The organism is Arthrobacter sp. zg-Y238, assembly GCF_024385525.1.
Lineage (GTDB): Bacteria > Actinomycetota > Actinomycetes > Actinomycetales > Micrococcaceae > Arthrobacter_B > Arthrobacter_B jinronghuae.
Map to the genome: position 1 here is coordinate 285,171 of NZ_JANFLU010000011.1, position 111,176 is coordinate 396,346.

The following is a 111,176-nucleotide window of genomic DNA, read 5'->3' on the forward strand; positions in this document are numbered from 1 at the left end:
CGGTACTTGGCCGAGGAGTTCACAATGCGCGGCGGCACCCTGATCGAACACGCCGGCAGATGTACTCTTACCCGCGGGTCCGGGTCCGACGGCGTCGTCAGGGTGCGCGGGATCCGCACCGCCGGCGGGGAAGAATACGCGGCCGACGCCGTCGTCGTCGCCTGCGGAGCCGGCACCCCCGCGGTACTCGCCGAGGCCGGTGTCCATCTGCCCGACGCCTCTGACCCGGCCATGCTGGTGATCAGTGAACCGGTGGACCACGGACTGCGGGCCGTGCTGAACACGCCGCGGATTTCGCTGCGCCCGCACCCCGGCGGACGGCTCGCGATGGATTCCACCTGGTACCTGGACCGGGTGCAGCGCCTTGGGGACGGCAGCTGGAGCGTGGATCCCGAGGTGCCGGCCGAGCTGGCGGCGGAGGCGAGCCGGGTGCTGGCCGGGCATCCGGAGGTGGTGCCGCAGAGCAGGGAGCCGGGGTTGAAGCCGGTGCCGGGGGACGGCGAACCGGTGCTCGGTGAGCTTGTCGCGCTGCCCGGCTGCTGGACCGCCTTCACGCACTCGGGGGCCACACTGGGCCTCATCGCCGGGGAGCTGGTATCCGATGAAATCCTCACCGGCCGCCGGCATCCGCTGCTGGAACCGTTCCGGCCCGAGCGTTTCAGTTTCGGCTGGGATTCCTAAGCCGGGTGATTCCTACGCCGGTCGCGGCGCAGCCAGCACCGGGGCGAAGGCAAGTTCCGCGGCACCGACCAGCAGCAGTTCCGAGCGCAGCGCCGCCCGGCGCAGCTGGACGCGCTCGCCGAGGCCCGCCACCGCCTCCGCGGCAACGGCGTCGGTCAGCCGCTCGGGATTGGAAGCGAACAGGGTGCCGAGGAATCCGCCCAGGACAATCGTGTCCGGATTGAAGATGTTCACGAAGTTCGTCAGCGCCACTGCCAGCTGGTCCAGCTGTCGGTCCGCTTCGGCGCGCACCGCGGCGGTCTGCTGGTCGGCCATCGCCGCGTCCAGTGTGTCCTGGTCCGCGCGGTCCAGTCCCAGGACCTCCAGCAGGCCGGCCAGGTTCACTTCCGTTTCCAGGCAGCCGCGCCGGCCGCAGTGGCATTGTTCGCCGTCGCTGCGGACCAGCGTGTGCCCGAGCTCGCCCGCGTAGCCGTCCGCCCCGCGCAGCGGCGTGCCGGCAACGATGATCCCGCCGCCGATCCCGCTCGCACTGCCGTTGAGGTACACGGCATTGCCGGTATCGACGGCGGCACCGAAGAGACTCTCTGCCACCGAGCCCAGCGTGGCGTCGTTGCCGGCGAACACCGGCAGGGCCAGTGCCTCGGCCAGGGGAGCGGCCAGCGGCTCGTTCCGCCAACCCAGGTGTGGTGCCAGCAGCACCTGGCCGTCGGAGGTGCGGGTGAGGCCGGGAACGGCCACACCCACGCCGGCAATCCGGTCCATCCCGGCCAGATCCGGAGCCATCCCGGCCAGCACGGCGCGGGTGATGCTTACCGTCTCGGCCACGCTCGGCCGGGAAACGGTGTCATGGCGGACCCGGCGGTGCACCCGCCCGCCCAGCCCCACCAGGCCTACGGTCACGGCGTCGACGTCGGGATGCACCACTACGGCGGCCACCCGCTCGTTGGGGTGGACCAGCGGGCTGGGCCGGCCGACCCGTCCGGCGGGGGGATCCGTCTCATATGCCAGCCCCATGCCGGCCAGTTCGCCGACCAGGGCACCGATGGTGGAGCGGTTGAACCCGGTAAGCCGGGTCAGGTCCGCGCGGGAGAGCTGCCCGTTCCGGTGCAGCAGGGTCAGGATGCGGGAGAGGTTGGCGGACCGCAGGTTATCGGTGCCGCGGCCCGCCGGGGCAGGCGCGCTGATAATGCCGCTTTCCACGTCTTTGTTCCCTCTCCCGTTGATGGTCATCCTCCAGCCTACCTGTCGCCGTCGTGATTTGGTTGGGGGCGGCAACAAAATGTCCTCCGGCAGGCTCTGAAGACCCGCGGAGGGGAGTTTTATTGTCCGAAAACCATTGACAGGGGAGTATTGCCCCAATATGTTGTTGCTTCCAACTAATACTTATTCTGGAGCTAACGTGACAATGACGCCATCGCCTTCCGACCGCTTTACCTTCGGCCTCTGGACCATCGGCTGGACCGGAACCGACCCCTTCGGCACACCGACGCGGGCCGCCCTGGATCCCATCAAGGGCATGCACAAGCTCGCCGAACTGGGCGCCTACGGGGTGACCTTCCACGACAACGATCTGGTTCCCTTCGACGCCACGGCGCAGGAGCGGGACATCATCATCAAGAACTTCACCAATGCCCTGGCCGAAACCGGCCTCAAGGCACCCATGGTGACCACCAACCTGTTCACGCACCCGGTGTTCAAGGACGGCGGCTTCACCTCCAATGACCGCTCCGTCCGCCGCTTCGCACTGCGCAAGGTGCTGCGGAACATCGACCTCGCCGCGGAACTCGGCGCGGAAACCTTCGTGATGTGGGGCGGCCGCGAAGGCAGCGAATACGACGGTTCCAAGGATTTCTCCGCAGCCTTTGACCGTATGCGGGAGGGCATCGACACCGCTGCTGGCTACATCAAGGAGAAGGGCTACGGGCTGCGCATCGCCATCGAGCCCAAGCCCAACGAACCGCGCGGCGACATCTTCCTGCCGACCATCGGCCACGGCCTGGCGTTCATTGCCCAGCTTGAGCACGGTGACATTGTCGGCCTGAACCCGGAAACCGGGCACGAGCAGATGGCCGGGCTGAACTTCACCCACGGCATCGCCCAGGCCCTGTGGTCCGGCAAGCTGTTCCACATTGACCTCAACGGACAGAAGTCCATTAAGTTCGACCAGGACCTCGTCTTCGGGCACGGCGACCTCACCAGCGCCTTCTTCACCGTGGACCTGCTGGAGAACGGCTTCCCCAACGGCGGACCGCGCTACGAAGGTCCGCGCCACTTCGACTACAAGCCGTCCCGCACCGAGGGCTACGAAGGCGTCTGGGAATCCGCCAAGGCCAACATGGACATGTACCTGCTGCTCAAGGAACGTGCCCTCGCCTTCCGTGCCGATCCCGAGGTGCAGGAAGCCATGCAGTACGCCGGCATCACCGAGCTGTCACAGCCCACGCTGGCTGCCGGTGAATCCGTCGCGGACCTGCTCTCCGACGCAGCGTCCTTCGAGGACTTCAACGCCGACGCCGCCGCGGACCGCGACTTCGGGTTCGTGAAGCTGAACCAGCTGGCGCTGGAACACCTGATGGGTGCCCGCTAGGCTACCTGCGCACGACGCGCAAAACATCACCGAATCGTGCTGCCGCCGGGTCCTGGGGGACCGGCGGCAGCACCCGTTGAAAGGCTCGACATGCCACTCGTTGCCGGAGTCGACAGCTCCACCCAGTCCTGCAAGGTAGTCATCCGAGATGCTCAGACCGGCGCGCTGCTGCGCGAAGGCACGGCCCGCCACCCGGCGGGCACCGAGGTGGATCCGGAAGCGTGGTGGGCAGCCTTCCTGGAGGCCGCGGCGGCTGCCGGGGGACTGGACGACGTCGACGCCGTCTCGGTGGGCGGGCAGCAGCACGGCATGGTCTGCCTGGATGAAACCGGTGCAGTGGTCCGCCCGGCGCTGCTCTGGAACGATGTCCGCTCCGCCGCCGCCGCGGACAAGCTCATAGCCGACGCCGGACCCGACGGCGCCCGGTACTGGGCCGACACCACGGGTACCGTGCCGGTGGCCTCGATTACCGCGACGAAGCTGCGCTGGTTGGCCGAAAACGAGCCGGAGAATGCCGCCCGCACCGCCGCCGTCTGCCTGCCGCACGACTGGCTGAGCTGGCGCCTGGCCGGTTACGGGCCGGGCAGCGGGGCGGAGGGACTGGCCGCCCTGACCACCGACCGGTCCGACGCTTCCGGCACAGGCTACTGGTCCCCGTCCACGGGGGAGTACCTTCCCGACGTCCTGGAGCAGACCCTCGGCCACGTGCCGCAGCTGCCCCGCGTCCTGGGTCCGCTCGAAGCGGGTGCACGCACTCCCGCCGGCGCGCTGATCGGCCCGGGTGCCGGTGACAACGCGGCCGCCGGGCTGGGCGTCGCGGCCGGGGTGGGGGATGTGGTGGTCTCCATCGGCACCTCAGGCACCGTGTTCGCCGTCGCCGACGCCCCGACGTCGGACGCCTCCGGACTTGTGGCCGGCTTTGCCGACGCCACCGGCCACTTCCTCCCGCTGACCGCCACCCTGAATGCCTCCCGCGTCCTGGACGCCACCGCTGCCCTGCTCGGGGTGGAACTGAACGAACTGACGCGGCTGGCCCTCTCCGCGCCGCCCGGTGCCGACGGCCTGGTGATGGTGCCCTACTTTGAAGGCGAGCGAACCCCCAACCTGCCGGACGCCACCGGTTCCCTGCACGGCATGACGCTGCGGAACTTCACTCCCGCCAACCTGGCCCGCGCCGCCGTCGAGGCCGTGGCCTGCTCCCTTGCGGACGGCTTCGCGGCGCTGAAGAACACGGGGGTCTCCGCGCAGCGCGTCATCCTGGTGGGCGGTGCTGCCCGGTCCGAGGCGATCCAGCAGGCCATTGCCGCGGTCTTCGAGCTTCCCGTCACCGTCCCGCGCCCGGGGGAGTACGTGGCCGACGGCGCCGCCCGGCAGGCCGCTGCCATCCTCACCGGCGAGTGGCCGGCCTGGAACGACGGCGCGTCCGTGGTGGTGACGGCGGATCCCACTCCCGGGGTGCTGCAGCGTTACCGGCAGGCGGCGGGAAGCCCTACGCTGCCGGCTGCCGGATAGGATCGGCCCCATGACTTCCTCATTCGGCCCCAACGGCCGTCCCGTTTCCCTGGCCGCGGGGGATTACCGGGCCACCATCCTGCCGGTGGGCGCCACGCTCGCCGGGTTGACCTTCCGCGGCCGGGACCTGGTGCTGCCGCTCGCCGAGGACGAAATCCCGCAGGCCTTCACCGGCAAGGTGCTGATGCCCTGGCCGAACCGGATTGTCGGCGGCCGCTACACCTTCGACGGCACCGAGTACCAGGTGCCGGTCAACGAACCCGAGACCGGTATGGCCCTGCACGGGCTGGTGGCGTGGGATGCCTGGGATGTTGCCGAAACGTCGCCGGAGCGTGTGGTTCTGCGGCACCGGCTGATGGGCCAGCCCGGCTACCCGTTCCAGCTGGAACTGCAGGCGGTCTATGCGCTCGATGCTGAAACCGGGCTCAGCGTGGAGCTGTCCGCCGCCAATGCGGGTACGGCGTCCGCACCCTATGGCGTCTCCGCCCACCCGTATCTCACGGCGGACCGAGTGCCCGTGGACCGCTGCGTGCTGGACGTTCCTGCCGCGCGGGTGCTGGGCGGCCCGGAGCAGTCCGGGAGCCCCCTGGGTTTGAGTGAACTGCGGGACACCGAGGGCACCGTGCTCTCCTTCTCCGCTCCGGAACCGATCGGCGCCCGCAGCGTAGACCATGCCTTCACCGGCTTGCCCGGCGGCGGGTGGCAGGTGACGCTCACCGACCCGGAGACCGGCTTCGGCGCCGTCCTGTCCTCCACCGGCAAGGATGCGCCGTGGCTGCAGGTCTACTCCGGCGAGAAGATGGACCGGCTGGGCGTGGCCGTGGAGCCGATGACCTGCCCGCCGGATGCCTTCAACTCCGGCAAGGATCTCATTGTGCTGGCGCCAGGCGAGGAGCGCCGGCTGGGCTACCGGATTGCTGCTGCCTAACCACCGTGCTGTCCTGTTTCCCGCAAGGGAACCGGCCTACCCTTTGAGGTATGACTCAGGATCCCGTCGAGTCCAATCCCGACCATTACAAAGTGGTGTTTGAAAACGATCGCGTGCGCGTGCTCGAGTACCGCGACGCTCCCGGCCATACAAGCGTTATGCATCGGCATCCGGACAGCGTGATGCTTACCGCCAGCTCCTTCCGGCGGCGGCTGCATTCGGGCGGAGGGCCCGGGGGTGGTCCTGTGCCGGGGCCGATGCCTGTGCCGGGCGCGGGTGGAGGACCGGGCGCGGGTGGAGGACCGGGCGCGGGGCCGGGCGCGCCGACTCCCGCTCCGGGCGGCGGAATGGACGTGGAGCTGCCCGCCGGTGCCGTCCGTTGGCTTCCCGCCCAGGAGCACTACGGGGAAAACACCGGAGAGACGGAAACCCATGTGTTTTTCGTGGAGCTGAAGGAACCGGACCCGTCGGGGGAGCTGCCGGACGGGCCGCGGCCTGCCGACCCCTGACCTGCTCTTTCAGTCGCTGTAGACTTCCCGGATGCAGACCCTGGAGACCGATCGACTGACCCTGCGCCCGTTCACTTCCGAGGACGCGGACTTCGTCCTGGACCTGTATTCCCGCATGGAGGTGCAGCGTTTTCTGGGCGCCGTTCCGAAGCTGATGAAGGACCTCGACGAGGCGAACGCCCTGATCCAGGCCTGGGCCCGACTGGATGACGGAACCTGCGGCATCTGGGCCGTGCAGGATCGGGAAACCGGGAACCTGGCCGGAACCCTGCTGCTGAAGTCCATTCCGGCGTCGGGTCCGGAGCGGAAGCCCTCGGGCGATATCGAAATCGGCTGGCATTTCCATCCTGACAGCTGGGGCAGGGGCTACGCGCCGGAGGCCGCGGCCGCCGTCCTGCAGCACGCTTTCAAGCAGGGGCTGCCCCGTGTGGTGGTGGTGATCGATCCGGCCAACACTTCCTCCCGGCGGGTCTGCGAGAAGATCGGCGTGGTTCCCCAGGGCAGCACGGACCGGTATTACAACACCGTCCTGGAGCTGTTCACCACCGAGAACCCGGGCTAACCCGCCAGCTGCTTCTGCAGGAACGCCAGCGCGGCGACGTCGTCCTCGATGGCCCCGGCCTCGTGTCCGTTGAACGGCCACACCGTCAGCTCCTTCGGCCCGGCGTAGTTGTTGTACGCGGCGTAGACCGTGGACGGGGGAGTGGTGGTGTCCATCAGCGCCACCGAGAACAGTGCAGGAGCCGTGGACCGCGGAACCAGGTTCACGGCGTCGAAATAGGCCAGCGTCTCCATCACCGTCTCCGCCTGCCCGCGCTGGACTGCCAGGTAGTCCCGGATCTCGCGGTACGGATAGGAATCGGTGACGGTCACGGCCCGCGGGAAATCGGACAGGAACGGCACGAACGCGACGACGGCGGCCACGTCCGGGCAGAGTGCCGACGCCGCGAGGGCCAGTGCCCCGCCCTGGCTCTGTCCCAGCACGGCCACCCGGGCCGGATCGACCTGGACCGCTGACGCCTCCGGCAGGGAGCGCATGGCCTCCACCGCCCGGACGGCGTCGGTGAACAGCCGCCGGTAGTAATAGGTCTGCGGATCGAGCACGCCGCGGGTCATCACGCCCGGCACCTGCGGTCCGGCGCTGCCGGCGGCGTCGGGTGTGGCGCCCTTGCTCCAGCCGGCCCCCTGCCCGCGGGTATCCATCTGCAGGTGCGCGAACCCGGCCGAGGCCCAGAACAGGTTCTCGTGGGCGTCCCCGCGGCCGCCGCCGTAGCCGACAAACTGTACGACGCCGGGCAGCGGAGCGTCGCCGCGGATGCTCCGGGCCGGCAGCCGCAGCCAGGCGCGGATGGGGTCACCGCCGAAGCCCGGAAAAACCACATCGTAGAGCTCCACGGTCCGCAGCCCGCTGGGGTAGGGGGTGACCTCTACCGACAGCGGGTGCTGCCGTGCTTCGTCCAGGGTGTCCGCCCAGAACCGGTCCAGGTCCTCCGGGGCACGGGTGCTGCCTCGATAGGCGGCCAGCTGGTCGGCGGGCAGGTCGGAGTACATGCGGTATCGGCTCCCGGGTTTCGGCGGTGCGTTGCGTGCGGTTGCGGGTGTTCAGCCCAGCGGCGCCACGTCCGCCGGGCAGTGCAGCCGCCGGGTGTGGTCCACTACCCGCACGGTTCCGGTCAGGCTAACACCGGCCGTACCGCGGATGTCGGCACTCGATGCTCCGAGCCGCAGCTCCAGGTCACCGGGCTCCACAATCCGCTGCCCGTCCCGCCCGGTGAAGGACGCGGCGTCGGCCGGAACCGTAAACCGCACCCTCGCCGCTTCTCCGGCGCGCAGCGGGACCCGGGCGAACCCGGCCAGCCGCTGCACCGGACGCACTACCGAGGCCACCGGATCGTGCAGGTAGAGTTGGACGATCTCGACGCCGTCGCGCCCGCCGGTGTTGGCCACTGTCACGGAAACGGAGGTTTCGCCGTCGACGCCGAACTCCGCCGGACCGTCCAGGGCGATATCCGTCCAGTCGAAACTGCTGTAGCCCAGCCCGTGGCCGAACGCGAAGGCAGGTGTCGGGTCGATGCTGGACACGTCGCTCAGCTGCGCGAGCGGAGCGGCCAGATACGTGGACGGCTGCGCACCGGGGGACGCGGGAACACTGACCGGCAGCCGGCCGCTGGGATTCACCCTGCCGCTCAGCACACCGGCAATCGCCGGTCCGCCCTCTTCACCGGGGAAGAACGCATGCACAATCGCGGCGGCTTCCGTGGCGGCGCGGCCCAGGGCATAGGGGCGTCCGGTGAGCAGCACCAGCACCACGGGTTTGCCGGTGTCCAGCAGTTCATCCAGCAGCTGCTGCTGCACCCCGGGCAGGACCAGCGACTCGGTGTCGCAGCCTTCGCCGCTGGTGCCGCGTCCGAAGAGACCGGACCGGTCACCCAGCACAGCCACGACGACGTCGGCGTCCCGGGCGGCGGTCAGCGCGTCGGCGAATCCGTCCGTCTCGGGGCCGTCCACGCTGCAGCCGGTGGTCACGGTGAGGGAGCTGTCCGGGAACTCGCCGCGCAGCGACGCCGCGACGGTTGGCAGCTCGATTCCCGCCGCCACCTCCGGGTGCTGCACACCAACGTGGGCGGGGAAGGAGTAGCAGCCGAGGAACGCCATCGGGTTGTCGGCATTGGGTCCGACGACGGCGATCCGCCCCGGCGCTGCGAGCGGCAGGATTCCGTTGTTGGCGGTGAGGATCAGTGCCTGTTCGGCGACCTCGGCCGCCAGGGACCGGTTCTCCGGCCGGTCCAGGTCCACCGAACCCAGGACGCCGGACGAGTCCGTGAGGTCCACTCCGGCCAGGGCCGAGGGCACCGGGGACCAGTCCGGGTCCAGCAGCCCGAGTTCGACCTTCTGGGTCAGGACCCGCAGCAGTGCGGTGTCGATGACGGATTCGTCCAGCCGCCCGGACTCCAGTTCCGCGATGAGGTGTTCGCCGAACGCATCCACGGTGGGCAGTTCCACGTCCACGCCGGCGGTCAGCGCGGCTGCAGCGGCCTCGCCGAGTGAACCGGCCACGCGGTGCAGTTCCTTGAGGAAGCTGATCCCGAAATAGTCGGCCACCACCGTGCCGTCGAAACCCCACGTCTCGCGCAGCAGGCCGGTGAGCAGCGAGCGGTCCGCAGCGGAGGGGACGCCGTCGACGTCGGTATAAGCGTGCATCACCGAGCGCACCCCGGATTCCCGTACGGCCATTTCGAACGGCACCAGCAGTACGTCCGCGCGTTCGCGTGCACCGACGGACACCGGCGCCAGGTTGCGGCCGGCCTTGGACGCCGAGTAGCCGACAAAGTGCTTTAACGTGGCCACCACGCCCGCGCCTTCGAGCCCGCGGATGTAGGCCGAAGCGATGCTGCCCACCAGATAGGGGTCTTCGCCGATGGTCTCCTCCACCCGGCCCCAGCGGGCGTCGCGGACGACGTCGAGCACTGGAGCGAGTCCCTGATGCACGCCGACCGAGCGCATGTCGGTGCCGATGGCCGCACCGATCCGGCCGATCAGCTCCGGGTTGAACGTGGCACCCCAGGACAGCGGCACCGGATACGCCGTGGCACCCCAGGCCGCGAACCCGGCCAGGCATTCCTCATGCGCCATGGCCGGGATGCCGAACCGGTTGGACTCGGCGATCCGCTGCTGGGTGCGCATCAGGGACAGGGCGCCCATACCGGCGTCGACCGGCAGGGTGCCGAAGGGCCGGGTGAGCTGGCCCAGCCCGTTCGGCAGGAGCTCCTCCAGCGGCGCCGGTTCCTTCATGTCGTGCTGGTGGGGTGCTACCTGGCCGCCTTCGTTGGACGCACCCACCCAGACGCCGAAGAGCTGGGCCACCTTTTCCCGCAGTGTCATCTGCTCGGCCAGCCGGGCGGCGCGCTCGCGGGCGGTCAGGGAGGTGTCCCGCCAGGGGAGGTGCTGAACTGTTGTTTCTGTCATGTCTACTTTCCGCCAACGCCCATAAGGCCCTGGACCAGTGCGCGGCGCGCAAAGAGGTACACCAGCAGGACGGGAATCATGGAGAGCATCACTGCGGCGAGGATGCCCGGCACGTTGATGCCGTACTGGGTTTGGAAGTTGAAGAGGCCAAGCGTGATCACCTTGGTGGATTCCGACTGGGTCAGGATCAGCGGGAGCAGGAACCCGTTCCAGCCCTGCAGTGCGGCGAACACTGCGATCGTGGACAGGCCGCCTTTGGACAGCGGCAGCACCAGGCGCAGGAAGGTACGTGTGGTGGACGCTCCGTCCACGGACATGGCTTCGTAGAGTTCGGGCGTGATGTCCCGCATGGTCCCGGAGAGGATCAGCGTGCAGATCGGCAGCGCGAACGCGGCCGTGGGCAGGATGATGCCGAGCAGGGTGTCATACAGGCCCACCGAGTTGATCAGGTAGAACATCGGCACAATCACTGCCTGGACCGGAATGGCCAGCCCGAGCAGGAAGAACCGGAAGATCAGCGTGGTGGAGCGGGACTGGCTGCGCACGATTGCGTAGGACAGCGGCGGCACCACCAGCAGGACAATGCCCACCACGCCGGCCGTGACAATGAAGGTGTTCAGGAAGTACTTGCCGAACCCGCTGTCGAAGACCATCAGGAAGTTCTCGAAGGTCAGGCTGGTGGGTACGGACAGCGGGCCGTTGGCGCTGAACTCGGGGCGGGTCTGCACGCTGGCGGCCACCATGACATACAGCGGCAGGGCTACGATCAGGAGCCAGACGGTGACCGCAGCTCCGGCAATGTAATTGGGGCGGGTACGCATCAGACTCCCTCCATGGTGCTGCGCATTTTGTCGTAGCCGGAAACCTTCACCATGATCAGTGAGATGGCGGTGGCCACCACCACCAGGACCAGGGCAATGGCGGAGCCCATGCCGAAGTTGTAGCGGCGGAAGGCTTCCTCATACATGTAGAAGGCGGTGATGGTGGTGTCCGTTCCGGGTCCGCCGTTGGTCAGGATCAGCACCGTCTCGAAGGTGGTCAGGCCGCCGACCACCATCAGGATCACCGAGGTGATGATGCTGTTGCGCAGCTGCGGGAGCGTAATGGAAAAGAACTGGCGCACCCGTCCGGCGCCGTCGATTTCCGCGGCCTGGTACAGCACCGGCGGAACCGATTTGGCGGCGCCCTGGTAGATCAGCGTGTGGAAGGGGGTGAACTGCCACATGCCCACGAAGATGATCACGCCGATGGCGGTGGACTGGTTGCCAAAGAGGTTCCCGTCCCCGAACAGCCACTTGAGCTGTGCGGGAACACCGAAGTTCGGATCCAGCAGCGCACGCCACAGCACCGAGATGGCTGCGGAGGAGAGCAGCAGGGGGAGGAAGAAGATGGCGCTGAGCACGGCGCGGTTGCGCTGCGGGCCAGCGGCCCAGACACCGAGCAGGATGCTCACCGGAGTCTGGGTGGCAACACCCAGCACAATGAACAGCACGCTGAGCCACAGGCTCTTGAGCATCACCGAATCGCCGGCGAGCGTTTCCCAGTTCTCGGTGCCGACAAACTTCGGGTCGCCCAGCCCGGTCCAGGTCATAAAGGACAGGACGACGACGGCGATCAGCGGCACCACGGCGAAAAGCAGGAAAAAGACGGTTGCGGGCAGGGTCCAGGCGACGCCCGGACGGTTCAGCCGGGCCCGGCCGGCCCGCACCGGACGACCCTTGGCGGGGTTGTCCGGTGCGGCCGGAGGCCGGGGTGGAAGCAGAGTGGTCATGGTCTCGGCAATCGGTCCGGCTATTTCTTCAACGACTGCATGGCTTCAATGAAGCCGTCTTCGTCGATGCTTCCGGCGAAGAAGTCGGCAACAGCACTGTGGATGGTGGGTGTTGCGGCCGGCGGGTAGGCCTGGTCCCAGGACAGCTGGAAGTTAGGCGCATCCTGCACCAGTCCGAACTGGAAGCGGGCGTAGTCCGGGTTGGTCGCCTGGTCCAGGAAGCCCTCGGTGCTGGTGGTGGTGGGCAGGTTGCCGATGGCCATCTGCTCCTGGACAAATTCGTCCGAGTACATCAGCTTCAGGAAGTCGCGTGCGGCTTCCGGGTAGCGGGTGTCCTTGAGGACGGAGTAGTAGTTGTTGGTGTTGCCGACCAGGTTGGCAGGATCTCCCTTGCCTCCCTCGATCTCGGGGAATTCGCTCCAGCCCAGGCCGCTGGCTGCGAACTCGGGGTTGACGTCCTGGATGGTGGAGTACTCCCAGGAGCCCATCAGTTCGAAGCCGGCCTGGCCGGTGGAGAGCAGGGTGTGGGAGCCGCCGTCGGTGAACTTCACGGACTGGAAGTTGGTGCCGAACGCCCCGGTGTCCACGAGTTCGCGCAGCATGCCCAGCGATTCGCGGCTTTCTTCGGAATCCCAGACGTCGGTGTCGCCGTCGATAGCGGACTGGAAGAGTTCCGGTCCGGCTACGCGGTCATAGACGTAGGAGAACCACATCTGGGTGGGCCATTCGTCGCCGCCGCCGAGGGCGATCGGGGTCTTGCCTGCAGCCTTGAGCTTCTCGACGGCGTCGAGCAGTTCGTCCCAGGTCTGCGGTGCTTCCTCGATGCCTGCCGAGGCGAGCACTTCCTTGTTGTGGAAGAGCATCACGGGCTGGGTGCCGCGCATCGGCACACCGTACGGGGTGTCGTCGACCGTGGCGACGTCGAACACCGAGGGAAGGAAGGCGTCCTTGAGCTTCGGATCCTCCTCGATGAAGTCATCCAGCGGCATCAGCAGGTCTGCGTCCACGAAGTCCTGGATACTGCCTCCGCCCCAGTTGAAGAAGATGTCCGGTGCTGCGTCGGTGCTCATGACCGTCTGCAGCTTCTGCTGGTATTCGGCGCCGGGGATGGTGTCCAGCACCACCTTCACGTCGGAGGTCTCGTTGAAGCGTTCGACCATGGCGGATTCGACGTCGTTGCTCGCGTCTCCGTAAACGAGGACATGGATCTCATTTTCGGGACGGTCCGAGGCAGCGGAGTCGCCGCCTCCACAGCCGGCCAGGGTGAGGCTGAGCGCCAGTATGCCGGCGGCAGCCAGGACCGGGGTCCGGGACGAGGGTTTGTTCATCGTTGAACACCTTCCGAAAGTTTCGGTATATTGGTCGAAAGTTACTAGATGCCGTCAGCATAAGATGCACATAATGTGATGCGCAACACTTTTCCAATAAACTGTTGTCCCGCATTGCTTCGAACCCCGAAGGACTACCTATGCAGTCATCACTGCCGCAGAACCCGGTCACGCTGGCCGACCTGGCGTCCGAGGCCGAGGTTTCACTTTCGACAGTTTCGAAAGTTCTCAACGGGAGGACGGACGTTTCGCGGAAAACACGCGCGAAAGTCGAGGCGTTGCTGGAGGAGCACGGCTACCGCCGTAAGGGTGGGGCCAAGTCGCGGCTGCTGGAACTGGTGTTCCACGAACTCGAAAGCGCCTGGGCACTGGAGATTATCCGCGGCGTGGAAAACATTGCCCGCGAGAAGGGCCTGAGCGTGGTCCTGACGGAGAGCGGTACCCGGCACGCGCCGTCGCCCGAGTGGGTGGAAGGTGTGATCGCCCGCCGGCCGGTCGGCGTCGTTCTGGTTTTCTCCGACCTGGCGCAGGACTCGCGCCGGCAGCTCGAAGCGCGGTCCATCCCGTTTGTAATCATCGATCCGGCGGGGGACCCGGCTCCGGACGTGCCGTCCGTCGGATCGGCAAACTGGTCCGGAGGCATGATGGCCACCCGCCATCTGATCGATCTGGGGCACACCCGGATTGCTGCGATCACGGGGCCGGAGGACATGATGTGTTCGCTGGCCCGGATTGACGGCTACCGATCTGCGCTGAACAACGCCTCCCTGCCGTTGGACCGGGATCTGATCCGGTACGGAAACTTCCACGTCGACGGCGGCCGCGACCACGCTCTGGAACTGCTTAGCCTTCCGGACCGTCCCACTGCCATTTTTGCCGGCAGCGACCTGCAGGCGCTGGGGGTTCTCGACGCCGCCCGGCAGCTGGGCATTAGCGTCCCGGATGAGCTTTCGATTGTGGGGTACGACGATCTGCAGGTGGCGCAGTGGTCCAGTCCTGCGCTGACCACGGTGCATCAGCCGCTGATTGAGATGGCCGAGGAAGCTGCCCGGATGGCTGTTCGCTTGTTCGAGGGGGAGCGGCCAAACAACCTGCGCCTGGACCTGGCCACCTCGTTGGTGGTGCGGCAGAGCACTGCTCGGGTGCCTGCGGCCGTGGGTTCGTCTGGCTAGGTTCGGTTCGCTTGGCCGGCCCGTGCCGAGCACGCTTGGAACGGGAGGCGAGCACGCTTGGGACGGGCGCTGGTTCCAGCCGGAGGCCGGATTGCCCATGGTTTGTCCGACTAAAGTCCATCCGACCAAGTCCGTTCGCCCAGTATCGGTCCGCGTGACCGAAGCCCGTCGGTTCGGAGGCACGCTTTCTGCACGCCCGTCAATCTGCACGCCCCCCAAAACGGTGGTGCCTGTTCCGGCTGGGACTGTTCATGGTCCGTTCGCCCACGGTCCGGGTCCGGCGCTGGACGCGGCGGGTCGAGTTCCAGGAAGGGCTCGGTCCGATAGACCCGTCCGGTCGGCGAAGTCCACTCGATTACCCCGGGTTCGGGCTGGCACGCTTTCCAGAAGCCCAGGGTCTTGAACCGGTGGTGCCGTCGGCACAGATGTTCCAGGTTTCCGTGGTCGGTGGGACCCCCGCGGGCCCAGTCGATGGTGTGGTCAATGTCCGCGTTCGCGGTGCTGACCCGGCAACCGGGGAACCTACAGGTTCCGTCCCTTGCGCGGAGCCAGCGGCGAAGCCCGGCTGGGACTTTTCTGCGCCGTCCCACCCCGAGGATTTCCCCTGTCTGTGGGTCCTGGGCGAGTCCGGTCCATCCGACGGCATTGCGGGCGAGCCTGCGGGCTTCTTCGGCGCTGATGGGGCCGTAGCCGTGCAGTTCCGCGGGCTGGTCGTCGGCTCCGAAGAGGGTTTCGGCGCTGATCAGCACCATGATTTCGGTCCGAGGGACGATTCCCTCGTCCGGTCCTGATCCCACGTCCGCTCTGGCGTCTATATCGGGGTTGCCTTCCATCTTGGGGCTGCCTTCTATATTGGGACTGCCTTCCGGGCCGCCGTCAAAACCGAGGTTTCCCTCGTACCGGGTGGCTGCGCCAGTGTCATTGCCGGTGTGGACGGTGCCGGGTCGGACTCCGGTCGCGTTTCGGGTTCCGGCTTCGCCTCGGGTTCCGGCCGTCGCGAAAAGTCTCCGGCTGCCGCCCATCAGCAGCTGCGCCAGAATGTCCGCACGCAACTGATCCGTGCTCCGGGAATCCCCTCCCGCCTGCTCGCCTCGGGCCGCAGTGCTGAGAGCGGTATAGATCTGCTGCGCTTCCGCGGCCCGGAGGTGGGCTGAGAGGCAGGACATGCCGTCCTCTTCCCGGTCCAAGGTGACCATGCGCTGCTCGAAAGCGGTCAGGTGCCGTTTGCTGACGGTCTCCGGGAACTTCTTTTCGCGCAGCCGCCGGGCCTTGGCCGAGAACTGCGCCCGCGTCTGACCTTCCGCAGCCTTCAACAGGTCCGCCTCGAACGCTGGCAGTTTCGAGTCAGGAACGTACTGACACTGATCCAGGACCACCTGCGCATGCTGGTACGAAAACCGCCCCTCCTCCAAGCCGGCCAGGGTCGCCGTATGGGTGCCGCACAGCTGCCCGGCCTCGCTCAGCATCCGCTGACCGGTCACCTGCGGAACATTCAGAATGGCTGCACATTCGGCCGCCGCGAGGCTGAAAGCGATCCCCGGTTTATCCCACTCCGACGGGTCGAAGAAGTTGTCCCGGAAGATTTGCTCCATCCGGTTCAATAGGTTGGCCCGCTGCGCCTGCCCCCAGGAAATCAAATGCTCCACCCGGACCAAGGCCTCACCAACCATGGCTTCATCAAAGGCTTCAAGGTTCTGCAGCGCCAACGTCCCGGTGAAACCGTCCGGGTAGGCCTCAACAGGATCGACACCGGAATCCGCGGAGCCGGAGGTACACTCGCCAGCGACTCCGGCAGACGCTCGCGCCGCAAGTTGCGCCCGGTATACGGACAAAGTTATCGAAGAGCAGGGCGCATTTGCTTCACCAGGCTGCCCCTCCGGCTGCTGGTCTTTAGTGCCTGGCTCTTCGGTTGTCGGTTCGGTATTCCCGAGCTGATCCATACCTCAGGATTTCATCCGGCACTGACATTTCCGGGTCCAAACCAGCCCCTAAATGGGTTCCCCGGAAATCAAAAATACCTGTCTTTTCTGCAGCACTACCTACCCCCGGGAACCTGGCTCCGAAAAGCGTTCGCCGGGGGAGCCCTCAACGCCTCGGCACCGATATCTCAGCACCCAGGTTCGACGGATCACCTGATCATGGCTAAGGTCAGCGGGACCGATCCACCGGAGAGAGCCTTGCCAAAACACCCTGCGCCTGAACCGCCGGACCACCCTTCAGACGGCGACCCGGCGCCATCAGCCCGCAGGCGGTGAAAGGATTTCCACCCGGTTTCCGAACGGGTCCTTGCAGTGGAACCGCTCGTAACCCTCGAAGGTGTACCGGTCAGTCCAGGAGACCTCGAAGCCGCCCGTTGAAATCCGGGCACCCAACTCCTCGAGCTCCTTAGCTGATTCCAGCAGCAGGGCCGGGTGCGCCTTCTTGGCAGGAACAAAGGGGGAGTCCACTCCCGCATGAATCTCCGCCACGACGGCATCGCCGTCGAACGCCCGGAACCAGCAGCCGCCCCGGCCGGCGAGCGACGGCGGCTTGTCCACCTCAGTCAGTCCCAGTGCCTCACCGTAAAATCGCCGGGCCTGGTCCTCCCCGCCCTTGGGTATTGAAACCTGTACATGGTGCAGCCGCATGAATCCCCCGAGTCTCGACTGATTGCAGTAACGAAACCGATTGTGCCAGAGGGCGCCGTTGACCGGTTTCGGGACCGGTTTCAGACTGGGAGCAGCACGTCCGCCATCCGAGCCATCGCGCCCCCGCCAGCCGAGCCACCGAGCCCCCGCCACCGAGCCACCAACCGAAGGTGCTTCCCATGGACAAGAACTTCCTGAACTACCCGGACTGGCAGGCCACCGCCGACACCCTGCACCTCTACCTGCAGGTGGCGGGCAAGGTGAAACTGGAACGCAGCTACCCCGAACCGGAATGGGGCCACGTGCGGATGCCCCTCACCGTCCAGGGCATCGGTACCGGCATCATGCCGGGACCGGATACGAACTTCGAAATTTACTTCAACCTGCGCCAGCATCATGTGGATGTGCAGAACACCAACTACATCCGCACCCGGATCGAACTCAGCGACGGCCTCAGTGTGGCGGACTTCTACCGCCAGCTGATGGGGGCGCTGGAATTCATCGAGGCGCCCACCTCCATCAACACCGACCCGCAGGAATTCTACGATCCGGTGCCTTTCGACGCCGATACCAAGCACTCCACGTATGACAAACATGCGGTGGAGCTCTTCCTGGACAACCTGCACTTCGCCCATCGAAGCCTTGAACAGTTCCTCGGGCCGGTGCGCGGAAAGGTCTTCGCGCCGTCGTACTGGTTCGGCACCATGGACCTTTCCGGAACCATCTTCAGCGGCCAATCGGAGCCGTACCCGGGAAACGGAGTGATTGCCGTGAACTGCTTTGACGAGCGGTTCTGCGAATTCGGCTTCTGGCCCGGCGACCCGTCCTCCACGGATCCCGCGTTCTACGTGATGCCCTATCCGTTCCTCTCCAACATCGGCAGCTACGGCACCATGCTGGCTCCGGCAAAGGCACAATTCCTCACCCGATCCAGCGAATTCATCCTTACGCTCAAGGACGCCTTCTCCTATGACGATCCACAGCAGGCCGTGGTGGACTTCTGCCGCACGAGCTTCGACATAGTGCAGCGGCTGGATCCGTGGGACGACATCGACTGGATCACCGAACCGCTGACCTACTGACGGCAGGTCGGCGTCGGTTGGATCTGCGGCTAGTGACGCAGCATACTGCCGGAGATGGAACAATCACCTGTGAGCTACCTCATTGGCGAGGGTGCCCGACAAGGGGGAAACGATGGACGCGCGGGATGAACAGGCGCTTGACGCGGTCAAGCTCTACTACGGAACCGGACTTTCGCAGGGCGAGGTTGCCCAGCGGCTAGGGCTGTCGCGTCCGACTGTTTCCAAGCTCATCCAACACGGCAAGGACCGAGGGTACGTCTCCATCCAGATCCATGATCCGCGGGAGCAGGAATCCTCGCTGGCTACGGAGCTGTGCAAGGCCTTCGGCCTCTCCGCCGTCCGCCTCGCCGTCGTGCCGGAGAGCGGACCCGACGCCCTGGTGGGGGAGCTCGGCAAGGTAGGCGCGGCACTGCTGGCCGAGAATGTCCGTGACGGCGACTCGGTGGGTGTCACCTGGGGTCAGACGATGTACGCCGTGGCGCGGAACCTTCAGCGCCAGGAGCGCCGCGGGGTGGAAATCATCCAGCTCAAGGGCGGGGTGTCCTACACCACCCGGGCCACCAACGACTTCGAGACCATCACCCTGTTCTGCAATGCCTTCGGTGCCTTTGCCCGGACCCTGCCGCTGCCGGTGATTTTCGACAGCGTGGAGGTCAAGCGGCTCGTGGAGAGGGAGGAGCACATCCGGAGGGTCATCGAGATGGGCCGGGAGTCCGACGTCGCCGTCTTCACCGTGGGTGCAATCCGTCCGGACGCCATGCTGTTCAATCTTGGCTACCTCAGCGAGACGGAGGAAGCCGGCATTGCTGCGCACGCCGTCGGGGATATCTGCTCACGCTTTTTCGACGACGACGGGAACCCCTGCGTCCCGCAGCTGGATGAGCGGACGGTCGGCATCACGCTGCAGGACCTGCGCAGGGTGCCCACCCGCCTCATGGTCGCCGGCGGCGAGCACAAGGCAACGGCTATCGAAGCCGCACTGCGTTCCGGATATGCGACCCATCTGGTGATCGATCAGGACACCGCCCGGCAGGTACTGCGGATGACCAGGCAGCGCGCTGCGTCCTAGTCGAATTTGCGGAAAATATGTCAATAGTTGGTTTGACATGTGTTCCGAGCCACTTCTACAGTGAGTGAAAACCCTCAATGAGGAGGCTCACATGTCGAAGATTTCGCAACTCATCGATCACACCCTGCTTGCCCCGACGGCAACAGCCACGCAGATCGACACCCTGGTCCAGGAGGCCGTTGAACACGGGTTCAAGACGGTCTGCGTCAACCCGGCCTGGGTCAGCCGGGCCCGCCGTGCCTTAGAAGGAACCCCGGTCGGTGTGTGCACCGTCGTCGGCTTCCCGCTCGGCGCATCCACCACGGCCGTAAAGGTTTTCGAAACCACCGACGCCGTCACCAACGGAGCGCACGAGGTGGACATGGTCATCAACATCGGCTGGGCACTCGCCGGCCAGTGGGATGACATTGAAGCGGAAATCCGCGCCGTCGTCGACGCCGCCGGATCCCAGGTACTGGTCAAGGTCATCCTCGAGACCTGCCTGCTGACTGCGGAACAGACCGCGGAAGCCTCGCGCCGCTCCGTCGCCGCGGGCGCGGACTTCGTCAAGACCTCCACCGGCTTCTCCAAGCACGGCGCCACCGTCGAAGCCGTGCGGCTGATGCGGGAAACAGTGGGACCCGACCTTGGCGTCAAGGCCTCCGGCGGTGTCCGCACGCCCGAGGATCTCGCCCGGATGGTGGAAGCCGGTGCCAGCCGCATCGGAGCCTCCGCCGGCGCAGCCATCCTGGCGGGGAGCACCATCTAATGCTCTTCAAGACGTCAGCCGTCCAGCAGCCGGACGGCTACCTCAGCCGTATCCCGTGGTTCCAGTTCCTCTTGATCTCCCTGTGCTTCCCCCTGTGGGGCGCCGCGGCAAGCCTGAACGACATCCTCATCACACAGTTCAAGTCAGTGTTCACCCTTTCGGACCTGGCCACCGCCTTCGTCCAGTCGGCGTTCTACGGCGGCTACTTCGTCATCGCGATTCCCGCCTCCCGCATCATTCGCCGGTTCACGTACAAGACCGGCATCCTGATCGGCCTCGGCGTCTACATCGTCGGCTGCGCGGCATTCTTCCCCGCCTCGCACATGGCCACTTACAGCATGTTCCTGGTGGCGCTGTTTGCCATCGCCATCGGTCTGAGCTTCCTGGAAACGGCCGGCAACACGTACTCCACCATGCTTGGCCCGAAGCCCACTTCGACGCTCCGGCTCAACATCTCCCAGACCTTCACGCCGCTGGGTTCCATCCTGGGCATCCTGCTGGGCAAGTACCTTGTCTTTACCGACGGCGACACCCTGGACGCGCAGATGGCCGGCATGACCATGGAGGAGAAAACAGCCTTCAGCGCCGAAATGCTGCAGCGGACCCTGCTGCCGTACCGCTACATCATCATGATCCTGGTGGTGGTCTTCATCGTGGTGGCGCTGACCAAGTTCCCGCACTGCAAGCCGCTGGGTGACCGGACGCATCTGGCCACTGCCCGCGTGGGGGAGACCCTGGCCTACCTGGCCCGCAACAAGGAATTCCTGCGCGGCATCTTCGCCCAGTTCATGTACGTGGGTATGCAGACCGCGGTGTGGTCCTTCACCATCCGGCTGGCACTGAACCTGGATGATTCCATCAACGAACGCGATGCCACCAACTACATGGTGTTCGCCTTTGCCGCCTTCTTCCTCGGCAAGGTCGTCGCCAACTTCCTGATTGCCCGCTTTGACGTCAACGCCGTCCTGATGGGCTTTGCCGCCCTCGGCAGCCTGGCCCTGGTGTACGTCATGCTGGTTCCGAACATCACCGCGGTCTGGGCCGCAGTGCTGGTCTCAGGTCTCTTCGGTCCCTGCTGGGCCACCATCTTCGGCCGCACGCTGGACACCATCACGGACAAGCGCCACCAGGAAACCGGCGGCGCCGTGCTGGTGATGGCCATTGTCGGCGGAGCAGTCATCCCCGTGGTCCAGGGCCTGGTCTCGGATGCTTCCGGCTCCCTGCAGTTCTCCTTCATTGTGTCCGTGGTCTGCTTCCTGGTGGTCCTGCTGCACTTCGGCCGCCTGCGCCGGCTAACCGGGCGCACCATCAGCACGGAAAAGGAAGCCGAGTATGTTTCGCATTAACCTGGCCCGGTCCGCTTTCTCCGCGGTCCCGGTAACCCTGGCCGAATCGGACGAATTCACGGTCACGGGTATCCGGTACCCCTCCGGCGTCGAGTCCGTCACCGTGGCCAACTCCCGCGGCCGGGTGGAAGTCCTGCCGTTCCTGGGGCAGATGGTCTGGGATGCGGAGTTCGACGGCGTGAGCCTGCGGATGGATTCGCCCTTCCGGCAGCCCTATCCCGCCACTTTGATCGAAGACACCTACGGCTGCTTCGCCTTCCACTCCGGACTGCTCGCCGCCGGTTGCCCGTCGCCGGAGGATAACCACCCGCTGCACGGGGAGTTCCCGTGCGCGGTCTTCGACGAAGCCTGGCTCGAAATCGACACTGACTCCGTGGCCGTCTCCGGACGCCATGAATTCGTCAAGGGATTCGGTGACCACTACGAGGCAGTTCCCGCCGTCCGCCTCCGGGCCGGTTCGGCCATGTTCGACATCGACCTGTCCGTGACCAACCTGTCCGCAGTACGCACCATGCCGCTGCAGTACATGTGCCACATGAACTACGCCTACTCGGACGGGGCGCGGATGACGCAGTCCCTGCCCGACGGCGCGTTCGCACTGCGCGGGACCGTGCCGGCGCACGTCTTCCCGACGCCGGAGTGGACGGTCCTGAACGAGGCCATCCGCAGCGGGCAGGTAGCCGCGGACGTGCTGGATGCTGCCCAGGGGTATGACCCGGAGATCGTGTTCCTCGCCGATGACCTGCCCGCGTACGGGCAGGACCTGGAGTTCCGGCTCGAACGCACCGACGGCATTACTTTCTGCACCCGCTTCTCCAGTGCCGACTTCCCGGTGGCCACCCGGTGGCTGCTGCACAACCCGGATCAGCGGGTGGCGTCATTTGTCCTGCCCGGTACCTCCCGGCCCGAAGGATTCCTCGCCGCGAAGGCAGCGGGAACGTTGATTGAACTGGCACCTGGAGCGTCCCGCTCCTTCCACGTCAGTACCGGCATTACAGAGGAGGCGTAAGCCCGTTGGATATTGCAGTGATCGGCTCAAACATGGTGGACCTGGTGTCCTATCTCAGCCGCATGCCGGACGAAGGCGAGACGGTCGAGGCCTGGGACTTCCAGATGGGCTGCGGCGGCAAGGGAGCCAACCAGGCCATGGCTGCCGCCCGCATGGGCTCCTCGGTCCTGATGCTTACCCGGATCGGCAATGACGCGTTTGGCGAAACCACTCGGCGCAACTTCGAAGCCAACGGCATCGACACCACCTACGTCCTGGAGACCGAGGCCACCAGCGGCGTCGCGCCCATCTTCGTGGATGACAACTCACGCAACTCGATAGTCATCGCCAAGGGCGCCAACGCCTTCCTGACACCGGCGGACATCGAGGATGCAGCCGAGGCGATCGCCCAGTGCACCCTGATCGTGCTGCAGCTGGAGGTCAACCTCGAGACGGTTTATGCGGCCATCGACTTCGGCAACCGGCACGGCATTCCCGTCCTGCTGAACCCCGCTCCGGCCACGCCGGAGCTGGACTTTGCGCAGGTGGCAAAGTGCGACTACTTTGTACCCAACGAAACCGAGCTGGCCCTGCTCACCGGCATGCCGGTGGAAACCCTTGACCAGGTGCAGGCCGCGGCCGGAACCATCCTGGACCACGGCGTCAAGAACGTCATTGTCACCATGGGCTCGCGCGGGGTCCTGTGGCTCTCGGCCGCCGGACCCGTCCTGGTTGAAGGCCGGACCGTCCCCGCGCTGGATACAACGGGCGCCGGCGATGCGTTCATCGGCTGCTTCAGCCACTGCTTGGTGGAATCGGGAGACGTCCCTGCGTCGTTGGCCACGGCCAATGCCTACGCTGCGGATTCCGTCACCCGGCGCGGCACTCAGACCTCCTACGCCACGCGCGAGCAGTTCGAAAAAACGGGCGCCTAAGGAGCGGTGGGGGGATTCGCCTGAACCCGGGGCATGCTGACATACTGTTGGTAAACCCGATTTGAAGGCGGATCCCTCCATGTCACCCCGCAAACTGTTCCGCACCCTCGCCCTGGCCGAAGCCGTAACCTGGACCCTGCTCCTGATCGGCATGTTCGCCAAGTACGTGCTGGATTTTGAGCCCCTGACGCCGATCTTCGGCGGCCTGCACGGCTTCGTTTTCCTGGCCTACGGCGTGGTCACCCTCTTTGTCTGGGCCAACCAGAAATGGCCGGCCCGCACCGGCATCCTCGGCCTGGCCACCACAGTGATCCCGTGGGCCACCATTCCCTTCGAGAAGTCGGTGGACCGCCGCGGCATGCTGAACGGCGGCTGGCGGATGGCCCCCGGGGGCGAAGAGCCCACCAACGGCGTGGACCGGATCGCCGCCCTCGTGCTGCGCCGACCCGTCGCCGCCGGGATTGTGGCCCTGGTCGCCGTGGCTGTGGTCTTCACCGTCCTGCTCTACCTCGGCCCGCCCGTCCCTAAGGGGTAAGCGTCCCTAAGGGGTAAGCGTCCCGAAGGGGTAAGGATCCCGAACGGTAACCGCTAGGACTCGGCGGCGAGCGGGGCGGCGGACCCGCCGGAGCTCGGCGCGGCACTGCGACGCAGCCGACGCCGCCCCGGACGGTTGGAGCCGCCGCCGCGGTACGCCGTCGTCGCCGTGGCCAGGATCAGGACAATCAGGACGGCACAGCCGATGATGACCGAAACCATGGCCATGGCCCCGCCGCCGAGAATGCCGACCAGCGGGCTGATGATTCCGGCCAGGCCCACCTGCAGGGCACCGATCAGTGCCGCGGCGCTGCCGGCCATGTGCCCGTAGTCGTTCAGGGCCAGCACGGACGAGTTCGAGGCAATGAAGCCGTGCATGGCCAGGACCAGCCACAGTCCGGCGGTCAGGCCGGCGACGCCGCCGAGACCGGTCAGCACAATCACCGGCAGCAGTACGGTCAGCCCCAGCAGCAGGATGACGGCCAGCCGCAGGATACCCATGGGGGAGTAGCGGCCCACGAGCCAGGCATTGAGCTGTGCGGAAATGACCATGCCTACGCCGTTGATCGCGAACACCGCGGCGTACTGTGCCGGGCTGAGTCCGTACTCATCCTGGAAGACGAACGGCGAGCCCACCACGTAACTCATGATCACAGCCATGCCCAGGCCGGGAATGGTGGCCAGGGCCAGGAACTGCCGGTCCTTCAGCAGGACCCGGAAGCCGCTGAAGGTACTGGCACCGCCCTTGGTCCGGCGCCGTTCCGGCGGCAGCGTTTCGGGCATCCACTTCAGCACGATCGCTCCGAGGACCACGCCGATCAGCGCCAGGGCAAGGAACACCGCCCGCCAGTTCCAGAGCCCGGAAACGGCCTGCCCGATGCTGGGTGCCAGCAGCGGTGCCAGGCCGATGATCAGCATCAGCCGGGAAAGCATCGCGGCGGCGGAGGAGCCGGTGAACCGGTCGCGGACCACGGCCAGGGCCACCACGCCGGCGGCAGCGTTGAAGAAGCCCTGCAGCAGGCGCAGCACAATCAGCGCGCCGATGTTGGGCGCCAGGAAGCACAGCAGCGAAACCACCACATGCAGGGCAATGCCGATGATCAGCGGCAGCCGCCGGCCGAAGCGGTCGGAGAACGGTCCGATGACCAACTGCCCGACGGCGGCGCCGAGCAGGGTGCCGGAGAGCGTGAACTGCGCGGCGGCGGCGCTGGTGTGCAGGTCCTCGGCGACCTCCGGCAGGGCCGGCAGGTACATGTCGGTGGTCACTGCCGGAAGGGCGGCCAGGGCGCCGAGCATCAGGATGTACTTGATGCTCGTGCGGGTCGCAGTGCGGTTTCGTGTTCCGGTTTCGGGCGGGGTATCGCTCACAGGCACTCCTGGTGCGGTTGTATGTTTCTAAATTCTAGGGGTGGCGTACGCCGGCACCGGCCAGCACGGCGCGGTAGCCTTCCCGGTACGTGGGGTAGGCGAATTCGAATCCGGTTGCGCGCAGACGCCGGTTGCTCAGCCTGCGGTTGCCGCTGCGGCTGCTGGACGTGTCGCCCGCCGGCGGGAGTTCGCGGCCGAGCTCGGCAGCCAGGAAACCCAGCACCTCAGCCAGCTCCACCGGCTCCATATCCACTCCAACATACAGCGGCGCGGGAGGGGAAACCCGGGTGGTCAGGTGCACGATGGCCGCGGCGGCGTCGTCCCGGTGGATGCGGTTGGTCAGCTGGGTTCCGGCGGGTACGACGGCGGTTCCGACGTTCACGGAATCGATCAGCCGGGTGCGTCCCGGCCCGTAGATGCCGGACAGCCGCAGCACCACCGCATCGGGGCGGCGGTTGTGCAGCAGCTGCTCCGCCTCGAGGATGACGGCACCGGTGGCCGACGCCGGGCGGGCCGGGGTTCCCTCGTCCACCTCGCCGCCGTCGGCATCGCCGTACACCGCAGTGGAGGAAACGAACAGGATGCGGTGCGGCTCCACGCCGTCGCGCTCAAGCGCGTTCAGGACGTTGGCGGTGCCGGTGACGTAGGCGGCACGGTAGGCCTCCTCGGTCCGCTGATCGGCGGCCACCGCAATAACGACGACGTCGGTGTCCGCAGGAATGCGCGGCAGGTCGCCGGTCAGGTCCACCGCCTGTCCGGCGATTTGCTTCGGCAGTTTCTCCGGGGAGCGCCGCCATCCGAGCACGGAAAAGCCGGCCGCAGCAAACCGCAGGCAGGCCTCCGTGCCCAGATCGCCGCAGCCGGCGATCAGGACTGTCATGTTCTATTCAGCCAGGGCGGAGATGACGGCCTTGGCCACATCCTCGCTGGACTGGGGGTTCTGGCCCGAGATCAGGTTCCGGTCGCGGACCACGTAGCTGGTCCAGGCGGGACCGGTTTCAACCACGGCGCCCTTGTTCCGGAGCACTTCCTCCACGAACCAGGGGGTGTTCTCGCCAGTGCCGCCGTTAAGCTCCTCCTCGTCCGTGAAGACGGTGAGCTTGCGGCCGGAGAAGATGAACTCGCCGTCCGCGGTTTCGGCGGCCAGCAGGCCGGCCGGGCCGTGGCAGAACGGGGCAATGATCTTGCCCGCGGCGTCCGCCTCAATGAGGATCCGGCCCATGTCCTTGTCGAACGCCAGGTCCGCCATGGGACCGTGCCCGCCCGGCATCACCACGGCGTCGTACTCTGACGCGTCTGCATCGGCGAGCACCAGCGGCGAGGAGAGCTCGGCGTCAATGTACGCGATGTACTGGGTGAAGGCAGCGGCCTTTTCCGGGCTGCCGGCGGACTCGGGTGCCAGGGACACCTGATCCACGGTGGGCTTCACGCCTCCGGGGGTGGCGATGCGGACCGTGTGTCCGGCTTCGCGGAGCACCCGGTGGGATTCAACCAGTTCCTCGGCCCAGTAGCCGGTGGGGTGTTCGCTGCCGTCCTTCATGGTGAGGGAGTCTGCTGCGGATACAACCATCAGGATATTTGCCATGCGTTCTTTTTTCCTTTGCTTGGCGGGAAAAGCGGAAAGTGTTGTTACTTGGCCGGTGCTGCGGCGGCGCCGGCGGCGTCCAGCTCAGCGAAGGTGGCGTCGTCGAGCTGGACGTCTGCGGCACCCAGGTTGTCCTCGAGGTGGCCGATGGAGCCGGTGCCCGGGATCGGCATCATGACCGGGGAGCGGCGAAGCAGCCAGGCCAGGGCAACCTGCGAGGTGCTGGCATTCAAGCGCTTGGCGGCTTCGTCCACGGGGCCGCCCGGCTGGGCCAGTTCGCCGGCGGAGATCGGGGCCCACGGGATGAAGCCGATGCCGTTGTCCTCGGCGTACTTCAGCACGTCCTCGGAGGAACGGTCGGTGAGGTTGTAGCGGTTCTGCACGGTGGAGACGGTGAAGAACTTCGATGCGGCTTCCAGTTCGGCAACGGAGACCTGGGACAGGCCGAGTGCCTTCACCTTGCCCTCCTGCTGGAGGTCGCGCAGCACGGCGAACTGCTCTTCGGGATCGACCTTGGGGTCAATGCGGTGCAATTGCAGCAGGTCCAGGGAATCGACCTTCAGCTTGCGCAGCGAAAGTTCGGTCTGCTGGCGGAGGTATTCGGGCCGGCCCACCGGTACCCAGACGTCCGGGCCGGTACGGACGAAGCCGACCTTGGTGGCGATGCGGACGCCGTCCGGGTAGGGGTACAGCGCTTCGGCGATGATTTCTTCGCTGATGTTCGGTCCGTAGGAGTCGGCGGTGTCGATGAAGTCAACGCCCAGCTCGACGGCGCGGCGGACCACGTCGACGGCGGTTCCGCGGCTTTCCGGCTCGCCCCAGATACCGGGTCCCACAATCCGCATGGCCCCAAAGCCCAGACGGTGTACGGTGCCGAGATCCTTGAGGTCGATGGTGGGGGACAGGGCGGGAGAGTTTTCCGTCGTATCAGTCATACAGGCGTCAACAAGGCCTGTCGCCGGGTTTATTCCTCAGCAGCCTTAGTTCGGGGCCGACGGCCGGTGCTGCGCGGACAGCCGGGGCCCGGAAGGCGGCCTTCCGGACCCTGTTGTCCGGACTCCCGGGGTGGGCTACCTTGTACCCACCGTGGCAGGGCATTCGAAGCTTCCGCCTGCGGATACCGCAGCAGCAACCCCTGCAGCAAACACAGAGAGGTGTTGGCGATGACAAAGACATCCGCCCAGGTGGACACCGGGCTGTACATCAACGGCGAGTCCCGGAGGACGCAGGAAACCCTGGCGGTCGCCGATCCTGGCCGGCCCGGGCAGGTGGCGGGCCACGCAGCGGCTGCGTCGCCGGAGGACGTGGCGGACGCCGTCGGTGCCGCGAAGGCGGCCTTTCCCGCCTGGTCCGCACTGTCGGCGCAGGAACGGGCGGCACGGATGGCCGACGCAATTGCGGGCATCGCCGACCTGCGGGATGAGGACGCGGCCATCCTGTCCCGTGAAAACGGCAAGATCGTTATGGAGAGCTGGGTGGACGCCCTCGTTTTCGAGCTCCGCTGGCAGCTTGCCCTGTCCCTGGCTGATCAGGTGGACCAGGACGGGATCCTCGAACCGGCGCCGGGCATCCCCGTGACCACCAGCGTGTCCTACCAGCCGCTGGGCGTAGTCACGGTGATTGTGCCCTTCAACTGGCCGGTCGCAATCCTCGGCGCGTCCCTGCCCCACGCCCTGCTGGCCGGGAACACCGCCATCGTCAAACCGCCGCCCACCGCGCCGCTGGCAACCACCCGGATTGTGCAGCGCGTTGCCGAGAAACTGCCGCCGGGAGTGCTGAACGTGGTCACCGGCCGGGACAGCGACATGTCCGGCCTGATCCGGAACGACGACGTGGCCAAGGTCTGCTTCACCGGCAGCGTCAACGGCGGCAAACGCATCATGGAAATGGCTTCCGGGTCCCTGACCCGGGTCACCCTCGAGCTCGGGGGAAACGATGCGGCCATCATCCTTGACGATGCCCTGCTGGACGACACCCGGCTGGACCGGCTCCATGCCGCTGTCTTCGATACAACGGGCCAAATCTGCATGAACGCCAAGCGGATCTACGTTCACCGGTCCCGCATGGAGGAACTGGTGCAGGGACTGTCCGCCCGGCTGGAAAACGCTGTCATCGGCTACGGCCTCGACGAAGGTACAACCATGGGGCCGCTGCATTCCCCGGCGCAGAAAGCCTTCGTCGAAGACCTCATCCAGGAGGCAGAGGGTGCCGGCGCCGAGGTCCGCCGGTTCGGCACCCTGCCCGAGGGTCCGGACCTGCGGGACGGCAACTTCCTGCGCCCGGCACTGGTCCTTGATCCGCCGCCGGAACTGCGTGTGGTCACCGAGGAGCAGTTCGGGCCCGTGATCCCGATCATTCCGTTTGATTCCGAGGACGAAGCCATTGCCTGGGCGAACGACAGTTGGGCCGGGCTCTGCGGCTCGGTCTGGACCGAGGACCCGGCCAGGGCCAACGCGGTCGGTTCGCGCCTGGCCTGCGGCTACGTGTGGGTCAACGACCACGGAGCAACCCGATTGGACCTTCGTGCCCCGTTCGGCGGCATGAAGCAGTCCGGCATGGGCCGCGAACAGGGAATCCAGGGCGTCCGGGCTTTCCAAGACACCCGATCCATTGCCCACCTTGACGAGGCTGCAGCCGCCGCTGCGCACTGACGTTCGCGAAAGGAACCGAAGATGTCCCCGAATTCCCTGCAGGAGGTTCTGGACGCGTCCGGAAACACCGTGGAGTATCTGCGCAACGTCCAGGTGGGCGCTTATGTCTACCCGGTCGTCGCTGCCGAGTTCACCAACTGGCGCAACGAGGTGAGGGCCTGGCGCGAATCGGCAGTGCTGTTTGACCAGTCCCACCACATGGATAACCTGACCATTTCCGGGCCGGGAGCCCTGCAGTTGATGTCCGATACCGCCATCAACTCGATGAAGGACTTTCCCGTCAGCCGCGCCAAGCAATATGTTCCCGTCACCCCCTACGGACACGTCATCGGGGACGGAATCCTGTTTCGGGAAGCCGAGGAGGAGTTCGTTTTTGTCGGCCGCTCACCTGCTGTGAACTGGCTGCTCTACAACGCTGAGCAAGGGGGATACGACGTCGAGCTGAGGACCGACCGGCGCTCGCCGTCGCGTCCCATGGGCAAGCCCGTGTTCAGGGACAACTGGCGGCTGCAGATCCAGGGACCGCGCGCCTGGGACGTCATTGAGAAAGTGAACGGCGGCCCGTTGGAGCAGCTGAAGTTTTTCTCCATGGGCTCCATGTCCGTGGGCGGAACCCGGGTACGGACCCTGCGCCACGGCATGGCGGGAGCACCCGGACTGGAGCTCTGGGGCCCGTACGAGGATTACGACCGGATCCGGGACACCATCCTCGCAGCCGGCGCGGAGTTCGGGCTTGAGCCTGCCGGTGCGCGGGCCTACTCCTGCAACACCCTGGAATCCGGGTGGATCCCGTCACCCCTGCCCGGCATCTACAGCGGGGAGGAGCTGGCAGGCTATCGCAGGTGGCTGGGTGCAGACAGCTTCGAAGCCAACTCCGCCGTGGCCGGGTCCTATGTGCCGGACTCGGTCGAGGAGTACTACACCACCCCCTGGGAACTGGGCTACGGGTCCTTTATCAAGTTCGACCATGACTTCATCGGCCGGGATGCGTTGCAGGCCATGGACCCGCAGGCCCAGCGCCGGAAGGTCACGCTGGCCTGGGACGGCGATGACGTAGCAACCATTCACGCCTCCATGTACCAACAAGAGGAACTGCCCTACAAGTTCTTCGACCTGCCCAATGCCAACTACGGTGCCTCGAATTTCGACACGGTTTTGGACGACTCGGGCCGGATGGTGGGCATTTCCATGTTCACCGGTTACAGCTGGAATGAGAAGCGTCCGCTTTCGCTGGCCGTGGTGAACCCGGACGTGGAGATCGGATCGCGGCTGTCGGTGGTCTGGGGCGAACCGGACGGCGGTACCCGGAAATCCTCGGTGGAACCGCACCGGCAATACAACGTCGGCGTGGACGTCAGTCCGGTGCCGTACTCCGAAGTTGTCCGCAGAACGTACACGGACGGCGGGTGGCGGAAAGCGGCGGCCCTTTAACCGGTTCGACTTAGCCGGTACCGGTTCGACGGACAGCTGCAGTCCGGACTTATCTGCCGAACGAGGACTGAAGCTGTCCGCAGTACTGTTCCGCGCCGTCGTCGGCGGTCCTATGGTCAGGGCCATGGACTGGAAAATCGAGCTCGTTCCCGTGCCGGTGTCCGACGTCGACGCCTCCAAGCGGTTTTACGTAGACCAGGTGGGTTTCAATGATGACTTTGACGAACGCATCGACGAGACCCTGCGCTTTGTGCAGCTGACCCCGCCGGGTTCTGCCTGCTCGGTGGTGATCGGCCCGGGCACCACCGATATGGTTCCCGGCACGCAGCGGATCCAGGTGGTGGTCCCCAGTGCCGCCGACGCCAGGCAGCACCTGGTGGACCACGGCGTGGCGGCCAGCGAGATCACTCCATTGGACTGGGGAACGTTCGTTTATTTCAGTGATCCGGACGGCAACCAGTGGTCACTGCAGGAACTGCCTGCCGTTCCGCCCACCCTGCCGTCGGAGCTGTAGCGGAGGACAACCTGGCGTGCTTGACCTCAACCGCACTTGAGCCTGTTGACTTCGAGCAGCACATCCGGAGCCAACATCCTCAAGGAGCATCACTTTGCAGGCCGAAGACAAGGTCAATACCGGGCCGGACCGCGCCGGTTTCTGGTCCCGCCGTTACCTCCCGACCACGGTAGGGCTTTTCACCCTTGCCTTCCTGTTCGCCTTCGAAGCCCTCGCCGTGGGCACGGTGATGCCGGTGGTCGCGCGGGAGCTGGACGGGCTGTCCCTCTACGGCCTGGCCTTCGGTGCACCGATGGCCACCGCCGTTGTCACCATTGCACTGGCCGGCGGCTGGACCGACGCGCGGGGACCGGCCCCGGCGCTGCGGACCGGCGTTGTGCTGTTCTCCGTGGGCATTCTCGCCGCAGCCCTGGCACCGTCCATGGTGATGCTGGTCCTGGGCCGGTCGCTGCAGGGACTGGGCGCAGGGCTGGCGGGAGTGGCAATGTACGTCGTCATTGCCCGCGCCTACCCGCAGTCCATGCGGGCCAAGGCCTTCACAGTGCTCAGCAGCGGCTGGGTGTTTCCCGCGCTGGTGGGACCGGCCCTTGCCGGCTGGCTGAATGACCTGCTGGGCTGGCGGTCGGTTTTCGGAGCGGCGCCGCTGCTTGCCGTGGCCGCCTACGCGGGCCTTGCCCCGGTGCTCCGGAAGCTGCCGGGGAGCAAAGCCTGGCGTCCGAATTATGTGCGCACCGCATGGGCAGTCCTGGCGGCCGGGGGAGTGCTCGGCATCGGGCTGACCGGAGGCGATGCCACGGGATGGGCGCTGCTGCCGGCCGCAGCCTGTGCGGCACTGGTGCTGCTGGCCGGCCCGCGGCTGCTGCCGCGGCGGACCTGGACCCTGGGCCGCGGCCTGCCGGCAACCATCCTGCTGCGTGGTTTCATCGGAGCGGCCTTTGCCGGAGCGGAGGCCTATCTGCCCCTGGCACTGTCCGTGCACCGGGGGTTCACACCAACGCAGGCCGGACTGCTGCTGACCGTCTCGGCCGTCACCTGGTTTGCCGGATCGCTGGCCGCGGCCAACCTGGCGGTCCTGGCGAACAAGGTGGCGAGGGTCCGTTTGGGGGCGCTCCTCATGGCCGTAGGCATCGGTGCGACGGCGTGGAGCGTGGACCCGCAGATGAGTATCCTGCTGCCCGTGCTGGGCTGGGCAGTTGCGGGCGCCGGCATCGGGATGGCATTCCCTACCCTGTCCGTCCTGATGCTGGACTTTTCCGCAGAGGGGGAGGAAGGCACCAACAGTTCTTCCCTTCAGGTCAACGACAACCTCATCCAGTCGCTGTGGCTGGCCCTGGGCACAGTGGCTTTTGCCCTGATGCTGCCGGTGGCACCGCTGGGTGCGTTCATCGGAGCCTTTGCCAGCGCCGCAGGCCTGGCCGCCGCAGCGCTTGCCCTTTCGGGGCTGCTGGCACCGCGGCGGCCCGCGCAGGCCTAGAGTGCCTAAAGTTCGGCGGCTAGGGCGTTCAGGACCGCGGCCAGATCCGCTTTGCCCTGACCCCAGTCCGTCAACGTGGTGGGAACCGCCGGCGTGCTCGTGGCCACCACGCGCGTTGTGCCGGCGTCGACCGGTTCAAAGGTGAGCACAATGCTGGATCCGAAGGACTTCCAGGTCATTCCGACCGAGAGCTCGGCCCGTTCCTGCCACACCCCGGTGAGCGTCATCGTCGGGAGCCGGTAGGCTGCCCGCTCGACGGCGGGCGGCAAGGCAGCCACGGGCGCGGAGATCAGCAGCTCGCCCCGGCCGCGTGCCCGCTTGGAGGTTATTTCGAGACTGATTGTTTTGGCATTCCCCATGTTCGTCATGCAACAGAGAATAGCGCAGCGGCGACTGCCCGAGGGTCGATCACGAACATCACCTGCAGCAGGCATATCAATCGGCGGAGTTATATTGAAAGATGGTTCCACCCGAGGAAGTGCAGCGCCGCACTTCCGCTGAAAGGCAGCCATGAAGATTGCTTTGTTCGCCACCTGCATTGTGGACGCGATGTATCCCTCCACGGCCCGCGCCACGGTCTCCATCCTGGAACGGCTGGGGCACGACGTCGTGTTCCCGGCCGGCCAGGCCTGCTGCGGGCAGATGCACCTCAACTCCGGGTATTTCCCGGAAGCGGTGCCCGTAGTCCGCAACCACGTAGAGGCGTTTGAGGCAGAGGAGTACGACGTCGCCGTGGCGCCGTCGGGCTCCTGCGTCGCCTCGGTGAAACACCAGCATGCAATGCTGGCCCGATCCGTGGGCGATTCGGACCTCGAAACCCGGGCTACCGCCGTCGGCGCACGGACCTACGAACTCTCCGCCCTGCTGACCGATGTCCTGGGGGTGACGGACGCCGCGGCCCAGCTGGGCTCCTGGTATCCGCACCGGATCACCTACCACCCCAGCTGCCACGGCATGCGGCTGCTGCGGCTGGGGGACCGGCAAGCGAACCTGCTCCGCACAGTGGAAGGCCTGGAACTGGAACCGCTGCCCGAAGCGGACCAGTGCTGCGGCTTCGGCGGAACATTCTCGCTCAAGAACGCGGACGTCTCTTCGGCCATGCTGGCAGACAAAAACGCGAACATCGCCGCCACCGGCGCCCAGCTGTGCAGCGGCGGTGACGCCTCCTGCCTGATGCACATTGGCGGGGGCCTCTCCCGGGAAGGCAGCGGCATATCGACCCTGCACTTCGCGGAGATCCTCGCCAGCACGCGCGAACACCCGGCACCGCCGCCGGGTGCCGTGCGCGGCGGGAGCCGGAGCGCCGCTCGCCTCACGGGAAAGGGACGCCAATGAGTTCCACCTATCTGGGCATGCCGGCCGTTCCGGTTTTCGGCAGCGGCAATCTGCACACCGCTGAACCCTTTCCGGTCGCAGCGCGGCGGGAACTGGACAACGAGCAGCTCCGTGCCAACCTCGGCCACGCCACGCACACCATCCGCGATAAGAGGCTGCGCGTAGTGGCCGAACTGCCGGACTGGGAGGAACTGCGCGAAGCCGGCAGCGCCACCAAGGCCGCTGTTATGGCGCGGCTGCCCGAACTGCTCGAGCAGTTCGAGGAAAACTTCACCGCACGCGGCGGCGTCATCCACTGGGCGCGGGACGCAGCGGAAGCCAACGAAATAGTGCGGGACCTGATCCGCGACGCCGGCGCGGACGAGGTGGTCAAGGTCAAATCCATGGCCACCCAGGAAATAGGACTCAACGAATACCTTGAAGAGCACGGCATTTCCGCGTTCGAAACCGATCTGGCGGAGCTGATTGTCCAGCTGGACCATGACAAGCCCAGCCACATCCTGGTGCCGGCCATTCACAAGAACCGCAGCCAGATCCGGGACATCTTCCTGCGCGAGATGCCGGACGTTGATCCGAACCTCACCGACACCCCGGCACGGCTGGCCGAAGCGGCGCGGCTGCACCTGCGCCGCAAGTTCCTTTCCGCGAAGGTGGCCATTTCCGGCGCAAACTTTGCCCTGGCCGATACGGGCACGCTCGCCGTCGTCGAATCAGAAGGCAACGGCCGGATGTGCCTGACCCTCCCGGAAACCCTGATCACCGTGATGGGGGTGGAGAAGCTGCTGCCCTCGTGGACGGACCTGGAGGTGTTTATGCAGCTGCTGCCCCGTTCCTCCACGGGGGAGCGGATGAACCCCTACACCTCGCTCTGGACCGGAGTCACCGAAGGCGACGGGCCGCAGAATGTGCATCTGGTGCTGCTGGACAACGGGCGCAGCGCGGCGCTCGCGGACGAGCGAGGGCGTTCGGCCCTGCACTGCATCCGCTGCAGCGCCTGCATGAATGTCTGCCCGGTGTACGAGCGCACCGGCGGGCACGCCTACGGCTCCACCTATCCCGGCCCCATCGGTGCGATCCTTTCGCCGCTGCTGACCGGGATCACTTCCGAAGAGAACGCGTCCCTGCCGTACGCCTCCTCACTCTGCGGAGCCTGTTACGACGCGTGTCCGGTGAAGATCAACATCCCGGAAATCCTGGTGCACCTGCGCTCCGAGGATGTCCAGAGCCGCCGCGGGACGAAGAAGGTGCCGGGGCAGATGGATGTGGCCATGAAGGCAGCGTCCTGGATGATGGGCTCGGGGCGGCGGATGGCCCTGGTGGAGAAGGCCCTGCCGTTGGGAAAGCTGGCGGCCGGACCGGATCGGAAAATCAAGAAGCTTCCCGGCATCGCCGCCGGGTGGACCCGGAGCCGCGACCTTCCGGCTCCGCCTGCGCAGTCCTTCCGGGACTGGTGGGCAAAAGAGCACGAAGACACTGCGTCGAAAGAACAAGCATGAGCGCCCGTACGGAAATCCTGGACCGGCTTCGGTCCGCCCTCCACGATGCCCCGGAAGCGCCGGAAATTCCACGGAAGTACCGGCACAGCTCCGGCATGAACGAGGAAGAACTCATCGAACTGCTTCGAGACAGGCTGCTGGATTACAAGGCCGGCGTCAGCGTGGTGGATGAGGCGTCCGTGCCCGCCAAGGTGGCCGAACTGCTGAAAGGGGAGACTTCCTACGTGGTTCCCGCAGGACTCGATGAACGCTGGACGGCGCTGGCCCCGGGACGCGTGGTGGATTCACCGGAGGAGCCGCTGAGCGTGGAGGAGCTGGACGGCATTGACGCGGTGGTCACCGGCTGCGCGGCGGCGGTGGCCGAAACCGGAACCATCATCCTGGACGGCAGCCCGGGACAGGGCCGGCGGGCCTGTTCACTGATCCCGGACCACCACGTCTGTCTGGTCCGGGCCGGCGACATTTACGGGGTGCTGCCGGAGGCGGTGCGGCGGCTGGATGTCACGCATCCGTTGACCTGGATCAGCGGCCCGAGCGCCACCAGCGATATTGAGCTCCAGCGGGTGGAAGGCGTGCACGGGCCGCGGAGGCTGGACGTCGTGATCATCCGGTCCTGACCTGCAGCCCGGCTAGGCGGCGAGCAGCCCCTCCCTGCGGGAAAGGTCCTCAGAGAGATCCTTGCCCAGGGAGATAACCTTCTGCGGCGGCTGCCCGGGCAGGGCGGATACGCCTGTCACATCCGCCAGGAAGGCAACCGTCGACTGCAGCGATTCCATCGCCTCCGGGCGGTGCAGCTGGAACTGATACTCGTGTCCCAGCTTCGGTTTGTAATCCTTGGGCCAGAACCTGCGGCGGACGGGTACCCCAAGGTCCTGGAGCCGGTCTGCCAGGGGTATCGACTGCTCCCGGGTCAGGTTGTCACCGTTTCCACCGGAAATGTAGGTGGGCGGGAAACGGTAGTCCACGTGTTTCGGGATGCACATGTGGTCTGCGGCAGGTGTGGCCGCCCAGTTCCTGGACCCGGTGTAGGCCCACAGGGCTTTCCGAAGCCCCCAGCCCACCGGCCCGGCCATGCGGGCCACGGATTCCAGATCGAAGACGCCGCAGTTGAGCACGATTCCGCACAGCTGTTCGGGGCCCGCCGCAGGAATAACGCCTGTGTCCCGGGCGTACTCCGGGTTGGTGATGACCAGGGCCAGCTGTGCGGCCAATTGCGCGCCGGCGGAATCGCCGGCCAGCACAATCCGGTCGGGGTCCAGCCCGTAACGGTCCGCGCGCTCGCGGATGAAGCCCAACGCGGCGTTCAGCTCTTTCACGGCGGTCGGATAGACAGCTTCGGGCGAGATCGAGTACCCGACCCCCAGTACCGCGTACCCGTATCCGGCGAGGATCCTGAGGTACGGCGCCACATCTTCCTTGGTGCCGGAAATCCATGCCCCGCCGTGGACCCACATCACCACCGGGAGCGGTTTCCGGGCCGGATCGTCAGGAAGGAACAGGTCAAGGGAGGGTTTGCCGGCGGACCCCAGATAACGCAGGTCCCGGTGTCGGGTCACCGTGAACCGGGGGATATGGGGAAGGACCTTTTTCACCGGAACCCTGCCTGCACCGGCGAACACGCCGCGAATGAGCAGCGCAGCCGGCCGGGGATCCCGCTGCAGTACGGCAGCGGCGCTGATCCCGGCAACGGCGGCAGCGCCGGCCAGGATCCCCGCCGAAGTAAGCGAGGAGAGCTTCATTCCCTTAAGCTAAATCCCCGGAAACAGGCCTCTTTCGGCCGGTCCCGCGCCGTTGAGCGGCTCCGGGCGGGCAGCTGCGAGGAATCTCATGGCAGGTGGTGGTGGACGGCACTGCGGGGACGCACTATCCGGATGCCGGTCAGCGCGCCCGGACGCTGCAGCGGGAAGGTCCCCGGCACCTGCAGCGTCCGGTGCGGCCCCGGTCAGGCCGGGCTGTTACCCGTCCGCCAGCCGCCCTTGTACTCCTTGCGGACCGTTTCGGAGAACGGCACCGGGCTCACGGTTGCACGCACATCAAGCTGCCGGTGCGGTTCCACCGTTGTTTTGGCGCTGCCGCCGTCGGGCTCACCCCACACCACCCGGAGTTCGGCGCCCAGGGGCACCGCCGGATCGACCGTTGCCAGCGAGAGGCCGCGGCGCTCGTTCGCCGAATACCCGGTGAACATGGAGAGGCCCACGACGTTCCCGTCCGCATCGATGACGGAGTCGTAGTTGGAGGATCCGTAGTTGGCCAGGGGAAGGTCAAAGTGCTTGTAGGGTTCCTCCGTGCCCAAGGGCGAGGCCAGGATCTTCCCCAGGTCTTCGGCGTTCCAATCCAGCGTCACTTTGCGACGCTGTGCCGACGGGTCCATCTGTTCCAGGGCCTCCCGGCCAATGAAGTCGTGGTCGAACTTCACGAAGGATCCGTAGCCCAGTTCCCACGGGGTCAGGTAGTAGTCCTCGATGTTCGGGCTGACAAAGCTGCCTGCAATGGCGTTGGACGCTTCGTAGCTGTCCGCTCCCAGCCACTCCCGATACGGACGCAGCTCCTCACCCGTGTAAATGGCCGGCAGCGGAGAAGGGATCCAGCCGGACTCGAGCGTATTGGACGGATAGGCGCGGGCGCCGACGGCGGCCATTCCGTACTCCGCGCCGACGTCCAGGATGGTGTCCCGCACTTTCTCATAGGACCCGTAGTCGCCCCAGATCTCCAGCCCCGGAGCTCCGGCCATCCCGTGGCGAAGCGTTCGGACCCGTTCGCCGGCAATCGACATGTGGTCCATGTTGAAGAATTTCAGCTGCTCCACCGAGGAGCCGTTTAGCTTCTCGATAATCTGCCAGGCGTTCGGGCCCTGGATCTGGAACCGCCAGTAGCGGCGGGATACCGGACGGCCCATCGGCCGTGAGGGAGAGCGCCGGTCGATCTGGACGTCGAGATCATAGCCGCCGGTTTCGGCGTTGAAGAGCAGCCAGTTGGCCGCGGGTGCCCGTCCCACGTAGATGTATTCGTCCTCGTCCTCGTGGAAGAGGATGCCGTCACCGATCACGTGGCCTGACGGGCCGGTGGGAACGTACTGTTTCGCCTTGTTGACCGGGAAATTCGCAACACTGTTGACCGCTGTGTCAGAGATCAGCTTCAGGGCGTCAGGACCTTTGATGAACAAGTTGTCCATGTGGTGGGACTGGTCAAACAGCACCGCCGTCTCGCGCCAGGCCCGCTGTTCGCTGCGCCAGTTGCTGAACTCCGGTGCCACCACGGGATAGATGTACGCCCCGATCTGGGAGTTGCGGAGTCGATCCACAACATTTGAGCTCGAGTCGAGGACGTCCTGCAGATTCTTAGGTGCCACGTTGAACCTCTTCTTCGCTGGGATAGGGAAACGCTTATCTCCGGAATCCGCATCTTTCGCGGCGGACCAGGGGATTCCGTTTGCTGTCCCTGGCCCGCCCGCGGAGAAGCAGCACGGATTGACCCCGACCCTAGGGCCATCTTCGAGTGCTGTCGAGAGCCGGTTAGCGGAGCCCCCGGGCGAAGGGGTTCCCCGGGCCGCCGGATACCTCGCTGGCCGGGGAGGCTAAACGCGGTTAGGGTGCAGCTACCGACAGGGCGGCCGGGACCTGGCTTGCCTCCGGCTAATGAAAACTGGAGGGCACGATGAGGAAAACCGGTGTTGCTGTGGTCCTGGCGGCGGCCTTATTGGGCGTTACGGGATGCGGCGGCGGATCGCCGTCGTCCGAAAACGAAACCGAAACCGAAGCCAGTGCGGACCTGGTGCCCATAGAAGTGGGGGTGATTCCCATTGTGGATGTGGCTCCCATTTACCTGGGGGTGGAGCAGGGCTTCTTCGAGGACGAAGGCCTGGAACTGACCTTGACGCTTGCACAGGGCGGGGCGGCAATTGTCCCGGCAGTCACATCCGGGCAGATGGCGTTCGGCTTCTCCAACGTAACCTCCATGATTGTGGGCAAGTCCAAGGGCCTGCCCATCCGAATGGTGGCCCCGGGCGCCAGCACCACCGGCGACGTCGATGCGGACTTCGCGTCGGTGATGACGCTTCCCGGCAGCGGAATCGAGGAGATCGAGGACCTGGCCGGCAAGAGGGTGGGCGTGAATACGCTCAACAACATTTCAGACTCCACCATTTCCGAAGCGGTGAAGCAGGCCGGCGGCGACTACGAGAGCATCGAGTTTGTCGAGATGCAGTTTCCCGATATGCCGGCCCAGCTCGACGGCGGCAACGTGGACGCCATTGCCGCAGTGGAACCCTTTGTGACCATCACCGAGGCGCAGGGCGCCGTTCCGGTGTTCTCGAACTACGCGGAGCCCATCAAGGACCTCACCGTGGCTGTTTATTTCACTTCGGACCAGTACGCGCAGGAGAACCCGGAGACTACGGAGAAATTTGTCCGTGCGATGACGGCGTCGCTTGAATATGCCGATCAGAACCCTGACGAGGTACGTGCGGTCCTGCCGAGCTACACCTCGCTGGAACCAGACGTCATCGAGGAGCTGACCCTGCCCAGGTACTACGGCGAGATCAACCAGGATTCGCTGGAGGAGGTTATGCGCATCTCGCTCGACCGCGGCCTGATCGAGGAAGAGCCTGATCTGGAAGAGCTCCTGCCACGGTCCGGGTGAGTTCAGCTGCGGTACGCGTGTACCCAATCCGCCGTGGTCTTGATCCCGCCGAAGGTGTAGAAATGCAGCCGGACATCGCCGTGGGTTGTGGGTGAAAGAGCCTGGGCCAGGTCCTGGATGAACCGGTCCGGACCTGCTGTGCCCAGCAGATTGGTCAGGGAAAACCCATACTTATGGGCGATTCCTGCCGAGGAGGCAACGCCGAACCGGCGGGCGTAACCGAGGAGGCGCTTCACCCCGGCGGGGCCGGGGACGCCGATCCGGACGGGTGCACTCACGCCGCGGCTGCGGAGTTCCTCAAGCCAGATAAGGACAGGTGCCACGTCGAAGCCGAACTGCGTGGTGATCGAAGCTTCCAGACCGCTCTGGTCCAGCGCCTGGATCTTGTCTTCCAAGGCCGTCCAGAGGGTGCCGGTATCAATGTCCGGATGTCCCTCGGGATAGCCGCTGATGCTCACGGCCCGAACCCCGTGCCCGGGAAGCAGTCCGCTCCGGATTATGGACAGCGCGTCCGGAAAGGGGCCCAGCGGGGATACCGGGTCTCCGCCGACCACAAAAAGCTCACGCGTTGCGTCGGCTTCCTCGAGCGCCACCAGGAACTTGCCGAGGTCTTCCCGGGATTCCAGCCGCCGCGCGGAAATATGCGGAACGGGAACGAATCCGCCGGCGCGGACGGCCGCAGCAGCAGCGACGCGCATCGGCAGGTCCTCATTCCCCAGGAACGTGACGTTGACCCGTGTCCCCGGGGGGATGGAAGGCTGCGCCTCCTGGAGCGCACCGATGTCCTTGCCGGTCATCTCGAGCGAGAAACCAGTGAGTAGCCGGGCGGGGGCGGAAGGCGTTTCAACGGGGTCCGGAGTCATGCGCGTTACCCTAGCGACCGCGGAAACCGGTGTCCACGGTTCCGCTCCATGGCTTACGGCAGCATCCAATCAAGGACCGGGGTGGACTGCAGGTACACCAGAATGCACAGGGCGAGCAGCAGAAGCACGCTCCAGCCGACCACCTTGCGCAGCAGCACCGATTCCTGGCCGCTCATGTTCACCGCGGCAGCCCCGATGGCAAGGTTCTGCGGGCTGATGAGCTTGCCCATGACACCGCCGCCGGTGTTGGCGGCAACCATCAGCTGCGGATCCAGGCCTGCCTCAATTCCGGCTGTCTGCTGGAGCTTGGCAAAGAGCGCGTTCGCGGAGGTATCCGAACCGGTCACCGCCGTGCCGATCCAGCCGAGCACGGGGGAGAGGAAGGCAAAGAAGCCGCCGGTCGCCGCGAGCCACGTCCCGATCGATACCGTCTGCCCGGAAAAGTTCATCACGTATGCCAGGGCCAGCACCCCAAGGATGGTCAGCGCTGCGGAACGCATCCGCACCGCCGTCGTCCAGATTTCCCGCACCGCCGCTCCCATGCTCAACGGATACCGGCCGTTTTCATTGAAGCGGGAGTAGACCAGGGCAACAATCAGGCCGGTGATCAGCAGCAAGGTACCGGGGCTGATCAGCCAGTCGAAGTTGTAGACGGTGGAGGACTGGGTCTGGCCGTTGCTGTCCAGCAGGGCTTCGTGCAGCACAGGCCAGGGGATCTCGATGTTGGTCTTCGCCAGTGCTTCGGGCACGTCGATGCCGAGCGTCCACAGGTTCACAAAACCGAAAATGACAATGACCGCCACATAGGGGAACAACGCCATCCACGCGCGTCCCGGGGTCAGGCGGTCCGCAGCGGTGTCATCCGCCGCGGTCTGGACGTCCGACGCCGCGCCGGTGCCCGCCGGCGTCCAGCCGTCCGCCCGCGCTTCGGCCAGTTCCGCTTTCATCCGCTGGCCGGCCTCGCCGCCGTTGCGCGGATGCCAGAAGCGCAGGAACCCCACGGCGGCCAGCAACGCCACGAGGGAGGCCACAATGTCGGTGAGTTCGTAGGAGAAATAGTTTGAGCACAGGAACTGGAAAATGGAGAAAACGACGCCGGTGAACAGGGCTATGGGCCAGCAGTCCCGCAGGCCTCGGCGTCCGTCCAGGATGAACAGCAGGATCAGCGGTACAAACAGGGCCAGCACCGGTGTCTGCCGGCCCACCACGGCACCGATTTCATCTCCCGTGTAGCCGGTGAGATTGGCAGCGGTGGTAATGGGGATGGCCAGGGCGCCGAACGCCACCGGGGCGGTGTTGGCTACCAGCACCGCGGTTGCCGCGCGGATCGGGGCGATGCCCAGGGCCAGCAGCATGGTCACCGTAATGGCGACCGGTGCGCCGAATCCGGCCAGCGCCTCCAGCAGGCCGCCGAAGCAGAAGGCCACCAGGATGGCCTGCACCCTCAGGTCCCCGCCGCCGATTGCATCAAAGACCCTTCGCAGGTCCTCGAACCGGCCGCTGAGTACGGTCACCTGGTACAGCCATACGGCCATCACAATGATCCAGACCACCGGGAACAACCCGAAGGCGGCGCCCTGCGTGGATGAGAGCAGGGCAAGACCTACCGGCATGCCGAAACCGAAGATGCCGACGGCGAGGGCTACGAGGAGCGCCCAGGCCCCGGCCACGTAGGCCCGGGTTTTGGCGAAGGCCAGCAGGAAGAAAAAGGTGAGCAACGGCAGCAGCGCTACGAGCGCGGACAAGGCCACGCTGCCGAGGACGGGGTTGGTGCTGGGAGTGAAGCTGTCCATAAAGACCTCCGCGCCGGTGCGGAACCGACTTCAACGGATGGAGCTTCCCGATGAGGCCGGAACTCCGGCTGAACCGTGGAAGCACTGGAACAAGCGTTCATTCAAGCGTACGGCGGCGTTCCCTGTTGGTAACCCCCGGCCCGCCTTGGCAGGCCCGTTACCCGTCAGGAAGATACGGAGCCGGCAGCACTGCGCTCGCGGTGGTGGCGGACGTAACCGGTCACAGCCACGGCAATCGAGATGACGGCCGAGATAGTCAATCCGAGCCAGAGCCCGACCTTCAGGGCGGCCGCGCCGGCTACGGCTCCAAGCATAATCAGTGAAATCGCGAGGGCCCGGCGGACCCAGTGCTTGCTGTCCCCGCCGGCCAGACGCGAGTCCGAGGCAAGCCCCGTAATGGTTGAGGTCACTACCACTGTTGTAATCTCAGCGACCTTCAACCGCTTGGCGGTCGCGGCCTGGATGCCCATCGATATGGCGAGGGCCGACGTCGTGATGCTGCCTAAGTGGGAATTGCTCTGTACATCCACCACCGCCGTGAGGACGGCCAATGCGGAGATGACACCGGCCACCACCATCAGTGACAGCGTGGTCCGCCCGGACCAGCCCTCCGGGCCCTTGCGCAGCATTCGGCCGGCAAGGGCGGCGCCCAGCATAAAGAAGAGAAGCGCCAGGATCGGACGCAGGATCGGCAGGTCGGCACCACCGGCAAAGGCCATGCCCAGCAGCACCACGTTGCCTGTCATATTTCCGGTGAAGACCCGGTCGAGGCCCAGATAACCGACAGCGTCCACTACCCCGGTGGAGAAAGTCAGGGCCAGCATCAGCCATAGATGCACCCGTTCGGTCGGTACGGCGTTGAGTCGTTTCACTGGCGGAATGTCTCCTTAGGCAGCGGTCCGTATACGAACGCGTGGCGGAAGGTCCGATTGTATTCAAAATCGCGGGATGCAAGGATTCCCCTAACTCTGTCGTCTCCCGAAAGCTGCCCCGTGACCTATACCGCCCCGGCTTCCTTCACCACCCGGCCCACCCTGCAGGGCACCTTCGGCATGAGTGCGTCTACGCACTGGTTGGCCACGGCGTCAGCCCAAGCCGTCCTGGAGCGAGGCGGGAACGCCTTCGACGCAGCGGTTGCCGGCGGCTTTGTGCTGCACGTTGTGGAACCGCATCTGAACGGTCCGGGCGGGGACATGACCGGTGTTTTCGCGACGGCGGAGAACCCTGAAGAACCCGTGGTGCTGATGGGCCAGGGCCCGGCGCCCGCCGCAGCCACCCGGGAGCACTACCTCGCCGAAGGCCTGGAACTGGTGCCCGGCGCTGGTGCCCTCGCCGCAGCCGTTCCTGCCGCCGTCGACGCGTGGCTGTTGCTGCTGCGGGAGCACGGCAGCTGGGAACTCACAGACGTCCTGGCGTTCGCCGTGGACTACGCCCGCAACGGTCATCCCGTCCTCGCCCGGGTCGGAGCCACCATCGAATCGGTGGCGGAGCTGTTCTCCGACCACTGGCCCACCTCGGCGGCCCAGTGGATGCCCCAGGGGCGCGTTCCGCGCGAGGGCGAGATCATCCGCAACGAGGCCTACGCCAGTGTGCTGGACCGGCTGGTCGACGCCGGCTCCGGCGCCGGCGCCGGAAGCCGGGAAGAACGTATCGACGCCGCCCGGCGTGAATGGCGGGAAGGTTTCGTGGCTCAGGCAGCGGCGGATTTCGCGGCCGCACCGCACCGCCACTCCTCGGGAACCGACCACGCCGGCGTCATCACCGCGGCGGACTTCGCGGCGTTCGAAGCGGGGTTTGAACCTGCTGTCACGTTCGACTTCCGGGGTTACACCATCGCCAAGACCGGAGCCTGGGGGCAGGGGCCGGCGCTGCTGCAGACCCTGGCCATCCTCGCGGGCTTCGACGACGACCGGCTGGACCCGTCCACGGCGCTGGGCGCACACACCATCCTGGAAGCCCAGAAGCTGGCCATCGCGGACCGCGAGGCCTACTACGGAGACGCGCAGGTGCCCCTGGACTACCTGCTCAGCGAGGAGTACGCGGCCAGCCGCCGCGCCCTGATCACCGACACGGCCTCGGCTGAATTCCGCCCCGGAACGGTGCCGGGACACACGCCCTTCGTGCCGCCGCTGCGCACGGAGTACCTGCCGCCGGCCCTGGCCGGAGCCGGCGGTGCGGGTGGCTTCGCCGGCGTCGGCGAGCCCACCGTGCTGCCCACCGGCGAGACCCGCGGGGACACCTGCCACATCGACGTCGTGGACCGGTGGGGCAACATGGTCTCCGCCACCCCGTCGGGAGGCTGGCTGCAGTCCTCGCCGACCATCCCGGAACTGGGATTCTGCCTGGGCTCCCGGCTGCAGATGACCTGGCTTGAAGAGGGCGCACCGTCCACCCTGGCCCCGGGGAAGCGGCCGCGCACCACGCTGACCCCCACACTGGTACTCAAGGACGGCAGGCCGGTGGTTGCCCTGGGCTCGCCCGGCGGGGACCAGCAGGACCAATGGCAGCTGCTGTACCTGCTGCGCACCATCGTGGGCGGCTACACCCCGCAGCAGGCGATTGACGCTCCCGCCCTGCACACCACGTCCATTCCCGGTTCTTTCTGGCCGCGGACCTGGACACCGGGCGGTGCGGTAGTTGAAGACCGCCTGGGGGAGGACGTGATTGCCGAGCTGGAATCCCGGGGGCATGTGGTGACCCGGGCTGGGGACTGGGCATTGGGACGGTTGTCCTCGGTGGTCCGGGAGCCGGATTCGGGCCTCCTGCAGGCGGCTGCAAACCCCCGGGGAGCGCAGGGGTATGCGGCCGGGCGGTGAGGCCGGCTTACCCCTTCCTCAGGGGGGAGGGGAGTTTCGGCCGTTCCGTTGGGTGAGCCCCGAGCCTATAGTTCAAGAGGGGTTCCTTCCTACTGTGAGCGAGGCTTCAAGATGGCCAATATCACCACCCGACCCGTCACAAAACTTGGAATTGTGGGAGCCGGAAGTGTCGGCACTTCAATGGCGTACGCGGCGATCATCCGGGATACGGCCCGCCAGATTGCGATCTACGACATCGACGCCGTCCGGGCCGAGGCCGAAGGTCTGGACCTGGCCCACGGCACCCAGTTCACCGGCGCCAACACGGTCACCGGGGGAGGCAATATCGAGGACCTGGCCGGGGCCGACGTCATAGCCATCACCGCCGGAGCACGCCAGCAGCCGGGCCAGAGCCGGCTGGACCTGGCCGGCGCAAATGTGCGGATCCTGGAGAAGCTGATGCCGCAGCTGATGGAACAGGCACCGGACGCCGTCTACATCATGGTGACCAACCCGGCCGACGTCCTCGCCGTTGCCGCACAGAAAATCGCCGGCCTGCCGCGCAACCGGATGTTTTCCTCTGGAACGGTCCTGGACACCTCGCGGCTGCGGCTGCTGCTGGCCCGCGAAGCGCACGTACTGATGACCAGCGTGCACGCCACCATCATCGGTGAACACGGCGACAGCGAGTTCCCTGTCTGGTCCAACGCCACCATCGGCCCCGTGCCCATCCGGGAATGGGAAATCAGCGGCCGGCAGGTTTTCACTGATGAGTTCCTTGCCGCCGCCACGGACGACGTCGTCAACGCCGCCTACAAGGTGATCGAGGGCAAGGGAGCAACGAACTACGCGATCGGACTGGCCGGAGTTCGGATCATCGAGGCGGTGCTGAATGCCGAAAATGCCGTCCTGCCCGTTGCTGCCACGCTGAACGGCGAGTACGGAATCAGCGGTGTTGCACTGTCCCTCCCGTCCATTGTTGGCCACAACGGGGTCTACAAGATGCTCGAAATGCCGCTGGACGAGGCCGAGACTGGGAAGCTCATGGCTTCGGCCGAGACCCTGCAGGGCACCCTGACGTCACTGGGGATCTAGCGGGCCTGCCCGATCAGTTCCCGCAGCCGCCAGGCGTTCCGGACTGCGTGCCCCTCGCCGTCGTTGTTGAAGTATGCGTACACGTCCTTGCCCATGGCATCCCATTCGCGCATCCGGGCCGCCCACCACTGCAGGTCTTCCTCGGAGTAGGAATCGACGTAGAGCTGCTCAGGGTTCGGTCCGTGCAACCGGACGTACACAAACGGGGCGGTGGCGCGCAGGATGCACGGCAAATGCGCGCCGCTCATGACGGTGTAGGCAGCGCCGTGGCGCTCCAACAGCCGGAAGACCTCTTCGTCGTTCCAGCTGTCGTGCCGGAACTCCACCGCCACACGGATAGTCCCGGGCAGCTTTGAGAGGACGTAATCCAGACGGTCGTCGTCCCGCGCCATGTCCGGGGAGAGCTGAAGCAGGAACACTCCGCTGCGGTCGCCAAGCTCGGCGAAGCAACGCTCTATCCGGCCGATCCATTCATCCGGATCCCGCAGCTTCCGGGCGTGGGTCAGTCCGCGGGGCGCCTTGACGGAAAAGACGTACCCTTCCGGCAGCCGGTCCCGGTAGGCAGCGAACGCCTCCTCGCGAGGCCAGCGGTAAAAGCTGCCGTTCAGCTCAACGGTGTCGAACTCACTTGCATACTTTTCCAGCCACACCCGGGCGGGCACGCCCTTGGGGTACAGCACGTTGCGCCAGTGGTTGTAGGCCCAGCCCGATGTTCCGATATGGATGCTCACACCATCCAAACTAGCCGCTTCCGGGACCCGCCTGCCGACATTGCGCCCGCTGCCCGGCCCGGCAGCGCGGACCGGAGTGACGGAGCCGTCGCCGCAGGAGTGCCCGCAGATGAAATAACCCGGCCGCCGCTGCGGTTGCATCCTACGTGCCCGGCCAAACAGGCCCCGCGCGCAAGCAACTGAAAGGCAAGTCCCCCTATGACTGTTCCGCTCTCTATTCTCGATCTCGCCATCATCGATGAGGGCGAGACCGCACGTGATTCGTTTGCGTCTTCGCTGGCGTTGGCCCAGGAAGCGGAGAAGCTGGGTTACACCCGCATCTGGTACGCAGAGCACCACAACATGCCTACCATCGCTTCCTCCGCCACCAGCGTGCTGATCGGCTACATTGCCGCGCACACCCAGAGCATCCGGCTCGGAGCCGGCGGAGTCATGCTGCCCAACCACGCGCCGCTGACCATTGCGGAGCAGTTCGGCACTTTGGAAACGCTTTTCCCGGGCCGGATTGATCTCGGCCTCGGTCGGGCTCCCGGCACGGACCAGAAGACGCTGCACGCGCTCCGCCGGGACCACATGTCCTCGGACAGCTTCCCGCAGGACGTCCAGGAACTGCAGGGTTACCTGAGCGGCAATACGCTGATCCCGGGCATCAACGCGACGCCGGGGGCCGGCACCAACGTGCCGCTGTACATCCTGGGCTCCTCCCTCTTCGGCGCCAAGCTGGCCGCCGCCCTTGGCCTGCCCTACTCGTTTGCCTCGCATTTCGCCCCGCAGGCACTGCAGGACGCAGTAACCATCTACCGCCGCGACTTCAAGCCCTCGGCCCAGCTGGCCGAGCCGTACGTGATTGCCGGCGTGAACGTTGTGGCCGCCGAGACCACCGAAGAGGCCCAGCAGATGTTTGCCGATTCGCAGCGCCGCCGGGTGACCCAGCTCTTCGGCCGGGACCGTACCTTCACTGATGAAGAGGCGGATGCCATCCTGCAGTCGCCGGGCGGACAGCAGGTCAAGCAGATGGGCCGCTACTCGGCCGTCGGCAACCCCGAGGAAGTCCGGGACTACCTCGACTGGTTCACCGGACATGCGCAGGCCGACGAACTGATCGTTGCCACGCAGACCGCCACGCTGGAATCCCGGCTCCGGTCCTTCCAGCTGCTTGCAGACGCCGCACTGCCGGTCCGGGCCTAACCATGCCTAATCAGCAGCCGCCTGCGGCTGCTGTGCTAGATATGAAGGATGAGTTCTAACCCGCACGTTATCCACTGTTCCGTCGGCATGCGCTGGGGGGACATGGATGCCTACGGGCATATCAACAATGTTGAGATCGTCCGGATGCTCGAGGAAGCACGGGTGCATGCCTTCGGCCCTCCCGGCGGAACGGGAGGGCCGGGGCAACAGCCTGCAGTGCCGCTGTTCAGCGATGTACCGCCCGGCACCCAGTCCCTTGTGGTGGAACACCGCGTCCGGTACGTGGCGGAACTGACCTACCGGAACGTCCCGGCCGACGTCGACGTCTGGATCAGCGCGGTCAAGGGCGCCAGCCTCACACTCTCCTACGTGATCCATGACCCGGTGACCGGGCAGGCCTGCGTCCGGGCGGAAACCACACTGGCCTTTGTCGACGGAGCCACCGGGATGCTGCAGCGCCTGACGCCGGCCCAGCGGGAAATGGCAGCAGCGCATACAGGGGCTTCCGTCTTCGCCTGAGCGCCCCGCCGACCCTCGACCCCTGTGATCGGCACGCGTCCGCTATTAACATCTTCCGTAGTCCCGGCAGGTCCAGCCCGGTAACCAAGGAGATGCGCCGTGTGGCACAACCTCGGCATCACCCCGTCCGAAGCTCTTTGGGTTGTGCTGAGTGCCCTCGGCATTTACGCAGCCTTCTCCCTGCTGGTCCGCGGCTTTGGGCAGCGCGCACTGGCTAGCTGGTCCACGCTGGACCGCGCCATCGTTATTGCCCTGGGCGCTGTGCTTGGCCGGGTGGTCCTCGGCTACACGCCGACCCTTGCGGCCGGCGTCATCGGATTGGCGACGATGTTCGGGATGCTGCGGGTGGAGGGCTACCTTCGCCGGAGCCGGCACGGAGCCTACCTCACCAGCCGGCCGATCCTCCTGATGGCCGGAAGCGAGGTGGTGCAGGAGGGACTGCGTAAGGCGCACATCCTGGAAGAGGAGCTGTTCTTCAAGCTGAGGCAGTCCGGCATCCGGAACCTGACCGAAGTGGCTGTGGCGATTCTGGAGCCCACGGGCGAGGTCAGCATCCTTCGCCGGGGCGAGCGCATTGATCCGCTGCTGCTGAGCCGGGTTCCTAACCAATCCCGGATTCCGCGTGACCTGTTGCTCCCGGAGTAGGTGTTCCGTGTCCGGGTAGGCTTCTGCGTACCTGCCCTGAGACGGGCGCCACACTCACCTAAAGGACCATGATGCCCCTTTCACTCGACAAGGTTGCCGAGAAGGCTCCTTCCCTCCTCAGCCTCGCGAAGAACGCCTCAGCTGCCGTGGACATGTCCGGCCTGAACGGGCAGACCGCCAAAGTCGCGCTTGTCCTGGACTTTTCCGGCTCCATGCACTCGCAGTACAAGTCCGGAGCCATGCAGCGGCTGGCCGAGAAGGTCCTGGCCCTGGCCACCCAGTTCGACGACGACGGCGCCATCGACTTCTTCGTCTTCGACAGCGGTGCGGCGCACCTGGGTGAAATCAGCCTCGACGATTTCAGTGACGGTGTCTCCCGCCTGATCGGTAAGCGGCGGATGGGTACCACCAACTACGCAGCGGCCTTCCTTGCCGTCCGTGACCACTTCGGCTTTCCGCCGGCTTCGAAGACGCCTACGCGGAAGGGGCTGTTCGGCGGCCCGAAGAAGGTGGAGCCGGCTGCGGGCACGGTGCCCGCCGACCAGCCCGTCTACGCCCTCTTCCTTACGGACGGTGCCCCCGACAGCAAGCCGGCGGCCGTCAAGGCGCTGACCGAGGTCAGTACTACGCCGATCTTCTGGAAGTTCCTGTCCATCCGCCGCGAGGAAATGGCTTTCCTGCAGAAACTCGATGACCTCGACGAACGGTTCATGGACAACGCCGACTACAAGGCGGTGGGGGACACCGACCAGCTTTCCGACGTGGCCCTGTTCGACGCCATGCTCGACGAGTATCCAGCCTGGATCGAGGAGGCCCGCACCAAGGGCCTGATCAGGTAACCGGAGGGTGCGGGGGAGTGGATTAGGCGTCCGGGCAAACCTCGTGTAGGCTGAAACGCAGTTGTTGTGTTGCGCATTTTGTATTTCAAGTGGCGAAACCCAATTGGTCTAGCTGCTTTTTCTGTAGAAGCGGTAAAGGAACACCGCGACTGAAACCGCCCGAAAGTCGGGATGTGTTTCGAATGCAGAAGGAATTAAAAAAATGGCTACAGGTACCGTGAAATGGTTCAACTCCGAAAAGGGCTTCGGCTTCATTGAGCCCGACGACGGCAGCGCCGACGTCTTCGCTCACTACTCCGCGATCAACTCCAACGGCTACAAGTCGCTGGACGAGAACCAGAAGGTTAGCTTCGACACCGAGCAGGGCCCCAAGGGCCCGCAGGCCTCGAACATCCAGGCCCTCTAATTTCTTAGAGACTTTGTAACGGCCGCTTAGCGCCGATACTACATAGAGCAGGACGGGATCTCCCGTCCTGCTCTTGTGTTTAACCCGGAACTTCTGTTCGGCCACCGGTCTATGACGGGCCGTTCCGCAAGACCGGTGCCTTCCTCGCCACTAAGGCCCGGCTATGGTGCCCTCCGTCCCCCGAGTCCTCGCCGGTCTCGCTAAGCCTGGGGGCCAGGCTCCGGGCCAGGCTGGGGTTCGAAGGAGCGGGGTCACTGCTCCCGTGCAGGGGCCCGGTGCCGTGCCTGTGGTCTTCCGATGTCCGCTAATCCGGCGGCAGCGTTTCCCTGCAGTTTGTCCGGATCCCTGCACTGCGCAGCGCAGGGATTGCCACAAACTGCAGGGATCCGGACAAAGCGCAGGGATCCGGAACCGTGGGACCCCGTGCAGGCGCCCGGCTGGGTTCGAAGGAGCGGGGTCACAGCTCCCGTGCAGGGGCCCGGTGCCGTGCCTGTGGTCTGCCGATGTCTGCTAATCCGGCGGCAGCGTTTCCCTGCAGTTTGTCCGGATCCCTGCACTGCGCAGCGCAGGGATTGCCACAAACTGCAGGGATCCGGACAAAGCGCAGGGATCCGGCACCGTGGGACCCCGTCCAGGCACCCGGGTTCGAGCCACCCTCCCGTGCAGGCGCCCGGTGCCGTGCCTGTGGTCTGCCGGTGTCTGCTAATCCGGCGGCAGCGTTTCCCTGCAGTTTGTCCGGATCCCTGCACTGCGCAGCGCAGGGATTGCCACAAACTGCAGGGATCCGGACAAAGCGCAGGGATCCGGAACCGTGGGACCCCGTCCAGGCACCCGGGTTAGGTTCGAAGGAGCGGGGTCACAGCTCCCGTGCAGGGCCCCGTGCCGTGCCTGTGGTCTGTCGATGTCTGCTAAACCGGCGGCAGCGTTTCCCTGCAGTTTGTCCGGATCCCTGCACTGCGCAGCGCAGGGATTGCCACAAACTGCAGGGATCCGGACAAAGCGCAGGGATCCGGCACCGTGGGACCCCGTGCAGGCTCCCGGGTTCGAGCCACCCGACCCCGTGCAGGCTCCCGGGTTCGAGCCCTCCCCTTCCCGTGCAGGCGCCCGGGTTAGGCGGCTTTAATATTCTTTGCGAGCTCTGCGAGCAAGGAATTTCGTTGCCGCCGTTCCGGGCGCCGGAGCGGGAGGCGCCGGAGCGGGGCGCCGGAGCGGGACCGGGTGCCGGAGCAGCTCCCTCAGTCGTGAATCCGGACCGCTGCCTCGCGCAGGTACTGTTCCACCCGGCTGTACGCATCCTGGGTCAGGGCCTTCCACAGGTTCATGCTCAGCACCGGATCCCTTTCAGCCAGCTCGTCGATCGAGTCAGCAGTCAGCACCTTGACCTTCACCGGTCCCGCCGCCTTGACGGTGGTTTCCTGGCGTTTGTCCTCGCCCATCGCCATTTCTCCGAAGGTCATGCCCGGACCCAGTGTGGCGAGTTTGACCCTGCTGCCGTCCGGACCGGGCATGGACGTGGTGATGTGCCCGGAGACGATGAAGAAGACACCCCCGAAGCGTTGACCCACGCGGCGGACCACGTCGCCGTCGTCGTACGTCCGGTCTTCCATCATCTTCTGCAGCAGCTGCGCCTCTTCGGGGTCCAGCGGGCTGAAGGCGGGGGAATCGGCGGGGTCGATGCTGTCCGGCAGGACAAGCTCGGTGCCGTAGCCTTCCAGCAGCCTGTTCTCGCACCACTCGATGGCCGCGGAACGCATCGCGAAGGATTCGGTTTTCCGGCCCAGTTCCTGCAGGGCTGCCGTGACCGAACCCTCGATGTCCACCAGGGCCAGTTCACGGCCGGCACGGCGGAGCATGTCTTCCGCCTCGGCAATCAGCCGGATCGCGACGTCGGACACTTCGTCCACGCTGCGCAGATCGGCAACCACGAGTTCGACGTCGTCAGGCAGTTCGGTGAGGGCCCGCACCATGGACTCGGCGCCGGCGAAAAGCAGGTCGCCGTTAAGCTCGATGACCTGTACCCGATGGCCGTGCTCGGCCAGGATCTCCGCAGCCTCGTCCGTGCGCCGGATGCCGGAGGGGGTGGAGGTGATGTCATAGATGGCCCGGATGGCGGATCGGCCGGTCCGTGCAGCCCGGACAAAGTGGAGGCCAAGGTCATGGGAGAGCCGCTGGCTGACCGCTACCCCGCGCACGCTGTTGCCGTGGGCGTCCAGGGGAGGGGAGTAGACGGCCAAACCCACCTGGCCGGGCAGGACGGCCAAGATGCCGCCGGCCACCCCGGACTTTGCGGGCATGCCCACGCTGCTGATCCAGGATCCGGCGTCGTCGTACATGCCGCAGGTGGTCATCACCGAAAGGACGCGTTCCACCGAGGCCAGGTCCAGGACTTCTTCTCCGGAGAGGGGATGGCGGCCGCTGTTAGCCAGGGTAGCGGCCATCAGGGCGAGGTCCCGGGTGTTGACCATGACCGAGCACTGCCGGAAGTAGTCCTTGATGATCGGGGCGGGGTCGGACTCGATGATCCCGAAGGAACGCAGCAGATAGGCCAGCGCAGTGTTGCGGTGGCCGGACCTCAGCTCGGACGCGTAAATCCGCTGGCTCACGTCGAGGTCACGGCCGGCGAAGGCCGAGTAGGTATCCAGTATGCGCTTGAACCGGGACCTGCCGCCGGATCCCTTAACCAGGGAGGTGGCGGTCAGGGCACCGGCATTGATCATGGCGTTGGCCGGGCGGCCGGTACCTTCGGCCAGGGAGATTTCGTTGAAGGAGTCTCCGGACGGTTCCACGTCCACCTTTTCGTCCACCGCTTCCATGCCCAGATCGGCGAGGGCCAGGGCGTAGGTGAAGGGCTTGGAGATGGACTGGATACTGAACTCTTCGCGCGTATCCCCAACCTCATAGACAAAGCCGTCAGCGGTGGCCAGAGCTATCCCGAAGCAATCCGGGTCGACATTGGCCATGGCCGGTATGCCGCGGTACGGGGTGCCGTCTTTCAAACCGGCTATCTCGGCGTGGATCCTGCGCAGGTAGTTCTCGATCGGGGAGTCCATACTTCAAGCCTAGGGGCTTGCGGAGGGGTGACTCTCCACGAGGTGCGCGGTATACTTTTGTTGTTGCAGTGTTGTGCAATTTGTACGTTCAAGCGGCGAAACCCAGATCTAGGGCCAGCCGCTTTTTCTGTATTTTGCATGGAAGGCACGGCAGCGTGAAACTCCCCGAAGGTCGGGGCAGGTTTCGTTCAGAAGGATGATTAAAAATGGCAACAGGTACCGTGAAATGGTTCAACGCTGAAAAGGGCTTCGGATTCATCGAGCCCGATGACGGCAGCGCCGATGTTTTCGCCCACTACTCCGCTATCAACTCCAGTGGCTACCGGTCTCTCGAAGAGAACCAGAAGGTCACTTTCGACACCGAGCAGGGCCCCAAGGGTCCGCAGGCGGTTAACATCCAGGCTGTCTAAATAGACATTAGGTCCGTTTCACGGGCCGGCTGGAATCAGGAGCAGGACGGGATTTATTCCCGTCCTGCTTTTGTTTTGCCCGCCGGATTCTTTTCCGGTGCGGCCGCCCGGAGTCACCCGGGCGTTGTAATGGGTGCATCGGCACGGGTGAGCAATCTAACTCATGATGACTCGCGGAATTCCGCTTGCGCCTGCCTGGATGCGAAGATTACCTGGCCGGAAGTGATGTGCAGCACACGCTAAGCTCCGGCCACACGCACCCCACGGTTAGGAACTAAGCATGTCTGCTGACACCCCTCCCAAGAGGCCCTTAAATCACTCCGACGCGGTGGACGACGACGGCGGTGCCCCCGCCAAATGGAAGGTCGTCGGTCCCGGGCTGGTCGTGGCGGCAACCGGCGTCGGCGCAGCCGACATGGTGGCCACCCTCGTTGCCGGGTCCCGCTACGGGTATGCGCTGCTCTGGGCAGTGATCCTTGGCGTCATCCTGAAAATCATCCTGGTGGAGGGCGCCGGCCGCTTCACCCTTGCGACCGGCCTGACCATCTTCGAGGGTTGGCGGTCCCTGGGTAAATGGACCACCTGGTACTTCGGCCCGTACATCATGATCTGGGGCTTCATTTACGGAGCCACGGCCATGTCTTCCGCGGCCTTGCCGCTGGCCGCCGTTTTCCCGGTGCTCCCGTTGACGGCGTGGGCGGTCCTGATGGGGCTCGCCGGTTTCGTGATGGTCTGGTTCGGCAGATACGCCACCTTCGAGAAAATCACCGCCGTGCTGGTCGGGCTGATGTTCATTACGGTGGTGGGGCTGGCAGTGATTGCCGTGCCGAACATTCCGGCAATGTTCGCCGGGCTGGTGCCGATGATTCCCGAGGGCGGCGTCTTCTACACACTGGCGCTGGCCGGAGGTGTGGGTGGAACCATCACCCTCGCCGCCTACGGGTATTGGCTGCGGGAAAAGGGCTGGTACACCCCCAAGTGGATGCGGGTCATGCGCATCGACAATTCGATGGCTTACGTGATGACGGGCATTTTCGTGGTGGCAATGCTCATTGTCGGCGCCGAAGTGGTCCGCTCCGCAGGAGTGTCCCTTTCCAGCGGCGACGCCGGCCTGCTGGACCTGTATGACGTGCTGAAGGTGGAATACGGAGACGTGGTCGGCACCGGATTCCTGATCGGGTTCTGGGCCGCGTCCTTCTCCTCGATCATCGGGGTGTGGAACGGCGTCTCGCTGATGTTCGCCGACTTCTGGGGGAACATCCGCGGCAAGGAATCCGGCCGCCCCGACACCCGTATCGGCGGAAAGTACTTCCGCTTCTACGTCCTGTGGCTGACCTTCCCGCCGATGATCCTGTTCCAGCTCGGACAACCCATTGGCCTGATCCTGGTCTACGGTGTGCTGGGTTCGTTGTTCATGCCCTTCCTTGCGGTGACCCTGCTCGGCCTGCTCAACGGCCGCCGCATCCCCAAGCAATGGGCCAACAAACTCCATACCAACCTTGCCCTCGGTTTCACCGCATTGCTGTTCATTGCGCTGGGCATCCAGCAGCTGTGGGACAACATCGCCAAGGTGCTGTAGCGGCACTGAAACACCCGGGAAGCTCCCGCAGACCAGCCCGCCGCCGGCCTTCGGCGGCGGGCTAGTTTAGCGCAGCAGACGGGCTTCCACGAGGGGTAAAACAGAGTAAAAGAAAAGTGGTTACGGGCCATCTACGCAGCGATTCTGCTCAGCTACGCTATTAGCGGCGAGAGAAGGTTGCAGGATGGAAACCAGCGCAACGGGTGGCCTCGACAGGCTCATTGCAGGCCGATACCGACTCATCGAACCCATTGGATGCGGTGGCATGGCCACCGTCTATCGAGGCCAGGATGAAGCGCTCGGCCGCGACATTGCGGTTAAGGTCTTCCGTGCCAGTGCCGTGGCTCCGGACGACATTGGGCGGCAGGATAACGAGATGCGCCTCCTCGCTTCACTTTCGCATCCGGGCCTGGTCACCCTGTTCGATGCGGGCAAGGACGACGCCGGTCCCGCCGACGGCGCCGACGTCAAGGCGGAAGAGCCACGGACCTATCTGGTCATGGAGCTGGTGGACGGTCCGGACCTGCGCAAGCGCCTGCGCGAGGGCGCCGTCCAGTCTGCGGATGTCCCCTCCATCGGGGCCGAACTGGCAGGAGCCCTGGCCTACATCCATGACAGGGGCGTGGTTCACCGCGACGTAAAGCCGGCAAATATCCTGCTGCCGCCGGTTGTCGCGGGGACATCGCCGCGGGCCAAGCTGACGGATTTCGGTATCGCCCGGATCCTGGGAGGCGCCCGGATCACTGCTGCCGGTGCCACCCTCGGCACCGCCAACTACCTCAGCCCGGAGCAGGCTTCCGGACTCGGGGCAGAGGCAGCAAGTGATATTTACTCCCTTGGCCTGGTGCTGCTGGAATCCGTCACGGGACGGGTGGAGTTCAACGGCAGTGCTATTGAGGCAGCGGTCGCCCGCCTCAGCCGTGACCCCGAGATTCCCGACTCGCTGGAAAGCCATTGGCGCGGCCTGCTGTCCGCCATGACCAGCCGGGACCCGGACCTGAGGCCGACGGCAGCTGAAGTCTCTGCGACCCTGCTGGACTACCGGTGGGCGGAAGGGACGGTGCAGCCGGGCCGAGTCCCGCAGCTGGCCGCCGGACCGTCCGGACCGTCCGCACCGGCCGGGCCTCCGGGGACCGCTGACCGTGCTCCTGCCGATCCGGCGTGGGACCCGTGGGGCGGACCGCCCACGCAGGCGGATGCCGTCTCCGGGATAGACGACGAAACCGGGGGAGCCGGCGTCGTCGTCGCCCCGGGAGACGATGACGGAACCGGCGGCGGCCAGGCCCTGGGCAGGCATCCGTCGGCGCCGCTGCCCTCGGTTCCTCCGCCCACGGATCTGCCTGCCCTGTCGGGGCAGATTACGTCTCCGCCGAGTGCCCCGCCCACTGTAGGGACGGTAGCCGCAAGGCAGTTGTCCGAGCCGACGCCGCGCGTGCAGGTGCTCGCCGACCCGCGGCCCTCCTTCGCCGGACGAGCCCTGCTTGCCGTCCTGGTGATGGCCGTGCTGACGGCAGCGGTGGTCCTGATGCTCGGGCGGGTGGGGGCGCTGCCGGACGGAGGCGTCATTCCGGGGGAGATCGGGCAGAACCTGGAGCGGCTGCAGGACAACTTCGGACCGTAGCCGGACCAGCCGCGGGATACTGGAACGATGAGTACCTCTACACCCGTCCCGTCCACCGCTGTCACCGACGAAAGCCGGTGCCCCTGCCTCAGCGGGGAAACCTACGGGAACTGCTGCGGACGCTTCCACTCCGGAGCCGCCACCGCCCCCACCGCGGAGGCGCTGATGCGCTCGCGGTACAGCGCCTTCGCCACCGGTAACGTCCCCTACCTGCTGGCCACATGGCATCCGGACCACCGACCCGCGAACCTGGAGCTGGACGCAGGGATCGAATGGCGGCGGCTGGATATCCTTTCCACCTCCGGCGGCGGCCCCCTGGACAACACCGGCATGGTTGAGTTCCGTGCCCACTACCGGCAGGACGGCCAGCGCGGTACACAGCAGGAAAGAAGCAGCTTTGTTCGTGAACGGGGCCAATGGCTCTATGTGGAGGGCCGATAGCCCGCCGCTTCTTCCGGACAGCCACGGGCGGGACCTAGGCTTGAAAGCATCCGACGGCGGCCCCGAAACAGGCCCGCTCAGGGAAGCTCCCGAAACGCAGGCGCATCAGAGGTCCTGCATGTAAGTCGGATGAGCAGGCGAGGACACTATGAAAGCACTCGTTTACGAAGGCCCCGGCCAGAAGTCCTGGAAGGACGTTCCCGACCCTCAGATCCAAGACCCGCGGGATGCCATCGTCAAGATAGATACCACCACCATCTGCGGCACCGACCTGCATATCCTCAAAGGCGACGTTCCGGCCGTTACGCCGGGCCGGATCCTTGGCCATGAGGGGGTTGGCACCGTTACGGAGACCGGCTCCGGCGTGAATGCCTTCAAGACCGGCGACAAAGTGATCCTGTCCTGCGTCTCGGCTGACGGTTCCTGCAGTTTCTGCAAGGACGGGCTCTATTCGCACTGCACCGGAGAGGAAGGGCAGTCCGGTATCGGCTGGATCTTCGGACACCTGATCGACGGGACGCAGGCCGAGTACGTCCGTGTGCCTTACGCGGACACGTCCATGTACCGGCTGCCGGAGAACGTCTCCCAGGAGCACGGGGTCCTGCTCAGCGACATCTTCCCCACCGGGTTTGAAATGGGTGTGCAGTACGGGCAGGTCCAGCCGGGCGACGTCGTCGCAGTGATCGGCGCGGGCCCCGTGGGGCTGGCCGTGATTGCCACCTCGGGACTGTACGGTGCCGCGAAAATCATCGCCGTGGACCTGGACGCCAACCGGGTGGAGCAGGCCCGAAAATTCGGTGCCACCCACGGCGTGAACTCCGGGGATGAGAACTGGCGGGAACAGATCATGGACCTGACGGACGGCTGGGGCGTGGACGTCGCGGTGGAGGCCGTGGGTATCCCTGCCACGTTCGAGATGTGCACCAGTATCGTCCGGCCAGGCGGCAACGTCGCCAACGTGGGGGTGCATGGGACGCCCGTGAGCCTGGAGCTGGACCGGCTGTGGATCGAGAACATCAACATCAGCATGGGCCTGGTCAACACGAATACCCTGTCCATGCTCCTGAAGCTGATTGCCGAGGGGAAGCTGCCGGCCGAGGAGTTCATCAGCCACCGCTATTCGCTGGCCGACATCCTCACGGCTTACGACACCTTCTCCCGCGCCGCCGAAACGAACGCGCTCAAGGTGATCCTGCAGGCCTGAACGGTTCTTCTGCGGGCAGGAGGGCGGCAGCCGGTTCCGGTTGCCGCCTTTGTGTGCAGCGGCGGCATGGGCAGATAATGAGAACTGCGGCCGCGTCTGCCCCCGCAGTTCTGAGTTCAGAAGAGGTTTTCCATGTCTAACGGCACCATGATTGCAGGACGGCTCAACGTTGAGACCGGCACGTTCGCCATGAAGGAAGTTCCGATTCCCGATCCCGGTCCGGGCTTTGTCCGTATCAAGGTCGGAGCTGCGGGCGTGTGCCTGTCCGACGTCCACCTGATTCAGGGCATGCTGCGTCCGCAGTTCCTCGAGGGCAACGAGGTCACCCTCGGCCACGAGGTGGCCGGCACCGTGGACCTTCCCGGAGCAGGAGTCACCTCCGTGGCTCCCGGCGACCGGGTGGTGGTGCAGGCCGGGTACGAGTACAACGGCGTCACGCTGACCATGGGCGTTGATTTCGACGGCGGCTGGGCCGAGTACCTCGTGGTTCCCGCCGGTGTGCTGGTGCCGCTGGGGGATGACATTCCCTTCGACCAGGCATCCATCATTCCGGACGCCGTGTCCACTCCCTGGGCTGCCATTGCCTCCACTGCTGAAGTGCGCGCCGGTGAAGCAGTGGGCGTCTGGGGCATCGGCGGGCTCGGTGCCCACGGTGTCCAGCTGCTGCGCCTGATTGGTGCCGCGCCCATCATTGCCGTTGATCCCATCCCCGAGGCCCGGGAGCGTGCCCTGGAATTCGGTGCGGATCTGGCCCTCGATCCGATGGCGGAGGATTTCTCGGACTCGATGAAGGCCGCCACCGCCGGCCAGGGGCTCGACGTCGCCCTGGACTTCGCCGGTGTCGACGCCGTCCGGACCCAGGCCATCAACTGCCTGGGCCGGAGCGGACGTCTTGTGCTCGTGGGCCTGTCCGGCAAGCCGATGACCATCAACGACAGCACCGGTTTCTCCTACGCACGCAAGCAGATCCGCGGCCATTACGGCTCGGACGCCCACCATGTGCCGCAGCTGGTGTCCCTGGCCCGGCTGGGCCGGCTCGACTTCGCCAAATCCGTCAGCGCACGCATTCCGCTGGCCGACGCCGAGCAGGCGGTCAAGGCGCTCGACGCGAAGGAAGGCAACCCGATCCGCCTGGTGCTGATCCCGTAGCTTCCCCGGCCGTAAACAGCAGGAGCTCTCCGCCGCGGCGGGGAGCTCCTGCTGTCGTTCTACGTGCGCCGTTACGGCATGTCAGCGTAGCGGACGGCTTCCGCAAGGGCCTGTTCCAGCCCCTTGGTATCCAGCGCTTTCACGTAGGCGGGGGTGTCCCGCTGCCAGCGCCAGCCCTCGGCCAGCGGGCCGGCGTTGACGACGTCGAACCCGAATTCGTTTATCAGGGACGTGACCAGTTCCTTGGACGCCGCGTCGTTGCCGGCTATCGGCAGCGCGCGGCGGTTCGGCGTTCCGGCGGGCGCGGCCTGGCTGGTCAGGTGGTCCGCAATGATGTTGTTGAACGCCTTCACCACGTGCGAATCGGGAAGGTGGTTCTGCAGCAGTTCGCTGGTGGTTATGGACTCGTCGTCAAGCTCGGCAATGTTCCCGTCGCGCTGCGGGTAGTAGTTCATGGTGTCGATGACGGTCTTGCCGCGCAGTTCCTCCACCCGCACGTCCGCGTAGTTCTTCAGCGGGATGCTCACCACCACTAGGTCTGAGGCTTTCGCGGCTTCGGCCGGGGTGGCCGCACGGGCATGCTCGCCCAATTCCATGATGAGTACCTGGAGGGTCTCGGGGTCCCGTGAGTTACTGAGGACGACGTCGTACCCCTGCTTCACTGCCAGGCGAGCCAACTGCGACCCGATGTTCCCGCTGCCGATAAAGCCGATGGTCCGAATACGAGGTGTGCTCTCCAGTGTGCTCATAAAGGGCATAACCGTGGAGGCTGCCAAATATTCCGGCCCTGCTGTTACGTCGCGGAAATCTAAGTTCCCTACGATCGCCCCATGACTGCACCCTCCCGTCCCATTGCCCTGTCTGGTCCAGCCGCCCCGCAGGACCCCCGCCGTCGTCGCACACTGGTGTGGATGGGGCTCGCCGTCCTCGCCCTCCACCTGCTGGGGTGGGGCGGTTTCCTGCTGGCGGTCGCACCGCACGGATACACCACGGCTGCGGGATCAGGGTTCGGCGCCGGACTTGCCCTGACCGCCTACCTGCTGGGCGTACGGCATGCGTTCGATGCGGACCACATCGCGGCGATCGATAACACGAGCCGGAAACTGGCTGCCGGCGGCCACGCGCCGGTCTCGACGGGTTTCTGGTTTGCCCTGGGCCATTCAACCGTTGTGCTGCTCGCCGTCGGGCTGCTCGCGGCCGGCGTGAATGTAGTCGCCGGGCAGCTCACCGATGACGCTTCGGTGCTTCGACAGTTTTCCGGGGTGTGGGGGCCGGCTGTTTCCGGGACCTTCCTGCTGGCAATCGGTGCCATCAACCTGCTTGCCCTGCGCGGCATTGTCCGGGCGTACCGGAAACTGCGGGCCGGGAGGTACAACGACGTCGAGCTGGAGCGGACGCTGGATCAGCGCGGATTGGTTGCCCGGATGCTGGCTCCGCTGGCACGCCGCGTGGATAAGGCCTGGAAGCTGTATCCACTCGGCTTCCTGTTCGGGCTCGGACTGGACACCGCCACCACCATCGGCCTGTTTGTAGTGGCGGGCGGCGCCGTCGTCGTCCTGCCGTGGCAGGCGGTGATGGTGCTGCCGCTGCTGTTCACCGCGGGCATGGTGCTTTTCGATTCGCTGGACGGGATCCTCATGAGCCGGGTCTACCGGTGGGCCTTCGACTCTCCACAACGCAAACTGTTCTACAACCTGGTCATTACGGCCGTTTCGGTGCTGGCTGCCTTCGGTGTCGGCGCTGTGGTGCTTGGCGGACTGTTCACCGAGACGCTGGCGCTGGAATCGGGGCCGGTCGCGTGGCTGGGGAACCTGGACCTGGAGTATTTCGGTTTCGGAGTGGTGGGTCTGTTTGTTGGCGTCTGGGGAATCGCTTACGCGTTGCGGCGGGTCTCGGGGGATCGGCTGAGTGTTTCTGAGCGGGCCTGATTCCGCCCGTGGAAATACCTGACTACTGGGGGCCCCTCCTGAGCGTTACAGCCGGTGCAGGTAGCGTTCCGGGCCGTCGAGGAAACTCTTCCAATTGGTCACCAGATCCAGTTCGCCCCACTGGCGCTCCCGGAATCCCCACGGACCCAGCTCGAGGATCCGGGCTCCCGGAAGCGCGGCGAGAAGCGGTGAGTGGGTGGAGAGCAGGACCTGTGATTTGCCGTCTGCGAGCTTGTCCTTGAGGACACCCAGCAGGGCCAGGCAACCGGAGAAGGACAACGCGGATTCGGGTTCGTCCAGGACCCACAGCCCCGGTCCGCGGAACCTGTCCGACGCCAGGGCCAGGAAGGATTCCCCGTGCGAGAGGGAATGGAACTCCACATCCAGGCGGGCCGTGGAGGGGTTCTGCTCCAAGTAGGTGAAGAAGCCATGCATCGTCTCGGCACGCAGGAAATAGCCCCGCTTTGTCGCGCCGGGATTACGCACCAGCTGCAGGTGGCCGCTGAGCTCCGATTCGGTGCTGCGGGTAGTGTGACGGGCGCCGGTGGAACCGCCTTCGGGGGACAGGCCAAAGGCCAGTGCCACCGATTCGATCAGCGTGGACTTGCCGGAACCGTTTTCGCCCACGAAGACCGTGGCGCGGGCAAGGTCAAGCCCCGCATCCAGCAACTGGGCCACAGGAGGCAGGGTTGCAGGCCACTTCTGCCGGTCCAGAGGTTCCAAGGGATGCTCCCGAACCTGGCGGATGGGGAATCGGTCCGTGAACATACGCAGATTGTGCCATGTTCAGGCTTGAAGGATCGGGTCAGGTTCACCCAGCAACCGGTCCTTCCAGGACCGGTAGACGGGGTCGGTTTCCCGTGCGGCTTCATGTGCCGTACCGGCAAGTGCCCGAATCGCTGCCCCCTCCGCAGCAAACTCCAGCCGCCGCGCACCGCCGTCACCTGGCCTGGCGCCGCCGGTCGGATGCAGCGACGGCGGCCGCCAGCCCGCCGCCGTCGCACTGGAGAGCACCTTGGCGAAGCCCAGGACGCCGACGGCGCGTCGGCGCGGTCCGCGCAGATCAAGGTCTTCGTACAGGTAGTCCGCGTCCGGACCGGTCAGCCGGGTGATGCTGCGCAGCGGCCCGGCCTCCTCGCCGGAGCGGCCGAGGACCAGCGTTTCGCGGATCAACACCCGTGCGCCGGCGCCCAGCTTCACACGGGTTTCGCGCAGTACGTTGGACCCGGCGGCAGCCACAAACGGCGCTCCCTCCCAGATCAGCACCGCACCCTCATCCAGCACCGCCTCCAGCGTCCAGCGGGACTGCTTGCCCTCGGCGTCGTAAGCCACCATGCCGGCCGGCTCGACCACCTCCAAGGTGACACCCGGACCCACAGCCACCTCAATCCGGACATCATCTTCGCCGAGCAGCATCATGTGGATTCCGATCAGCGCCACCCGCAGCTGCCGCGCGCCGGAACCCGATCCGCCGGAACCCGATCCGCCGGCAACCGGACGGGGCGCCAGATAATGTCCCTGGTCCAGAAGCGCGAAGCGTGCTCCCTCGCCGGAGGGTTCCACTGCGATGCGGGTTGGCCGCTGCCCGGGGTGTGCGCCGGCCGGCGCGGAAGCAGGCACCCGCTCAGTGCTGGTGGGGGACAGCGTCTTCATCCCCGTGCGTGTGGACAAACCCGCCGTCTTCGTCCGCATGGAAATGCGGAGCCATGGGCCCGGGATCCTGCGGCGTGTGCTGCCCGGACCGGTGCAGGGCCACCAACCCGCGGACCCAGGCGCAGAGTTCGTCCACGGTGTCCTGCTGCTTGCGGGAGAGGGCCAGCACCGGAGCTCCTTCCCTGGCCGCGACGGCGTCCGCCACCATCTGTTCCACGTCGACTTCCACGTACGGGGCCAGATCGATTTTGTTGATCACCAGCAGATCGGCACGGGCAATACCCGGTCCGCCCTTCCGGGCGACATCGCCGCCGCCGGCGACGTCCAGGACAAAGATCTGCGCGTCCACCAGGGCAGGGGAGAAGGTGGCAGTGAGGTTGTCGCCGCCGCTTTCGACCAGGACGAGGTCCAGCGGCGCGAAGTCCGACTCCAGGTCCTCCACGGCAAGCAGGTTGGTGGTCACGTCATCGCGGATGGCGGTGTGGGGACAGGCACCGGTTTCCACTGCGCGGATACGCTCTTCCGGGAGAACGCCCGCGGAGCGGAGGAACCGGGCATCCTCATCCGTGTAGATGTCGTTGGTGATCACGCCGATCTGCAGCTCACCGGCCATGGCCCGGCAGATGGTGGCAATCAACGAGCTCTTGCCGGTGCCGACCGGACCGGCAACTCCCAGGCGCAGCGATCGGGTGGACGGGGCAGCGGCGGGGAACGAATTGTCAGGCAACGAATAGTCTCCTTGTTCTAGTGGTGTGGTCTTCGGCCCAGTGCTCCATCAACGGGGCACTGAGGGCAGGAATATCGTCTAGGCCACCGACGAGCAGCGATTCCACGGCGACGGCGTCAATCTCTTCGGCGGCGTCCAGGATCCAGGCGGTGGCATCCATCGGATCGATGGGCAGCAGCTTCAGGGCGGCCGCCACCACCGACTGCGCATCGTCATAGCAGCAGAGCCGGGCGAGCTGCAGCTCGCCGACGCCGAGCGCGGCGGCGGTGACGCCCAGCGCCACCGGACGGGTGGGGCGCGGAACGGTCCGCTGCAGCTCGACGACGGCGGGAGAGTCCGGTTTCAGCTTCCCGGCCAGGCGCAGCATGCCCCGGCCCAGACGGCGCGAGGCCTCCCGCTGCGCTGCGGAGGGTGTCCGCGCGTCGAGGGCAGCTTCGATCCGGGCAAAGCCGATGCCCGCTATGCCGCAGGCGGACCTGTGTGCCAGCACGGCGGCGGCGGTTTCCACCCGGACCACCGTGTGCAGCCGGGCGAGCAGGTAGGGATACACGCCGTCGACGTCCAGGCCGGCCAGGACCGCCGGCTCCAGGCCCGCCGAATGCGAGTACGCTCCGGACGGCAACCGTGAATCGGCCAGCAGGAAAGCGGCAACGCCGGCGTCGGGAGCTAGCAGCATCGTTCCCCCTAGAACAGCGAGTAGCGCTGGGTCAGGGGCAGCTCGGATACGGGAGCCGGTTCGATGACCTGCCCGTCGATGCTGACCATAAATGTTTCCGGGTTCACCTGGATGTCCGGCAGCGCCGTGTTATTCGGCAGTGATGCCTTGGTGACGTCCCGGGTGGAACGGATGGCGGTCAGCGTCCGGGTCAGACCGAGCCGGTCCGCCAGTCCGTTCTCGAGCGCTGCCGGCGCCACAAAGGAGGTGGACAGATGCGGAGCCGACGACGCCGTTCCCGCCAGCGCTTCCCGCATCCAGACGGGCTGGGGCGTGGGCAGGGTGGCATTGGGATCACCCATCTGGCCGGCCACAATGGCTCCGCCCTTGATCACCAGCGTCGGACGGATACCGAAGAACGCCGGATCCCACAGCACCAGGTCCGCCATTTTGCCGACCTCGACGGAGCCGACCTCATGGTCGATGCCGTGCGCCACCGCAGGGCAGATGGTGTATTTGGCAATGTAGCGGCGCACCCGCTCATTGTCGGCCGGTAGCTGGGACGCCGTGGCGCCCATGTAGTCCTTCATAACGTGCGCCACCTGCCAGGTACGGGTGATCGTTTCGCCGATGCGGCCCATGGCCTGGGCGTCGGAAGAGGTGATGGACATGGCGCCGAGGTCCTGGAGGACGTCCTCGGCCATCATGGTGTTGGCCCGGATCCGGGACTCGGCAAAGGCCAGGTCCTCGGGGATCCGCGGATTCAGGTGATGGCAGACCATCAGCATGTCCAGATGCTCCGCCACGGTGTTGACCGTGAAGGGGAGGGTCGGGTTGGTTGACGCCGGCAGGACATTCGCGGCGGCAGCCACCGTGATGATGTCCGGGGCATGCCCGCCGCCGGCGCCCTCGGCGTGGAACACATGGATGCCGCGGCCGTTGATCGCGTCCAGCGTGTTCTGCACATAGCCGGCCTCGTTCAGTGAATCCGCGTGCAACGCCACCTGCACGCCCCACCGGTCCGCGGCGGTCAACGCGGCGTCGATGGCGGCCGGCGTCGACCCCCAGTCCTCGTGTACCTTGTAGCCTGCGGCGCCGGCAAGTGCCTGCTCTTCCAGCCCGGCCTGGCTGACCGTGTTGCCCTTGCCGTAGAGCAGGAAGTTCAGCGGCAGGTGGTCCAGCGCCCGGTGCATCACCTGCAGGTTCCAGGCGCCCGGCGTCACGGTCGTCGCCTTGGACCCTTCGGCCGGACCGGTGCCGCCGCCGCCCACGGTCGTGATGCCGGAGGCAAGCGCCTCCCGCAGGGCATCGGTGCCCAGCAGGTGGACGTGGGTGTCGATTCCGCCGGCAGTGAGGATCCGGCGCTCGCCGGAAATGATCTCGGTCCCGGGGCCGATGACCAGCGCCGGATCGATTCCGTCCATGATGTCCGGGTTGCCGGACTTCCCGATGCCCGCTATCCGGCCGTTCCGGACGCCGACGTCGGCGCGAACAATGCCCCAGTGGTCCACGATGACGACGTTGGTGATTACCAGGTCCGGAGCACCCTCGGCGGAAGTACGGGTGGACTGGGCCATGGACTCGCGGATGTTCTTGCCGCCTCCGAAGACGGATTCATCCCCGCCGAAGGTGTAATCCTGTTCCGGGCTGATCCAAAGATCGGTATCGCCCAGCCGGACCGAGTCGCCCGTGGTGGGGCCGTATAGGTGGGCGTATTCATCCCTGCTGATCCGCATGTTCAGGCCCCTTCCGTCGCGGTACCCCGTAGTTGAAGGCCGGGAACCTTGCCGCTGCCAGCCAACCGGACGAGGGTTACCTCGCGGGAGGCGCCGGGTTCAAAGCGGACGGCCGTACCTGCCGGGACGCCCAGCCGGAAGCCGACGGCGGCGTCCCGGTCGAAGCGCAGCGCCGAATTCACGTCCGCGAAGTGGAAGTGGGAGCCGATCTGGACCGGACGGTCGCCGTCGTTGGTCACTACCAAGCTGCGGGTCTCGCGTCCGGCATTGATCTCCACGTCTCCCTGCGCGGTACGGATTTCGCCGGGAACCATGCTCATGAGATCGGGTCCGTAATAGTGACCAGTTTGCGGCCGTCAGGAAAGGTCGCTTCAATCTGCAGGTCCGGAAGCATTTCCGGCACCCCCTCCATCACTTCGTCGCGGCGCAGGACCGAGCGGCCCTCGCTCATCAGGTCGGCAACCAGCCCGCCCTCGCGTGCCCGTTCCATCACCCAGCAGGAAAGCAGGGCCACGGCCTCGGGATAGTTGAGCCGGATGCCGCGTTCCCTGCGGTCCCGTGCCACCATGCCGGCAACACTGAGCAGCAGCTTGTCCTTATCAGCGGGAGTGAGGAACATGCGCCGATTGTGCCACCGGGTTGTTTCCGGGGTGTTGCGTAATTTGCCTAAACCTCGAAACCTAAACGTCGAAATTGGGAGCCGGGAGTCTTCCGCCATAGACTTCGGCAGTGAGTTCCGGACTGCTGCTGGCGATCTTGGTCGCCGTCTTTGTTGGGGGAATCGCGCAGCGTGTGGCCGGGATTGGCTTCGGACTCCTGCTGGCGCCGTTCTTCATCGTTGCCCTCGGCCCGTACCCGGGTGTCGTGGTCACCAATGTGTGCGGCATGCTGGCCGCCGGTCTGGTGATCCGGCACGTCTGGCAGCGTATCGACTGGAAAATGTACGTCTCGCTGGCCGTGCCGGCGGCGCTCGGCGTGCTGCTGGGAACATATGCGGCGTCGGTCCTTCCGGTGGGACCGCTGGAAATCGGAGTCGGTGTTTTTATGCTCGCCGCCCTGACGTCATCCCTGGTGCTGAACCGGACCGAGATGGTGCTGCGCGGAGGTTCGCCGAAAGCTGCCGCAGGACTTTTAGCCGGAATCAGCAACTCCATGGCCGGAGCCGGGGTTCCAGCCGTGAGCGCCTACGCAGTCCTGGCCAAGTGGCCGCAGGCATCCTTCATGGCGACCATGCAGCCCTTCCTTGCCACGCTGAGCATTGTGACCCTGGCGGCCCACGCCGTGGTGGACCCGGGGGAGTGGCCGCAGCTGTCCTGGTGGCTCTGGGTACTGCTCGGCATCCTCACCGTTGCCGGGCTACGAACCGGAAGCCGGCTGGCACCGCACGTTCCCGAGTCCACGGCCCGCCGCGTCGTCGTCGTTCTGGCCTACCTGGGAGCCGTGTCCGCCCTGGTCAAGGGGATCATCGACCTGCAGTAGCCGCAGAGCCTATTTGCCGCCGGACTTTCCCGCACGCTCCTTGGCGGCCTTGGCAACCTTCACGGCTGCAGCCGCCTTGGCAACCTTCACGGCCTTCCCGGACTTGTCGGCTTTGGCTGCCTTCGCAGTCTTGGCGGCTTTGGCCGTCTTGCCCGCCTTCGCCGCTGCCTTGCCTGCGCCCTTGGCGCCGACCGCTGCCGCGGTACCCATCACCGGCGTCGGAACCTTGACGACCTTGACCTTGGTCTTCGGCCGTTTGCGGTCCAGGACCAGTGCGGTGGCAATGCCGGCCATCCAGGTGTCCTTTGCCAGCCCCATGCCGTCGGGGGAGGGGCGGATGCCATCCGCTTCCGTCATTTCCGGCGTCATGAGGTACATCCGGATCATGCCGCCGGAGAAGCCGCCCAAAATGAGCCCGGCCAGGCGGCTGGGAACGAACGGGAGCAGCAGGGACAGTCCCACGCAGATCTCCGCGTTGCTCAGCAGCTTGCCGAATTTCGCCGGTTCAATGTCCTGGACCTGGGGAAAGGCTTTGGCGGCCATCTGCTGCAGGTACGCGGCGCTCTCCGCATCCAGATTGCGCTTATTGAGACCGGAATTGAGGATGTAGGCGCCGGTGGTCAGGCGCAGGGGAATATGGCTGAGTTTCATGGGAGTCCCTTCGATTCAATTCTGAGCCTACGGCCGCCGCGGTGCCTGCGCCAGAGTAGACGCTGGAACGAACGGTGGCGAAGAGCCGGGCGAAAATGTCCGAAACGCGGGGGAACAGGTTACTCACCGGTCGCCTTGTCTGCTTTTATAAAGGGGTACGCCGCAGCAGCTGTCGACACAAGAAGGTTCCGATGGAATTCCTCCCGGGTGAGCATCCTCGCCCGCGTCATTTCCTCCTCCATCTCAGCGACACGCACCTGCTCGGGGGTGACAACCGCCTGTATGGCGCAGTGGACAGCTATGCCAAACTTCGTGCACTTTTCGCCCGTCTCGAAGACAGCGGACAACAGCCCGAAGCTCTTATTTTCACCGGCGACCTGGCGGACCGCGGTGAAGCCGGCGCCTACGCCAAGCTCCGGGAGATCGTTATCCCTGCCGCTGAACGGATGGGTTCCCGGGTGATCTGGGCGATGGGCAACCACGACAACCGGGCGGCTTTCCGCCAGGTCCTGCTAAACGAGGCTCCGGAAATGTCGCCGGTGGACCAGGTGCACCACCTCGGCGGGCTGCGGATCATCACCCTCGACACCACCGTCCCGGACCACCACCACGGGGAGCTCAGCGACAGCCAGCTTGCCTGGCTGCGGCGGGAACTGCAGAAGGCCGCTCCGGAGGGAACCATCCTGGCCATGCACCATCCGCCGGTCCCCAGCGTGCAGGACCTCGCCGTCCTGGTTGAACTGCGGCATCAGCACCGGCTTGCAGGCGTCTTGGCGGGCAGCGATGTCCGGGCCATCATCGCCGGGCACCTGCACTATTCGACCTTCAGCACCTTCGCCGGAATCCCCGTGTCCGTAGCGTCAGCCACCTGTTACACGCAGGACCTCGCGACGCCGGGGACCCGCGGCCAGGACGCGGGCCAGGGCTACAACATGGTCCACCTCTACGAGGATTCGGTGGTGCACTCCGTGGTGCCCATGGAGGAAAGCGGCACCGTGGGGGAGCAGGTGGGGCCGGAGGAAACCGCTGCCCGCCTGGCGGAGGCAGGTATCCGGCTACCAGGTGCGCTCACACTGACATCCGCCTAGTCCCGGGACGGGTCCGGACCCAGGTTGAAGAACCGGCCGGTGACGGTTTCGGGCACAATCTCCACGTAGCGGTACTTCTCCGTTCGAACCCAGGGCTGCAGGGGAAGGCTGTCCGCGGCTTCGATCTCGGCCCCCGTCTCCAGGAAGCGGGTTGTTCCCTTGACGATGACGGACCAGGCCTGGTCACTGTGGATGCCGTCGGCTTCGAACGCTACGTGCGTATTGACCGCCATTTCCGCCAGCTTCGTGCCCGGCGCGGTGCGAAGGAGGAGTACGCCGTCGTGCGCCAGATAGTTGATGGGATAGATGCTGGGGCGGTTAGCCACGCTGACCGCAAGACGGCCGTGATGCGTGTGTTCCAGAAACTTCCAGCTTTCTTCTGAAGACAGTTCAACCACGGGCGGCAGCTCTTCATTAGTCATTCACACAGTGTGCCAACAGCACCTCCGGACCGCCACCATCAGGTTGCTTATGAACTTGACTCTGTCCCTACCCTTGCAAGAGAGTGGAGTAGGTAGTATTGCCAGCCAGCAATAGACCTCACCACCGAGGAGCACACGTTATGACAGACGCAGGACAGCAGCATTCCACTACCGGCCAGAACGACGCCGGAGACCCGAAGACCCTGACCACACGCCAGGGACACCCGGTCTACGACAACCAGAACACCCGGACTGTGGGAGCTCGTGGCCCGGCCACGCTGGAGAACTACCAGCTCCTCGAGAAGATCAGCCACTTCGACCGTGAGCGGATCCCCGAGCGCGTGGTCCACGCCCGCGGCTTCGTGGCGTACGGCGAGTTCGAAGCGACCGGCAAGTGGGGCGACGAGCCCATTGCCAAGTACACCCGCGCCAAGCTTTTCTCCGAGCCGGGCAAGAAGACCGACCTGGCCATCCGCCTTTCCTCGGTTATCGGTGGCCGGGACTCTTCGGAGACCGCCCGTGACCCGCGCGGCTTTGCCGTGAAGTTCTACACCGAAGACGGCAACTGGGACCTGGTCGGCAACAACCTCGGCGTCTTCTTCATCCGCGATGCCATCAAGTTCCCCGACGTGATCCACTCCCTGAAGCCGGACCCCGTCACCTTCCGCCAGGAACCGGCCCGCATCTTCGACTTCATGTCGCAGACTCCCGAAGCCATGCACATGCTGGTGAACCTCTTCAGCCCGCGCGGCATCCCGGCCGACTACCGCCACATGCAGGGCTTCGGCGTTAACACCTACCGCTGGGTCAACGCTGCCGGCGAGTCGAAGCTGGTCAAGTACCACTTCCAGCCGCGGGAAGGCGTGAAGTCCCTCACCGAGGAAGACGCCGCCAACATCCAGGCCAATGATCTGGGCCATGCGTCGAAGGACCTCTACGAGGCCATCGAACGCGGCGACTACCCGAAGTGGGACCTGTACGTCCAGATGATGGATGACCACGACCATCCGGAACTGGACTTCGATCCGCTGGATGACACCAAGACGTGGCCGGAGCAGGATTTCGAACCCAAGCTCATTGGCACCATGACCCTGAACCGCAACGTCACCGACCACCACAACGAAAACGAGCAGATTGCTTTCGGTACCGGTGTTCTGGTGGACGGGCTGGAATTCTCCGACGACAAGATGCTCGTTGGCCGTACGTTCAGCTACTCCGATACGCAGCGTTACCGCGTAGGCCCGAACTACCTGCAGCTTCCGGTGAACTCGGCGAAGAACGCACGGGTCGCCACCAACCAGCGCGGCGGCCAGATGTCCTACGGCACCGACCTCGCGCCGGGGCAGAACCCGCACGTGAACTACGAGCCGAACATCACCGGCGGCCTGCAGGAAGCACCCAAGCCGGAACAGGCTGAAGTCGGTCCCGAGCTTGAGGGTCGCCTGACCCGCGCCCGCCTGCCCCGCACGAACGACTACATGCAGGCCGGCCAGCGCTACCAGCTGATGGAGCAGTGGGAGAAGGACGACTTGGTCGCCAACTTCATTGCCAACGTCGGCCAGGCTGTCCGCCCGGTGCAGGAGCGCATGCTCTGGCACTTCTACATGACCGACGACGAGCTGGGCGCACGCGTCGGAGAGGGCCTGGGCATCAGCTTGGACGAGATCAAGGATCTCGGCCCGCTGGCCACCCAGACGCTCAATGAGGAAGAAACCGAGCGCATGAAGAACCTGGGCCATAACGGTCCCCGGAACGTCGAAGGCCTGACCATGACTCACTGCGTGCCCAATGAGCACGTGGTAGTTTCCCGGTAATTAGCTTTCACACAACGACGGCGCGGGCGCACTTTTGGTGCGTTCCGCGCCGTCGTCGTTTAATCCCCTACTTTTCCCAAGGTGCCCGGACCGGGAAGTACTTTTCCAAAAACTCCGTCACCCGTTCGGCCCGTTCCGCCGCGGGGACTTCCGGGAAGCTTCCGTCATTGAGGCAGAACATGTCCTTGTGGCGTTTGGCGAGCAGCCGGTCCATCATCTTCAGACCGGCATAGCTGGTGGTGTCCACGTACCGAACCTTCGCTGTCTCCTGCGTGACCGCCCGGCCGGTGAGCAGCGCGTAGTAGTGGTAGAGCGAGTTGGTCACGGAGATGTTGTCCTTGGCCCGGAAGGTGCTCGCGGCCGTGGCAGCGAACTCCTCGGGGAATTCCTCCTCCATTTCCAGCAGGACGCTGCGGCGCAGGGGAGCTGCCGTGTGTTCCAGGTGGCGGGTGGTGACCCGGCCGAAGCGCTCCCAAAGCAGCCGCCGGTTCACCCTTGCAGCATTTTCGAAGCCGCTGCGCTCGGAATCGTTGGCGCCCAGGCCAATCCGGGTGCTGGCCTCGATGAACTTGGTGATCCCGCCGGGGGAGAAGAACATGTCCGGGGCAACCGGACGGCCAAAGAACATGTCGTCATTGGAGTACAGGAAGTGCTCCGCCAGTCCCGGGATGTGCTGCAGCTGGGCCTCGACCGCCTGGGAGTTGTGCGTGGGCAGCACGGACGGGTCCTTGAAATGCTCCGACGCCGGCACGAAGGTGACGGACGGATGCTCAGCCAGCCAGTCCGGCCGCGGCGAGTCCGAGGCAATGAAGATGCGGCGGATCCAGGGCGCGAACATGTGCACCGAACGAAGGGCGTATTTCAATTCGTTGATCTGCCGGAACCGGGCCTCGTGGTCATCGCCTTCGCCCACCACGACGCCGCTCATCCGGGCGGCACGGGCGGCCTGGAACTCGGGGGAACTGCCGTCCACCCAGGAGAACACCAGATCGATGTCGAACCGGATGTCCGTGGCGTGGTCCGCGAACATGTTCTCGATGGTCGGCCAAGCCAATCCGTGCTTTTCCACGGTGCCGCGGACCGCCTCGCTGGCCGGGAGGGTGCGGCGGGTCAGGGAGTTCTCCACGGGCAGGGTGATGTTCTCGCCCTCCAGGTCCCATAGTTCAATCTGCACGCCGGCCGAGCTTGAAATCAGCAGGTTGGTGCCGGTAAACGCCCGCGGACGGTACACCCGGATGATCCGGGCCTTGTCGATGGAGGAGAGGTCGCCGTCTGCGATCAGCAGGGTGCGGCTCTTTTTGGTATCGACGGTCCGGGCGTAGAACGGTTCGTCGCGGCAGGCCTCGACCATCGCCTTCCGGAGCTGCTGGCGCATCCGGAGGTCGACCGCGATCACCGGCCGCTGGTCATTTCCGCGCACCAGAAGGTAGGTCACACCGGCGTCGTCGAGTACACGGCGTACGAAGAGCAGGTCCTCGACCATGGCCTCGTGCGGTGTGAGTCCTGTATCCATGAGGGCCAGGCGGCCCTTGACCAGGGCGACATTGGTTCGTTGTTCCACTCGCTGGAGCACCGCGGGGGAAGCGGCGAGCAGGGTCTCCGGTTCTAGATCCGGTTCCGGGGCTCCGAAGTAGATATCGTGTTCAGCAGCTGTATCGGTAATAGGAACCTCCTAGGGCGGGTAGGCGCCCACAGTGCAGGCGCTGATGAGTGCTGCGTTGCACGGGAACTGCTGCCGGGCGTCCGGCGGGTCCTTTCGGATGCGCCGGGGATGCTCCGAACGCTATGTGCTCAACTGCGGGCCGCCAGTAGCATTGTCTTCGGACACGGACATTCCGGGAGTAGATGTGGGATACCGTAACACCGCCCGTGGCAGCACCGCCCATAAAGCCATGGCCCGTAACATAACCGCCCGTAACAGTGGCCTGCTCGCGGCAGCATTGCTCCTCACCAGTATCTCATCCTGTGCTGCTCCGCCGCAGGAGGGCCCGACGTCGTCCGCCCCGCAATGGGCCACCTATACGACGGCGGATAGCAGTCTCCGCTTCGAGCACCCGTCCGGCTGGGACATCCGGGAGCTTCCGGCTCGCGCCAATGATCCGGCAGGCGGGGTGTCCCTGGAAGTGGTCGACGACGGCGGCCGCGTGCTTGCCCGGCTGGACACCGGCATCATCACGGACCTGAGCTGCTCCGAACCCGCCGAACCGGCGTCCTACGTGGAGTATGAGAGCGTGCCGATGCCGGCGTTGGAGTCCAAACAGGGGTCTGACCAGCGTTTTGTTTACCGTTCCCTAGCGCCGTCCGGGGGCCTGGCAGCGCAGGCGACCTACGCCGTGGTGAGCGGACAGCAGCAGAGTCCGGAGTGCGGGCTGTTCGATTTCTTCACGCTGACCGAGTCCAGCGGGGGACGGTTCGCGGGGGAGTATGCGGCCAGTTCCGGGGTGTCGCAGGAGGAATACCTTGAAGGTGTTTCCCGGTACCGGGAAACACAGGAATACCGGGACCTTCGAGAGATGCTGACGTCACTGCGCAACGCGGATTAGCTGCGGTGTCCACTGGCTCCCGGTTTACTTGCCCGCGGCGGTTTACATGCCCGGGCCGGTTTACTTGCCCGGGTCGGCGGAAGCTGCGCGCCGCCGTCGCGACTTGCGTGGCGGCCGGAGCGTGAAACGGGACCAATGCTCGCGCGGCACGAGCTTGTGGAATTCCCTTTTGGCGGCAAGGTGCTCCCGGGTCTCCGGGCAGAAGGGCAACACCGCCACACGCCGGCGCAGGGAATCAGTGAGGACTTCCTCGATGAGCAGGGCCTGGACTTTGCTGGGCCGGTAATCCGGATCAACCGTCGTCCGCAGGGCCCAGAGCTCTCCCCGGTGCATTTCATACCGGAGGTAGGCCGCCAGGGTGCCGTCTATGAAGAGTTCGTACCGGCCGTGCAGGTGGTTGTTGTAAACACTCGTATTGTCCGGTGTCACCCTTTGCGGTTTGAGCGCACGTTCTCGGCCCCGGCTCGCATCACCGCGTCCTTCCAAAGCGGACAGAACGGTGAGGTAGCGTTCCCTGGTTTCACTGTTCGGGCTGCGGGCGAGGTCATCGGCTGCAGAGGCAACCCGTTCCTGCAGATCCGTAGTGGTGAGCGCACCGAGGTTTGGCGTCGGCTCGGCCGCAGGGGCGGTAGGGGTCAGGGGGTTCACAGCAGGCTCCGCGGAGGTAGGACCGGGTGGACAGCTGCTGGACCACGTCCAGACGATACTCCCAAATGCGGAACTTATAAGCAAGCTGATTACTTAGAGCCACTCTGGTGCCCTGTGGATAAGTCGTTAGGCTCTGCAGCGGCCTGATTACTATGGCCGAACCGACTTTGTCTCTCGGCCCACCCAGCGTTGGGGGTTTTCGAATGAGTAGAACTGAAGTGCTCCGTCCTGCTGTGCGGTTGAAGGTCGCGACCGCCGCGGTTGCGGTCCCGTTGCTGTTCCTGACGGCGTGTTCCGGAGCGGCGGGCGATTCAGGGGATTCCGGAGCGGGGGAGTCGCCTTCGAGTGCGGCTGCCACAGCTTCCGAAACGCCGACGCCGACCCCCACTCCCAGCGCCAAGTACAAGCCGGCGTCGGCTGAGGGACCGGCGGAGAACGTTCCGCTGCCGGTGATGCCCGAGGAGGCGAAGGTTGAGTCGAAGGAAGGGCTCGAGGCCTTTGCCCGGTACTGGTACGACCTGGTGAATTACGGCTTCGAGACCGGAGACGTGGAACCGATCCGCGCGATCAGCGGCCCGGACTGTGCCGTCTGTGACACTTTCTACCTAATGGTGGGTAAAGGGTATGAAAACGATGACTGGATCGTGGGAGGCCAAATCGAAGTGCAAGGTGTCCACTCCGACTTCGTGCTGACGCCGGACGGCCGCTTCCAGGTCCTTATCCGCGAAAGGCAGGAGACACTCATGTACTACGGCCCCGCAGGGCTCTATAACGAGTACCCAGGGGCTGAGTCCTTCGGAGTCCAAATGATCGAGGCAACCCACACGGGTAATAGCTGGTATGCAGACAAGGTTGTAACGATCCAAAGTCCACCAAAATGAGGGCACATCGGGGGATCGCGTCTATAGGAGCTGCGTCTTTCTGCGTCGCTCTATCCACTGCTTCAGTGTTGTACGCGGCTGATGCAGGCGGGGGCTGGAACGGCGGCGATTCTGTGATTGGGTCTGCCTACCATCAGCACCCAGGAAGCGGTGTCTGGACGCAGATCCAAGTTGGGATCCCTGATGACCCCAACGGGTACTATTTCGAGCCTGTGTGCTTTGATGATCTGGAAGGAGACGTCGGCTGTTTGGCAGCCAATCAGGCCGCTTGCACAGCCGGCGAGGACGGGAGATTGGTCTACTGGTACTCCGGCCTAAAGGGAACCGACTCGAACACTTGGTCACTAGTCGATGAAACCCCGTCCTGCATCTACTCCGAAGAGCCGGTCGACATCGGCGAGCAGATCCAGGGGCAGATCCTCACAGCGTTTCAGGAGCGGCCGATAGCAGCAGGGAAACTGGTCCTGCAGCCCAGTCCGCACACCTTGATAGGGATGGAAACCAACGTTTACGTCGAGGCCTCGGAGCAGGTCTTTGAAATGGTCCTGCTGGAACAGACGGTCCGGATTGTCGCCACGCCCACCGAGTTCGAACTGAACTACGGGGACGGCACGGCCTACGGGCCCACCAGTGTCCCGGGAGCCCCGTTGATCCAGGGTCGGTGGGGCGAGCAGACCCAGACCAGCCACAAATACACGGCCAGCGGCGATTACCAAGTGGGTGCCACTGTGCATTTCTCCGGAACCTATTCCGTGAACGGGGGGCCGATGATTCCCATCGATGGCCGGGCAGCGGTGTCCTCCGAACCCCAGACCCTGAGCGTCTGGCGGGCGGAAACCCGCAGCGTCGCCGACAACTGCCTGGTGAACCCTAGCGGCGTCGGATGTTAGCCTGGCGCACAGGCTGGTATCAGTCTGCGAACTACGGTTTCAAGCCGGTGAAGTGGGGCTCGTGGAGCGACAAGCAGCCCGGAGTGTGACAGCGATCAGCCGGTACCGGCCCGGCAGAGCGGTGCGGCACATAGTCGGGCTCTTCTTGCCTGTCCATGCCGAGCAGTCTGCCCCGGCGGGCCGCGAATCGCGTGAGCTCCGGGCGCCGGGCCCGGAAATCCTTCGATTTGTCGGAATCCCTACGGTTTGTGACAATCCCTGCGCCGCGCAGCGCGGGGATCCGGACAAGGTGCGGGGATTCGGACAAACCGCAGGGGGGATCCGGACAACGTGCGGGGATTCGGACAAAGCGCAGGGTGGATCCGGACAAGGTGCGGGGATCCGGACAACGTGCGGGGATTCGGACAAACCGCAGGGTGGATCCGGACAAGGTGCGGGGATTCGGACAAACCGCAGGGGGATTGGGACAAAGCGCAGGGGGGATCCGGACAACGTGCGGGGATTCGGACAAACCGCAGGGGGATTGGGACAAAGCGCAGGGGGGATCCGGACAAGGTGCGGGGATTGGGACAACCGCAGGGGGATCCGGACGAGGTGCGGGGATTCGGACAAACCGCAGGGATGATCCGGACAAGGATGGCGAAGTGGAAGTCGTCACCACCGCGACCATGAAGGTACGTGCATGGCGGACCCAACAGATGACAGCGGCTAGACCGATTCCGGGCGCGGCACCGCAAACAGTGTCCGGGGATCCTGGAGAACCGCAGGGTAGGAGAACGCTGCCCGGGAAATTTCCCCGTTCAGCTTTACCTGCCGCACCGCTGTATCGTTCGTGAGCTCCACTGGCCCGGCTCGGCCAAGAAGCAGGCGGGTCCGGTCAGCTGGAGAAAGGACAGCCACCTGGTCGCCGTCGTCCATGTCCTCCAGCAACCGCAGCAACTGCCGGCCTTTCTTACCGGTGATGGGGGTGCCCTTGGCGGAAAGCATCGGCAGCACGATGGCGGCAGCATCGCCGTCGGGGACTGCACGCACCACCCACAGTCCTTCATCCGGGCCAGGGTCAACAGGATCCGGAACGTCGGCAGGGGAGGGCCAGACATAGGGCAGCCCGGCATCGGTATCCGGAAACAGCGGTCCGTACACGTCCGGAGACTTCTCGATCAGGTTGGAGCGGTGACTGCGGTGCAGCTCTTCGTTCCCGATCCAGGCGGGAAGGTCGACGTCGGCCTCCGAGGCTTCCGCAGCCTCCGGAGCGAACTCCAGGATCTGTTCCCGGACGGTGTCGGCGTGTCCGCGGGCAATCCACTCATCCGTCATCGCCAGCCCGTAGGCGGTGAGCGCCGGCACGAATCCCTTCCACATCAGGAGGGCGGGGTGGCGCTGCCAGCCGTAATCGGGAACCACCAGCCCGCGCAATAACTGCAGGGTTTCCACCCGCTGCTTGCCCAGCCGCGCCTGGTCCAGGACGGCGGCGCTGCGGGCGAAGCTCGGATACGGAAGGAAGGTCTGCACGGGCCTAGTCTGTCACTGCCCGCCGGCGCCGAGCTGCCGGACCATGATCAGGTCCCGGAAAGTATGGACTCCCACTTGGAAGGACCGGCGTCCGACGGTTTGGAACCCGGATTTGCGGTAAAAGGACTGCGCCCGAACATTCCGGTTGTTCACGCCCAGCCACATAGACCGGGCGCCCGCGGACTCAGCCGCCCTAGCGGCAGCTTCCACCAGCTGCCCGGCAAGACCGCTTCCGTGCGCAGTCGGATGCAGGTAGAACTTGCTCAGCTCGGCCGAGGGCTGCATCGCCCGCCTCGACGCCAGCGCCTCCACCACATCCGGATCCGACGGCGGCGCCAGCACCAGCAGACAGTAACCGCTTAGCCGGCCCTCCGTCCGGGCGACGAGCACACGGCAGGTCTCGTCGCCGAGATAGCCGGCGAAACGCTCCGCGGAAAGATTCGCCGCGACAAACGCCGCGCTGTCCGCCGGGGTTACCTCAGGCGGACAGGCCAGCGGAAAGGTGACGGCAGCCAGATCGGCAAGCCCGGGAACATCTTCAAGCGTTGCGGATGAAATGGAAGCTTGCACCCTTCCAGCATAGGCACGGGGAACGCCGGACCGGCCCGCCCGCGTAACCCGGCAGGGTTCCCCGAATCAGTACCTCGCGTACAGCTCGCCCACCTGCAGGGCGGCGTCCACGGTGTTGTCCGGACCCGGAAGCGGGCAAGCCCATGCCTCGTCATAGGCGCAGGACGGGTTGTAGAGGAAGTTGAAATCCAGGATCAGACTGCCGGGAAGATCGCCCGTCCCGAGGTTCGCACCCTTTATGGTGTCCAGCAGGTACCGCCCGCCTCCGTAGCTGCCGCCGTCGACGCCGGACGTCGCATCGCGCACCGGAATGAAGATTCCGCCGCCATAGGAGTCCAGATGCCAGACGGCCAGGCTGCCTACGCCGTCGGCGGAGACTGTGCCGAGCCGGGTGAACGGCACCACGCCGTCCGTCCCCGTAGCGACCTCCATCTTCTCGCCGGCGCCGGCGTCGTCAATTACTGCCTCGAACCGGAACGCCGGATCGTAGCGGGCCGTACGCAGCCCGCGGAAGCGGCGCCGCGTGTCTTCGGGAAGGGGCGACGCCGGGTGGGTGCCGAAGAGCCGGTCCCGTCCGGTGGCCCACAAAGCATGGGAGTGCGACGCCGAAATGCCCTCCGCGGCGCGCCGCGCCTGCTCGTAGAGGGCGAACGTATTACGACGCCAATCGGCGGTGGCAAGGGCTGTGACGGGAGATACCATTCGTCCAGCGTAGTGTGTTCGAGTGACTACCGGACTCCTCATAGTGGTGCTCGTCGCCATCTTTATCGGCGCGATCGCCCAGCGGATCGCCGGCCTGGGCTTTGCGCTCCTGATTTCACCCTTCCTGGTGATCATCCTCGGCTCCCACGGGGGAGTGCTGATGGTGAACATCTGCGGACTGGTCTCTTCGCTGTTGATCATGTTCCGCGTCTGGCGTGACGTGGACTGGTCGATGTACCGGTGGCTGGCCGTCCCCGCGGTCATTGCCAGCGTGCCGGCGTCAGCAGCCGCGGTGTACCTGCCTGCAGCGCCCCTGGCCGTGACGGTGGGCGCCGTCGTCCTCGTGGCGCTGAGCATCTCACTGCTCCTGCAGCGCACCTCCGTGGTGCTGACCGGCAATGTCCCGAAAGCCGTGGCGGGTTTCGCTTCCGGGATCACGAACGCGATGGCCGGCGTCGGCGGTCCCGCGGTAAGCGTGTATGCGTTGCTGGCCCGTTGGCCGCAACGCCCGTTCGCCGCCACGCTGCAGCCGTTCTTCGTCACGACCGCTATGGTCACCCTGACGTCCAAGCTGCTGCTGGATCCGGGACAGATGCCGCCGTTCCAGTCCTGGGCGTGGGCGTTGATCGGGCTCATGATTGTGGGCGGGATCTTCGTCGGGGAGAAGCTGCAGCGCTACATCCGCGATGACCAGGCCCGGCTGGCCGTGATCATTATTGCGTTCATCGGCGCAGCAACGGCACTGGTCAAGGGCCTGGTCGACCTCTAGGGCCCGGCCGGAGTTACCCGACTCACGCCGGCGCCTCAACGGGCTGCGCGGGGCCGGATGGCACGATAGAAACGATGAAAATTTTATTGCGGCCGAAGAAGCCGGGTGTGCCGCCCATGCCACTCTGGTTGCAGGGAACCCTCGAGTTGGGTCAGGCTGCGGTGCTTTCAGCCCTGCTGGTCCTCCTGCCGCTCATAGGCGTGTGGTTTGCCAATGGCTTTACGGATCGAGACTTCACCTCCCTGGCTCGCTTGGGTGGCCAGGCGTGGTTGCTGATCCACGGCGTGCCGATGTCGCTAAGCTTCCCGGCCGGCGAACTGGGAGAGGCACCCGCCTCCGGGCTCCTCTCCTTCTTTCCGCTGGGACTGACGCTGATTCCGTTCTTCCTGTCCTGGCGGGCCGGCCGGCGGCTTGCCCGGGCCTCCTACACGGACCAGCTCTGGCAGGCGCTGCTGGGCGCAATGGGTACCTATGCGCTGATCGGTGCCGCAGCGGCGTACTTCTGCAGTACCGAAGGCGTGCGGATTTCCGTGACGGCAGGTGCACTGGTGCCGCTGATCGCTGCAGGAGCGGGGCTCATTGTGGGTGCCCGGATAGAGGCCGGTTCCTGGGTGCGGCTGATCGGCATGGACCTGACCGATTGGATTGCCCGCACCAGCCAGCATTCCCGCTGGGCGGGTTCATACATGTGGGCGGCGCTGCGCGCCGGCGCGGTGGGCACGCTCGCCGCACTGGGTCTCTCATCCGTGCTGCTCGTGGTGGCCCTGGCAATGAACTGGGCCGAGATCGCGTCCGTCTACGAGCGGCTCGACGCCGGTGCGCTGGGCGGTGCCGTGCTCACTGTGGTGGAGCTGGGGCTGATGCCGAACTTCGTGGTCTGGACTCTGGGCTGGGCGTCGGGTGCAGGCTTCTCGCTGGGAACCGGAAGCATGATCAGTCCGCTGGAAACCACCGTCGGTCCGCTGCCCGCGCTGCCGGTGCTGGCAGCTTTGCCTGTGGGAAATATGGAATACGGCTACGCGGCACTGCTGATCCCGGTGATGGCCGGGATCCTGGCGGGCTGGTGGTTCCTCCGGGAAGGCGAAAACCACTTCGACGAGTGGCTTTCCATCAAGATCCGCGCCCGCTGGTTCACCGCACCCGTCTCCACGCTTGTACTCGGGGTGATCGTCGGTCTGGTGTCCGGGCTGCTGGCCGCCGGCGCTGCGTGGCTGGCGCTCGGCTCCCTTGGCATCGGACGCTTCGTGAGTCTGGGATCGGACCCGCTGTGTCTGGGGCTGTGGGTGGCCGCGGAAGTAGGGATCGGCGTCGTACTTGGTTACGCAGTAGGCCCGTGGCTGGAGCGCGAGCCCAAGCCGGACGCCTAGCGGATCTGCTGGAACGGCAGGTATTCGGCCTCGCAGGCTTCCACTCCGTCGAGGGTGAGGGCGGAGCGCATGCAGGATTCGTAGGTCATGGTCTCATCCCAGAGCAAGGTCATTCCGGCCAGCCCCAAGGTCGTGAGGGCCGTGATGACCAGGCTCAGCGACACCAGTATCGGCATCAGCGGCCCCATCCGGCGCCTGGCCAGCTTGATCACGGCGATGATCCCCACCACCAGTGCGGCGATCCCCAGCGCAAGCGGGATCAGCTTCCACGGCAGAACCAGGTTGCTGCTCAGCAGTGTGGCGAACATCAGTAGCCAGAACAGAACTACATACTGAAACGCGTTGCGTTTTTGCTCGTCCGAGGGCGCGGGGTGGCGGCTGTCGGGCGCGGGCAGGGTCTTGGTCTGGTGCTGAGTGCCGTCGGTCATGGGTTTAAGCGTAGGGGACGCCGCGTCCTATGGTGGACGCATGCGCATCGTAGTCCTCGTGTCCGGCACCGGATCCAACCTCCAGGCGGTGCTCGACGCCGTCCGCGACGGCAGGCTGGACGTGGAGATTGCCGCCGTCGGCTCGGACCGGCCCGGAACCTTCGGGGTCCAGCGCGCCGCCGACGCCGGCTACCCCACCTTCGTGGTCCCCTTCCGGGAGTACCCGGTGCGGGCGGACTGGAACCGGGCACTCACGGAGAAGGTTGCCTCGTATGAGCCGGATCTGGTCCTGTCCTCCGGATTCATGCGGATAGTGGACGAGCATTTCATCGACACCTTCGAGGGACGCTACCTGAACACGCACCCGGCGTTGCTGCCGTCCTTCCCCGGGGCGCACGGCGTCCGTGACGCGCTTGCGTACGGTGTGAAGGTCACCGGCTGCACGGTTCATCTGGCCGACGCCGGCGTGGACACCGGGCCGATTCTCGCCCAGGCCGCCGTCGAAGTGCTCGACGGCGACACTGAGGAAACGCTGCACGAACGCATCAAGGTGCAGGAACGGCGGCTGCTGATCGAAACGCTGGACCGGATCAGCCGCGAGGGCCTGCCCGCGCTCTAACCAGCGGCTAGTCCAGTGCGGCGCCCTTCGTCTCGGGCGCGAACCGGGCCATCCACAGTACGGCCAGCAGGACCAGGACCCCGGCCAGTGCGAAGGACATCGGCAGTCCCAGATAGGGCCAGAGCACCGACACGAAGATCAGCGGACCGAACCCGGCACCGATCCGGGAAACGGTGGACGCCCAGCCGAAACCGCTGCCGCGCAGGTTGGTGGGGTAAAGCTCCGAGACGTAGGCATAGAGCACGGGAATGGCCACCTGCACCACAAATCCGTACACCAGCAGCAGTATCGTGGCTGCAGCGGGGACATCCACCACCAGGGCGACCACCACCAGGATGGCAGCCGACAGCGGACCGGTGATCGCCAGGATCCATTTCCGGCCGACCTTTTCCACGAGCAGCGCCGCCACGATGACTCCCAGCAGGCCGACGGCGGCCATCCCCGAGGTGGTGAGGAACGCGCGGTGTTCGGCGAACCCGGCGTCCACGAGGATTTTCGGCATCCACTGCAGGGCCAGGTAATAGACCAGCAGGATAGTCAGGAACAGGGACCAGGCGGCAATAGTGGTCTTCGCGCTGAACCGCCAGAGGTCCGTGAGCTGGGTGCCCATGGTGCGCAGGGACAGCTTCTCAGGGGCCTGCGGTTCAGGCAGGTGCCATTCGGTCTGCGTCCCGCCGGTTCGGCGGACCAGGTCATCGATGACAGCGGAGGCTTCCGAGGTGCGGCCCTTGCGGACCAGATAAAGCGGAGACTCGGGGACCGAGCGCCGCACCCAGAAGACCAGGAGCGCAGGGATCACCATGATCAGCATGGTGTAGCGCCAATCCGCGAAGGTGGCGATGATGGCCGCCGAGGTGACACCGCATAACGCGGCGCCGACGGGCCACCAGCCGTCCATGGCGGTCAGCACCCTCCCTCGCTGTTTCTTGGGAGTGAACTCACCCACCAGTGCATAGTCCACCGGAACGCAGCCGCCCAACCCGAAGCCGGCCATGAAACGGAAGATGCAGAACCAGACGATGTCAGGGGAGAAGGCGCCCAGCACCGTAAAGATTGAGAACACCAGCAGGGTGGCGGAAAAGGCACGCTTCCGGCCGATCGCATCGGCAATGGAACCCCAGACGAAGGCGCCGATCGCCATGCCGAGCAGGTTGGCTGTTCCAATCCAGGCCGCTTGCGCCGGGGCCAGCGCCCATTCCTTGGAGAGCAGGGGAATCAGGACGCCGTTCAGCGTTACGTCCCAGGCATCGAACATAAAGCCCAGGCCGCCGATGAGGAAGATTTTGCCCTGAACCTTCCACCGCCAGGGCAGGTTCTGGACCACCTGGTCTCCGGTGGGCAGGACATTAGTGACGGACATGTGGTTCGGGGCCTTTCGGAGGGGAGGTGCTCGGGTTCGGGGAGAACAATACAGGGCTAGGTGCCCGCCCCTGTGGATAGCGCAGAAACTGCTTTCGGTGTCCGGGAGGATGGGGCCATGGCTGAGCATGACCTGCAGTACCGGCGGCTGCGAATTGCTCTTGAATACGAAGGGGAACACCACTTGCTGGATCCTGATCAGTGGCATCGGGATATCGAGCGGGATGATCGGCTCCGCCAGTTGGGGTGGGTGGTGCTGCGATTCAGCAAGAAGCATCTGCGCCCGGAGAACGAAGCAGGCACGGCGGGGAAAGTCCGCGCCGTCCTGCTGGCCCGTGGGTGGCGGCCCGGACAGCCTCTGTAACCGGTCTCGCGCCGGTGGCAGAACACCGAAAAGGCAGTAGTTACCGTTTTAGGAAGGGAAATCGGTAACTAGTGCTCTTTCGATGGCGTGATTGGTAACTATTGCTCTTTCGATCCCGGGAACGGGCAGGAAACGGCCCCCGCGACAGGTTGTTACCTCCGTCCCGGGACCGACGGGAAGCGAAGGCATAAACTTCTCGTGGGCCGCACGGCCTGCGCACCGATCATCGACCACTTGGAGTGTCAGCAGTGAGCAATCCCGTCCTTGACCGTGTTCCTATCCGCCGGGCCCTGATCTCGGTCTACAACAAGACGGGCCTGACAGAGCTTGCGCAGGGCCTCGCGGCAGCCGGCGTCAGCATTGTCTCCACCGGTTCCACCGCAAAGCAGATTGCCGCAGCGGGCGTCTCCGTAACCGAGGTCGCGGAAGTCACCGGCTTCAAGGAATGCCTGGACGGACGCGTCAAGACGCTGCACCCGCGGGTACATGCCGGTATCCTCGCCGACCGCCGCCGCGAGGACCACGTAGCCCAGCTGGAGGAAATGGAGATTGAACCCTTCGACCTGGTGGTGGTGAACCTCTACCCGTTCGTGGAGACCGTCCGCTCCGGCGCCGGCCAGGACGAAGTGGTGGAACAGATCGACATTGGCGGCCCTTCCATGGTCCGCGCCGCGGCGAAGAATCACCCCTCGGTGGCCGTGGTGGTGGATCCCAACAAGTACTCCGACGTCGTCACGGCGGCAGCCGAAGGCGGATTCGCCCTGGCAGAGCGGCGCCGGCTGGCCGCCGAAGCGTTCGCGCATACCGCTGCCTATGACACGGCCGTTGCCACATGGACGGCAGAGCAGTTCGGCGACGGCACCGAAGACGGCACCAAATGGCCGGCCTACACCGGTCTGTCCCTGGAACGGGCCGAGGTGCTGCGCTACGGCGAAAACCCGCACCAGGACGCCGCGCTTTACGTGGACAAGGGCGCCCGGCCCGGGGTCGCCCAGGCCGACCAGCTGCACGGGAAGGCCATGTCCTACAACAACTACGTGGACGCAGACGCCGCCCTGCGCGCAGCCTTCGATTTCACGGAACCGGCAGTCGCCGTCGTCAAGCATGCCAACCCGTGCGGTATCGCCGTGGCTTCCCCCGGTGCCGCGGACCCCATCGCGGACGCGCACGCCAAGGCCCATGCCTGCGACCCGGTTTCGGCCTTCGGCGGAGTGATTGCCGCCAACAGGACGGTCACAGCCGGCATGGCCCGGACCGTGAAGGAGATTTTCACGGAGGTAGTGATTGCCCCTGACTTCGAGCCGGAAGCCGTGGAGATCCTCTCGGCGAAAAAGAACATCCGCCTGCTGGCGCTGCCGGACGGCTACTGGCGCAATGACACTGAATTCCGGCAGGTGTCCGGAGGCGTTCTGGTGCAGAAGACGGACCGGCTGCAGGCCGAGGGCGATGACCCCGCGAACTGGACCCTGGCGGCGGGGGAGGCTGCGGATGAAGCAACGCTGGCCGATCTGGCCTTCGCGTGGTCCGCCGTGCGTGCAGCCAAGTCCAACGCCATCCTGCTGGCGAAGGACGGAGCCTCGGTGGGCGTGGGCATGGGGCAGGTCAACCGGGTCGATTCCTGCCGGCTCGCCGTCGAACGTGCCAATACGCTCGGCGGTCCCGGCGAGGAACGGGCCAGCGGGTCGGTAGCCGCGTCCGATGCGTTCTTCCCCTTTGCGGACGGCCTGCAGATCCTGGCCGACGCCGGCGTCCGTGCGGTGGTACAGCCGGGGGGATCGGTCCGCGACAACGAAGTCATTGAAGCCGCAGCGGCGGCCGGCATCACCATGTACTTCACTGGTGCGCGCCACTTCTTCCACTGAAGTCTGCCTGGAACGGCAAGGCGGTGCAGGTATGCGCCGCCTTGCTGTTTAGGGCACGGATAGTGGGCTGTGGCATAGTTGAACTCAAATAAAAGCCAAAAAGACGGGTTCCGTCATGCCACAAGACATGCTCCGGTGCCCACCAACACACAAGGAGATCGTGTGGCTGAGAAAATTAAGGTTGTGGGCTCTGTAGTAGAGCTCGACGGCGACGAGATGACGCGCATCATCTGGCAGTTCATCAAGGATCGCCTGATCAACCCGTACCTGGACGTCGACCTGAAGTACTACGACCTCTCCATCCAGAACCGCGATGCGACCGATGACCAGGTCACCATCGACGCCGCCAACGCCATCAAGGAACACGGCGTGGGCGTCAAGTGCGCCACGATCACCCCCGACGAAGCACGCGTCGAGGAATTCGGCCTGAAGAAGATGTGGGTTTCCCCCAACGGAACCATCCGCAACATCCTCGGCGGCGTGGTCTTCCGCGAACCGATCATCATCTCCAACATCCCGCGCCTGGTCCCGGGCTGGAACAAGCCGATCATCATCGGCCGCCACGCCCACGGCGACCAGTACAAGGCCACGAACTTCAAGGTTCCCGGTGCCGGTACCCTGACGCTGACCTACACGCCGGCCGACGGCAGCGAAGAAATCAAGCAGCAGGTTGTTACGTACAACGAAGATGGCGGCGTCGCCATGGGTATGTACAACTTCAACGATTCCATCAAGGACTTCGCGCGCGCTTCCTTCGCCTACGGCCTGCAGCGTAACTACCCGGTGTACCTCTCCACCAAGAACACGATCCTGAAGGCCTACGACGGCCAGTTCAAGGACCTGTTCCAGGAAGTCTTCGACGCCGAGTTCAAGGACCAGTTCGAAGCAGCCGGCCTCACTTACGAGCACCGCCTGATCGATGACATGGTTGCCTCCGCGATGAAGTGGGAAGGCGGCTACGTCTGGGCCTGCAAGAACTACGACGGCGACGTCCAGTCCGACACCGTGGCACAGGGCTTCGGTTCGCTGGGCCTGATGACCTCCGTGCTGATGACCCCGGACGGCCAGACCGTCGAGGCCGAAGCTGCACACGGTACGGTTACCCGCCACTACCGCCAGCACCAGCAGGGCAAGCCCACCTCCACGAACCCGATCGCCTCGATCTTCGCGTGGACCCGTGGCCTGATGCACCGCGGCAAGCTGGACAACACCCCCGAGGTCATCAACTTCGCCGAGACCCTTGAAGACGTTGTCATCAAGACGGTCGAATCCGGCAAGATGACCAAGGACCTGGCACTGCTGGTCGGCCCCGACCAGGCCTACCTGACCACGGAAGAGTTCCTCGCCGCACTGGACGAGAACCTCAAGGCCCGCCTGGGCGCCGAGGTTGCAGCCTAAGCATCACTGCACCAACGACGACGGCGCGCTGCCCCCTTACCGGGGCGGCGCGCCGTCGTCGTTTCCTTCCTTGTTAAGCACACGCGTAACAACTAGCGCAGCCGCACGGGCGGTGCCACCATGTGGGGATGTCGAACTCCACCACAGCGCAGCCCGCCGCGAAGAGCGCCGAAGAGCGAAGCGCCCGCATAGCGGTGACCGTTTTCCCGCTGCTGATTGTTGCCGGGGGAGCGGTGGCCCTGTTCTTCCCGGAGCCGTTCACCGGCCTGTCCGGCTACATCAACCCCGGGCTGATGCTCATTATGTTCGGGATGGGCCTGACCCTGACCCTGCCGGATTTTGCTCTGGTGGTCCGGCAGCCGCTGCCCGTCCTGCTGGGAGTGGTGGCGCAGTACGTGATCATGCCGCTGCTCGGTTTCGGTATCGCCTGGGCCCTGCAGCTCAGCCCTGAACTCGCGGCCGGCGTGATCCTGGTGGGCTGCGCACCCGGCGGCACGGCGTCGAACGTGGTGACGTACCTGGCCCGCGGCAACGTAGCCCTCTCTGTCGCCATGACGTCGGTTTCCACTCTTCTTGCGCCCCTGCTGACCCCGATCCTCGCGCTGTGGCTCGCCGGCCGGTACATGGCGGTGGACGCGGGGTCGATGGCTTGGTCCATCGTGCAGATTGTGTTGATCCCGGTGGTGCTGGGCCTGGCCATCCGGTATCTGGTGCCCCGGCTGGTGGACCGGGTGCTGCCCGTCCTGCCCTGGATTTCGGTGCTGGCTATTACCTTCGTGGTTATTGCCGTGGTGTCGGGCAGCGCCGAAGCCATCTTTACCGCGGGCTGGCTGATCCTGCTGGCGGTGGTGCTGCACAACGGGTTGGGCCTGGCCCTCGGCTACGGTGCGGCGAAACTGTTCCGGCAACCGGTTGCCTCCCGCCGTACCATGGCCATTGAAGTGGGCATGCAGAACTCCGGGCTGGCCGCGGGACTGGCTAAGCAGTACTTCGCTCCCGAAGCCGCCCTGCCCGCAGCGGTCTTCTCGGTCTGGCACAACGTCAGCGGTGCCTTGATGGCGGCCATCTGGCAGCGCCGGCCCTCTGCTTGATTCTCCCGCAGCACCCCGCCGAACCCAGCCAGAACCCCCAGTGACCCCCAGTGACACAGTGCAGGCCCCGGACATGCTGTCCGGGGCCTGCGCTGGTTCCGCTGGTCTCGCTGGTTCCGCTGGTCTCGCTGGTTCCGCTGGTCTCGCTGCGGCTAGATGCCTGCGCCCTGATCGCCGGAGGAAGAGTGCCCGCCGGAACCGGATGATCCCGAACCGGATGATCCCGAACCGCCGGGTTGGCCGAACGAGCCCGGCGAGCCGGAACCGGATGAGCCGGAACCGGAGCCGCTGGAACCCGAGCCGCTGCTGGACGAGACCGAAGCAGGCTCCGATGAAGACTGCCCGGAAATCGTGGAACCGTCCTTGTAGGTGGCTGACACCTCGATCTTGCGCGGCTTCGACCGTTCGCTCACCGGAATGAAGACGCTCAGCACACCGTTCTCGTACTTCGCGGAGATCGAGTCAATATCAATGCCCTGGCCAAGATTCAGTTGGCGCAGGAAGGTCCCGCTTTCCCGTTCACGGTTCAGCCAGGTAACCCCCTCGGTGGTGTGGATGGTCCGCTCGGCCCTGATGGTCAGCAACTGGCCGTCAACGTCCACGTCCACTGAACCGGGGTCGATACCCGGCAGATCCGCGTTGAGGATGTAGTGGTCGCCCTCGCGGTAGAGGTCTATCGGCATAAGCCGCAACCGCTGCCGGGGATCAAGAAGAGCGCCTGCCATCCGGTCAAGCTCACGGAAAGGATCAAACTTCATCGCCATTGTCATCAACTCCTGTTGCGCCGGTACCCGCCGGGCACCGGTGATTGGAATGCCGTTGTAGGAAAAGGGTCGATAAAGGTTGAGTCGTCGTGACTCAACGATGAAATTCACGCTAGCACTCGGCACTTTTGAGTGCTAGGTTCGACGTCCGATTTTACCCGCAGGCGCCCGGTTTTAGTCGGTCAGCCGAGCGGCCAGGAATGGACGGCAGCATTGGTGTGCATGTTCTCCCAATAAAGCCGGGAGAGCTCGCCCAGTGCCGCCGACCGGGGCATTCCGGCACCCTCGAGGCGGCGCAGTGTGGCGATCTGCCATGCTGCGCCGTTCTGCTCCGTGCGGGCACGCTCGGACACCACGTTCAGGTAGCGGTCGATCAGGGAAGAATCCACTTTCAGTTCCCGCAGCCCCTCGGCGGCCTGCGGAATCAGGTGGCGCACAATCAGCTCAGCCACCGGAATCTCGCCGATGCCCGGCCAGTACACAGCCGCCTCCAGTCCGTGCCGGGCACAGGCCAGGAAGTTGTCCGACGCCGTCTTGAAGGCGATGCGGCTCCACAGCGGCCGGTCTGCCGTGCGGAGATACTCCACGAGACCGTAATAGAACGCCGCGTTGGCGACCACGTCCAGGACGGACGGGCCGGCCGGCAGCACCCGGTTCTCCAGGCGCAGGTTGGGTGTGCCGCTGCCGGGGTCATAGATCGGCCGGTTCCAGCGGTAGACCGTGCCGTTGTGGAGGCGCAGCTCGGGCAGCAGCGGCGCACCGAACGCTGTGGCTTCCGTTCCGTTGCCGGAGAGCTCCGGAAGCAGTGCGGGGAAGTAGCGTACGTTCTCCTCGAAGAGATCGAAGATCGACGTAATCCACCTTTCCCCGAACCAGACTCGGGGGCGTACGCCTTGATTGCGCATTTCCGGCGGTCGGGTGTCGATGGCCTGCTTGAAGAGTTCAATCCTGGTCTCATGCCAGAGCACGTGTTCCATAAAGATGGGCGAATTGGCGGCAAGGGCAACCTGCGGGGCGGCAATCATCTGCGCCGCATTCCAGGCGGGCGCAAACTGGTCGGGCGAGACTTCCAGATGCAGCTGGACCGACGTGCATGCAGCCTCCGGCGCGATATTCTGTGCGTAGAAGGACAGCGGCTCCGGGCCTGACAGATCCAGGAGGACGTCTTCTCCCCGGGCCTGGAGGACTGACGTGTTCAAGGCCGCATAACGCTGCCCGCTGCTGAGCCAGTCCCATCCGTCCATGAAGCGGGGGGTGAGGGTGGGGAGGATGCCCACCATCATGATGTCCGCCGCTTCCTGGGCGGCACGCTCATCGGCGCGGTTGAGCTGCGTCCGCAGGCTGTCCTCGAGCTCCTTCAACCCAAACTGCGCCACCGACATTGCGGGGTGGTTCATCTCGATGTTGAAGGCGCCGATCTCGGTCTGGAAGGCCGGATCGGCGATGCGGTCAAGGACAGCCTTGTTGCGGAGGGCGGGGGAGAAGTCGCGGTTGGTCAGGTTCAGTTCCAGTTCCAGGCCAATGCTGGCCGTGTCCGCAAACTGCGCGGTGGAAAGGAAGTGAGCGAAGTGGTCCAGGTTTTCCAGCAAGCGCTGCCGGTAGGCCGTGCGCTGCGCCCGGCTGAAAGTCCTGCTCGTAACTTCTGCGCCCATGGCCCGTTACTTCTTTTTCAGGCCCTTGAGAACATTGGCGGGCCGTTGCATTTCCCCGTGCTGGGCACCCATCACAATCACCGCCCCCGAAAGCACGGGGATGCTCCACTGCAGGACCTTCAGTTGGCGCTGGGCCGACTTCAGTTCCTTTGACGCTCCCTCATGGGGCTCCGTGGCCCCTTGGCTGCCCTGTTCCGAGAGCTTGCCGACCTTTCCACCGAGGATCCCCGAATAAAGCGTGACGACGGCTGCCAGTGCCGTAACCGCCGTCTTGTATACGGTGAGTGGGCCAACCCCCTCCTGCTGGGAAACCCGGGTTTTGTTGTCGCCGATGAGTGCGAGTCCGGCGAGGAAGTGCAGTCCGATTGCCCCGGCCTGCACAGGGGCCCATTTTTTCCAGCCAAGGGCGGACAACCGCGCTCTCTCAGTGGGGTCCTTGGCCTTCGCGGTGGCTCCGTTAAGCCCGACGGCGCCCATCAGGGAACCACCGAACCAAGCCGCTGCCGTGAGGTCATGGACAGATCGTGCTATTAGGTTTGCCGCCACTGTGATGCTCCTGTGCGTTGTGGGCCAAGGGGTCGTCCAGCCGGATTATTCGGCAGGAAGCGGGCCCGCAGGCTCTTCTGATCGGTGCAAAAAGAAAACCACGCACAGAATCCAATAGCAAGGGCGCTTACAATCCTAACACGCTACACATTCGTAACTAAGTGTGCTTATTATCGAGTTACGGACCATCCGATCTTGATCAGCAGTTGCAATGACGAAAGAGAGCGATGATGACAGAGAACTTCACTCCGCGTGACGGAAGCCATGCAGCATCCCCGGCCGGAAGCACCAACGATTCCACGGCCGCAGCGAAGGCCGACGCCGCCAAGCAGCAGGCAGGTGACCTCGCCCAGCAGGCCAAGGGTAATGCCGCTCAGGTAGCGGACACCGCCAAGTCTGAAGCAGCGGGCGTCGCCTCCGAAGTAAAGACCAACGCCAAGGACCTGTTTACCCAGGCCCGTTCCGATCTCACCGAGCAGGCTGGTACCCAGCAGCAGAAGGTGGCCGAAGGTCTCCGCTCGATGGCTGACGAGCTGCACTCCATGGCTCAGTCCGGCCAGTCCGGTGTAGCCACCGATCTCGTGGGTGAAGCAGCCAGCCGTGCATCCTCTGCTGCCACCTGGCTTGACGGCCGTGATCCGGGATCCCTGCTGAATGAGGTCAAGGGCTTTGCCCGCCAGCGTCCCGTTGCCTTCCTGGCTCTCGCAGCCGGAGCCGGTTTCCTGGCCGGCCGCCTGAACAAGGGCCTGAGTGCAGGCCTCCCGAGTCAGGGCGCAACCGGATCCGCCGGCCAGCACGTGGCACCGCCCGTGCCTCCCGTGACGCCTGTCCCGGCGGCCCCGGCGGCCAACCCCACGGTTGGCACCACCGGGACCAACGATCCGTTCGGCACCGAACCGGTCCGCCAGCCCGGTACGGGTCCCGCGTCGGCGCAGACTCTTCCGCCCACCCCCTCCACCGGCGTTCCGGCAGCTGATCCCTACAGCGGTGGTCGGCACTGATGAGCACCGAACTCCCTCCCACACCAGCGCAGGCTAAGGCTGAATCCACGTCCCTGGGCGATCTGCTCGGCCAGGTGACGCAGGACATGTCCACCCTCATGCGTCAGGAAGTGGAGCTGGCGAAGGTCGAACTTAAGCAGTCCGCAACCCGCGCAGGCACGGGCGCCGGAATGTTCGCCGGCGCGGCCGTCGCAGGGTACTTCGTACTCCTCTTCCTCTCTATCGCCCTGTGGTACGCACTGGGCACGACGGCGATCGGCTTCGGCTGGTCCGCAGTGATCGTGGCGGTTCTCTGGGCCATCGTTGCCGCCGTCCTGGCATCACGTGGACGCAAGGAAATGAAGAAGATCAAGGGCATGCCGCAGACGTCCGAGACACTGCAGGAGATCCCCCAGACCATGAAACCAAGCGAGGAAACACGATGAGTGAAAACCCCGATGAGATCCGCGCCGACATCGAAGCAACCCGCCGGCGCCTAGGCACCAACGTGGACGCAGTGGCGGACAAGGTAACTCCCTCCCACATCGTCCAGCGCCAGACGGACAAGATGAAGGACAAGGTATTCGGAGTGAAGGACAAGGTGATGGGTGTGGCCGATTCAGTAGGTAACAGCGCAAGCAATACCGGCAGCAACATCGGCGGCAGCGTTTCCGACATGGGCGGCAGTGTTTCGGACGGCATGTCCGCCGCCGGCTCCGCTGTCCAGGGTGCACCGGCGAAGCTCGCAGGCCAGGCGCAGGGCAACCCCATTGCAGCAGGCCTGATTGCCTTCGGCGCCGGTCTGCTCGCAGCAACGCTGATCCCCACCAGCGACAAGGAGCGCGTCGCTGCCGACAACATCAAGACCGCCGCGCAGCCGATGACCGACGAACTGGCCGGGGCAGCCAAGCAAATGGCCGAGGGCCTCAAGGAACCGGCTCAGGAAGCGGTCGAGAACATCAAGGCCACTGCCACGGACGCCGCGCAGAACGTGAAGTCCGAAGGCCAGGCAGCTGCTTCCGACGTCAAGGATTCCGCTACCGAAGCCCCGCAGAACGTGAAGAACGCCTAGCAGAACGCTAAAAACGACGGCGGTGCCGCACCTGCAAAGGAGCGGCACCGCCGTCGTTTTTCGTGTCCTCAGCCGCTACGGCCCCAGGGGCCGGTCAGCGGGGGACAGCGTCCTTGTCATTGGCATACAGGACACCGATCTGCGCCCGTACGGTGTCAAAGAGCCGCATGGTCCGCAGGGAATCCGCCCAGGTCATGGTGGGGCTTTCCACCAGCCCCGCCTGGATGCACCGGGTCACCTCCCGCAGCTCGTACGCGTAGCCGTTGCCGACCTGCGGGAACCGCTCCACCCGGGCCTCTCCGTCATGCGGCACGATGGTCAGTTCCACCGGGTTATGCAGGGGTGAACCGGTGCGGAGCCAGCCCCTGGTGCCGGAAATGACCGCAGTCCGCGGGGAGGAGGAAACCAGTGACGAGGTCAGCTGTGCCAGGCCGCCGGACGCGTAGCCGAGCGTCAAAGCGTTCTGCGTGTCCACGCCGTCGGCGTTAATGCTGCCGACCGCGTGAACCGTCTCGGGGTAGCCGAGCGCACCCAGGGCAAAGGTGAGCGGATAGACGGTCAGGTCCAGCAGTGCTCCTCCGCCAGCCGCCGGATCCCAGAGCCTGCTGGCCGGGTCATACGCTGCCGGGAAACCCAGGTCTGCCTGCACCCAGTTGATGTCCCCGAGTTCACCCGAGGCAATGAGTTCCCAGATCCGGTTGATGCAGGGCAGGAAACGGGTCCAGACCGCTTCCATGAGGAACAGGTTGCGGGACCGCGCCAGCTCGATCAGGTCCTCGGTTTCGCGGGCATTGATGGTCAGCGACTTTTCGCACAGCACGTGTTTGCCGGCCTCCAGCGCACGCCGGGCTATCCGATAGTGCTGGGCGTGCGGGGAGGCGATGTAGACGACGTCCACTTCGGGATCGGCAAAGAGCCGGTCATAGCCCGAGACATCGTCGGCGTCGAAGTAGCTGCTGGCGAAGCCGAAGCGGGAGGCGAACTCCTCGGCCGTGGCCTGCCGGCGGGAACTGACCGCCTGGAGGACGGCATCCTCCAACCGGGCGATGTCTTCAGTGACACGCTCAGCGATATTTCCGGTGGCCACTACGCCCCAGCGCAGGGTGCGTCCCGTGGACTGGACGGGACTTGGAGCTCCCGGCTGGACACAGGGGGGTGTGGGTATGTGTTGAACGGCAGTCATGGTCCTCGTCTTCCGCGTCGTTGCAGGGAGTACCCCTACTCTATGGTTGCAGCCTGCCGGGGCCTAGGGGTGGACTTCGAGTCCGTGCGGCTCCAAGTGCGGCAGCAGGGTGTGGAACGGGGTGGATCAGGTGTGGAACAGCCCGGGTTTCCGTGAAGGAAACCCGGGCTGTTCCGCCCGAAGGGGCAGTTGCTGTGCAGGTATTACTTGGTCAGCTCGGAGAGCGTGGGGTCATTCGCGTAGGCCTCGGCAGCGTTGGCCTTGGTGACGATGACCGGCTCCAGCAGGTAGCTCTCGACTACCTTCTTGCCGTTGTCGTAGCTCTCGTCGTCATTGATTTCGACCTCTTCGCCGGCGCCCAGTGCCTTGACCATGTCAATGCTCTGGTTCACCAGGTTACGGGTGTCCTTGTTGATGGTGGAGTACTGCTTGCCTTCCATGATCAGCTTGACGGATTCCACCTCGGAGTCCTGGCCGGTAATGACGGGCAGTGCCTTGCCGGCGCCGGTGACCGAGGTCAGGACGGCGCGGGCCAGGGTGTCGTTGGGGGAGAGGACGCCGTCCAGTTCCTGGGAGGCGTAGTTGCTGGAGAGCAGGGTGTCCATGCGCTTCTGGGCGTTCTCTGCCTTCCAGCCCTGGGTGACAGCCTGGTTGAACTCGGTCTGGCCGGAGCCGACTACGAGGTTTCCTGCTTCGATCTCCGGCTGGAGGATATCCATGGCGCCGTCGAAGAAGACCTGGGCATTGGCGTCATCCGGGGAACCGGCAAACAGCTCAATGTTGTACGGACCTTCGGGCTTCTTTTCCTTCAGCCCGTCCAGCAGGGCCTGGCCCTGCAGCTGGCCGACCTTGAAGTTGTCGTAGGCCACGTAGTAGTCAACGTTTTCGGTGTTGGTCAGCAGGCGGTCATAGGCGATGACGGTGATGCCGGCATCCTTGGCGTCCTGCAGCTGTGAGCCGAGCTGGCTGCCGTCGATGGCACCCACAATGAGGACCTCGACACCGTTGGTGATCATGGAGCTGATCTGGTTCTGCTGTTCGGACACGCCGCCGTTGGCGAACTGGACCTGGCCCTCGTAGCCGGCCTCCTTGAGGCCGTCGTTGAAGAGGGTCTCGGCGAGCACCCAGTTTTCCGAGGTTTTCTGCGGCAGGGCGACGCCGATGGCTGCCCCGTCCTCGAAGCCTTCTTCGGCTCCGGAAGCGGTTTCTTCGGTGCGGCCGCAGGCGGACAGCGACAATGCTGCCACCGTTGCCGCAACGGCGAAGGATTTTGCGAATTTACGCATGGTGTTCTCTTTCTTGATAGCGGTGCTGGAAATAGAGCGGAGTAAGTAGTGCGGTCTAGGCGTCGGTGGCAATGACAGTCTTGGTGCCCGTGGGCATTTCCGGGGTGGCGTCGACGACGGCGGGGGCCGGCTTGGGCTTGTTGCCGCCGAAGTTGCGCATCAGCAGCCCGGTGATGGAGGGCTTGCCCTGGGTCTTGTTGTAGACGTCCAGTGCGACGGCGAGCAGCAGGACCAGGCCCTTGATCATGGAGGTGGTGTCCGCGCCCACGCCGAGCAGCTGCAGGCCGTTGTTCAGGACGGCCATGACCAGGCCGCCCACGATGGAACCGACTACGGTTCCGACGCCGCCGGAAACGGCCGCTCCGCCGATGAAGACGGCGGCAATGGCGTCAAGTTCCCAGTTGGTGCCGTCAAACGGACCGGAGGCGGTGGAGCGGGCAACGAAGATCATGCCGGCCAAGGCGGCCAGAATCGACATGTTCATCATGACCATGAAGTTGACCTTCTTGCCCTGCACGCCGGAGAGCTCCGCAGCGTGCCGGTTGCCGCCCACCGCGTAGACGTGGCGGCCAAGGATGGTCTTGTTGGAGACGAACCCGTAGAAGAGGACCAGGACGCCCAGGATGATGCCCGAGACCGGGAAGGACGTGCCGGGACGGCCCGTGGCGAAGAGGTACGTGGCGTAGAGGATGACCGCGCAGAGCAGGCCGATCTTAACCACCGGAACCCAGGCAGGCGGGTTGGCGGTGCCGAGCTTGGCGTTGCGGGAACGCTTGCGCATTTCGCCGTAGATCACTGCGGCGCAGAGGATCAGGCCCAGCAGCAGGGTCAGGTTGTTGTAACCCGGGATCGGGCCGCCCTCGGGCAGATAGCCGGCGCCGATGAACTGGAATTCGGAGGGGACCGGAACGGTGTTGGACTTGCCCACCCACTGGTTGGCCCCGCGGAAGATCAGCATGCCTGCCAGTGTCACGATGAACGCCGGGATTCCGACGTACGCCACCCACAGGCCCTGCCAGGCGCCGATTGCCGCGCCCACCAGCAGGCCCAGGAGTATGCCCGCGTACCAGGGCAGGCCCCAGTCCCGCATGGCCATCGCTACGACGATGCCCGAGAACGCGGCGACGGATCCCACCGAGAGGTCGATGTGGCCGGCAATAATCACGAAGACCATGCCCACCGCCAGGATCAGGATGTAGGAGTTGCCGTTGAACAGGTTGATCATGTTCGTGGGCGTCAGGGTCTTGCCCCCGGTGAGGACCTGGAACAGGCCGACCAGGATGGCCAAGGCGAAGATCATCCCGAATTGGCGGCCGTTGCCGCCCAGGAGTTGCTTGATGGCGTTCATGAAAGTGTTCCTTGAGTGGCGTAGTCGGCGGGCTTCCGGGCGGGGGAGGTCATGAGCCTCATGAGGTTCTCCTGGTTGGCCTCCGCCTTGGAGACCTCGCCGGTGATCGCCCCTTCGAAGATGGTGTAGATGCGGTCCGAGAGGCCCAGGAGCTCGGGGAGCTCAGAGGAAATCACGATGACTCCCTTGCCCTGGTTCGCGAGCTGCTGGATGATTCCGTAGATTTCGTACTTGGCGCCCACATCGATGCCGCGGGTGGGTTCGTCCAGGATCAGCAGGTCCGGGTCGGTGAACATCCACTTGGCCAGGACAACCTTCTGCTGGTTGCCGCCGGAGAGCTTGGAAACGCCCTCATCGACGGTGGGTGCCTTGGTGCGCAGGCTCTTGCGGTATTCCTCCGCGTGGCGGAACTCGGCGTCGTTGTCGACAACCAGGCCCCGGGTGATCTTCTTAAGGTCAGCTGAAACCGTGGTGGCCTTGATGTCGTCCAGGAGGTTCAGGCCCAGGGTCTTGCGGTCTTCGGTGACGTAGGCCAGGCCATGGTTAATGGCGGAGTGCACCGTCTTGAGGGTGATCTCCTTGCCGTCCTTGATGATCTGGCCGGAGATGAAGTTGCCGTAGGAGCGGCCGAAAACGGAACGGGCCAGCTCGGTGCGCCCGGCGCCCATCAGCCCGGCAAATCCGACAATCTCGCCGCGCTTCACGTGGAAGTCCGCACCCTTGCAGACCAGGCGGTCCGCGACGGAGGGGTGGCCCACGGTCCAACCGCGGACCTCGAAGAACGTTTCACCGATCTTCGGGGTGTGGTCCGGGAACCGGGATTCCAGGGAACGTCCAACCATGCCGCGGATGATGCGGTCTTCGTCCGCGCCTTCGGCGGCGACGTCGATCGTCTCTACGGAGCGGCCGTCGCGGATGATGGTGATGGAATCCGCGATCTGCTCAATCTCGTTGAGCTTGTGCGAGATCATGATGCAGGAGATGCCTTTGTCCCGCAGGCCGGACATCAGGCCCAGCAGGTGCTGGGAATCGGTCTCGTTGAGCGCGGCGGTGGGCTCGTCGAGGATCAGCAGCTGCACTCGCTTGTTCAGTGCCTTGGCGATCTCCACCAGCTGCTGCTTGCCCACACCCAGATCCTTGATGGGCGTGGTGGGGTCTTCGTTGAGTCCCACCCGTTCCATGAGGTCCAGGGTGTCGAAGTTGACCTTGTCCCAGTCGATGACGCCGAACCGGGTGGGTTCGTTGCCCAGGAATATGTTCTCGGCAATGGAGAGTTCGGGAATCAGTGCCAGTTCCTGGTGGATGATGACAATTCCGGCGGCCTCGCTGGACCGGATGTCCCGGAACTGGACGGGCCTGCCTTGGAAGACGATTTCTCCGGTGTAGGTGCCGTGGGGGTAGACCCCGGAGAGGACCTTCATCAGCGTGGACTTTCCGGCGCCGTTTTCTCCGCAGATGGCGTGGATTTCGCCGGCCCGGACGTTCAGGGCCACATCCGCGAGGGCCTTGACGCCGGGGAACTCCTTGGTGATGGAGTGCATTTCCAGAATGAATGGACTAGCCGACATGCGTTTTGTCCCTGCCGTGGTGGCAGGGAGCGCGCCGCGCGCCTACTGCCGGAGCTGCTTCTGCTCGCATGAGTGCCTCCGTGTGACCTCTTTGTCGTGATACGGCCCACAGAGTGGGCCGGTAAGGAAGTTACCACGGTCACAGGCACTGCCGTCAAGTCTTGAACACAACAACCGCTGTTTCGGGTAGTTTTTGATTCGCCCGGCAAGTACTAGGCTGCCGCGGCCCCCTGTTCCTGGAGGACGAGTGCGGCTGCGCCCAGGGCTTCGGCGCGGTCCCCGAGGGAGGACATAAGCACGGTGGAGGTTTCGCCGACCAGGGGAACGGCATGCCGCAGCAGGCCGCGGCGGATCGGGTCCAGGAACGTGTCCCCGAGATCGGTCAGCGAACCGCCGATGATGATGAGTTCCGGGTTCAGGGTATTCGCGAGGTTGGCGGCGGCGCGGCCGACTGCAGCGCCGGCGTCGTCAATGACGCGCAGGGTGGCCGGGTCCTTTCCGGCGGCGCGCGAAAGGATGTCCGCGGTGGTGACGGGGCCCTTGGAGGCGCGGCTCAGCAGCTCGATCATGATGGAGGTCGACGCTATGGTTTCCAGGCAGCCGCGGTTGCCGCAGCGGCAGATCAGCCCCTGGTCGAAGATGGTGGCGTGTCCGATCTCCCCGGTGATGCCGACATTCCCGTAGTAGAGCGAACCGTTGATGACCAGCCCGGCACCGATGCCGGAGGCAACCTTGATGAAGATCAGGTTTTCGCTGCAGCCGTGCGGCCCCCAGGTGACTTCCGCCAGCGCCCCGAGGTTGGCGTCGTTGTCGATGTAGACCGGGACACCCAGCCGGTCGGCGAGGTCTTCGCGCATATTGATTCCCACCCATTCGGGAAGGATCGCGCCCTGGACCACAGTGCCCGTGCGCCGGTCAATGGGGCCGGGGATGCCGACGCCGGCGCCCAGGACGGCACTGCGGTCCGCCCCCTGCCGGCGCAGCAGCCGGGCCAGCAGGGCCGCAGCGGCATCCATGCCCTCTGCTGCGGAGTGGCCCAGCGGAAGCTGGATGGACTCTTCCTGGAGGATCCGGTGGCCGAGCGAGGCCAGGATCACCCTGACGTGCCGGCGTCCAATGTCGATGCCGGCAGCGACGGCTCCGGACTCGTTGAGCCGCACCGAAAGTGCCCTGCGCCCGGAGCTGGTGGTGGGCTCGGTGATAACGAGCTGACGCTCGCTCATATCACCCACGATGTTGGACACAGTGGCGCGGGACAATCCCGTCTGGCGCGAAAGTCCCGCCTGCGTCAACGGCCCCGAGGCCAGGAGGGCCTGGACAATGCGCTGCCGGTTGCGTTCACGAAGGGCGCTCTGCGAGCCCGGCTTGGATGGGGTGGTTCCCGGTGTACGGGTGGTCCTCAACGTCGAGGATGGATCGGCTGGCATTAGTTTAGCGTGCTACATCACACTCTTGCAGTCAAGAAGTGAACACAAGCCTAGGGCTGCGACGCTACGGCAGCCCGGTGGTCAGCGGCCGTCTGCCGGTAGTTTTCCGCGTTCGCCTTCACCCCGGCGACCTCCTCGTCAGTGAGGGTCCGGCGGACCTTTGCCGGCATGCCGGCCACCAGCGAACGGGGCGGGACCACGGTGCCTTCAAGGACCAGGGCACCGGCGGCCACGAGGGAGCCGGCACCGATTACGGCACCGTTCATAATCGTGGCGCTCATGCCGATCAGGCAGTCGTCCTCGACCGTGCAGCCGTGCACCACGGCATTGTGGCCGATGCTCACCCGGTCGCCCACCGACGTCGGGAAGCCCGGGTCCGCATGCAGGACCACGTTGTCCTGGAGGTTGGTCCCGGCCCCCACGCGGATGCTGTTGGAATCACCGCGGACGCATGCGCCGTAGAAGGCGCTGGAGTCCGCTGCCATGGTGACGTCGCCAATGAGCGAAGCGGTGGGAGCGAGGAAGACAGTGGGATCGACCGCGGGGGTCTTGCCCCGGAATTCAATGATGTGTGCCATGGAACCCAGCGTAGCGCCGGCCGGATACCCGTTAGCGGAGGCAGCGCCCGTAGAAGGAACGGCCTAGCTGAAGACGATGGTCCGCCGGCCGTCCAGCAGGACCCGGTGCTCGGCATGCCATTGCACCGCCTTGGACAGCGCCCGCCCCTCGACGTCGCTGCCCAGGGCCGCGAGCTGGGCAGCAGACCGGGCATGGTCCACCCGGATGACTTCCTGTTCGATGATGGGACCTTCGTCCAGGTCCGACGTTACGTAATGCGCCGTGGCACCGATCAGCTTCACTCCCCGGGCATGCGCCTGGTGGTAGGGCCGCGCTCCCTTGAAGGAGGGCAGGAAGGAATGATGGATGTTGATGGCCCGCCCGGACAGATCGCGGCAGAGGTCGTTGCTCAGGATCTGCATGTAGCGGGCGAGGACCACCAGCTCAATGTCCAGCTCGGCCATTAGGGCGCGCAGCCGGTCCTCCGCCTGGTCCTTCGTGTCCGGGGCGACGGGGATGTGGTGGAACGGCACACCGTAGAAATCGGCGAGGGGCTCCAGCTCGCGGTGGTTGGAGACAATGGCCGGGATGTCAATCGGCAGCGTCCCCGCGCGCTGCCGGAACAGCAGGTCATTGAGGCAGCGGCCGGACTTGGACGCCATGATCAGGGTGCGGGTCCGGCGGCCGGCGCGGTGCAGCTCCCAGGACATGGCAAATGCGGAGGCCGTTGCGGCGAGTTCCGTATGGACCTGCTCGTAGGAACGCGGGGAAGTGAAGTCCACGCGCATAAAGAAGGAGCCGGTTTCCGGACTGCCGAACTGCGCCGACTCGGTGATGTTGCCTTCGGCTGCCACCAGGGAAGCGCTGACGGCATGGACAATGCCGGGACGGTCGGGGCAGGACAACGTCAGGGTGAAGGCGTTGGCGGCGGGGGCGTCGGGAGAGGAAATCATGGCGGTCACCCTTGCTAGGTTACCGGTTTCAGCGCCCTGACCTAGGGTGGGCACATGGATGTGATGTTCCTTCCGTTTTCTGACAAGGATGAGGGAGAGCTCGTACGTTTCCTCACTACCAACAGCTTTCCGTACCACCGGATCAAGGCGCCTTCCGAGGGGCTGGTGCGGCGCCTCCTGATCGAGGGGCGGTTCGACGGCGACGGCGTGAGCACCTTCTGGGTGTTCGGCGACAACCACCGCATGGGTCTGGTCATCCTGGAGGAGCTGGGCACGAGTACGCCGGTGCTGGACCTGCGCCTGGTGGAGAAGTTCCGCGGCCGGGGCAACGGCGTCCCGGTGTTGAAATCCCTTACCGGCATGGTGTTCGACGACTACCCCGAAGCGCACCGCTTTGCGGGCCGTACGCGGGAGGACAACATCGCCATGCGCAAGACCCTGCTGCGTTCAGGCTTCGTGAAGGAAGCGCATCACCGAGAGGACTGGCCGCTGGAAGACGGACACAGGGTTGCCACGGTGGTTTACGCCATCCTGCGGCGTGACTGGGAGAAGGGCACGGTTACGCCCGTCAACTGGGAAGAGGTGCTTTCGTAGCCGGCTGCCGTTGTACGGCAGCAAGCGCCGCTGCACGGCCGGCGCGGGTGGCCCCCAGCGTGGAGGAGGACTCGCCGTAGCCCACCAGCAGCAGACGCGGCTCGCGCACCACCCGAACCCCGTCCATTCGAATCCCGCCGCCTGGTTCGCGCAGGTGCAGCGGAGCCAGATGCTCCAGGGCGGCACGAAAACCGGTGGCCCACAGGACCGCGTCCACGGACTCGGCGGACCCGTCCGCGAAAACAACACCGGAGGCGGTCAGGCGTCCGATCCCTCCGCGCGAAACGAGCACCCCGTCTTCAATGCCCCGACGGTATTCATCGGTCAGCGGCAGACCCGTGGCGGCTACGACGCTCAGCGGCGGCAGGCCGGCACGGGTCCTGGCGCTGACTTTCGCTTCCACCGCCCGCCCCCATTCGGAGTCGAACGGACGGAGGGTGAATTCCGGCGGCCGGCGCGTGGACCAGACCGTTTCCACACCGGCACGGTGCAGCTGCAGCAGGAACTGCACCGCGGAGGTGCCGCCGCCGACCACCAGGACCCGCTGCCCGGCAAAGTCAGCCACGCTCCGGAAGTCCCGGGTATGCAGCTGGCGGCCGCGGAAGGACTCCCGCCCCGGATAGTAGGGCCAATACGGCCGGTCCCACGTACCCGTCGCGTTGATGACCGTGCGGGCCTGCCACTCCCGGCCGTCCACGGCGCGGACCGCGAGCCGGCCGCCGTCGCCCTCCGCCACCGCCGACACGGAGACCGGCCGGACGACGTCGAATCCGAACTCCTGCTCATAGCGGCCGTAGTACCTGGTGACGACGGCGGAAGCGGGCTCGGCGGGATCGGGTGAGCCCAGCGGCATCCCCGGGAGGTCGTGCAGGGCGTGCGCAGCACCGAAGGTCAGCGAATCCCACCTGTGCCGCCAGGCCCCGCCCGGCCCGGGGTTCGCGTCCAGCACGGTGAAACCGCCGCCGGGCTCCAGTCCCCGGCGGCGCAGGTGATAGGCGGCACTGAGTCCGGCCTGGCCGGCTCCGATCACCAGTATGTCCGTTTCCACCTTTTGCACTCCTTCGTTCTTGGGAACCGTAACGGTCCGGGCATTGCGGCTATTCCGCCGAAGCCCTGCGGCCGGGGGACAGGTGAGGCTAGGATGGAGAGCGTCGCGACTGGCGTTAGGTGGATTACCACCAGGAAGCGGCACGGCACCCTGCGGGGTGTCCTAACGACCACGGATCGCACGCCTGGGCCGAGGGTCACGCGCGAAACTGTTGTGCCATGCCCGGCCTATGCCCCGACAGGTAGCCTGACCTATAGAGAACCCTTCCCAGGAGATCCACGTGAGAGTATCCACCCACCCCGTCACCAACGCGCCGCTTATCGATGTTGATCCCGAAATAGCAGCGGTACTGAATGATGAATTGTCCCGCCAGCGCAGCACCCTCGAGATGATCGCTTCCGAGAACTTCGCGCCGCGCGCCGTCCTGGAAACCTCCGGTTCCGTCCTCACCAACAAGTACGCCGAGGGCTACCCCGGGCGCCGCTACTACGGCGGCTGTGAACATGTGGACGTGGCGGAGAACCTTGCCATCGAGCGGGTGAAGGCCCTGTTCGGTGCCGAGTTCGCCAATGTCCAGCCGCATTCCGGCGCGCAGGCAAATGCTGCCGCGCTCGCGGCCCTGATGGCACCGGGCGAGAAACTGATGGGGCTGAACCTGGCCCACGGCGGGCATCTTACCCACGGCATGAAACTGAACTTTTCCGGCAAGCTGTACGACGTCGCGGCCTACGGCGTGGACGAGCAGACGTACCGGGTGGACATGGACCGGGTCCGCGAACAGGCGCTGGCAGAACGCCCGCAGGTTATTGTCGCCGGCTGGTCCGCCTACCCGCGGCAGCTGGACTTCGAGGCCTTCCGCTCCATCGCCGATGAAGCAGGTGCCTATCTTTGGACCGACATGGCGCATTTTGCCGGACTGGTGGCCGCCGGACTGCACCCCAACCCGGTGCCGGTGTCCGACGTCGTCACCTCCACCGTGCACAAGACCCTTGCCGGGCCGCGGTCGGGAATGATCCTGGCGAAAAAGGAATACGCGAAGAAGCTGAACTCCGCCGTCTTCCCCGGCCAGCAGGGCGGCCCGCTGATGCACGTGATTGCCGCGAAGGCCGTGGCCTTTAAGATTGCCGGCACCGAGGAGTTCCGGGAACGGCAGGAACGCGTGCTCGAGGGCGCGCGGATCATTGCCGACCGCCTGAATGCGCCGGACGTCGCCGAACACGGAGTGTCAGTGCTCACCGGCGGCACCGACGTACACCTGATCCTGGTGGACCTGCGGCACTCCGCCCTGGACGGCAAGCAGGCCGAAGACCTGCTTGATTCCGTTGGCATCACGGTGAACCGCAATTCCGTGCCGTTCGACCCGCGTCCGCCGATGGTCACGTCCGGCCTGCGGATCGGCACCCCCGCGCTCGCAACCCGGGGCTTCGGCGCAACGGAGTTCACCGAGGTTGCCGAGATCATCGCCGCCGCGCTGAAGCCCGCTCCCGACGTTGAGGCCCTTCGTGCCCGCGTGGGTGCGCTGACTGAGAACTTCCCGCTCTACCCCGGACAGGAGGAATGGTAACCGTGGAGAAAGGAACCAATATGGAGGGTCCCGCGACCGATGAGGCCGCCAGCGTCAACCTTGGCTGGGAGGTTAAGGAGAAAACCGAATACGGCACTCCGGTCGCGGCGAAGATCCTGGACGGCCGCGCCGCCGCCCGGGAGATCAAGGATGACCTGGCCGAACGGGTGCGGGTGCTGAAGGAAGAGCACGGCATCACCCCGGGCCTGGGCACCGTGCTGGTGGGCGATGATCCCGCCAGCCACTCCTACGTGGGCGGCAAGCACAAGGACTGCAAGCAGGTGGGGATTAACTCCATCCGCAGGGACCTTCCCGGCGACATCAGCCAGGCAGACCTGGAAAAGGTCATCGACGAGCTGAACGAGGACCCGGCCACCACCGGCTACATTGTGCAGCTCCCGCTGCCGGCGCACATCGATGCGAATGCCATCCTGGAACGGATTGCGCCGGAAAAGGACGCGGACGGGCTGCACCCGGTCAATCTGGGCCGCCTGGTGCTCAACGTCAGCGAACCGATGACGTCTCCGCTGCCCTGCACGCCGCACGGGATCGTGCAGCTGCTGGTCCGCAACGGGATTTCGCTGAACGGCAAGAAGGTCCTGGTGGTTGGACGCGGCGTCACCGTCGGGCGGCCGCTCGGCCTGCTCCTGACCCGCCGGCCGATCAACGCCACGGTCACCCTGGCGCACACCGGGACCGCGGACCTGTTCGAGCACCTGCAGGCAGCCGACGTGGTGGTTGCCGCGGCCGGCTTCCCTGAAATGATCCGTGCCGAGGAGCTCAAGCCCGGCGCCATCGTGCTGGACGTCGGGGTCACCCGGGTCACCGACCCGGAAACCGGGGAGACCACGCTGACCGGCGACGTCGAGCCGGCAGCGGCCGACGTCGCATCCTGGATTTCGCCCAACCCGGGCGGCGTGGGCCCGATGACCCGCGCAATGCTGCTGGCGAACGTGGTGGAAGCCGCCGAACGGCAGGCCGGAATCCTGGTCTAGAACCGAATCGGTGCAATTGACGGGGCCGGTGCGTGGCAACATGCACCGGCCCCGTCCTGCGTCCACTATGCTGTCTCAAGTGTCACAGATCACATCAAGCAAAACCGTCCCCGAAACCCGCTCCGACTTCGTCATTTCCGCACGGAACCTGACCAAGTCCTACGGTGATTTCACCGCCGTCAACGGCATCTCCTTCGACGTTCCGCCGGGGGAGTCCTTCGGGCTCCTCGGGCCCAACGGCGCCGGGAAATCCACCACCATGAAGATGATCGGCGGCGTCGCCCAGCGCAGCGGCGGAGACCTCAGCATCATGGGGCTGGACCCGAACACCTATGGCCCGGAGGTCCGCGCACACCTGGGCGTGGTGCCGCAGCAGGACAACCTGGATGAGGACCTGCGCGTGCGGGACAACCTCCTTGCCTACGGACGCTACTTCGGCCTGCCCAAGAGCTACCTGCAGCCCAAGGCCGACGAACTGCTGGAATTCGCGCAGCTCACCGACAAAGCCAAGGCCCGTGTGGACTCGCTCTCCGGGGGTATGAAGCGGCGCCTGACCATTGCGCGGTCCCTGATCAACGACCCGAAGATCCTGCTGCTCGATGAACCGACCACCGGCCTTGATCCGCAGGCCCGGCACATCCTCTGGGACCGGTTGTTCCGGCTCAAGGAAGCCGGGGTGACGCTGATCCTCACCACCCATTACATGGACGAGGCCGAGCAGCTGTGTGACCGGCTGATCGTAGTGGACAAGGGCGCGATCATGGCTGAAGGGTCGCCGTCGGCCCTGATCCGTGAGCATTCCACCCGTGAGGTGGTAGAGCTGCGGTTCGGTTCGGAGCGCAACACCACCGTGGCCGCTGAGCTGGAGGGGATCGGCGAGCGGCTGGAGACCCTTCCGGACCGGGTGCTGATTTACGCCGATGACGGCGAAGCCGCCCTGGAAGCCGTGACCGGCCGGGGGCTGCGGCCCATCACCTCGCTGGTGCGCCGCTCCTCGCTGGAAGATGTGTTCCTGCGCCTGACCGGGAGGAGCCTCGTTGACTAGGCCGGAATCCGCTGCCCAACCTGCACTTGAGCGCCATGAGGTCCTCGGACTGCGGTCGCCGCTGACCCCGCGCCAAACCGCCGCCAAGGCGCGGCGCTTCGGTGCCTTGTACTACGCGGACATGTGGATCCGCCGGATGCGCGGCTACCAGGGGACCGTGCTGATGACCGCCATAGGCACCCCGCTGGTCTACCTGCTGGGCATGGGCACGGGCCTGGCGGTGCTGATCGACGGGAACTCGAACGCGGGTTTCCCGGGTGGCGACGGTTCGACCGTGTCCTACCTGGTGTTCCTGGGACCTGCCCTCGTGGCCACGGCAGCGCTAATGGTCTCCAGCGAGGAAAATACCTACACCGTCATGGGCGGATTCAAGTGGCACCGGACCTACTACGGACCCAACGCTTCGCCGATCTCCAGCGGACAGATTGCCCTCGGCCACGTCCTGGGAGTTACGGTCCGCATCCTGCTGACCACGGGCCTCTACTACCTGTTCCTGGTGCTCTTCGGTGCCGTGGTGCAGCCTGCAACCGGTTGGCTCATGATCTTCACGGCGCTGCTGGCCGGACTTGCGTTCGGGATGCCGCTATTGGCGTTCAGCTCCACCCTGAAAGAGGACAAGGGGCAGTTCGCCATGGTCCAGCGGTTCATTGTGATGCCGCTGTTCCTGTTCTCCGGCACCTTCTTTCCGCTGGAGTCGCTGCCGCTGGCCGTCCGCTGGATCGGCTGGATCTCGCCGCTCTGGCATTCCACCGAACTGGGCCGGGTGCTCAGCTACGGACACCCGGAGCCGGCAGCCATGACCGCCGTCCACCTGGTGTACCTGCTGGTCCTGACCGTCGGTGGGCTGGTACTGGCCCGGCGGAACTTCACGAGGAGGCTCGACGGATGAGCATCGAAAACCGCACGGCGCCTACTGTGCTGGTACCGCAGGACAGGTTCCTCGGCTCGCTGTACGGACGAAATATCCGGGCCGTGATTGCCCGCGGGCTCAAGGCCACATGGGGCACCAACTGGAGCATCATGGTCAGCGGGTTCGTCGAACCGGTGCTGTACCTGGTGGCCATGGGCATAGGCCTGGGCGCTTTGGTGGGCGCGGTTTCCGGCCCCGGCGGGCAGGAAATGGAATATGCCAACTTCATTGCGCCGGCGCTGCTGGCAGTGTCGGCGATGAACGGCGCGGTGTACGACTCCACCATGAACGTGTTCTTCAAGCTCCACTACTCCCGGCTCTACGAGGGCATGCTGTCCACGCCCCTGGGTCCGTTGGACGTGGCGATGGGAGAGATCTTCCTGGCCCTGCTCCGCGGAGCTCTCTATGCCACCGGCTTCACCGCCGTGATGGGCGCGATGGGCCTGATCACCTCACCCTGGGCGCTGCTGATGATTCCGGCCGCCGTGGTGATCGCTTTTGGCTTCGCTTCCTTCGGAATGGCCGTGACCAGTTACATGAAGACCTTCCAGCAGCTGGACTGGGTCCAAATGATCATGCTGCCCATGTTCCTGCTCTCTGCCACCTTCTATCCGCTGAGTGTGTACCCCGAAGCGGTGCAGTCCGTGATCCAGGCACTGCCGCTCTGGCACGGCGTGGAACTGCTCCGGCAGATCAGTGTGGGCATCTTCAGCTGGGGAACGGCAGGGCACCTGCTGTACTTCGTGGTGATGATTGTGCTCGGCCTGACCCTGACCACTAACCGGCTCCGGGCGCTGTTCCTGAAGTAGGCTCCGGGTCAGCCGGCCAGCTGCTCGTATTTTCGGGCGAAGATTCCGGCCGCGCGGTCATTGAAGAGCACAAACTCCGCGCGCTTCAGCGTCCCCGGAGTGTGGGCCAGGACCTCCTGCAGCCCGATTCCCGCCACGGTCTCCGGGTCCCACCCGTAGATGCCCGCACTCACGGCCGGAAAGGAAATGCTCTCTGCGCCCAGCTCCTCGGCAACGGCCAGGGCGCTGCGGAAACAGGACCTCAGCAGCTCGGGGTCCGTTTCCCCTGCCCCGGCGTTGGGACCCACGGTGTGCACCACCCACCGCGCAGGCAGGTCGAACGCGTCCGTAGCCACGGACCGGCCTGTGGGAAGCCCCTGCGGCAACGATGTCCTGCGCAGCTCACGGCAGGCGGCCAGGAGCTTCGGGCCCGCCGCCCGGTGGATGGCGCCGTCCACTCCGCCGCCGCCGAGCAACGATGAGTTGGCAGCATTGACGACGACGTCGGTATCCCGGGTGGTGATGTCGCCGGTGGCGATGGTGATCTGCATCGAGCCAGTCTGCCACCGCAGCCGCCCCGTTTTCCACCGCGGGACGGGCCTGCACCACCGCGCAGAGCGAACGCGGCATCCGGCACCTGTCCGAGTTTGAGAGAATAAAACCATGCAGTCGATCCGAAACGGCCAGACGCCGTCGTCCTCGTCCTCGCCCGGCCGCGGCATTAGCCGCAAGATGGGCTCTACGGGCATCGTCGTGATGCTCATTGTCTTCCTGGTGGCAGTGGTTTTCGCCGCCAACCAGAATGACGTCATCGGTTGGCTGGTGGTCATTGTGTCCCTCGGCTGGCTGTTCCTCTCGACGTTCGTGGTGTTCTCGGTTCGGAGTGCCACGCGCAAGGCCACCGCAAAGCTCGCCGGTGCCACCGCCGGCCTTGCTCCCCGCGGCGGCGTCCAGGTGGTCGACGAAAGCACCACTGTGCGCGACCAGAAACTGGACCACAGCTTCAAGATCATCCAGGTCCAGGCGAAGGTCATTGTCCAGAACCTGGACGCTGACCGGGAAATGGTGGACCGTGCCCTGGAGACCATCGAGATCACGGCGTCCAACGGCCGTGGCATGATCAAGAAGGACGACGG

General features: G+C 65.5%; 107 protein-coding genes and 1 pseudogene (2 of these 108 cut by a window edge). 59 read left to right on the plus strand and 49 right to left on the minus strand.

What is annotated here, in order from left to right; genetic code table 11:
- A protein-coding gene (locus tag NNX38_RS13070; RefSeq protein WP_255798395.1) for an FAD-binding oxidoreductase crosses the window boundary here: on the plus strand, positions 1–681 show its 3' portion. The gene continues 465 nt to the left of window position 1, outside the view; 681 of the gene's 1,146 nt are visible here — the last part of the coding sequence; its start codon lies beyond the left edge, outside the window; it ends in the stop codon at positions 679–681.
- Positions 682–693: 12 nt separating this feature from the next.
- Here NNX38_RS13070 and NNX38_RS13075 read toward each other — a convergent pair whose 3' ends face one another.
- Entirely contained in the window at positions 694–1,881 is a 1,188-nt protein-coding gene (locus NNX38_RS13075; RefSeq protein WP_255798396.1) for an ROK family transcriptional regulator, read from the minus strand.
- Between the two features lie 205 nt (positions 1,882–2,086).
- Here NNX38_RS13075 and xylA point away from each other — a divergent pair, with 205 nt between their 5' ends.
- The 5 genes from xylA to NNX38_RS13100 all read left to right on the plus strand — a co-directional run bounded on the left by xylA (position 2,087) and on the right by NNX38_RS13100 (position 6,779).
- Complete coding sequence (gene xylA, locus NNX38_RS13080) at positions 2,087–3,268, plus strand: xylose isomerase (RefSeq protein ID WP_370646445.1); 1,182 nt, start codon at positions 2,087–2,089, stop codon at positions 3,266–3,268.
- Between the two features lie 90 nt (positions 3,269–3,358).
- Positions 3,359–4,780 (plus strand): FGGY-family carbohydrate kinase, encoded by a 1,422-nt coding sequence (locus NNX38_RS13085; protein WP_255798398.1) that lies wholly within the window; start codon positions 3,359–3,361, stop codon positions 4,778–4,780.
- Between the two features lie 10 nt (positions 4,781–4,790).
- Entirely contained in the window at positions 4,791–5,708 is a 918-nt protein-coding gene (locus NNX38_RS13090; RefSeq protein ID WP_255798399.1) for an aldose-1-epimerase, read from the plus strand.
- Positions 5,709–5,758: 50 nt separating this feature from the next.
- On the plus strand, positions 5,759–6,217 hold the full coding sequence (locus NNX38_RS13095) for a cytoplasmic protein (RefSeq protein WP_255798400.1): 459 nt from the start codon (positions 5,759–5,761) through the stop codon (positions 6,215–6,217).
- A gap of 31 nt (positions 6,218–6,248) precedes the next feature.
- Positions 6,249–6,779 carry a GNAT family N-acetyltransferase gene (locus NNX38_RS13100; protein WP_255798401.1) on the plus strand — a complete coding sequence of 177 codons (531 nt, stop codon included), beginning with the start codon at positions 6,249–6,251 and terminating at the stop codon, positions 6,777–6,779.
- On the opposite strand, the gene NNX38_RS13105 is transcribed toward NNX38_RS13100, so the two are convergent.
- From NNX38_RS13105 to NNX38_RS13125, 5 genes are read right to left on the minus strand one after another with little or no spacing between them, the layout of a single operon-like run.
- Positions 6,776–7,768, minus strand: a complete 993-nt coding sequence (locus NNX38_RS13105; protein ID WP_255798402.1) for an acetylxylan esterase — start codon at positions 7,766–7,768, stop codon at positions 6,776–6,778. The two genes, NNX38_RS13100 and NNX38_RS13105, sit on opposite strands and share 4 nt — an antisense overlap.
- A gap of 51 nt (positions 7,769–7,819) precedes the next feature.
- Entirely contained in the window at positions 7,820–10,183 is a 2,364-nt protein-coding gene (locus NNX38_RS13110; RefSeq protein WP_255798403.1) for a glycoside hydrolase family 3 N-terminal domain-containing protein, read from the minus strand.
- A 2-nt stretch (positions 10,184–10,185) separates the two neighbouring features.
- The gene (locus NNX38_RS13115) at positions 10,186–11,004 is read right to left on the minus strand and encodes a carbohydrate ABC transporter permease (RefSeq protein WP_255798404.1); all 819 of its coding nucleotides are present in this window, start codon (positions 11,002–11,004) and stop codon (positions 10,186–10,188) included.
- A complete protein-coding gene (locus NNX38_RS13120) occupies positions 11,004–11,954 on the minus strand; it encodes a carbohydrate ABC transporter permease (protein WP_255798405.1) in 951 nt (316 codons plus the stop codon). The genes NNX38_RS13115 and NNX38_RS13120 overlap by 1 nt, the downstream gene beginning before the upstream one ends.
- A gap of 20 nt (positions 11,955–11,974) precedes the next feature.
- On the minus strand, positions 11,975–13,282 hold the full coding sequence (locus NNX38_RS13125) for an ABC transporter substrate-binding protein (protein WP_255798406.1): 1,308 nt from the start codon (positions 13,280–13,282) through the stop codon (positions 11,975–11,977).
- A 140-nt stretch (positions 13,283–13,422) separates the two neighbouring features.
- Here NNX38_RS13125 and NNX38_RS13130 point away from each other — a divergent pair, with 140 nt between their 5' ends.
- The gene (locus NNX38_RS13130) at positions 13,423–14,454 is read left to right on the plus strand and encodes a LacI family DNA-binding transcriptional regulator (RefSeq protein WP_255798407.1); all 1,032 of its coding nucleotides are present in this window, start codon (positions 13,423–13,425) and stop codon (positions 14,452–14,454) included.
- Positions 14,455–14,564: 110 nt separating this feature from the next.
- Here the strand turns inward: NNX38_RS13130 and NNX38_RS13135 are convergent, their stop codons facing one another.
- Both NNX38_RS13135 and NNX38_RS13140 read right to left on the minus strand, forming a co-directional pair.
- A complete protein-coding gene (locus NNX38_RS13135) occupies positions 14,565–16,160 on the minus strand; it encodes an HNH endonuclease signature motif containing protein (RefSeq protein WP_255798408.1) in 1,596 nt (531 codons plus the stop codon).
- Positions 16,161–16,691: 531 nt separating this feature from the next.
- Positions 16,692–17,081 (minus strand): VOC family protein, encoded by a 390-nt coding sequence (locus NNX38_RS13140; RefSeq protein WP_255798409.1) that lies wholly within the window; start codon positions 17,079–17,081, stop codon positions 16,692–16,694.
- 179 nt (positions 17,082–17,260) lie between these two features.
- On the opposite strand from NNX38_RS13140, the gene NNX38_RS13145 reads away from it, so the two are divergent.
- The 7 genes from NNX38_RS13145 (at position 17,261) to NNX38_RS13175 (ending at position 23,784) form a co-directional block, all read left to right on the plus strand.
- Positions 17,261–18,163 carry a DUF5996 family protein gene (locus NNX38_RS13145; protein WP_255798410.1) on the plus strand — a complete coding sequence of 301 codons (903 nt, stop codon included), beginning with the start codon at positions 17,261–17,263 and terminating at the stop codon, positions 18,161–18,163.
- Between the two features lie 112 nt (positions 18,164–18,275).
- On the plus strand, positions 18,276–19,232 hold the full coding sequence (locus NNX38_RS13150; protein ID WP_255798411.1) for a sugar-binding transcriptional regulator: 957 nt from the start codon (positions 18,276–18,278) through the stop codon (positions 19,230–19,232).
- 91 nt (positions 19,233–19,323) lie between these two features.
- Positions 19,324–19,980, plus strand: a complete 657-nt coding sequence (deoC, locus tag NNX38_RS13155; RefSeq protein ID WP_255798412.1) for a deoxyribose-phosphate aldolase — start codon at positions 19,324–19,326, stop codon at positions 19,978–19,980.
- Positions 19,980–21,326 (plus strand): L-fucose:H+ symporter permease, encoded by a 1,347-nt coding sequence (gene fucP, locus NNX38_RS13160; protein WP_255798413.1) that lies wholly within the window; start codon positions 19,980–19,982, stop codon positions 21,324–21,326. The genes deoC and fucP overlap by 1 nt, the downstream gene beginning before the upstream one ends.
- A complete protein-coding gene (locus tag NNX38_RS13165) occupies positions 21,313–22,335 on the plus strand; it encodes an aldose 1-epimerase family protein (RefSeq protein WP_255798414.1) in 1,023 nt (340 codons plus the stop codon). The genes fucP and NNX38_RS13165 overlap by 14 nt, the downstream gene beginning before the upstream one ends.
- A gap of 5 nt (positions 22,336–22,340) precedes the next feature.
- Complete coding sequence (rbsK, locus tag NNX38_RS13170; protein WP_255798415.1) at positions 22,341–23,249, plus strand: ribokinase; 909 nt, start codon at positions 22,341–22,343, stop codon at positions 23,247–23,249.
- Positions 23,250–23,328: 79 nt separating this feature from the next.
- A complete protein-coding gene (locus tag NNX38_RS13175) occupies positions 23,329–23,784 on the plus strand; it encodes a DUF3817 domain-containing protein (protein WP_255798416.1) in 456 nt (151 codons plus the stop codon).
- Positions 23,785–23,837: 53 nt separating this feature from the next.
- On the opposite strand, the gene NNX38_RS13180 is transcribed toward NNX38_RS13175, so the two are convergent.
- From NNX38_RS13180 to NNX38_RS13195, 4 genes are read right to left on the minus strand one after another with little or no spacing between them, the layout of a single operon-like run.
- On the minus strand, positions 23,838–25,151 hold the full coding sequence (locus tag NNX38_RS13180) for a multidrug effflux MFS transporter (RefSeq protein WP_255798417.1): 1,314 nt from the start codon (positions 25,149–25,151) through the stop codon (positions 23,838–23,840).
- A gap of 34 nt (positions 25,152–25,185) precedes the next feature.
- The gene (locus NNX38_RS13185) at positions 25,186–26,031 is read right to left on the minus strand and encodes an NAD-dependent epimerase/dehydratase family protein (RefSeq protein ID WP_255798418.1); all 846 of its coding nucleotides are present in this window, start codon (positions 26,029–26,031) and stop codon (positions 25,186–25,188) included.
- A 3-nt stretch (positions 26,032–26,034) separates the two neighbouring features.
- Positions 26,035–26,736: a type 1 glutamine amidotransferase domain-containing protein gene (locus tag NNX38_RS13190; protein ID WP_255798419.1), complete on the minus strand. Its 702-nt coding sequence runs from the start codon at positions 26,734–26,736 to the stop codon at positions 26,035–26,037.
- Positions 26,737–26,780: 44 nt separating this feature from the next.
- The gene (locus tag NNX38_RS13195) at positions 26,781–27,671 is read right to left on the minus strand and encodes an aldo/keto reductase (protein ID WP_255798420.1); all 891 of its coding nucleotides are present in this window, start codon (positions 27,669–27,671) and stop codon (positions 26,781–26,783) included.
- 228 nt (positions 27,672–27,899) lie between these two features.
- Here NNX38_RS13195 and NNX38_RS13200 point away from each other — a divergent pair, with 228 nt between their 5' ends.
- The 4 genes from NNX38_RS13200 to NNX38_RS13215 all read left to right on the plus strand — a co-directional run bounded on the left by NNX38_RS13200 (position 27,900) and on the right by NNX38_RS13215 (position 32,806).
- Positions 27,900–29,387, plus strand: a complete 1,488-nt coding sequence (locus NNX38_RS13200) for an aldehyde dehydrogenase family protein (RefSeq protein ID WP_255798421.1) — start codon at positions 27,900–27,902, stop codon at positions 29,385–29,387.
- Between the two features lie 21 nt (positions 29,388–29,408).
- Complete coding sequence (locus tag NNX38_RS13205; RefSeq protein WP_255798422.1) at positions 29,409–30,818, plus strand: aminomethyl transferase family protein; 1,410 nt, start codon at positions 29,409–29,411, stop codon at positions 30,816–30,818.
- A 124-nt stretch (positions 30,819–30,942) separates the two neighbouring features.
- Positions 30,943–31,332: a VOC family protein gene (locus tag NNX38_RS13210; protein ID WP_255798423.1), complete on the plus strand. Its 390-nt coding sequence runs from the start codon at positions 30,943–30,945 to the stop codon at positions 31,330–31,332.
- A 94-nt stretch (positions 31,333–31,426) separates the two neighbouring features.
- A complete protein-coding gene (locus NNX38_RS13215) occupies positions 31,427–32,806 on the plus strand; it encodes an MFS transporter (RefSeq protein WP_255798424.1) in 1,380 nt (459 codons plus the stop codon).
- Between the two features lie 5 nt (positions 32,807–32,811).
- Here NNX38_RS13215 and NNX38_RS13220 read toward each other — a convergent pair whose 3' ends face one another.
- Positions 32,812–33,174: a hypothetical protein gene (locus NNX38_RS13220; RefSeq protein WP_255798425.1), complete on the minus strand. Its 363-nt coding sequence runs from the start codon at positions 33,172–33,174 to the stop codon at positions 32,812–32,814.
- 142 nt (positions 33,175–33,316) lie between these two features.
- Here NNX38_RS13220 and NNX38_RS13225 point away from each other — a divergent pair, with 142 nt between their 5' ends.
- Genes NNX38_RS13225 through NNX38_RS13235 form a run of 3 tightly spaced genes read left to right on the plus strand, consistent with a single transcriptional unit; the run spans position 33,317 to position 36,254 of the window.
- Positions 33,317–34,141, plus strand: coding sequence for a (Fe-S)-binding protein (locus NNX38_RS13225; RefSeq protein WP_255798426.1), 825 nt, complete (start codon positions 33,317–33,319; stop codon positions 34,139–34,141).
- Entirely contained in the window at positions 34,138–35,637 is a 1,500-nt protein-coding gene (locus NNX38_RS13230; protein WP_255798427.1) for a LutB/LldF family L-lactate oxidation iron-sulfur protein, read from the plus strand. The genes NNX38_RS13225 and NNX38_RS13230 overlap by 4 nt, the downstream gene beginning before the upstream one ends.
- Positions 35,634–36,254 carry a lactate utilization protein C gene (locus NNX38_RS13235; RefSeq protein WP_255798428.1) on the plus strand — a complete coding sequence of 207 codons (621 nt, stop codon included), beginning with the start codon at positions 35,634–35,636 and terminating at the stop codon, positions 36,252–36,254. Before NNX38_RS13230 ends, NNX38_RS13235 begins: the two co-directional genes overlap by 4 nt.
- 12 nt (positions 36,255–36,266) lie before the next feature.
- Here NNX38_RS13235 and NNX38_RS13240 read toward each other — a convergent pair whose 3' ends face one another.
- Both NNX38_RS13240 and NNX38_RS13245 read right to left on the minus strand, forming a co-directional pair.
- Entirely contained in the window at positions 36,267–37,376 is a 1,110-nt protein-coding gene (locus NNX38_RS13240) for an alpha/beta hydrolase (RefSeq protein WP_255798429.1), read from the minus strand.
- Between the two features lie 203 nt (positions 37,377–37,579).
- Complete coding sequence (locus NNX38_RS13245) at positions 37,580–38,986, minus strand: aminomethyl transferase family protein (RefSeq protein ID WP_255798430.1); 1,407 nt, start codon at positions 38,984–38,986, stop codon at positions 37,580–37,582.
- Between the two features lie 305 nt (positions 38,987–39,291).
- On the opposite strand from NNX38_RS13245, the gene NNX38_RS13250 reads away from it, so the two are divergent.
- Positions 39,292–40,275: an ABC transporter substrate-binding protein gene (locus NNX38_RS13250; RefSeq protein WP_255798431.1), complete on the plus strand. Its 984-nt coding sequence runs from the start codon at positions 39,292–39,294 to the stop codon at positions 40,273–40,275.
- A gap of 2 nt (positions 40,276–40,277) precedes the next feature.
- On the opposite strand, the gene NNX38_RS13255 is transcribed toward NNX38_RS13250, so the two are convergent.
- The 3 genes from NNX38_RS13255 to NNX38_RS13265 form a co-directional block, all read right to left on the minus strand.
- Positions 40,278–41,138 (minus strand): methylenetetrahydrofolate reductase, encoded by an 861-nt coding sequence (locus NNX38_RS13255; protein WP_255798432.1) that lies wholly within the window; start codon positions 41,136–41,138, stop codon positions 40,278–40,280.
- 53 nt (positions 41,139–41,191) lie between these two features.
- A complete protein-coding gene (locus tag NNX38_RS13260) occupies positions 41,192–42,931 on the minus strand; it encodes an L-lactate permease (protein WP_255798433.1) in 1,740 nt (579 codons plus the stop codon).
- A 164-nt stretch (positions 42,932–43,095) separates the two neighbouring features.
- Positions 43,096–43,803, minus strand: a complete 708-nt coding sequence (locus NNX38_RS13265) for a YoaK family protein (RefSeq protein WP_255798434.1) — start codon at positions 43,801–43,803, stop codon at positions 43,096–43,098.
- A gap of 180 nt (positions 43,804–43,983) precedes the next feature.
- Between NNX38_RS13265 and NNX38_RS13270 the strand changes: the two genes are divergently transcribed.
- Positions 43,984–45,747, plus strand: coding sequence for a gamma-glutamyltransferase family protein (locus NNX38_RS13270; RefSeq protein ID WP_304661733.1), 1,764 nt, complete (start codon positions 43,984–43,986; stop codon positions 45,745–45,747).
- Positions 45,748–45,858: 111 nt separating this feature from the next.
- Positions 45,859–46,821: an L-lactate dehydrogenase gene (locus tag NNX38_RS13275; RefSeq protein WP_255798436.1), complete on the plus strand. Its 963-nt coding sequence runs from the start codon at positions 45,859–45,861 to the stop codon at positions 46,819–46,821.
- Here the strand turns inward: NNX38_RS13275 and NNX38_RS13280 are convergent.
- Entirely contained in the window at positions 46,818–47,552 is a 735-nt protein-coding gene (locus NNX38_RS13280) for a DUF72 domain-containing protein (RefSeq protein WP_255798437.1), read from the minus strand. The two genes, NNX38_RS13275 and NNX38_RS13280, sit on opposite strands and share 4 nt — an antisense overlap.
- A gap of 198 nt (positions 47,553–47,750) precedes the next feature.
- Between NNX38_RS13280 and NNX38_RS13285 the strand changes: the two genes are divergently transcribed.
- The 5 genes from NNX38_RS13285 to NNX38_RS13305 all read left to right on the plus strand — a co-directional run bounded on the left by NNX38_RS13285 (position 47,751) and on the right by NNX38_RS13305 (position 51,149).
- Positions 47,751–48,740 carry an LLM class flavin-dependent oxidoreductase gene (locus NNX38_RS13285; protein WP_255798438.1) on the plus strand — a complete coding sequence of 330 codons (990 nt, stop codon included), beginning with the start codon at positions 47,751–47,753 and terminating at the stop codon, positions 48,738–48,740.
- A 48-nt stretch (positions 48,741–48,788) separates the two neighbouring features.
- Positions 48,789–49,259, plus strand: a complete 471-nt coding sequence (locus tag NNX38_RS13290) for a thioesterase family protein (RefSeq protein WP_255798439.1) — start codon at positions 48,789–48,791, stop codon at positions 49,257–49,259.
- Positions 49,260–49,358: 99 nt separating this feature from the next.
- A complete protein-coding gene (locus tag NNX38_RS13295) occupies positions 49,359–49,904 on the plus strand; it encodes a DUF421 domain-containing protein (RefSeq protein ID WP_255798440.1) in 546 nt (181 codons plus the stop codon).
- A 71-nt stretch (positions 49,905–49,975) separates the two neighbouring features.
- Positions 49,976–50,743 carry a VWA domain-containing protein gene (locus tag NNX38_RS13300; RefSeq protein WP_255798441.1) on the plus strand — a complete coding sequence of 256 codons (768 nt, stop codon included), beginning with the start codon at positions 49,976–49,978 and terminating at the stop codon, positions 50,741–50,743.
- Between the two features lie 202 nt (positions 50,744–50,945).
- A complete protein-coding gene (locus tag NNX38_RS13305; protein WP_146362594.1) occupies positions 50,946–51,149 on the plus strand; it encodes a cold-shock protein in 204 nt (67 codons plus the stop codon).
- A 1,235-nt stretch (positions 51,150–52,384) separates the two neighbouring features.
- Here NNX38_RS13305 and glsA read toward each other — a convergent pair.
- The gene (gene glsA / locus NNX38_RS13310; protein ID WP_255798442.1) at positions 52,385–54,199 is read right to left on the minus strand and encodes a glutaminase A; all 1,815 of its coding nucleotides are present in this window, start codon (positions 54,197–54,199) and stop codon (positions 52,385–52,387) included.
- 206 nt (positions 54,200–54,405) lie between these two features.
- Between glsA and NNX38_RS13315 the strand changes: the two genes are divergently transcribed.
- From NNX38_RS13315 to NNX38_RS13340, 6 genes are all read left to right on the plus strand, one after another.
- Positions 54,406–54,609 (plus strand): cold-shock protein, encoded by a 204-nt coding sequence (locus tag NNX38_RS13315; RefSeq protein WP_146362590.1) that lies wholly within the window; start codon positions 54,406–54,408, stop codon positions 54,607–54,609.
- Positions 54,610–54,889: 280 nt separating this feature from the next.
- Positions 54,890–56,188, plus strand: coding sequence for an Nramp family divalent metal transporter (locus tag NNX38_RS13320; protein WP_255798443.1), 1,299 nt, complete (start codon positions 54,890–54,892; stop codon positions 56,186–56,188).
- 184 nt (positions 56,189–56,372) lie between these two features.
- Entirely contained in the window at positions 56,373–57,809 is a 1,437-nt protein-coding gene (locus NNX38_RS13325) for a serine/threonine-protein kinase (RefSeq protein WP_255798444.1), read from the plus strand.
- Positions 57,810–57,836: 27 nt separating this feature from the next.
- A complete protein-coding gene (locus NNX38_RS13330; RefSeq protein WP_255798445.1) occupies positions 57,837–58,250 on the plus strand; it encodes a YchJ family protein in 414 nt (137 codons plus the stop codon).
- Positions 58,251–58,398: 148 nt separating this feature from the next.
- The gene (locus NNX38_RS13335; RefSeq protein ID WP_255798446.1) at positions 58,399–59,454 is read left to right on the plus strand and encodes a zinc-dependent alcohol dehydrogenase family protein; all 1,056 of its coding nucleotides are present in this window, start codon (positions 58,399–58,401) and stop codon (positions 59,452–59,454) included.
- Between the two features lie 132 nt (positions 59,455–59,586).
- Positions 59,587–60,603: a zinc-binding dehydrogenase gene (locus NNX38_RS13340; RefSeq protein WP_255798447.1), complete on the plus strand. Its 1,017-nt coding sequence runs from the start codon at positions 59,587–59,589 to the stop codon at positions 60,601–60,603.
- 71 nt (positions 60,604–60,674) lie between these two features.
- On the opposite strand, the gene NNX38_RS13345 is transcribed toward NNX38_RS13340, so the two are convergent.
- Positions 60,675–61,325: an NADPH-dependent F420 reductase gene (locus NNX38_RS13345; protein WP_255798649.1), complete on the minus strand. Its 651-nt coding sequence runs from the start codon at positions 61,323–61,325 to the stop codon at positions 60,675–60,677.
- Positions 61,326–61,433: 108 nt separating this feature from the next.
- On the opposite strand from NNX38_RS13345, the gene NNX38_RS13350 reads away from it, so the two are divergent.
- On the plus strand, positions 61,434–62,531 hold the full coding sequence (locus NNX38_RS13350) for a HoxN/HupN/NixA family nickel/cobalt transporter (RefSeq protein WP_255798448.1): 1,098 nt from the start codon (positions 61,434–61,436) through the stop codon (positions 62,529–62,531).
- Between the two features lie 45 nt (positions 62,532–62,576).
- Here NNX38_RS13350 and NNX38_RS13355 read toward each other — a convergent pair whose 3' ends face one another.
- Genes NNX38_RS13355 through NNX38_RS13385 form a run of 7 tightly spaced genes read right to left on the minus strand, consistent with a single transcriptional unit; the run spans position 62,577 to position 67,921 of the window.
- Positions 62,577–63,299, minus strand: coding sequence for an ATP-binding cassette domain-containing protein (locus tag NNX38_RS13355; RefSeq protein WP_255798449.1), 723 nt, complete (start codon positions 63,297–63,299; stop codon positions 62,577–62,579).
- An 18-nt stretch (positions 63,300–63,317) separates the two neighbouring features.
- Positions 63,318–64,202, minus strand: coding sequence for an urease accessory protein UreD (locus NNX38_RS13360; RefSeq protein WP_255798450.1), 885 nt, complete (start codon positions 64,200–64,202; stop codon positions 63,318–63,320).
- Positions 64,156–64,911: an urease accessory protein UreG gene (gene ureG, locus NNX38_RS13365; RefSeq protein ID WP_255798451.1), complete on the minus strand. Its 756-nt coding sequence runs from the start codon at positions 64,909–64,911 to the stop codon at positions 64,156–64,158. Before ureG ends, NNX38_RS13360 begins: the two co-directional genes overlap by 47 nt.
- Complete coding sequence (locus NNX38_RS13370; protein WP_255798452.1) at positions 64,904–65,587, minus strand: urease accessory protein UreF; 684 nt, start codon at positions 65,585–65,587, stop codon at positions 64,904–64,906. The genes ureG and NNX38_RS13370 overlap by 8 nt, the downstream gene beginning before the upstream one ends.
- Positions 65,588–65,595: 8 nt before the next feature.
- Entirely contained in the window at positions 65,596–67,302 is a 1,707-nt protein-coding gene (locus NNX38_RS13375) for an urease subunit alpha (RefSeq protein WP_255798453.1), read from the minus strand.
- 2 nt (positions 67,303–67,304) lie between these two features.
- Positions 67,305–67,616 (minus strand): urease subunit beta, encoded by a 312-nt coding sequence (locus NNX38_RS13380; protein WP_255798650.1) that lies wholly within the window; start codon positions 67,614–67,616, stop codon positions 67,305–67,307.
- A 2-nt stretch (positions 67,617–67,618) separates the two neighbouring features.
- Complete coding sequence (locus NNX38_RS13385; RefSeq protein WP_255798454.1) at positions 67,619–67,921, minus strand: urease subunit gamma; 303 nt, start codon at positions 67,919–67,921, stop codon at positions 67,619–67,621.
- A gap of 110 nt (positions 67,922–68,031) precedes the next feature.
- Here NNX38_RS13385 and NNX38_RS13390 point away from each other — a divergent pair, with 110 nt between their 5' ends.
- Positions 68,032–68,781 (plus strand): sulfite exporter TauE/SafE family protein, encoded by a 750-nt coding sequence (locus NNX38_RS13390; RefSeq protein WP_255798455.1) that lies wholly within the window; start codon positions 68,032–68,034, stop codon positions 68,779–68,781.
- A 9-nt stretch (positions 68,782–68,790) separates the two neighbouring features.
- Here NNX38_RS13390 and NNX38_RS16960 read toward each other — a convergent pair whose 3' ends face one another.
- Positions 68,791–69,432 (minus strand): hypothetical protein, encoded by a 642-nt coding sequence (locus NNX38_RS16960; protein WP_308219834.1) that lies wholly within the window; start codon positions 69,430–69,432, stop codon positions 68,791–68,793.
- A 191-nt stretch (positions 69,433–69,623) separates the two neighbouring features.
- Here NNX38_RS16960 and NNX38_RS13400 point away from each other — a divergent pair, with 191 nt between their 5' ends.
- The gene (locus tag NNX38_RS13400; protein ID WP_255798456.1) at positions 69,624–70,520 is read left to right on the plus strand and encodes a phosphodiesterase; all 897 of its coding nucleotides are present in this window, start codon (positions 69,624–69,626) and stop codon (positions 70,518–70,520) included.
- Here NNX38_RS13400 and NNX38_RS13405 read toward each other — a convergent pair.
- On the minus strand, positions 70,517–70,942 hold the full coding sequence (locus NNX38_RS13405) for a pyridoxamine 5'-phosphate oxidase family protein (RefSeq protein ID WP_255798457.1): 426 nt from the start codon (positions 70,940–70,942) through the stop codon (positions 70,517–70,519). The genes NNX38_RS13400 and NNX38_RS13405 overlap by 4 nt on opposite strands.
- A 140-nt stretch (positions 70,943–71,082) precedes the next feature.
- Between NNX38_RS13405 and NNX38_RS13410 the strand changes: the two genes are divergently transcribed.
- Positions 71,083–72,756, plus strand: coding sequence for a catalase (locus tag NNX38_RS13410; protein WP_255798458.1), 1,674 nt, complete (start codon positions 71,083–71,085; stop codon positions 72,754–72,756).
- A gap of 67 nt (positions 72,757–72,823) precedes the next feature.
- On the opposite strand, the gene NNX38_RS13415 is transcribed toward NNX38_RS13410, so the two are convergent.
- Complete coding sequence (locus NNX38_RS13415; RefSeq protein ID WP_370646447.1) at positions 72,824–74,317, minus strand: stealth family protein; 1,494 nt, start codon at positions 74,315–74,317, stop codon at positions 72,824–72,826.
- Positions 74,318–74,648: 331 nt separating this feature from the next.
- On the opposite strand from NNX38_RS13415, the gene NNX38_RS13420 reads away from it, so the two are divergent.
- Positions 74,649–75,299 (plus strand): hypothetical protein, encoded by a 651-nt coding sequence (locus NNX38_RS13420; RefSeq protein ID WP_255798459.1) that lies wholly within the window; start codon positions 74,649–74,651, stop codon positions 75,297–75,299.
- Between the two features lie 60 nt (positions 75,300–75,359).
- Here NNX38_RS13420 and NNX38_RS13425 read toward each other — a convergent pair whose 3' ends face one another.
- On the minus strand, positions 75,360–75,947 hold the full coding sequence (locus NNX38_RS13425) for a GNAT family N-acetyltransferase (RefSeq protein ID WP_255798460.1): 588 nt from the start codon (positions 75,945–75,947) through the stop codon (positions 75,360–75,362).
- A 203-nt stretch (positions 75,948–76,150) separates the two neighbouring features.
- Here NNX38_RS13425 and NNX38_RS13430 point away from each other — a divergent pair, with 203 nt between their 5' ends.
- Entirely contained in the window at positions 76,151–76,828 is a 678-nt protein-coding gene (locus NNX38_RS13430) for a DUF6318 family protein (RefSeq protein WP_255798461.1), read from the plus strand.
- A 248-nt stretch (positions 76,829–77,076) separates the two neighbouring features.
- Positions 77,077–77,718, plus strand: coding sequence for a hypothetical protein (locus NNX38_RS13435; RefSeq protein ID WP_255798462.1), 642 nt, complete (start codon positions 77,077–77,079; stop codon positions 77,716–77,718).
- A gap of 708 nt (positions 77,719–78,426) precedes the next feature.
- Here NNX38_RS13435 and NNX38_RS13440 read toward each other — a convergent pair.
- The 3 genes from NNX38_RS13440 to NNX38_RS13450 form a co-directional block, all read right to left on the minus strand.
- On the minus strand, positions 78,427–79,230 hold the full coding sequence (locus tag NNX38_RS13440) for an MSMEG_6728 family protein (RefSeq protein ID WP_255798463.1): 804 nt from the start codon (positions 79,228–79,230) through the stop codon (positions 78,427–78,429).
- A 12-nt stretch (positions 79,231–79,242) separates the two neighbouring features.
- Positions 79,243–79,800, minus strand: coding sequence for a GNAT family N-acetyltransferase (locus NNX38_RS13445; protein ID WP_255798464.1), 558 nt, complete (start codon positions 79,798–79,800; stop codon positions 79,243–79,245).
- A gap of 66 nt (positions 79,801–79,866) precedes the next feature.
- On the minus strand, positions 79,867–80,502 hold the full coding sequence (locus tag NNX38_RS13450) for a DUF1684 domain-containing protein (RefSeq protein WP_255798465.1): 636 nt from the start codon (positions 80,500–80,502) through the stop codon (positions 79,867–79,869).
- A gap of 22 nt (positions 80,503–80,524) precedes the next feature.
- On the opposite strand from NNX38_RS13450, the gene NNX38_RS13455 reads away from it, so the two are divergent.
- Both NNX38_RS13455 and NNX38_RS13460 read left to right on the plus strand, forming a co-directional pair.
- Positions 80,525–81,271, plus strand: coding sequence for a sulfite exporter TauE/SafE family protein (locus tag NNX38_RS13455; protein ID WP_255798466.1), 747 nt, complete (start codon positions 80,525–80,527; stop codon positions 81,269–81,271).
- 116 nt (positions 81,272–81,387) lie between these two features.
- Entirely contained in the window at positions 81,388–82,638 is a 1,251-nt protein-coding gene (locus NNX38_RS13460; protein ID WP_255798652.1) for a DUF6350 family protein, read from the plus strand.
- Here the strand turns inward: NNX38_RS13460 and NNX38_RS13465 are convergent.
- Positions 82,635–83,066, minus strand: a complete 432-nt coding sequence (locus NNX38_RS13465) for a hypothetical protein (RefSeq protein WP_255798467.1) — start codon at positions 83,064–83,066, stop codon at positions 82,635–82,637. The two genes, NNX38_RS13460 and NNX38_RS13465, sit on opposite strands and share 4 nt — an antisense overlap.
- 40 nt (positions 83,067–83,106) lie before the next feature.
- On the opposite strand from NNX38_RS13465, the gene purN reads away from it, so the two are divergent.
- Entirely contained in the window at positions 83,107–83,685 is a 579-nt protein-coding gene (purN, locus tag NNX38_RS13470) for a phosphoribosylglycinamide formyltransferase (RefSeq protein WP_255798468.1), read from the plus strand.
- Positions 83,686–83,692: 7 nt separating this feature from the next.
- Here purN and NNX38_RS13475 read toward each other — a convergent pair whose 3' ends face one another.
- Positions 83,693–85,045 (minus strand): MFS transporter, encoded by a 1,353-nt coding sequence (locus NNX38_RS13475; protein WP_255798469.1) that lies wholly within the window; start codon positions 85,043–85,045, stop codon positions 83,693–83,695.
- A 117-nt stretch (positions 85,046–85,162) separates the two neighbouring features.
- Between NNX38_RS13475 and NNX38_RS13480 the strand changes: the two genes are divergently transcribed.
- The 4 genes from NNX38_RS13480 to NNX38_RS13495 all read left to right on the plus strand — a co-directional run bounded on the left by NNX38_RS13480 (position 85,163) and on the right by NNX38_RS13495 (position 89,759).
- Positions 85,163–85,408: a DUF559 domain-containing protein gene (locus tag NNX38_RS13480; protein WP_255798470.1), complete on the plus strand. Its 246-nt coding sequence runs from the start codon at positions 85,163–85,165 to the stop codon at positions 85,406–85,408.
- A 248-nt stretch (positions 85,409–85,656) separates the two neighbouring features.
- The gene (gene purH / locus NNX38_RS13485) at positions 85,657–87,270 is read left to right on the plus strand and encodes a bifunctional phosphoribosylaminoimidazolecarboxamide formyltransferase/IMP cyclohydrolase (protein WP_255798471.1); all 1,614 of its coding nucleotides are present in this window, start codon (positions 85,657–85,659) and stop codon (positions 87,268–87,270) included.
- 162 nt (positions 87,271–87,432) lie between these two features.
- Entirely contained in the window at positions 87,433–88,668 is a 1,236-nt protein-coding gene (locus NNX38_RS13490; protein ID WP_227924196.1) for an NADP-dependent isocitrate dehydrogenase, read from the plus strand.
- A 128-nt stretch (positions 88,669–88,796) separates the two neighbouring features.
- Positions 88,797–89,759 carry a bile acid:sodium symporter family protein gene (locus tag NNX38_RS13495; RefSeq protein ID WP_255798472.1) on the plus strand — a complete coding sequence of 321 codons (963 nt, stop codon included), beginning with the start codon at positions 88,797–88,799 and terminating at the stop codon, positions 89,757–89,759.
- A 371-nt stretch (positions 89,760–90,130) separates the two neighbouring features.
- On the opposite strand, the pseudogene NNX38_RS13500 reads toward NNX38_RS13495, so the two are convergent.
- The 3 genes and pseudogenes from NNX38_RS13500 to NNX38_RS13510 all read right to left on the minus strand — a co-directional run.
- Positions 90,131–90,523 (minus strand): annotated as a pseudogene (locus NNX38_RS13500) (Hsp20/alpha crystallin family protein); the annotation flags it as partial.
- Positions 90,524–90,705: 182 nt separating this feature from the next.
- The gene (locus NNX38_RS13505; protein ID WP_255798473.1) at positions 90,706–92,175 is read right to left on the minus strand and encodes a glutamate--cysteine ligase; all 1,470 of its coding nucleotides are present in this window, start codon (positions 92,173–92,175) and stop codon (positions 90,706–90,708) included.
- A gap of 6 nt (positions 92,176–92,181) precedes the next feature.
- Entirely contained in the window at positions 92,182–92,721 is a 540-nt protein-coding gene (locus tag NNX38_RS13510) for a hypothetical protein (RefSeq protein WP_255798474.1), read from the minus strand.
- A gap of 230 nt (positions 92,722–92,951) precedes the next feature.
- Between NNX38_RS13510 and NNX38_RS13515 the strand changes: the two genes are divergently transcribed.
- Genes NNX38_RS13515 through NNX38_RS13525 form a run of 3 tightly spaced genes read left to right on the plus strand, consistent with a single transcriptional unit; the run spans position 92,952 to position 94,773 of the window.
- Positions 92,952–93,722 (plus strand): hypothetical protein, encoded by a 771-nt coding sequence (locus NNX38_RS13515; protein WP_255798475.1) that lies wholly within the window; start codon positions 92,952–92,954, stop codon positions 93,720–93,722.
- The gene (locus NNX38_RS13520; protein ID WP_229952527.1) at positions 93,722–94,147 is read left to right on the plus strand and encodes a phage holin family protein; all 426 of its coding nucleotides are present in this window, start codon (positions 93,722–93,724) and stop codon (positions 94,145–94,147) included. Before NNX38_RS13515 ends, NNX38_RS13520 begins: the two co-directional genes overlap by 1 nt.
- Complete coding sequence (locus NNX38_RS13525) at positions 94,144–94,773, plus strand: DUF3618 domain-containing protein (protein ID WP_255798476.1); 630 nt, start codon at positions 94,144–94,146, stop codon at positions 94,771–94,773. Before NNX38_RS13520 ends, NNX38_RS13525 begins: the two co-directional genes overlap by 4 nt.
- A 94-nt stretch (positions 94,774–94,867) precedes the next feature.
- Here NNX38_RS13525 and NNX38_RS13530 read toward each other — a convergent pair whose 3' ends face one another.
- From NNX38_RS13530 to purU, 7 genes are all read right to left on the minus strand, one after another.
- Complete coding sequence (locus tag NNX38_RS13530) at positions 94,868–95,956, minus strand: Gfo/Idh/MocA family protein (RefSeq protein WP_255798477.1); 1,089 nt, start codon at positions 95,954–95,956, stop codon at positions 94,868–94,870.
- A gap of 203 nt (positions 95,957–96,159) precedes the next feature.
- On the minus strand, positions 96,160–97,242 hold the full coding sequence (locus tag NNX38_RS13535; RefSeq protein ID WP_255798478.1) for a sugar-binding protein: 1,083 nt from the start codon (positions 97,240–97,242) through the stop codon (positions 96,160–96,162).
- 55 nt (positions 97,243–97,297) lie between these two features.
- A complete protein-coding gene (mmsB, locus tag NNX38_RS13540) occupies positions 97,298–98,590 on the minus strand; it encodes a multiple monosaccharide ABC transporter permease (RefSeq protein ID WP_255798479.1) in 1,293 nt (430 codons plus the stop codon).
- Positions 98,587–100,158, minus strand: coding sequence for a multiple monosaccharide ABC transporter ATP-binding protein (gene mmsA / locus NNX38_RS13545; protein WP_255798480.1), 1,572 nt, complete (start codon positions 100,156–100,158; stop codon positions 98,587–98,589). The genes mmsB and mmsA overlap by 4 nt, the downstream gene beginning before the upstream one ends.
- Positions 100,159–100,370: 212 nt before the next feature.
- Positions 100,371–101,585: an ROK family transcriptional regulator gene (locus tag NNX38_RS13550; RefSeq protein WP_255798481.1), complete on the minus strand. Its 1,215-nt coding sequence runs from the start codon at positions 101,583–101,585 to the stop codon at positions 100,371–100,373.
- 50 nt (positions 101,586–101,635) lie between these two features.
- A complete protein-coding gene (locus NNX38_RS13555) occupies positions 101,636–102,163 on the minus strand; it encodes a gamma carbonic anhydrase family protein (protein ID WP_255798482.1) in 528 nt (175 codons plus the stop codon).
- A 63-nt stretch (positions 102,164–102,226) separates the two neighbouring features.
- Positions 102,227–103,096 (minus strand): formyltetrahydrofolate deformylase, encoded by an 870-nt coding sequence (gene purU / locus NNX38_RS13560; protein WP_255798653.1) that lies wholly within the window; start codon positions 103,094–103,096, stop codon positions 102,227–102,229.
- Between the two features lie 54 nt (positions 103,097–103,150).
- Between purU and NNX38_RS13565 the strand changes: the two genes are divergently transcribed.
- The gene (locus NNX38_RS13565) at positions 103,151–103,690 is read left to right on the plus strand and encodes a GNAT family N-acetyltransferase (RefSeq protein ID WP_255798483.1); all 540 of its coding nucleotides are present in this window, start codon (positions 103,151–103,153) and stop codon (positions 103,688–103,690) included.
- Here the strand turns inward: NNX38_RS13565 and NNX38_RS13570 are convergent.
- Positions 103,665–104,747, minus strand: coding sequence for an FAD-dependent oxidoreductase (locus NNX38_RS13570; RefSeq protein WP_370646448.1), 1,083 nt, complete (start codon positions 104,745–104,747; stop codon positions 103,665–103,667). The two genes, NNX38_RS13565 and NNX38_RS13570, sit on opposite strands and share 26 nt — an antisense overlap.
- A 271-nt stretch (positions 104,748–105,018) precedes the next feature.
- Between NNX38_RS13570 and glyA the strand changes: the two genes are divergently transcribed.
- The 5 genes from glyA to NNX38_RS13595 all read left to right on the plus strand — a co-directional run bounded on the left by glyA (position 105,019) and on the right by NNX38_RS13595 (position 110,061).
- The gene (gene glyA / locus NNX38_RS13575) at positions 105,019–106,302 is read left to right on the plus strand and encodes a serine hydroxymethyltransferase (RefSeq protein ID WP_308219837.1); all 1,284 of its coding nucleotides are present in this window, start codon (positions 105,019–105,021) and stop codon (positions 106,300–106,302) included.
- 20 nt (positions 106,303–106,322) lie between these two features.
- The gene (locus tag NNX38_RS13580) at positions 106,323–107,297 is read left to right on the plus strand and encodes a bifunctional methylenetetrahydrofolate dehydrogenase/methenyltetrahydrofolate cyclohydrolase (protein ID WP_255798485.1); all 975 of its coding nucleotides are present in this window, start codon (positions 106,323–106,325) and stop codon (positions 107,295–107,297) included.
- A gap of 67 nt (positions 107,298–107,364) precedes the next feature.
- The gene (locus tag NNX38_RS13585) at positions 107,365–108,342 is read left to right on the plus strand and encodes an ABC transporter ATP-binding protein (protein WP_255798486.1); all 978 of its coding nucleotides are present in this window, start codon (positions 107,365–107,367) and stop codon (positions 108,340–108,342) included.
- Entirely contained in the window at positions 108,335–109,231 is an 897-nt protein-coding gene (locus NNX38_RS13590; protein ID WP_255798487.1) for an ABC transporter permease, read from the plus strand. The genes NNX38_RS13585 and NNX38_RS13590 overlap by 8 nt, the downstream gene beginning before the upstream one ends.
- The gene (locus tag NNX38_RS13595; RefSeq protein ID WP_255798488.1) at positions 109,228–110,061 is read left to right on the plus strand and encodes an ABC transporter permease; all 834 of its coding nucleotides are present in this window, start codon (positions 109,228–109,230) and stop codon (positions 110,059–110,061) included. The genes NNX38_RS13590 and NNX38_RS13595 overlap by 4 nt, the downstream gene beginning before the upstream one ends.
- A gap of 8 nt (positions 110,062–110,069) precedes the next feature.
- Here the strand turns inward: NNX38_RS13595 and NNX38_RS13600 are convergent, their stop codons facing one another.
- Entirely contained in the window at positions 110,070–110,591 is a 522-nt protein-coding gene (locus NNX38_RS13600) for an O-acetyl-ADP-ribose deacetylase (RefSeq protein WP_255798489.1), read from the minus strand.
- A gap of 112 nt (positions 110,592–110,703) precedes the next feature.
- On the opposite strand from NNX38_RS13600, the gene NNX38_RS13605 reads away from it, so the two are divergent.
- Positions 110,704–111,176, plus strand: the 5' portion of a protein-coding gene (locus NNX38_RS13605) for a hypothetical protein (RefSeq protein WP_255798490.1). It continues 31 nt past the right edge of the window; 473 of the gene's 504 nt are visible here — the first part of the coding sequence; it begins with the start codon at positions 110,704–110,706; its stop codon lies off the right edge, out of view.

What these genes read in the sequence shown, in the direction of transcription:
- xylA (WP_370646445.1), top strand. Translation starts at nt 2,087, where the DNA reads ATGACGCCATCGCCTTCCGACCGCTTTACCTTCGGCCTCTGGACCATC.
- NNX38_RS13085 (WP_255798398.1), top strand. Translation starts at nt 3,359, where the DNA reads ATGCCACTCGTTGCCGGAGTCGACAGCTCCACCCAGTCCTGCAAGGTA.
- NNX38_RS13090 (WP_255798399.1), top strand. Translation starts at nt 4,791, where the DNA reads ATGACTTCCTCATTCGGCCCCAACGGCCGTCCCGTTTCCCTGGCCGCG.
- NNX38_RS13095 (WP_255798400.1), top strand. Translation starts at nt 5,759, where the DNA reads ATGACTCAGGATCCCGTCGAGTCCAATCCCGACCATTACAAAGTGGTG.
- NNX38_RS13100 (WP_255798401.1), top strand. Translation starts at nt 6,249, where the DNA reads ATGCAGACCCTGGAGACCGATCGACTGACCCTGCGCCCGTTCACTTCC.
- NNX38_RS13105 (WP_255798402.1), bottom strand. Translation starts at nt 7,768, where the DNA reads ATGTACTCCGACCTGCCCGCCGACCAGCTGGCCGCCTATCGAGGCAGC.
- NNX38_RS13110 (WP_255798403.1), bottom strand. Translation starts at nt 10,183, where the DNA reads ATGACAGAAACAACAGTTCAGCACCTCCCCTGGCGGGACACCTCCCTG.
- NNX38_RS13115 (WP_255798404.1), bottom strand. Translation starts at nt 11,004, where the DNA reads ATGCGTACCCGCCCCAATTACATTGCCGGAGCTGCGGTCACCGTCTGG.
- NNX38_RS13120 (WP_255798405.1), bottom strand. Translation starts at nt 11,954, where the DNA reads ATGACCACTCTGCTTCCACCCCGGCCTCCGGCCGCACCGGACAACCCC.
- NNX38_RS13125 (WP_255798406.1), bottom strand. Translation starts at nt 13,282, where the DNA reads ATGAACAAACCCTCGTCCCGGACCCCGGTCCTGGCTGCCGCCGGCATA.
- NNX38_RS13130 (WP_255798407.1), top strand. Translation starts at nt 13,423, where the DNA reads ATGCAGTCATCACTGCCGCAGAACCCGGTCACGCTGGCCGACCTGGCG.
- NNX38_RS13140 (WP_255798409.1), bottom strand. Translation starts at nt 17,081, where the DNA reads ATGCGGCTGCACCATGTACAGGTTTCAATACCCAAGGGCGGGGAGGAC.
- NNX38_RS13145 (WP_255798410.1), top strand. Translation starts at nt 17,261, where the DNA reads ATGGACAAGAACTTCCTGAACTACCCGGACTGGCAGGCCACCGCCGAC.
- NNX38_RS13150 (WP_255798411.1), top strand. Translation starts at nt 18,276, where the DNA reads ATGGACGCGCGGGATGAACAGGCGCTTGACGCGGTCAAGCTCTACTAC.
- deoC (WP_255798412.1), top strand. Translation starts at nt 19,324, where the DNA reads ATGTCGAAGATTTCGCAACTCATCGATCACACCCTGCTTGCCCCGACG.
- fucP (WP_255798413.1), top strand. Translation starts at nt 19,980, where the DNA reads ATGCTCTTCAAGACGTCAGCCGTCCAGCAGCCGGACGGCTACCTCAGC.
- NNX38_RS13165 (WP_255798414.1), top strand. Translation starts at nt 21,313, where the DNA reads ATGTTTCGCATTAACCTGGCCCGGTCCGCTTTCTCCGCGGTCCCGGTA.
- NNX38_RS13175 (WP_255798416.1), top strand. Translation starts at nt 23,329, where the DNA reads ATGTCACCCCGCAAACTGTTCCGCACCCTCGCCCTGGCCGAAGCCGTA.
- NNX38_RS13185 (WP_255798418.1), bottom strand. Translation starts at nt 26,031, where the DNA reads ATGACAGTCCTGATCGCCGGCTGCGGCGATCTGGGCACGGAGGCCTGC.
- NNX38_RS13190 (WP_255798419.1), bottom strand. Translation starts at nt 26,736, where the DNA reads ATGGCAAATATCCTGATGGTTGTATCCGCAGCAGACTCCCTCACCATG.
- NNX38_RS13195 (WP_255798420.1), bottom strand. Translation starts at nt 27,671, where the DNA reads ATGACTGATACGACGGAAAACTCTCCCGCCCTGTCCCCCACCATCGAC.
- NNX38_RS13200 (WP_255798421.1), top strand. Translation starts at nt 27,900, where the DNA reads ATGACAAAGACATCCGCCCAGGTGGACACCGGGCTGTACATCAACGGC.
- NNX38_RS13205 (WP_255798422.1), top strand. Translation starts at nt 29,409, where the DNA reads ATGTCCCCGAATTCCCTGCAGGAGGTTCTGGACGCGTCCGGAAACACC.
- NNX38_RS13210 (WP_255798423.1), top strand. Translation starts at nt 30,943, where the DNA reads ATGGACTGGAAAATCGAGCTCGTTCCCGTGCCGGTGTCCGACGTCGAC.
- NNX38_RS13220 (WP_255798425.1), bottom strand. Translation starts at nt 33,174, where the DNA reads ATGACGAACATGGGGAATGCCAAAACAATCAGTCTCGAAATAACCTCC.
- NNX38_RS13225 (WP_255798426.1), top strand. Translation starts at nt 33,317, where the DNA reads ATGAAGATTGCTTTGTTCGCCACCTGCATTGTGGACGCGATGTATCCC.
- NNX38_RS13230 (WP_255798427.1), top strand. Translation starts at nt 34,138, where the DNA reads ATGAGTTCCACCTATCTGGGCATGCCGGCCGTTCCGGTTTTCGGCAGC.
- NNX38_RS13235 (WP_255798428.1), top strand. Translation starts at nt 35,634, where the DNA reads ATGAGCGCCCGTACGGAAATCCTGGACCGGCTTCGGTCCGCCCTCCAC.
- NNX38_RS13240 (WP_255798429.1), bottom strand. Translation starts at nt 37,376, where the DNA reads ATGAAGCTCTCCTCGCTTACTTCGGCGGGGATCCTGGCCGGCGCTGCC.
- NNX38_RS13250 (WP_255798431.1), top strand. Translation starts at nt 39,292, where the DNA reads ATGAGGAAAACCGGTGTTGCTGTGGTCCTGGCGGCGGCCTTATTGGGC.
- NNX38_RS13255 (WP_255798432.1), bottom strand. Translation starts at nt 41,138, where the DNA reads ATGACTCCGGACCCCGTTGAAACGCCTTCCGCCCCCGCCCGGCTACTC.
- NNX38_RS13260 (WP_255798433.1), bottom strand. Translation starts at nt 42,931, where the DNA reads ATGGACAGCTTCACTCCCAGCACCAACCCCGTCCTCGGCAGCGTGGCC.
- NNX38_RS13270 (WP_304661733.1), top strand. Translation starts at nt 43,984, where the DNA reads ATGAGTGCGTCTACGCACTGGTTGGCCACGGCGTCAGCCCAAGCCGTC.
- NNX38_RS13275 (WP_255798436.1), top strand. Translation starts at nt 45,859, where the DNA reads ATGGCCAATATCACCACCCGACCCGTCACAAAACTTGGAATTGTGGGA.
- NNX38_RS13285 (WP_255798438.1), top strand. Translation starts at nt 47,751, where the DNA reads ATGACTGTTCCGCTCTCTATTCTCGATCTCGCCATCATCGATGAGGGC.
- NNX38_RS13290 (WP_255798439.1), top strand. Translation starts at nt 48,789, where the DNA reads ATGAGTTCTAACCCGCACGTTATCCACTGTTCCGTCGGCATGCGCTGG.
- NNX38_RS13300 (WP_255798441.1), top strand. Translation starts at nt 49,976, where the DNA reads ATGCCCCTTTCACTCGACAAGGTTGCCGAGAAGGCTCCTTCCCTCCTC.
- NNX38_RS13305 (WP_146362594.1), top strand. Translation starts at nt 50,946, where the DNA reads ATGGCTACAGGTACCGTGAAATGGTTCAACTCCGAAAAGGGCTTCGGC.
- glsA (WP_255798442.1), bottom strand. Translation starts at nt 54,199, where the DNA reads ATGGACTCCCCGATCGAGAACTACCTGCGCAGGATCCACGCCGAGATA.
- NNX38_RS13315 (WP_146362590.1), top strand. Translation starts at nt 54,406, where the DNA reads ATGGCAACAGGTACCGTGAAATGGTTCAACGCTGAAAAGGGCTTCGGA.
- NNX38_RS13320 (WP_255798443.1), top strand. Translation starts at nt 54,890, where the DNA reads ATGTCTGCTGACACCCCTCCCAAGAGGCCCTTAAATCACTCCGACGCG.
- NNX38_RS13325 (WP_255798444.1), top strand. Translation starts at nt 56,373, where the DNA reads ATGGAAACCAGCGCAACGGGTGGCCTCGACAGGCTCATTGCAGGCCGA.
- NNX38_RS13330 (WP_255798445.1), top strand. Translation starts at nt 57,837, where the DNA reads ATGAGTACCTCTACACCCGTCCCGTCCACCGCTGTCACCGACGAAAGC.
- NNX38_RS13335 (WP_255798446.1), top strand. Translation starts at nt 58,399, where the DNA reads ATGAAAGCACTCGTTTACGAAGGCCCCGGCCAGAAGTCCTGGAAGGAC.
- NNX38_RS13340 (WP_255798447.1), top strand. Translation starts at nt 59,587, where the DNA reads ATGTCTAACGGCACCATGATTGCAGGACGGCTCAACGTTGAGACCGGC.
- NNX38_RS13350 (WP_255798448.1), top strand. Translation starts at nt 61,434, where the DNA reads ATGACTGCACCCTCCCGTCCCATTGCCCTGTCTGGTCCAGCCGCCCCG.
- NNX38_RS13355 (WP_255798449.1), bottom strand. Translation starts at nt 63,299, where the DNA reads ATGTTCACGGACCGATTCCCCATCCGCCAGGTTCGGGAGCATCCCTTG.
- NNX38_RS13370 (WP_255798452.1), bottom strand. Translation starts at nt 65,587, where the DNA reads ATGCTGCTAGCTCCCGACGCCGGCGTTGCCGCTTTCCTGCTGGCCGAT.
- NNX38_RS13375 (WP_255798453.1), bottom strand. Translation starts at nt 67,302, where the DNA reads ATGCGGATCAGCAGGGATGAATACGCCCACCTATACGGCCCCACCACG.
- NNX38_RS13380 (WP_255798650.1), bottom strand. Translation starts at nt 67,616, where the DNA reads ATGGTTCCCGGCGAAATCCGTACCGCGCAGGGAGACGTGGAGATCAAT.
- NNX38_RS13385 (WP_255798454.1), bottom strand. Translation starts at nt 67,921, where the DNA reads ATGTTCCTCACTCCCGCTGATAAGGACAAGCTGCTGCTCAGTGTTGCC.
- NNX38_RS16960 (WP_308219834.1), bottom strand. Translation starts at nt 69,432, where the DNA reads ATGAAACTCAGCCATATTCCCCTGCGCCTGACCACCGGCGCCTACATC.
- NNX38_RS13400 (WP_255798456.1), top strand. Translation starts at nt 69,624, where the DNA reads ATGGAATTCCTCCCGGGTGAGCATCCTCGCCCGCGTCATTTCCTCCTC.
- NNX38_RS13405 (WP_255798457.1), bottom strand. Translation starts at nt 70,942, where the DNA reads ATGACTAATGAAGAGCTGCCGCCCGTGGTTGAACTGTCTTCAGAAGAA.
- NNX38_RS13410 (WP_255798458.1), top strand. Translation starts at nt 71,083, where the DNA reads ATGACAGACGCAGGACAGCAGCATTCCACTACCGGCCAGAACGACGCC.
- NNX38_RS13420 (WP_255798459.1), top strand. Translation starts at nt 74,649, where the DNA reads ATGGCCCGTAACATAACCGCCCGTAACAGTGGCCTGCTCGCGGCAGCA.
- NNX38_RS13430 (WP_255798461.1), top strand. Translation starts at nt 76,151, where the DNA reads ATGAGTAGAACTGAAGTGCTCCGTCCTGCTGTGCGGTTGAAGGTCGCG.
- NNX38_RS13450 (WP_255798465.1), bottom strand. Translation starts at nt 80,502, where the DNA reads ATGGTATCTCCCGTCACAGCCCTTGCCACCGCCGATTGGCGTCGTAAT.
- NNX38_RS13460 (WP_255798652.1), top strand. Translation starts at nt 81,388, where the DNA reads ATGCCACTCTGGTTGCAGGGAACCCTCGAGTTGGGTCAGGCTGCGGTG.
- NNX38_RS13465 (WP_255798467.1), bottom strand. Translation starts at nt 83,066, where the DNA reads ATGACCGACGGCACTCAGCACCAGACCAAGACCCTGCCCGCGCCCGAC.
- purN (WP_255798468.1), top strand. Translation starts at nt 83,107, where the DNA reads ATGCGCATCGTAGTCCTCGTGTCCGGCACCGGATCCAACCTCCAGGCG.
- NNX38_RS13475 (WP_255798469.1), bottom strand. Translation starts at nt 85,045, where the DNA reads ATGTCCGTCACTAATGTCCTGCCCACCGGAGACCAGGTGGTCCAGAAC.
- NNX38_RS13480 (WP_255798470.1), top strand. Translation starts at nt 85,163, where the DNA reads ATGGCTGAGCATGACCTGCAGTACCGGCGGCTGCGAATTGCTCTTGAA.
- NNX38_RS13495 (WP_255798472.1), top strand. Translation starts at nt 88,797, where the DNA reads ATGTCGAACTCCACCACAGCGCAGCCCGCCGCGAAGAGCGCCGAAGAG.
- NNX38_RS13505 (WP_255798473.1), bottom strand. Translation starts at nt 92,175, where the DNA reads ATGGGCGCAGAAGTTACGAGCAGGACTTTCAGCCGGGCGCAGCGCACG.
- NNX38_RS13515 (WP_255798475.1), top strand. Translation starts at nt 92,952, where the DNA reads ATGACAGAGAACTTCACTCCGCGTGACGGAAGCCATGCAGCATCCCCG.
- NNX38_RS13520 (WP_229952527.1), top strand. Translation starts at nt 93,722, where the DNA reads ATGAGCACCGAACTCCCTCCCACACCAGCGCAGGCTAAGGCTGAATCC.
- NNX38_RS13525 (WP_255798476.1), top strand. Translation starts at nt 94,144, where the DNA reads ATGAGTGAAAACCCCGATGAGATCCGCGCCGACATCGAAGCAACCCGC.
- NNX38_RS13530 (WP_255798477.1), bottom strand. Translation starts at nt 95,956, where the DNA reads ATGACTGCCGTTCAACACATACCCACACCCCCCTGTGTCCAGCCGGGA.
- NNX38_RS13535 (WP_255798478.1), bottom strand. Translation starts at nt 97,242, where the DNA reads ATGCGTAAATTCGCAAAATCCTTCGCCGTTGCGGCAACGGTGGCAGCA.
- mmsB (WP_255798479.1), bottom strand. Translation starts at nt 98,590, where the DNA reads ATGAACGCCATCAAGCAACTCCTGGGCGGCAACGGCCGCCAATTCGGG.
- mmsA (WP_255798480.1), bottom strand. Translation starts at nt 100,158, where the DNA reads ATGTCGGCTAGTCCATTCATTCTGGAAATGCACTCCATCACCAAGGAG.
- NNX38_RS13550 (WP_255798481.1), bottom strand. Translation starts at nt 101,585, where the DNA reads ATGCCAGCCGATCCATCCTCGACGTTGAGGACCACCCGTACACCGGGA.
- NNX38_RS13555 (WP_255798482.1), bottom strand. Translation starts at nt 102,163, where the DNA reads ATGGCACACATCATTGAATTCCGGGGCAAGACCCCCGCGGTCGATCCC.
- purU (WP_255798653.1), bottom strand. Translation starts at nt 103,096, where the DNA reads ATGATTTCCTCTCCCGACGCCCCCGCCGCCAACGCCTTCACCCTGACG.
- NNX38_RS13565 (WP_255798483.1), top strand. Translation starts at nt 103,151, where the DNA reads ATGGATGTGATGTTCCTTCCGTTTTCTGACAAGGATGAGGGAGAGCTC.
- NNX38_RS13580 (WP_255798485.1), top strand. Translation starts at nt 106,323, where the DNA reads ATGGAGGGTCCCGCGACCGATGAGGCCGCCAGCGTCAACCTTGGCTGG.
- NNX38_RS13585 (WP_255798486.1), top strand. Translation starts at nt 107,365, where the DNA reads ATGCTGTCTCAAGTGTCACAGATCACATCAAGCAAAACCGTCCCCGAA.
- NNX38_RS13595 (WP_255798488.1), top strand. Translation starts at nt 109,228, where the DNA reads ATGAGCATCGAAAACCGCACGGCGCCTACTGTGCTGGTACCGCAGGAC.
- NNX38_RS13600 (WP_255798489.1), bottom strand. Translation starts at nt 110,591, where the DNA reads ATGCAGATCACCATCGCCACCGGCGACATCACCACCCGGGATACCGAC.